Raw genomic sequence first — 95,045 nt, 5'->3', positions numbered from 1 at the left:
GTATACTAGTTTTTTTCAACACTTTCGAGTGCTTTGGTTTAGTGCGTTCAAAATTCATTTTGTTTCAAATAAAAACCTTCGTACGGGAATACGAAGGTCAAAAGGAGTAGGTCACCATGCAATGGGGAATCACATGGTGAGAACCTAACAAGCGTTTAGTCATATAAGCGGGGGGACGTTCACATGCCGCTTGCTAGGCTTGTCAGAGTTATTCGCTCTGACGGATTTCATTACTTTGGAGGAGTAAATGAAAAGAATGTTAATTGTTATAGTAGCAATCTTGGAGGGAATCCTTAATTGCTATGAGTACAATATAACAACGAAATATGAAGAAAGTGTGTCGTTGATTTTTCAAAAATAAGAAGACTTTCTTAAACTGACTGCATTCGGCAAAAATAAAGTTATTTATTTTGAAAATTTTTTAGTTGAAAATTAAGTAGTGGAAAATATGAATAACGCTGTAATGGTTGTGACTGCGGGCATTCGTTCAAGGTGCGACTTATGGTTAACGTCATTAAGCAATTTGTGCTAAATTAATTTCCTTAAAGTCAGTCGTAGCGGATGACATAGCCTTGAATAAAGCAGTCCCAACGGCTATTGACGTTAATTTAAAATTAATCACTTGGTTGTTGTGAAATTAGAAATAGAAGTAAGGACTATTACCTATACCATAAAAATTATATCTATAAAACAATTCTTAGATAAATGATATTTAAGCAGTCATATTAGTAACTTCATTGATAAAAATAAACTTAATTCTTATTAGAAATTGTCACCCTGGTCGACTATTGCCAGCATTAGCGAGGCAGATTATACTTTAATTGTACACAACCGGAATAGACGTCTGGTTGTTAGTTAATGATCCTAATTGGCACTAAAAAAGATAAGGAGTGTACTGATAAATGAAAAAACTAATAACGAGTTTAACGTTGTGTGGCGTGGCTTTGATGGCAGCCCCGATTAGTGTAAAAGCTGCTGACAGTACAGGCTTCCTAAGCACAGGGAAAACGGAAGCTGAAATTACTTTTACGGCTCCTGACATAAATAAAATTGACCCGATTAATCCTGACAATCCCAATGAAATTGTGACTTCGGGTGTGAACAAGGGGCGTTTGACTCAACAGGATAAGCAGGTAGGTTTTGTCTATGTCACTGATAATCTTGCGTTCGGTGCTGGCAAAGCCACGCTAAGTTTGGGTCAGGAGGGACGGTATCAAGGGAGTGTTCAGCCTAACAAGGGACAGGTAACACCAAATGATATGGACAACACGTCATTTGATTGGGGAAAAAACTTTGTTGTTGAAGTTGCTGATACCCGTTCGGATTTGGCTGGTAATTGGAAAGTGAAGGTTACTGGTGATAAGTTAGCGGTACCTGACTCAAATAATCAGAGTAAGGGAATTCCTCCTATTGATGGAGCGGAAATTATTTGGCCAACTGCTCACAAGAATTCCAACACGAGATTAACTAATAGTGGAAATGGTGAAAATGGGGCTATCCTTGCTGAGCAGAATGTGACTTTAGCATTGGATGGTCAGGGTGCGTCAAATATGATTTTTCAAGCACCTAAGCGGGGTAACGGTGCCGGTGTGACCGCATTAAAGTTTGATCCTAATGATATTACTTTGACCGTGCCAGCCAATAAGGCTCGTACAGAAACTTATTCAACTACGTTAACTTGGACTTTAGAAACTACGCCACCTGCGTAATTTGATTGGTTAGGTGCATGATTGCGCCTAACCTGTACATAAAAGTTTGACAAAATTAGGAGTAATTTGCGTAATGGGGAAACGATGTAATAGATATATTTGGTCGTTAGTCGTGGTGATCATACTGTTGGGAGTATTGTTACCAATTTCGGTTCAAGCTAAAACCACGCCAAATAATAATATCGGTTTTAGCGTGGTAGCACAGTTGCCTGATAATCAGGTTGATATGAAAAATTCGTTCTTTGATTTGAAAATGAGATCAGAACAACAGCAAACTTTAAAGGTGAAAATTTACAATGCAACTAAGCGTGATATTAAAGTGAAAATGGGGATTCACACCGCGTATACCAATAATAATGGTGTGATTGAATATATGACGCCCGCAACCAAATTTGATTCTTCTTTGCGTTATCGACTGGATAAAGTAACACAGATTGAGGGTGATTCGGTTGTGACGGTCCCAGCAAATGACTCAAAGGTTGTCATGGCAAAAGTGCAAATTCCGACGACTAATTTTGAAGGTGTGATGCTGGGTGGCTGGCATTTCCGAAAAGTTGAAGAGAAAGTTACTAGTAATGTGAAAGAGTCGCTGAATATCAAAAACCAATATGCTTACGTAATTGGCATGAAGTATTCGTTTGGCAAGGCACCACAGCCTGAATTAACTTTAACTAACGTGACCTCGGGCTTAGAAAACTATCGGCAAAGTATTTTCGTTAATCTGCGTAATCCATCCGCGGTGATTATTCCAGATGTTAAGTTAACTACGGTAATCACTAATCGTGCGACCAAGAAGCTAGTTAAGGCGGTTAAAAAAAGTGGCGTCCAAATGGCTCCGAATTCTAGTTATCAGTATCCAATTTTGACAGGAAATACTGGTCTAGAAGCCGGAAAGTATCATTTGCGAATGGTTGCCAAGAATAAAGCACATCAATGGGTGTTTGAAAAAGACTTTACTATTACTGCAAAAGAGGCTAAAAAGTATGCACGTGAATCAGTCGACACTAAAGTAATCAGTCCATACTGGTTTGTACTGATTGGTGCGTTCCTCATGTTGATTGTGGGCGGAGTGCTGGTTTGGTTAGTAATTGTTATAAAAAGGCGGAAACAAGCAGATTAGTCGGTTAAAATCTAGACAAAAAGGTGGCAGAAATACAGATGAAGGAGCGACGATGGCAGGTAGCACTGATAATCTGTAGTTTTGGGGTGATGTTGTGGTGTGGGAGGGTTGGACGAGCGGATGAGTCGAAAATAATTTATGACTATGATCAACCGAATTTAAGGACGAGCTTTCATCCGAATCTACGCGTCGCTGGAAAACCAGATAAAAACCAAGCACAATTGATTCAAGGAACATTTTTCCCCTTTCAAAATTTTTCTTTTAAACTAAAATCAATTAGGGCAAATGGGACAAATAATGGCAGAATTACCGCCAAAACCACTAAAATTTCGATTGATATTGAGGTAACCATGAACACTCATGATAAATATTATCGAACATATTTTAAAATGAAAAAGTTTCAATTTCTTGTTATGCATATGAATGGTTCTAAAATTAAAATATTGGGAAGCGGTAGTCCGATGGCTGCGGGTATGGATGTGCTTTCCCTGATGGGGGGAGAGGATAAGCTAAGGGATATTGACGTTAATCTTACCAGTATAAAAGATGCATTACCGTTAAAACTAGGCTTTTACTTTCCTACGGAGAATCCTGATGTTGGGACGATGTACTACGATTTAGGCTATTTTGCAGCTGGTGAACCAATCCTTAAACCAACTATCGATGCAACGCTGACTAAGGATAGCGTAAAGATTACCGGTAAGGGTACGAGTGGCAATTTGGTTACGAATAGTGTAACTACTGATACTGAAACGGTTGGCCGAAATGGGGTCTATCAGTTTGATTTAAAAAAAGGTGAGTTGGCAGACTATTTAGCTCATAACGATCGTGTGACCGTCACTGAGAGCAATGATACGGGTGATACCGGGATTGCTGAATTAAAAAAGTTGAGTATTGCCGCAATTGAACAAGATCCAACATTTGATCTGGAAGATAGTCTAAAGCTTGGCGGGTCTGGTGATGAGCCTGATTTAGATCAAGTCACTAATTTTATTGTTGATCAACTTAAGTTACGTACTGGTGAAGCCACAACGGCTAAGTTTGCCATTGACTATGAGGTGATATCGCAAGCTGAACTTGTCAAAAGTATCAAGGCCTTCAATGATAATCAGCTCGCAGAAATTAAGATTCCAATTTATGCCACTGAGCCGGGGTATATGCAATCGAATACGCTAAATGTCAAGGTAACCCACGATGCCCAAGGACTTGCTTTTGGCCAAACTATGACCACGCTTGATTTTGGTCAACATGAAGTGCCGATGGTCTCCAAGACTTTTTACCCCATTAAAAGTTGGAGTATTATTGTCCACGACCATCGGAAAAACAAGAGTGCTTGGAATATTAAGGCTCGCCTTGGTTCAGTCACGCCAAAGTCAGCAGCTGACAGTTTGGCGGGCTACTTGTGGTATCAGGCACCAAATCAAACCGATAAGATTCGATTGAGTGATACCGACGTTCAAATCTTCCATCAATCCGCTGATACAAAAAGCGCTGATACAGTGATTCCGTTTAAAAGTGAATCGACGGGTCAGACTGCTGACTCCGGACTGCACCAACTATTTGTTCAAGCGGGTCCAACAATCGCTGCGGGTGAGAAAAAGACAACAATTAATTGGACACTAGAAAATGCTCCGTAAATGCATAAACAATTGCTCGTTGAGTTGATCACCCAACTGGTAATTGTTTTTTTTATGGTGCGTTGAATTGTGTCAGTGTCAATCAGACAACTACTCCCCCATTAAAATTGCGTAAGAATTTTTGTTAACGTTTCCATCGACCTAGCATTTTTACCTAGAGCGTGTAAAATTGAAAGTGGTAAAACGTATTCATAATGATAAATAGAGGAGTGTTTGCATGAACGAACAAGCTTGTACAACCATTTTAGTGGGTAAAAAGGCCAGTGTTGATGGCTCTACGATGATTGCCCGGAACGATGATACTTTTATGCCCATCACACCACAAAAGTTTATTGTCCATCCAGCGGTCCACGGTCGTAACGAAACGTTAACTTCTGGTAAGAACGGCTTCACGGCGCCACTACCAGCTGACGGCTATCGCTATCAAGGGGTACCTAACATCGAAGTTGCTGAAAAAGGTGTCTTTGAAGAAAACGGCTTTAACGAAAAGAACGTCGGCATTTCCTCAACTGAAAGCGTCTATGGGAATGAACATACTTTAACATTTGATCCATTTGTTAAAAATGGGTTGGCCGAAGATTCACTCCCAACCATGGTTATTCCATTCATCAACTCCGCTAAAGAAGGGGTCCAATATTTAGGCAAGTTGATTGCTAAATATGGCTCACCTGAAGGTAACGGTGTCTTGTTCAACGACAAGAACGATGTGTGGTACATGGAAATCGTCACTGGTCATCAATGGGTTGCGCAACGGATTCCTGATGACGCCTATGCGGTCGCTGCGAACCAAGTTGCCATCCAATGGGTTGATTTTAATGATCCTGACAACTTCATGTGGTCCGAAAATATCCGTGAATTCGTTGAAGAACATCATTTGAATCCTGACAAGGAAGGTTTCAACTTCCGTCACATTTTCGGAACGGATAATGAAAAAGACCGCCATTACAATACCCCACGGGTTTGGTATGGTCAACATTACTTCAATCCAGAAATCGAACAGGATCCACAATCCAGTGAACTCCCATTCATTTGCCACGCTGCCAAGAAGATTTCGGTCGCAGATGTGGAATATGTCTTAGGTTCACATTACAATGAAACGAAGTACGATCCATTCACTGATTCGCCAGAAGCCAAGAAATTCCGGCCAATCTCAATGAACCGGACCCAAAATTCACACGTCATGCAAATTCGTAACGACGTGCCGGAAGACCAAAGTGCCATCATGTGGATGACTTTCGGGATGCCTTCATTTGCCCCATACTTGCCATTCCATGCGAACGTTTCCGAAACGGATCCTAGTTTCGCTAACACGCCATTAACTTATGACCGGAAGAGCGCTTACTGGTTATACCGGACGGTTTCAATGATCGTGGAATCACATTACGCTGATTTCGTGCAAGAAGACATTGATTACTTGAAGGAATGCCGCATCGAATTAGGTCAATTTGTCGCTGAAACGGATGCCCAAGCGGCTAAATTATCTGGTGAAGAATTGACTAAATTCTTGACGGCACAAGATAAAGTGATGGTTGCCAACATGCGTGACAAGGCTGAAGACTTAATCGGTCGCTTGATCACCAAAGGGTTAACTTTATCGAAGCTAACTTATAACGTTGACATCAACCTTTAAGATTTTTGTTTCACAGGTAAGTGTGTATAATTAAGGTACCAATCCAAAGGGGTGATCTGAAATGGATGAAAATGTCTTATTTAATCCGGGTGACGCAATTTCCGAATCCCATGATTATAGTGCCGCTTTACGCAGCGCGGATATTTATAATGCGCAACAAGGTCGCAAACGCGGAATCTTGATTGCGAAACCGCTTGAAGAAGATCATGGTTATTCGGTCTTTTATGCGGATGATCTCATTTCGGCGGATGGTCCTAAACCAGACGCACGAAAGTATCACATTGAAAAACGGTTATAAACGCTAATAAAAAATGGCTCGTCAATCTTCAGTGATTGGCGGGTCATTTTTTGCAATTTATAAATTACCGGTATTTTTCAAGCGTTTTTCAAGTAAATAAGCATCCATATAGCCAAATGATAATTCGACGACGGAATCGAGTTCGATCAAAGTGCCGACGCGGTTGATTTGGTTGTCATCTTCCACGTTATAGAAAATGAAGTGGCCGTTGGTGACAGTGCCCGGATAGCCAGTCATGTCTGGCAACATCGGATTGTCAGTCGTTAAATGCAAGAGATTATTGAAATTACCAGCTTGACGTAAGATGGCTTCAAACAAATCCGTTGTGCCATCAAAGAGCCGTTCATCGTTTAAAACGGGTTGGACGTTTAATTCATATTGCTGATTCAATTCAATAAAACCGCGCATCGTTTGCAAGTAGTCGGATTGGATCGTGACTGATTCGATCAACGACCGCCGGCATAAGGTGTAACCGCCGAATTGGCCGGTCATGTCGACTAAATTGATGACGACACTGTCGGCGTTCAACGTGTTCACGAAACCAACAAAGAACATGTCGGACCCGTCCGCGGAACGAATTGCAATCAGTTCGTGAGCGGCTTGTGCATGCACTAAGGTGTCGTTGATGGCCTGGTTGCCAGTCGCCTTGACGGAATCAACGTGCTGAAAGTCGGTCTTAACGTAGGCACTTTCTAGTAACAATTCGTTGCCACGAAATTCCACGATATTGACGCTGTCATAGTTGAGGGCTTGCGTGTCTTGGTGACTGTAATTGAACTTATCAAAGGCTTTAAAATCAAATTTTTCTTCAGCTAAATTCTGAACTTGCCCTTCCAAATAGTTGTCATTATTTTCGACCACTAACAGAATGACTTGTTGTTGGGTCAAGGCATTCGCTAAAATCTGTGACAATTCCGCGTGTTCCGCGTTGAAATGGACTGGGGATTGTGGCACGGTGCTTAAACCTTCATCATCGGCGTTTTCGATGCGGAAAGCCATGTTATCTAAGTCTTCACTCATCATTTCCACTTCGTCAATGACGTGATAGCGCATGAAAACTGCGCCATCTTGAAGCCCGGCGTCGTCATAAGTATTCACGACAACGCCATCGGGTGCCAGACTATCAATGTAGCCGGTGTAAACGACATCGCTATTGGCTTGATAGAGATTGATAAGGTGGGCCTGCTGTTCGGCCAATTGTAAATCTTCCATAATTGAACTCATCTGGTAACCCCCTTCATTGTTATCGTTTAATAATAGCACGTTTTGCTAGGGAACCGGTGCTTTTAGTCTGTTTTCGGCTGGTTTAAAAAGTGAATTGGCTTGCAATATATCGAAAAGATATATATACTAGTGACGCTCTAAAAGTTAGGTGGGTAAAGATGTACGAATTATTTATTTTAGGTCAATTAATGGATCGCCCGATGACTGGTTATCAGCTACGAAAAGCGCTAGTCAACGTGGTCGGTCAGGAGTTGACGATTAGTTTTGGGGCCCTCTATCCGCTACTAGATAAGCTGGCGGCGGCCGGAGAGCTTCGCTTAGATTTCAAGACCACCACGAGTAAACGGCCCCAGAAAGAAGCGACCCTCACAGCGAGTGGTCGGCGGCATTTCTGGGCGCTGGTTCTTGCACCGGTCGCGTTAAACAAGCAGACACAGCTGACGTTTCAAATTAAACTGAATTTTTTACATTTGTTAACGTTGGCGCAGCAATTAACGATTTTAATGGATTTTCAAACTTTTGCGCAGGGACAATTGGACCGGCTGGCCGAGCATCAAGCTCGGCTACAGCATAATGAGCACATGGTGCAGGCGGATGTGGTGGACGCGTTATTGGTCAGCGACCTGCAAACGCAACGGGCACAAGCCCAGCTCGATTGGCTCACTGCGCTAATTCAAACAAAGAGGGAAACTAAGTTATGAAGACAGCATCTTTTGCGACTGATCCGCAGATTCAAAAGCGACGCTGGTGGATTTTAATCGCCGTTTGTTTATTCACGTTTATGTCGACACTGGACGGTAGTATCGTCAACATTGCGTTGCCTGTTATGAGTAAGTCCTTGGCAATTCCGATGAACCAAGCCGAATGGGTCGTTTCGATTTATTTAATTATTATTTGTGCGCTATTGCTCTTATTTGGTAAGTTGGGGGATTCTCACGGAAAGATTCGGATCTTCAAAATTGGGTCAGTGCTGTTTACGATTGGCTCGTTATTATGTGGCTTTAATTCTGGCTTAGTGATGTTGTTAGCGGCACGAAGCCTTCAAGCCGTTGGCGCCGCGATGACGATGAGCGCGAACAACGGGATTATTACCGAAGTATTCCCATTTAATGAACGGGGCCGCGCCTTGGGCATGATTGGCTCGTTTGTGGCGCTCGGGAGTATTGCTGGTCCTGGGATTGGTGGCCTAATTTTGGCTCACTTAAGTTGGGGCTACATTTTCTGGATGAACGTGCCAGTGGGAATTCTCGCAATTATTTTAGGACAAGTTATTTTGCCAAAGGATATTACGATGAGCAAGTTGCCGATCGATAAAACGGGGGCCGGTTTGTTTGCGTTAATGATGGTCAGCCTGTTTGCGGGAGTCTTCATTGGTCAAGAGATTGGCTTCACGAAGCCGATTATTTTAGCGAGTTTCGTGGTAGCTATTATTGCGACTGCGATTTTTGTGCGGGTCGAATTGCACCATGATAATCCCATCTTGGCGTTACAACTTTTCAAAAATTCACGCTTTTCGATTAGTATTCTCTGTGCGTTCCTGATCTTTGTGGCAAACTTCTTCTTCAACGTGATTTCACCATTTTATCTGGAAAATGCCCGTGGCTTGGCGGCTAATTATGCGGGTTACGCGTTGATGACGTTCCCCATCGTCCAAGTGATTGTGGCGCCAATTGCCGGGGCCATTTCGGATAAAATTGGCCCAGAATTGCTGACATTCATTGGCTTGGTGCTCATCTCGTTGAGCCAGATCGGGTATATGTTTGCTAGTTTGACCACGCCGCTATGGCTATTCATGTTCTTTATTGGATTAGTTGGTTTGGGAAACGGGATTTTCCAAGCACCAAATAATTCAATTGTCATGAGCTCGGTTGACGTCAAAGATCTCGGTGTGGCTGGCGGCATCAATGCGCTTGCCCGTGAGTTAGGGATGATTATCGGGATCTCGGTAGCGACGACGGTCTTGTTCTCGGCGATGAGTAAATCGGCTGGGTACAAAGTGACGGCCTACTTACCAGCCCATCCCGAAATCTTCATCGATGGGATGCGGGTTGCCTTTATTGTTTCGTTGGTGATCTGTTTAATCGCAACTGTCATCACTGGTGTGCGGCTGTTACGTCGGCATCAGGCTGCTTAGTTAGCGATACCGCTAGCGTTTTAAATTGAGTCAGCTGTTCTGACTTTGCAATTAAGTCTCAAGCGTTGCTGATGTTAGCGGATAGTGCCCTATGAATTTTAAATTGAACAACAAAAAAAGTCCATTCACGATTTTTATCGTGAGTGGACTTTTGACTTTTAGCCACGGAAATAGCCATAACTACCTAAAATGACGAAAACATAACCAGCGGCTAACACTAAAGAGAACAGCATGCTACTGCCTTGCTGTAATCCACGGGCCTTGCAAAACCGTAGACAACCACTGGTTAAAGTGGCGAGAGCGAAGCCGATTAAGACAACGCTCAATGTCCGGCCCCATTTTCCTAATAATAGGGCACAGGCGACGCTGATAATGGTCAACATGACGATCAGAACGACTCGTCGCTTACTTGTCAGCTTTTGTTGCATAAGATCATCCCACCATAATTAGTTGACACGCTAAACGTTATTCTAAGTGAATTTTACCATTTTGCGACTAATTTTGACAAGTGATTTTTGTGAAAAGCCTGATATGACTTGGAATCTTAAGCTGAAATGAATTTCAAAATATAACTGAATTTATTTTACGGCATGAATTAATCATGAATGTGATATGTTATAAAAGGTCACATTCAATTGGCGAAAGTCACTAAATTAACGTATTGATTGGCGTTACTAGTTTAAAAAGGCCCAGAATGTTCAAAAATAGTGAGCGAGCTTTATAATTAATGTTATAATTTCTTACATCAAATGGTACAGATGGGAGTTGGAATTATGAGTGCTGCGAATTCAACGTTCTTAGTTTTATCAAGTATATTGGTATTGTTCATGACCCCCGGTTTAGCGTTCTTTTATGGCGGATTAGTTTCTAAACGTAACGTTGTCAATACGATGTTATCCGTTTTTATGATTTGTGGCTTAGCAATTCTACTCTGGATCTTAGTTGGTTACTCCTTGTCGTTTTCGGGTAACTTAGGCGGCGTCGTAGGCAACCTCAAAGCGGTCTGGCTACATGGTGTCAATCTTGCGGCGCTAACGCCAACGAAGATTCCAACTGGCCTGTATATGATTTTTCAAATGATGTTTGCCATTATCACACCCGCGCTGTTTGTCGGTGCTGTGGTTGGTCGAATCCGGTTTAAGTTCCTATTATCATTTATCGTTTGCTGGTCGATTTTCATCTATTATCCGATGGTGCATATGGTTTGGGATAACGGCTTTTTAGCGCATTTAGGCGTGATTGATTTTGCCGGTGGGACTGTTGTTCACATCAACGCTGGGATTACCGCCTTGGTACTGTCAGCCTTCTTAGGACCACGCTATAACTACGGTAAAGGTGAAACGCAGCATTACAATATTCTCTGGGTCTTATTGGGTACCGCGATTCTTTGGATTGGTTGGTACGGTTTCAACGCTGGGTCAGCGTTAGCGATGAACGGCGTAGCGATTCAAGCGTTCTTAACGACCACGGTAGCGACGGCGACTTCTATGATGACGTGGATGGTCATTGATATGATTACCAAAGGCAAGCCAACACTCGTTGGGGTTTGCACTGGGACTTTGTGTGGCTTGGTTGGGATTACGCCGGCTTGTGGCTATGTCACAACGAGTGGGGCGTTCTGGATTGGGTTGATCGCTACGATGACCAGTTACGCGTTTATCACGTTACTCAAACCGCGGCTAGGCATTGACGATGCGCTAGATGCGTTCGGCTGTCACGGGGTCTCTGGGATTATGGGCAGCATTATGACTGGTTTATTTGCCACCAAGGCGGTTAATGCGTCGGTCACAGCGAATGGGCTATTTTACGGCGGTGGGTTTAAGCTTTTTGGCCTGCAACTACTGGCGACCGCTTTCACGATTATCTTTACAACGGTACTTTGCATTGTGATTATCGTGCTGTTGAAACGCGTGGTTAAAATGCGGGTCGGTGTGGCTGAAGAAAAGCTTGGATTGGACCAAGGTGAACACGGCGAAGTTGCGGATTATACGGTGAAAATGAGCTCTGAACTGCGCGACATTCAAACGCATAGCACTGAATTTCAAGGTCAGTTGGCCAAATTGATGGACAATCGGCAACGGTTCCGTTGAGTCAACAACAACTTACAGCTAATTAACGATTTTAAGCGATCGGCCAGTTGTTTAGTTTTAAGATATGAGTGCTTAACCTTAAATAAGTGAATACAAGCTGTCACAACGCGTTTGACTGCGGGGTGACAGCTTTTTTGTATAAATTTGTTGATGTTTGATAATTAAAAATCGCAGCAGTTAGTGACCAGATAGACCGATGAGCCATAACTATACCTGAATTGGATTAATGAATTATTTTATTAAATCCTTGATCTTTCGGGATTTCGAACAGTTAGTCAAGCTAACGAACGGGGCTTTAAACTGATCGTGACTAGTACAGGCGTGGTAACTTTTGGGTGTCAAGTGAGTTGTGCTAGCTTGGTAAATAAACTGAATGGGGGAGAAAATGATGCGCAAGTTTTGGCGATTTTTATTACTCGCAGTGACTGGCTTAGCGCTGATGGTACTTAGTCCACCCGTGATTGGGCAAGCACGAGAAGTAACGGAAGCAACTGGCTTAGATGTCAATAGTGCGGTTATTAAAGATGCTAGTGGGAAAGTTTATTCTAATAGTGAAGTTTTGCCACCTGGTGACTATCAGGTTAATTATAGTTGGCAAATTCCAGATAGTGCGCGGATCCGGTCAGGCGATACGATGACGTTTCAGTTACCGTCCAATATTTATATTCCTGAACCCGATGATTTCACGTTATATGCGGCCAGTGGTTCTGGGTCAATCGGGACTGCTCACATTGATCAAGGTGCGTCATATGGTGTAATCACCTTAAACAGTAATATGCAATATCGGACGAATCGCCATGGCTGGATCAAGGTTGGTGTGGAGAGCAAAGTTAAAGGTTCCGTCAGCATAACGAAATCGGCGAGCTGGTCTAATCCAGAGACACCAACCGTGATCAATTGGCGAGTCGTCGCGCAACCCAATGATGGGACGACGATGAAGAATCCGGTAATTAAGGATACTTTTAGTAGCAATCAAAAGTATATTGCCGGGAGTGCCGAAGCCACGGATGCCGCCGGTCAAACGATTCCAGTTGCGGTGACGACGAGCTATTTTGGCAATAGCGTCACGTTCAAGTTAACTGGGACCTATACGGGAAATGTTGTGTTGTCCTATCAGACGCAAACCAAGTTACCAACGGGTGCGGATACATTTACTAACAATGCGACCTATTCGGATGACGGTGGGTACACCGATTCGGCGACGGCCTCGATCGATCGTGAAGCCGCGCCGGAAAATCCAGCGCCCGAAGTACCGAATGAGGTGGAGCCGATCGTGATGGACAAGTCAGTTAGTTGGGTTGATCCTAGTGACCAAACCAAATTGAACTGGTCGATCAAGGTTAACGCCAATGGCAACGTGTTAGTTAATCCGCAAATTATTGATCATTTGAGTGACAACCAGACGTATGTTCCAGCGAGTGCTAAGTTGGTCAATGCCTATGGTGAATCCATCATGTTGGCAGTCAGCACAAGCGGGAACAGCATTATTTTCCACGCCGTAGGGTCATTTTCAACGAGTCTACATTTGACGTATCAAACGACGCCAACCAGTTCGAGAGGATTGGAAACGTTTACGAACTCGGCTAACTATACGGACGACAACGATAATTCAGCGGACGCGAACGCGACCATCGATCGCACGGTTGAGCCAACACCTGAGCCAATTAAGATGACCAAGTCGGTGGCTTGGACTGATCCTGAAGATCAATCACGGTTGAACTGGACGTTGGCCGTGGCGGCGAATGGCAACAAGCTCGTCAATCCAACGATTGTCGATAAGATGAGTGGTAATCAGACTTATATTGCGGGTAGCGCTAAGGCGGTTACTGCAACGGGAGTCTCGGTGCCAGTCACAGCCGAGTCAAATGGGACTGAGCTAACGTTTAATCTCAGTGGGACCTATACGGATGACTTGAAACTGACTTATCGAACGCGGAGTGATGAGATTGGCACAGCGGCGACGTTTACCAATGTCGCCGTCTATGACGATGAAGCGAACAATCATGCGTCCGCGGATGCCACGATTGATCGTGAAGCGCGGCCGCCAAGAGATCCGATTAGCATGAGCAAAACGGCAGCTTGGGTTGACCCCAACGATAAAACGTTGATCAAGTGGCAACTCGAAGTTGACGCTAACGAGAATGAATTAGTTAACCCAGTCATTACGGATGAGTTAAGTTCAAATCACACTTATGTTGATGGGAGCGCGGAGGTTCGTGACGTCACTGGTCCATTGCCATTTACGGTAACAGTTGAAGGCTCACGATTGATTTTTAAGATTATGGGTGAGTACGAGAGTGATTTGGAGATCAAGTATCAAACGAGGACGACTACTCCGAGCGGTGCAGCGACGTTCGACAATGCCGCTGTTTATGATGATGAGAACAATAATCATGCGGAAGCCGATCAGTCGATCGACCGTGAAGCCCCACCAGTTGAGCCTGCCAAAGATCCAATTAGTATGGCGAAAACAGTGGCTTGGGTCGATCCAGCTGATAAGACTAAGCTCAATTGGCAACTACAAGTGACAACTAATGGTAACCAATTGCTTAATCCAGTGATTACGGATGATCTGAGTTCGAATCAAACCTTCGTTGCTGATAGTGCTAAAGCCAGCGATGCGACTGGTCAAGCTATTCCGGTAAAGACGACCGTGGCTGGTAACAAGGTCACCTTTAACTTTAGCGGCGTGCTGACGAGCGATTTGACGTTGAGCTATCAAACGACGACTAATACCGCCATGGGTGCGGAGACGTTTGACAATGCGGCCGTTTTGGATGATGAGAACAATAATCATGCGGAAGCTGGGACGTCGATTGATCGTGAAGCGCCGCCTGAGGAACCTGAGCCCATTAATGATCCAATCAAATTGACCAAGACCGCTGCTTGGAGCGATCCTAACGACCAGACGAAGATTAACTGGCAATTGCAAGTGACAACTAACAACAACCAGTTAGTCAATCCAGTTGTTACGGATACCTTGAGTGGCGACCAAAGTTATGTCGCTGACAGTGCCAAAGCGGTCACGACGGATGGGACTGTTATGCCAGTCACAGTTAATGTGGCCGGTAAGACACTCACGTTCAAATTTGATGGTAAGTTTAGCAGTGATTTCACCTTGACTTATCAAACCACGACGGACGCCGCGACTGGCGCAGCGGTTTACGACAACGTAGCGGTTCTGGATGATGAGAACAACAATCACGGCGAAGCTAATTCGTCGATTGATCGTGAAAATCCACCAGTTGAACCGGTTAAGGATCCGATTAAGGTGACTAAGACGGCTGCTTGGTCTGACCCGACTGATCAAACTAAGATCAATTGGCAACTACAAGTGTCCGCTAATGGTAATCAATTAGTCAATCCAGTTATTACCGACATTTTGAGTGATAACCAGACTTATGTCACTGACAGTGTTAAGGCAGTGACCGCCGATGGGACTACGGTGCCTGTCGTTGCAACGGTCACTGGCAATACGCTGACGTTTAAATTGACTGGTCAATGGACCAGCGACTTGACGTTGACCTATCAAAGCACGACGAATTCGGCGACGGGAGCCGCCACATTTGCGAATGCGGCCGTCTATGATGATGAGAATGGTAACCACGGTGATGCGGGTAGCTCGATTGACCGCGAGAATCCACCAGTTGGACCGATTGAAGATCCGGTCACGATGACGAAAGTTGCCGCTTGGACCGATTCGAAAGATCAAACGTTGATTAACTGGACGTTAGCGATTAGAGCGAACGGCAATCAGTTAGTCAATCCAGTGATTACGGATGAACTTAGTGATAATCAAAGTTACGTCGCTGATAGTGCGGAAGCAGTCGACGACAATGGTCAGCAGATCCCATTGACGGTTAGTGTGGTCGGTCATACGATCACCTTTAAGTTAACTGGGACGTTTGCGACGGCCATCAAGTTGACGTATCGGACGAAGACTAATACGGCTACCGGTGCGGATGTCTTTACCAATGCCGCCCTTTATACGGATGACAATGGGAATAACGCGAGTGCCAGCAGCTCAATTGATCGTAAAGATGTCGTCGTTGTGACACCACAGCCACACCCCGAACCAGTGACTCCCGAAACTCCTGGGCCAACTGAACCTACCAAACCAGGTCCAGCCAAACCAGAGATGCAACAGCCTGGAACACAGCAACCAGCCAAGCCTGGTCAGTCAGCACCAACGACGCCAGCGCCAGCTAAGCCTAACACCAAACCAAGTGTCATGCCTAGCCAGCCAGCGCCAACTGCGCCGACTAAAGTGCCAAGTCCTTATAATCCAACGCCGGGACGTTTGCCACAAACTGGTGAACATCGGAATACGACGCTTGATACAATTTTAGGGACGTTAGCCTTATTAGCAGGGTTAGCTTTAGGTTACTTTGATCTACGGCGGCGATTCTAATTTAGAAAGGTGGATTGCCCAATCGCAACCTCAACCCAACACCAGTACGCCAGTTGGTTGTATTGGCATCAAGCCCAATGATTTTGACATTGTTTAGCGATGTTAAGGTCATTGGGTTATTTTTTGTACAGATAGTGTTGTCGGTTGTCAGCGTCGCTCCGTCAGGCAGGTTCGGTGTCCTGTGGCGACCGATTCCAGCCAAAAAGCGGTCTGGAAGCCTCGCCTTAAAGCCGACAGCCCACGTCTTTAAGGACGCCGCAAATTGTAAGCCAGCCTAAAACACTGGCCAACAATTTCGACACGGGACGCCAAACCTGCCTGACTACGCTTGGATTAGCCTCGATTATTGAGTTGGTTAAGCGGCAACGGTGCTGTAGATTTCGGTTTGGTATTGGTGAAGAACAAAAAATCACCACGACCTGTTTTAATTCGTGGTGATGAAAATAGTCTTAATATTGCCAAGGCTGGCCGGGTTGCATGGCCCACATGGTGCGGTGGAAAGGCCCATCTTGGTCGGAATAGTAGCCGGTAATGAGTTGCCCCAATTTCACTGCTGAATTGGGATACTCGGTATATTTCGGGACTAACCCATGCAGGTCGGTCAAGGCGCCGTCCGGCTGCTTGAAATGGTATAGTCGCACAACTTGCTGATCATCGATTTGGGCAAGATAGGTAAATGTCTGATGCCCATTAATAGCCTTTTCGGTCAAAATATAAGTCGTTGGGGCATAGTTGCTGATGCGGTGATAAGTGTACTTAGTGCCCGGATCGTTTTCAATCCCCGCTGGATCGCTGTGAGTCACCGCTAAATAGTACATCGAAATCAGACCGACTTGGTCTTGCTCGGTTAAGTAGCGTTGCTTAGTCGACGGCAGGGTTCGAACAAAGGCAGCGTCGTGAAACGCCCGGGTATGAGTTGTTTCACTGACACTTTCGTTACGTTGACGAGTCGCTGTTCCCGCGTTAGGTTGACTGCTTGAACGGCGATCTTCAGTGGCTGCCGTCGTTTGACTGGTGGTATTGGCAGTTGACGGCGTGGCTTTAGTCTTGGTTGACCAACTCAATTGCCAATGCCACCGCGACCCAAATGGCAACACGCTGGCATTTTGATTCAGCAAGGCTGGCGAAATGGTTTCGGTGACACTTCCAATCGTGAACGTGAGCAATAGGATAACTAAACTAATCATGAGCCCAGCTTGGTGCCGGCCTAAGCGTTGTCCAAGGTGGACGGGGGTCGTGGTTAAGTCGACGTGATCAATCGCAGGGTCGGGGGCAGTAAGCGTATATAACTCACGATTCAACAGCCAACGCATACTACCGGCTAAGCTGACCCCAACTAAAATCAACGTCCAAGTTAGGGTAAACCAAATTTGGTCATCATCACTGAACGAGGGCAGGCCTAATAGTTGGGCGCCAATTAAGACCAGGCCGCCGATCGTGAGCCAGCGGCCAATCTGCATGATCAACTGTCGTTGGCGCATTCGTGCAGATTTACGGACCTCACTCTGGAAAAAGAAACGACGGCTTTTACGAATTTGTAACGGCGTCATCGTACGGTGGTAGCGTTGCTGAAAATCGATTAGTTGGCGCTGATCAAGTTGGTGGCGCACGCCAAAGTAGCCAATGGTTAAACCAAGGCCAATTACGATAATAATGAGCAATTCGGACATTTAAGATTCCAACTTTCTGTGTTCAGTTCGACGTGAATTGGTCGCAGGTCGTAAAAATATCATGATTTAAATTTATCGATATTAAGCTCGGATTGCTTTTTATTATTGCGTAGGTTTAGTACGAACGATTAAAAATTATTTTTCAAATAGGCGCGTCACGATGCCGGTTGCTTCATCACCTAAAATGGCGTTAGTCACTAGGTGGTCGAAATAAGAAGTTTCGACGACACCTGCTAAAGTGGCAAACTCGGTGTTTAACGTTGCTAGCTGGTTATAGCTTGGAAAATGGCAATCAATTAAAAAGTTGCCGTTATCCGTTAAGGTCATGCCGTCACGATTGGCAGCGGTACGGATGCTTGCTTGACCGCCGTGCTCAGTAATGGCGCGCATGACCAGAGCGAGTGCTTTCGGTAAGACTTCCAAAACAAGCGGGGTCTTAGGGTCGAATTGGTCTTGAACTAACCGTGAGCGGACCGTTAATAGCCAGTAGCTGTCGGCCAAAGTCGCAATGATCTTTTCATTGGCGTGAATACCACCTCCACTTTTTAAGGCGGAACCATGCGTATCCATTTGGTCACAGCCGTCAAAGGCGATATCGACACGGTCGCAATATTGTGGGTCGATGACGGTATAGCCGAGCACGGTCGCTAGTTGGCGCGTGGTTGGTGACGGGGTCACGACTTGAATATCGTTGACGTGGTTGGCCGCTTCTTTGACGAGTTCGGCGACGGTCGATCCGCCACCAAAACCGACGACCATTCCGGGTTGAATTAAGGGTAAGGCTTGTTGCACGATTGCTTGTTTAATGGACATTTATGATCACTCCTACGTAGATAATGAGTCGCTCTGGCTGGTGAAAGATTGCTGACCAGCGCTAATTGTTTCCATAATAGCACTAGCTTTCAGAAAGCGCGATTAACTTACGAGCGGTCGACAATTAATTGCCTTATTTTCTGATAAATTGAACCGTAGAATCACACTCGTTCAATAGTCCGTTTTAGAATGACGGTACATTGATGGCTACCTTAATTGTGGTGAAAGAAGGTAACGGCAATGAAGAGAAAGCGAATTCGATTAGGTGTGTTAGTGCTGACAACGACGATTGTTTTGAATGTTGGGGTCGTCGCGGATGCTTCGGCGGCAACGCCGTTTGGGACGAGCCGCTGGCGAGAACCACGGGTCACATACGTGGTCAGTGGGTCATCACATTATCGCAGTGTTTATGCGGCGGCAATTCGAGCGTGGAATTCAACTGGACAATTTAGATTTGTCCAGGGGTCTTCAGCCCATCACCAGGTTACCCTGACGACGAGCAATTCGACTACTGGCCAATTTCACATGTTGGCCGGGATCACGTTTACGACGGCGCCGCGAAATGGCTACTATTCACAAGCAAAGGTCTTGTTGTTAGCTCGGAATTTATCAACGTATCATTACACGACTGCTGATCAGATTCACGTGGCCGAACATGAGCTTGGTCATGTGATGGGGCTGCAACATAGCACTGCGAGAAACAGTGTGATGCTAGCCAATAATCGTTATAACGGCATTAGTCATAATGATGTGACCGCAGTCAGGAAACGGTATCATACGCCAGTTGGTAGACATTCGTAAGCTTAGTTTTTGACCACGGTTGGTGGTTAGCTATCGATTTAATGGGTACGGCGTCGGACCCCACAGCCATTTTTTCACCAGCGCGGTGCCCGTTAGCCTCGGCTAATTTTTGGTCGAGGTTTTTTCGTGTCCGTTGACACCTGTTTAAAAGAATTCTAAACTAAAGTTACGTGTTAGTAAGCGCTGACACCAATCAGGGATTCAACTGATAATTGATGTTTAGAATTTTAAGGGGATGTCGAGATGGCAAAGAAAGTCTATACAGATTATTTTTTTGATGAACCAGCTTACAATACTCATGATGGGGGCTATATTCCGCTAGTGACGCCGAAAATTGCGCCACAACCGTTAGCGGTACCGCCATTGTTGAAGCCGGACAAGCAGACGGCGACGGATGATTATTATACCGTGACGGCGGAAGCTAGCGAGACGCAATTTTTACCGGGCAAGAAGACGAAGACTTGGGGCTATAACGCGAGTTTCTTAGGCCAAACGATTGTCTTTCGCGATGGTAAACACACGCATATCGATTTGAGAAATAAGTTACCGGAATTGACGACGTTCCACTGGCATGGTTTGAATGTGCCAGGGCCAATTACGGATGGTGGTTGCCATGCGCCCGTTTATCCTGGAAAAACCAATCATATTGATTTCGATGTTGATCAACCGGCCGCAACGACTTGGTTACATGCGCATCCCTGCCCATCGACGGCGACCCAAGTCTGGAAAGGCTTGGCAGCGATGGTGCTCATTAAAGATGACGTGGAAGATCAACTCCCATTACCTCGCAATTATGGTGTCGATGATATTCCAATGGTTTTACAAGACCGTGAATTTCATGAAGATAATCAATTCGATTATCGTGTCGATTATGATCCCGATGGGGTTCAAGGGCATACAGCCTTAGTCAATGGGACGGTCAATCCTTATTTCGATGTCACGACGCAACGTGTGCGGTTACGGCTTTTAAATGGGTCAAACCGGCGTGAGTGGCGGCTTCATTTTGACGATGGTCTCGAATTCGCCCAAGTGGCTTCAGACGGGGGTATCATGCCAACGCCAGTTTATCTGACCAAATTGATGGTCACTTGTGCCGAACGTGATGAAATCGTTATTGATTTTGGCAACTATCAACCCGGCGATGAAGTGACTTTAATGACGGATGAGACCCCATTGGTTCATTTCCGCATCAAAGCCTTTGCGCCTGATGACACGCAACTTCCTGAACATTTAGTTGATATTCCTGACGAAACGCCGACCCCTGGCTTACCAGTACGGAAGATCACGATGGATGGGATGGACGAAGAAGTTGCGATGGACGGCAAGAAGTTTGATATGCAACGGATCGATGCCCGTCAAAAAGTGAACGATGTTGCAATTTGGGAAATTACGAATACGAATAGCACTGAAAACGGTATGGTTCACCCCTTCCACGTACATGGGACGCAATTTACGGTCTTAGCACGGAATGACGGTCCAGTTTATCCAAATGAACATGGTTGGAAGGATACGGTTGGCGTCAATCCGGGTGAAACCGTCCGCATTAAAGTTCGGTTCAAATTGACGGGGGTCTACATGTACCATTGTCACATTATTGAACATGAAGATGGCGGGATGATGGCACAGATCGAGGCTTATGATCCAGCGCACCCAAAGACCTATCATTTAATGGATATGGAAACCTTACGGAACGCGTTTGCCGAAGAACAGGGCGTTAAGCCGGAAGATGTTTGGATGCCAGGAATGTAAATTAAGGCTTGATTTTCAGTAAAAAAGTACGCTAAAATAAAGCCAATTAAATAAACTATCGGAAGACATTACAGTTAGATAAGGTACGCTGCGGCGTATCGGAGGGTTACGGCCAGATAAGATGAGCACTAGCAATCTTATCTGGCCGTTTTTTGTCTTCTCAGGGAGGAAATGTCGTGAAAGCAACATCATATTGGAGTCGTAATTTCATTTTAATTTTGATTGGAAATGCGCTATTATTCATGGTCTATAACATGCAAGTGCCAGTCTTGCCATTATTTGGAAAGCAGTTGGGACTGACCCCAGCGCAAATTGGAATTTTTGTTGGCGCCATCATGTTTGCGGCCTTGGTGACGCGGTTATTTGTGCCGTGGTTTTCAGGCAAATTTAGTAAAAAAGTGTTACTGGTTGTGGGGATTTTACTCTATTTGTTAGCGTCGGTCGGGTATCCGCTGTTAGGGAGCTTTGGTCTCCTCGTTTTATTGCGGCTGTTTAATGGGCTCGGCCACGGCATTACGACGACGTACTTTGCGACTTCGGCGGCGGATGAATTGCCCGCTAACAAGATTGGTGAAGGGATGGGCTATTTTGGCATTGGTACGATGATGACTGCCTCGTTGGCGCCATTACTCGCTTTAGCGATTGTGCAACGCGTTTCATTTGCCGCTTTTTTTGTCACTTGTATTGGGATTCTATTTTTAGCGATGCTGGCAATTTTAGGCACGACTCGGTCACCGCGGTCAGCGGCCAAGCCGACGACGAAAGCGCCGGTCTTTGATCGCCAATTTATGCCGCAATGTAGCTTGGTCTTTATTTTAGGGGTCTTGATGAGTGGCGTCATGACATTTACGCCAATTTACGCGCAAGCCCAGCATTTAACCGCTATTTCATGGTTCTTTTTTGTGGCCGCCATTGCCGGTGTCGTGATTCGGCCAATTGTTGGGCGTTCCTTTGATCAGCGTGGGCCGCGGCTAGTTTTGCTAATTAGCACGGTACTCCTGACGGTGGGTCTGGTCATGATTGCGGTAATTAGTAGTAACTGGTTATTGATCACCGCAGGAATTTTTTATGGTGTGGCCGATGGCGCAATCTATCCGACCCTACAGGCGTGGGTTTTCAAAGTAACGACGTTAGAAAATCGCGATACCGCTACCGGGATGTTTTTAAATTCCTATGACTTGGGCATGGGACTTGGCGCCGTGGTGCTTGGTGGGTTAGTAGAACTATTGCAATATCAAGGGATGTTTTGGGTGTTGTCGATTGTTGGGCTATGCTATATCGGTTTAGCGATGGGTTGCAGCCGACGCGTCGCCTAACCCCGTTTGGAAATACTGTTAACTCGGGGGCTAGTCTGTTAGAATGGGAACTGCAAATGAGTGACAGGGGGTCCTTAAGATGCAAATAGCAGCAACAATTATGGCGTGTTTAGTCGCGCTGGAACACTTTTTTATCTTATGGTTAGAGATGTTTAACGCTGATAGTGATATGGCGGCACAGGCTTTTGGTGTCCCGCGGGAGTTATTGAAGACACCCGAAGTGCAGACACTATTTAAGAATCAAGGTTTATACAATGGCTTTTTAGCGGTCGGCTTACTTTTCGCACTATTTATTGTGCCAGCCGTTGCCAGTGCTGGCATCACGATGTTCTTCTTGGCTTGCATCATTGTGGCCGCCATTTACGGCAGCGCCACGGTCAGCAAGTCAATTATTGTGGTGCAAGGCTTACCGGCAATTATCGCATTTATTTTAGTTTATTTAGCTTAGTGAGACTTGCCGCCTCCGGTTGCCGCTGATGACATGCGGTCGAGGGACCGGCCCAAGCCTGAGAAACGTCTTGGGCCTCGCCCGGAACAGTTGCCAAACCCGCAATTGTCCCGACCGGTCCGTGGTGTAAGATCGGCGAAAATCAGCCGATCAAACGCCACCTTCACGGCCGATGCCATCAGTGGTAACCTCCGGCTAGGTAACAGCTCTGGATGATTGATCTGGTTTTGCTTTAAGTAAGTGTTAGAAACGATTTTTTTGATACTGCGGTGTTAAGGGTAGTTGTGGATTTTAGATGATAATGAACAGTCTGTTGTGACTCAACTTGAGTGATGACAGACTTTTTTGTGGTCGAATCGGTGAAAACTGACTGCCGAGAGTGGTTCAGTAGTACGGAATTTATAATTGCAGAAAGAATGGTTATCCTGTATCTCTAAATGAGTTATGACACATCATCATAGAAAGAAGCGGTCTTCAAGAAAGCAAATGTTATCAGAACGATGTCGGCGTTAAGGGTTAGTTGAGGAAGCTTAGCCATGTTTTTCAGAGTATGAGTAGATTTGAATTTTAGGACTCGATTTTAGCCGTGAGGTCGGTTCGTTTAGGGCTCAGCCGTGGCATTTGACTTAGCCGGTGGGCTTTCGCGGTTAGTCAAAAATTGGCTCTTGAGACCGCATTTTGGCTCAAAAACGATTCACAGCGTTCCAGCCCTAAACGAACCGACCGGTAGGCGGCAAATTACTGTTATTTACTAGTCGATAAACGTTGCTCAGAGCGGTATTAATCTACTAATGAAAGCGTTACAATTTAGCTATAGTAACTAACTCGAAGGGGATGTTCAGGATGACATCACGACTAGCAACAGTAGTGAGTTGGCTTTTGATCATAGCGCTCGGTGTGACCGAAGTGGTGGCAACTTGGTTGATGTGGCTTGGTAAGAGCCCGTTCGGTGTTGTTATCCATGGTCTGTTAGGGTTGACAATTGTGGTGCTTGGTTGGTGGGCACTGCATGCAGCTCGCCAGAATCGGATTCTGTCACGGCATCAGCCGTCATTGGTACAGATTTATACGCTGATTTTGACGAATTTAACGATGCTAGAAGTGATTGCTATTCATGATTGCGACCACATGCGACAGGCAATGGGTTGGGGCTATCACTTTACGCTGGCCTTGTTATTAGTCAATATCGTCGTCTATTTTCCAAATTTGATCTCATTAGTCTTGGCGAGTCATGGGAAAATGAGCGGCGTTGTGGCGACATTGATTAGCGGACCGCTGATTGCAGGCGCTTTTTTGAAACTGCATCTCTTGGGCGCGTGGTTACCAGTTTGGGGGCCATGGAATCGGTCGTTCTTTGCCCTCGGTGTTGACTTGATCAGTTGGTGGATTTTGGCAATTACAGCTATTGCCGGTATTTTGGTTGGGTTGATTGCGACTTATATTTTGGGACAACTTTCAACGCATTGAACGCATACAAGCCTGATCAGGCGGACTGATTGGGCTTTTTTAGACCAATCAGATAATGGTTGTGAAATTGAACGTGGTCATTGATGTGGTCAGTTTAGCCCAATCATTATTTTGTAAAGCGCTTACAGAAAAAGGGTAGTATTCTAAGCAGACCAGGTGTAAAGTGTAAACAGTAAACAACTTGAGAGGGTGAAAATAATGGTTAGTATTCGTGATATTGCACGCATGGCGACGGTCTCACCGGCCAGCGTGTCGCGTATCTTAAATAATGATCCAACGTTTAGTATTAATGATAATACGCGCCAACGGGTGATTGAGATCGCCAATCGGATGCACTATTCCAAAGAAGCTAGCAAGAAGGGACCACGTTACAATCATGACAGTATGAGCATCGGCTTGATTTTACGTCACAATCTGGAAACTGAGTTACAAGATCCCTATTTCCATGAGATTCGTCGCGGTATTGAAAAAGAAGCTGCCAAGTGGCGCATTCGCGTCATTAAAGCGTTTGGGATGCGAGATCCAGAAAAAGACTGGGATCAACTGAGTCAATTTGGCGCAGTCGTGATGGTTGGTGAAATGACGCAACCAGCGATTGACAAAATTATGGCTCAAAATAAAAATCTCATTTTGGTGGATAGTTATGCCAAGCATGATGGCGTTGATGTCATTCGGACGGACTTTGCCGAAAAGACTGCCGATATCTTGACGAAACTCTATGATTTTGGTCATCGCCGAATTGCCTTTGTGGGTGGCGAAAGCAGCATTGTGCGTCCAGACGGCAGTGTTGTACGCGACGAAAACGAGATTCGTGCGATGAGCTACCGTAACTGGATGAAACTCCATGACCTACCCGCGCAAACGAAGATTGGGCAGTGGACGCCAGAGTCTGGGATGCAACTGACGCGCCAAATTTTAGCTGGGGACACCCGCCCGACCGCGATTGTGGTTGCCAGTGATCCGATGGCAATGGGGGTTTATAAGGCGATTAATAACGCGGGATTACGGATACCAGACGATATTTCGGTCGTCAGTTTTGATGACGTTGAAATGAATCAGTATTTGGTGCCAGCCTTGTCAAGCGTACGGATGGAAGCGGAGGAAATGGGCCGAACGGCGGTGAAAGTTGCACGTGATCGCATGATTGAACCACACAAGATGGTTTTACACTTAGTTTGTGGGAGCCAGTTGATGCTGCGGGAATCAGTTAAAAAAGAAATTTAAATTTTTTTATTTTTCCTATTGTGTAAACGTTTACTAAACACTTATAGTAGCTTCTGTAAGCGTTTGCAACTAAAAGGTAGGAGTGAGTAAAATGAAAATGTTTGGTTCTGGATTCAAGGAGGGCATGTCCAAAGCGTCGCAATCAATCGGGAGTAACCGATATTTGCTGAGTTTGCGTGATGGGTTCATGGTTGCCTTTCCAGCGACAATGTTTGGGTCGATTATGGTCATTCTCCAAAATCTCCCAACCACGTTTGGTTTTGATAAGATGGTGCCGAAAGGGGTCAACACCTTCTTAACTGATTTCTTTGGTCCCGTCAGCAACGCGACCATGTCGATTACCGCTATTTTTATTGTTTTCGGGATTGCGTACCAGTTAGCTGGTCATTATGGGCAGCAAAAGATTTTCGCTGGGGCAATTGCGTTATCTAGTTTCATTATGTTATTGCCAGTTGGCAACGATGCTAAAGCCGGCGCGTTCTTACCGATTTCAAAATTAGGGGCACAAGGGATGTTCGTTGGGATTTTGGTTGCGATTATTTCGACTGAAATTTATTGCAAGATCAGTGCCGCAAACATTACGATCAAAATGCCAGATTCTGTGCCACCAATGATTGCCGAATCCTTTATTGCGATCATTCCTGGTGCCGCACCATTGTTAATATTCAACATTATTCGTTACGCTTTTACCTTCACTAAATGGGGTAATGCCGTCGACTTCGTTTATGAAATTTTACAACAACCACTGATGGGCTTAGGGAGCACGTTACCAGCTGTCTTGATTGCCGTCTTCTTCACGCAATTGTTCTGGTGGTTTGGGATTCATGGGACTTTGTTAGTTAACTCGATCATTGACCCAATCATGGGTGCTTTAGCCATTCAAAACTATGAAGCATACAAGGCTGGCGCAACTCAATTACCACATATTATTAACACGACTTTCATGGGCGTTTTCGTTAACCAAGGGATGCAATTAGGTTGTGCGATCATGATGGCCTTCTTCCTTGCCAAATCAGTCCGGATGAAGAAGACCATGAAGATGGTCTTTGCACCAGCGATTTTCAACGTTTCAGAACCAATGACTTATGGGTTACCAGTTGTTTTGAACCCAGTCCTCTTTATTCCATGGGTCGTCGCACCATTAGCGTCAACGACCGTCTCATACTTTGCGATTGCGACTGGTTTAGTGCCACGTCCAATTGGTGCGACCGTCGTTTGGACGACGCCAATCTTCTTAGCTGGTTGGTTAGGTACTGGGTCCATTCGTGGCGCGATTCTACAATTGGTAGATGTTGTCATTATGACGTTAATTTGGATTCCATTCTTGAAGGCTTTGGATCGTGAATGGACCAAAGAAGAATTGAACCCAACTAAAGATGATTTGACAGAATAGATTTAGCAGAAGGCAGGTACGGACAATGAGAACTGATACTTTAAGATATAACTATCCTTATCAGGCGAATCGCGCGGCGATCTATCGGGTTTTGGTCCAAGAGCAATTGGCATATTTTCAACGGACGGATCCCGCCATCAAAGCACTGAGCCCAGGAACGACGATCAAGGCTCACTTAGCAACGAAGATGAGTAAAAAACCGACCCGAGACTATATGATGGTCAAAGAGATGATTCCGAACGAGCGTTTTCAGCTGGAGACACAGCAACCAGCTGGGAGTATTATTCAAACGTTCGAGTTTACTAAGAATCGCCGGGACAAAGATGTGCTAGCCTATTCGGAACGCAATGTTTTTGATAATAATCGCAGTCAAGCAAACTTTATGTTATTCGGGTTGCTCTACAAGTTCTTTTATAACCGGGGCGTACGTAAACGGATGACTTATTTAGATCATTTAGCCCAAACCGCGACTAATTAATTTTGATTGAAGAACTCATTACCGATTAGTTTGCGTAACTAATTAGTGTGAGTTCTTTTAGTCATTGTTAAATGACGGCGAGATAGTAGTTGGTTGCCGCCTGCCGGGCCGTCCCAGTTAGGGCTGGAACGTGGTGGGCACGTTTTCGAGCCAAAAAGCGGTCTCGAAAATCGGCCTTTGACTAGGTCGCCGGCAGCTCACCGCCAACCAAGTCAAATTTCACCACTGAGCCCTAACTGGGACGGCCCTCTCGGCTGAAGTGGTGTTCTATTTGAGAACAGCTTGGACGAAGTTTGTGGGTGTGTCCTGACAGAATTTCAACTATTTGGTGCGATGTAGGCATAAACTGGTGAATGAATAAATGCGATCAGGAATGACTATCTGTTGATAGTGTTTATCACTGCTTTTGTTATTAAACGTAGCCATCGATTTTGTAAATAGCATAAGAATTCGACAAGTGACTAGCCGGAAGCAATTTGGGGTCGCTTTGCGGGTTTGGCAAAGTGTCCAGTCGCCCTGGAGAACGCTCTTTGGCTCCAGGTCTGCCTCACAGCAGCACCCTAAATTGCTGGAGGCGACTGGATCTGAACCGAATAACAATCAAACAATCCAAAAACGGCATGAGAAAGTGGGAGAAGTAAGTATGAGCGAAAGTAAAGCGATGATTGAGTTAATTGGTGAGAATGTGTTTCATCTGCATAACGATAAAATCAGTTATGTGATCACCGTCATGGCGAATAGACAATTAGGCCATCTATACTATGGTAAAGCCCTGGGTTATTTGACCGCGGATGAGGTAGCTTATTTACGGACGCAGGAGAGTAAATCAGCGGGGACGGTCAAATATTCGCCAGAATCTGGCAACTTCAATTTGGCTGACCGAGCGCAGGAATATCCCGTTTATGGCTCGTCAGATTTTCGCCGCGGTGCCTTGGATGTTTCTTGCGACAATGATCCTTGGTACTTAGACTTCAGTTATCAGAGTTATACGATCACTGATACGAAGCCGCGGTCATTAGCGCGGCCAGCGACTTACGCGGTGGGGTCACAAGAAGCCCAACAATTGGCGATTACGTTGATTGATGAAGCCCATCAGTTGAAGCTGGTCGAACACTATACGATTTTTAAGTCGCATGGCGTGATTGCGCGCAGCAGTACCCTGACTAATTTAGGAGACAAGCCAGTCATGATTCAAAACATGATGAGTGGCGTGCTGGAACTGCCGGATGACGACTTTGAAATGGTCAATTTGGGCGGCGCTTGGCTGAAAGAACGCCACGTCAAATTTCATAATTTAGAACAAGGTACGGTGTCCGTGGAATCACTGAAAGGCGCGTCCGGCCATCAACACAATCCGTTTGTCGCGCTGATGCGTAGTCACAGTCTGACTGATGGCGACGTGTACGCTAGCAATTTGATCTACTCTGGTAATTTTTTGAGTCAGGTCGAGGTGAATGAATGGCACAAAACACGGTTGATGACGGGGATTAGTCCGGCTTATTTCGGTTGGCAATTGACGCCGGAAGAGTCGTTCAGTACCCCCGAAGCACTGCTTTATTACAGCGCTAGCGGTGTCAACGGGTTAATGGCCGAGACGCAAGCCGTTGCGCAACAACAAATTGCCGATCGCCAATGGCAAAAACGGCCACGACCGATTGTCTTTAACAACTGGGAAGCAACTTACTTCAACTTCGATGAAACGACCCTATTAACGCTGGCACAACGAGCTAAGCAGCTCGGTATGGAGTGTTTCGTGGTCGATGATGGCTGGTTCGGCCACCGTGACAACGATCGGACGTCGCTCGGTGATTGGCGGGTGGATCGCCGCAAGTTTCCAAATGGTATTGGTCACTTTGCGCAACAGATTCATGAGCTGGGCTTACAGATGGGGCTCTGGTTCGAACCAGAAATGGTCTCGCCAGATACGCCGCTCTATCATGACCACCCAGAGTGGGTCGTGCGCCATCCTTATCCGCGGACGTCGATTGGTCGCGGGCAATACGTGCTCGATTTTGCTAATCCAGCCGTGGTTGACGCCATTTATGCACAAATTAAGCCGGTCATTGAAGCCGCAAAGCTCGACTTTATCAAGTGGGATATGAATCGGAACATCACCGAAGCTTACTCGCCATACTTAGCCGAAAACGGTCGCCCGCAGACGGAATTCTTCCATCGCTATATGCTCGGCGTCTATGATTTGTATCAGCGAATCTTGACTGATTTTCCAGACTTACTAATTGAAGGTTGTGCCGGTGGTGGCGGTCGCTTTGATCTTGGCATATTATTTTATAGCCCTCAAATGTGGCCGAGTGATGATAGTGATGCCGTCGAACGGTTGTCCATTTTATCTGGTAGTGCGCTGGCCTATCCACTATCGGCCTTTAGTAATCACGTTTCAGCAGTGCCTAACGACCAAGTTGGCCGTGTGACGCCACTCGCAATGCGGCAAAATGTTTGTGATTTTGGCCCGCTAGGCTATGAATTAGATATTACGGCATTGCCCGCTGACGAAATGGCGGCCATAAAAGCCAATATCGCCTTTTATCGGCAACACCGTGAGTTGCTAGTGAACGGTGAGTTTCGGCAACTGCGGTCCATTGATCCAATGGCTAACACCGTGGCTTGGAGCGTCGCCAATCCGGCAAAGACCGAGTTGTTCGTGGGCTTTTATCGGAAGCTCGCAACACCGAATTCAGCCGTTTTGAATCACATTAAGTTGCCAACGGTTGCTGCGGATCAGAACTACCAGATCGATGATGGCCCCGTTGTCAGTGGGCGTTTATTACAGCAGTTCGGGTTACGAGAACCGTATCAATTCAACGGTGCGAACGCTGATACCGCAGAATTACGCGGTGATTTTCAATCACATGTTTACCATTTAGTCGCAGTTAATTGAGGTGAAACGAGATGACTAATATAGTGCAGGCACCAGGATTCTTACATGGTGGCGATTATAATCCGGACCAGTGGCTCGACCACCCGGAAATTTTAAAACAAGATTTGATCATGATGCAAAAGGCCCACATTAACACGGTCACAGTGGGTGTCTTCGCATGGGCGCTCGAAGAACCAACGGAAGGGGTCTACAACTTTAGCTGGCTGGATCGGGTTTTCGCTGAGATGACGAAAATTCATGGTCATGTGATTTTGGCGACGCCCAGTGGTGCCCGACCGCATTGGTTGAGTCAAAAGTATCCAGAAGTCAATCGCGTCGACGAATACGGTCGGCGGCATACGCATGGCTTTCGGCACAACCACTGTTATTCGTCACCAGTCTATCGCGAAAAGGTACGTGAAATTAACACGCAGCTTGCGAAACGCTATGGTCAGAATCCGACTTTGTTGATGTGGCACATTTCAAATGAATATTCGGGTGACTGTTACTGTGACTTATGTCAGGCGAACTGGCGCAAGTGGCTTCAGCGCAAATATGCCAGCTTAGATGATCTTAATCGGGCTTGGTGTTTGAGTGTCTGGAGCGGCCTATACAGTGACTGGTCACAAGTGTTGCCACCATCGCCATTAGGTGAAACCAAAGTTCATGGCATGGATCTGGATTGGAAACGATTTGTGACCGATATGACGATTGGTTTTTATCAGCACGAGATTCAGCCATTACGGGAGTTGACCCCGAGGATTCCGATGACGACTAACTTTATGGCGGATGGTCCAGCTAATCAGCAGTACACCCCGCTGACTGGATTGGATTACGGCAAGTTTGCGAAAAAAGTCGATGTGGTGAGTTGGGACAGTTATCCAGCTTGGCACAATAACTATGAATCCTTAGCGGAAACGGCGATGAAGACGGCCTATATTCATGATCAATTCTGGTCATTGAAGCAGCAACCATTTTTAGTGATGGAATCGACGCCGAGCTTTGTCAATTGGGCGGATTACAATAAGGCCAAACAACCGGGGATGCACATTCTCAGTTCGATGCAACAGTTGGCCCACGGCTCTGACAGTACGCTCTATTTTCAGATTCGACAGGCGCAAGGTAACTCCGAGAAGTATCATGGCGCCGTTATCGGTCATGATGATTCAACGGATAATCGGGTCTTTCAAGAAGTCGCAAAATATGGCGCTGAACTTGAAAAACTTGCTGAGATCAAAGGTGCGACGAAACGAGTCCGAGTCGCCATCGTCTTTGATTGGGAAAGCAATTGGACACTAAATCGTGGCGGTGGCTTTGGCCGACCGACGCGTTTGGGGATTCAAACGCTACAGAAACACTATGCCATTTTCTGGGGTCAGGATATTCCGTGTGATATTGTGACGAGTGACGCCGACCTAACGAAATATGACTTGGTCATTGCACCGATGCTCTACATGCAACGGCCAGCGACGATGGCGGCTTTACAGGCATATGTTGCCCAAGGTGGGACCTTGGTTTCGAGCTACTTTAGTGGCATGGTCGATGAATTCGACCGCGTTTTGCTAGGTGGTTTTCCCAGCCCATTACGGGACTTATTTGGCATTGAAACGCGTGAACTTGATACGTTGTTGCCGGGTGAACACTACCATGTCCGCTATGAAGGTAAGACTTATCAGACCCATGATTATGACGAAGTTTTGCGTGTAACGACGGCCGATGTTTTAGCGCACTATACCGATAATTTTTATCAGGATACCCCAGCCGTAACGGCACACCCTTATCAACAGGGGATGGCGTATTATCTTGGCACCCGGTTGGATCGTGCGTTTTTAACGGCGTTCTATCAAAAGATTATTGCAAAGTTGCACTTAGCTAACCAGTTCGTGACGGCACCGAGTTATCAAGTTTCGTGTCAGACCCGTTATCAAAATGGCAATCAGTATCATTTCTTGATGAACTTCTCTGAAGGCCCTCAAAACGTGGCAATTCAGCGACCCGCGACTGACTTATTGACTGGTCAGCATGTTGCCCGGCAGTTAACGCTGTCAAAATATGGTGTCATGGTATTACGTGAACCGCTTTAAGTTAAAAATAATTAGCCTCATCAGCCCTAGTGGTTGGATGGGGCTATTTTTGCGCCTTTTTTGAAAAATTGAAGTGATGTTGACCGATGATCAGCCTTTTGTCATTTTAGAAATATTTGATTAGTTAATAACTCAGTCATGATAACCGTTATTCGAAAGTACAAAAAACGAACTCAAATTTTTGGCTTTTAATTTATAGGTATGATTAGGATTGCCGTCATATCAGCAATGTAACCGGTGAACTTTTCAGGTGCGATTGATTGCTTATGAAATGATACTCTGATACATTAACAGTTGAGGTACTTGTCAATTTACTTGGACGCAAGTAAATGCCTAGTTAGATGTACCAGATTAATTATTATTTTAAAGTAACGCGACGGCGCCACAGGGGGAGGCATGCGAAATGCTGGCTGATATTCAGACTAGCCAATATGGATTATTAATTACGCCGGCCAAAACGGTTAGTCCGGGAATTTTTGGCGTGTTGCCACAAACTGGCGAACCCCAGTGGTGGCTGTTGATTAGTTTATTAGGCGTCATAATTTTATTGTTAGTTGCAATTATTTTAACTTGGTGGCGGGGCCATCAGGTTGTGAAAAAGGGGTAAATGATTATGAAAAAAAGTTTAGCTTTAGCAGCAGTTCTAGGCGTCGCAACATTATTGGCAACTCCAGTGGTTGGGAATGCAGCGGAAATAACATCCGGTGGGACTACTACAGCGACAGTTGGATTGGAACAGGATCCAAGTGCACAATTGGCTTTGACGAAGGCACCGACTATTGAATTTGGATCAGAGAAAATTGGGGCTGGTGAGCTGCATCTGAAGGCAACAAGTGTTGATGATGATATTACAGTAGAAAACCCTGGCTTGGCAGATGGTTGGCAGGTTACAGTCGCTGGTACACAGTTTACTTCTAGCAGTTCAAAGACGTTAACCGGTGCTGAACTCAAGTTTGCCGAGGGTACAGTTGCGGCCGTGGGTGAAAATTCAAGCGAAGCACCAGCAAGCAGCGCAGTCACAGTAGCCGGCGATGATTCGACCATCTTTAGTGCAAGTCAAAATGCTGGATTGGGGACTTGGGGCAATAAGCACGAATTGAGTGATGTCACTTTGGATATTCCTGCTGGGAACGTTGCTGGTACTTATACTTCAACCTTAACTTGGACGTTAACTAGTGCTCCTACCGTACCGGCAGCATAACTTAGACCAGAATTAGCATAGGTGGTGTTGACGTTGAAACTCAGCAAATGCGCAGTACTGATTGGTGTTACTGGCGGGCTACTGGGTGGATGGTTAAGCCAACCACGGCCAGTTCAGGCGTTGACGACTCAGGCAACAGTTAAACTGACCCGTAAGACGGAAATTGGACCGGTTGCGCCGGTAGAAAAATTACCGGATGAGATTAACACGACTGGTTCAAAAGGCAATTTAACCATTGATGCGGTTAGCAACCTGAACTACCAGACGCAGGCCATTGACCAAGCCATCACGTTAGAGCCGTCATCCACTGCCGTTGCAGTACAAGTTTCAGATCGGCGGGCACAACCAACGGGCTGGGAGCTAACGGTTCAACCGTCTGGATTGCGTCAAGGCTCACGCGAGTTGCAAAGTCAGCTTGATTGGCCGACCACTGGTGAGTTAAAGACGGTCGCGACCAATGTGAGCCGACCGCCACAACAAGTTAGCCCGGGCCAGTTGCTTAATCAGCGCGCGAATCCGGTACTAGCTGCTAAAGCTGGTCAAGGAATTGAAACTTGGGCGTTAGTCATGGCAACCAAGACGGCGCCGGTAACACTTCAACTACCAGCCCAAAAACTAGTCGCTGGTAGCTATCGCGGCACATTGACTTGGAAATTAGTGAGCGCGCCAACCAATTAAAGAAGTTATTATTGACGGTGGGCGACCACCGTCGTACATAGTTCAGCATGAGAGGGTGACAACATGAAACGTTGGGTTGTTGGAATTTTAGCGGGGATTAGTCTATTAATGGGCGGACTAACTGCTCAAGCGGAGAGTAATCATTTCAGTGCCCAGGCGGTATTGCCAGATAATCAGATTGATAAGAAAGTGACTTATTTTGACTTACTGGTTAAACCGGGAGAAACTCAAAAGGTCACCGTTAAAATTAATAATGGCGATACGAAATCTCATCAATATGATGTCCAAACGCACTTAGCAACGACTTCCGATAATGGGAACGTGGTCTATGATAGTACGGGTAAGCATGCGGATGACTCGCTGCAATTTAATTTAGCGCCAGCAACGAGTACCGTCAAAACGTTGACGGTACCAGCAAAGCAGTCATTACTCGTCAACATGAATGTTAAGATTCCAGCTAAACAATTTCCAGGTGTGGCCTTAGGTGGAATCAATGTGACCCAACATGTTGCTAATGATGGTAAAAAGAAAGGTGTCAGCATTCAAAACCAGTTTGGCTATACGATTGGCTTACAATTACGAGAAGTTAAAACGTTGACGGTTAAGCCGGATTTGAAATTGTTAGCAGCTGGCCCAATTCAAGTGAATTACCGGAATTACATTGCGGCGAAGTTGCAAAATCCGCGCGCGGTGATCATGCGTGATTTTAAGGTTGACGGTTATGTCACCAAAAAAGGCGACGCTAAAAAGATGCTTAAGACCGTTAAGGATAAAATGACCATGGCGCCCAACAGTCACTTTAATTACGCGTTAGGTGATGGGACTAAGCAATTGGAAGCCGGCCATTATGTGATGCATATCAAGGCCAGTGCCGAAAATGGCAAGTATCAGTGGAACTTGAGCAAGCCATTCACGATTACCGCTAAAAAGGCGAGTGATATGAACGGGGCTTCAATTTACAAGCCAGAAAAGACGACTAATTGGACCTTAGTTGCGATCCTCGCAGCAATCATTATTATTTTGATTGGCTTATTGATTTGGGTGATCTTGAAGAATCGTCGTCGTGATGAAGACGAAAAGTAAAAGCTAAACTTAAAGCACCAGCAGTCGACCGTATGAACGGCACTGCTGGTGCTTTGTTTTAGTCATTTTCCGCCGCCAGTCGAATTCGATTAACGACTTGTTTATAAGTGAAAACGATACCTAAGAAGAAGCTCGCGGCTAGCAAGGCTGCTAACGGTAGGTGCTGAAACATGGCTTCCGGTAGGACGAGTGCCAATAGTGGAAACGCATAGGCAGCGGGTAATTTTAACCGCAAGAATGCCAGTAAGATGAAGACTAGTGGTAGGCTAATCAGCGTTGTGAGCAACCACGAGGCGAAAATCAGATGCACGACGACACCAATCGTGGCGGCACCACTCAAAGCTGCCACGTGTTTCAGGGCCATTTTACCGCTGTAAGTGGGCTGCTGGAGAGTTTCAAAGAAGACCACGAGTACCGGTGGGATGGCTGCCATTTGCGGATTGCCGCTTAACCAGACCAGTCCAGTCCACAACACACCCGCCGTCAAAAAAATCAGCATGTGACTGACTTTGAGCGGGTCGCCCGCTGGGATACCACGATGTAATCCACGTAACATGACGCCAGCCATTAAGATCAGCGTAAACGCAAAGATGGCGATGATGAACGACCAGTGAGTGGCGTTCACGATAATTGGCAACAGGCCAGTTGCGAATGATGGGGCTAAAGTCGAGTGTAAGCCGCACAATAAGATCAGAATAAGTAATAAAGTGGCAACGACTTTGGTTGGATAGTTGAGTGGGAGCAGATTGACGATAAAGCCAATCACCGCCGTGCCGGATGGTGCTAAGAAAATCTTAATTGGTTGGCGGACCCAATCGCGTTTGTGGTAGATCCACGTGCCAGTCGTTAATGCGCCGATCTCTGGTAGAATAATTTCGTAATCTTGGTACCAAGTGGCGATGCCGACCATGCTTAAGACCAGTGCAAAGCCGACAAGGTAATCAATCAATTCTTTTCGTTCTAAATGCATGTAAACCAAAATCCTCCTTGATGAGTTCTATATAAAAAAGTTATTTATTTTGTGACAACGTGTATGAGTATAACATAGCTTTTAGTTGATTTCAGGTTTTAAGAATGGCTAAATTGGCATTTTTAAATCATTTTAATAATTATAATATATCTAATTTAATTCGCATAATATATAAAACCGTTACCAATGATTTTGGCAACGGTTTTATAAAATAACTATTTTTTCCCAACGACAACCGTCGTGGCGGTCGCGAGGACGTGACCCGCACTGGCTTTGTAAAAATGATTGAGCCAATAGCCGGGGTCTAATGGTAGTTCGGTATCTAACGCGTAAAGTTTAAAGGTATAATCGTGATCTTCGTCTGGCGGATAAGGCCCAACGTAGTGTTGCGTGATCGCTAAATCAGTCTCACCGGTATAGCCACCAGCGGTCGAATTGTTGCCTTGAACCATCGACACCGCACCAGTTTGGCTGGCGTTTTCAGGAATATCGGTCGTGTTAGCGGGTAAATTCGCCGCAATCCAATGAATCCAAGTGAACCCACCGACTGGAATGGCATCGTCATCGTAGAAAACGAAGGCTAACGTTTTGGCGTCAGCCGGAACGTCTTCAATGTGAACGGGAAACGAAATGATTGGATGCCCTTTACGTTGTAACGCTGGGGCGGCCTGCTTAGAATACTTAGCCGCAAGCGCACCGTTTTCGGTTGGAATTGATACTTTCATTTTGAAATCCCTCCTTACAGTTAACTGTATTATAACGCTAATAATCGCTGACGTAGGGCGGGGTCGACCGCGTACAAATAGAGTCCATAGCGGCCACGTTTCATGAGCACGTTGATGGAATTGAAAATGAGTTGTGACTTTAATGGCGTTAATTGCCCAAGGTCGTCTCGTTTTTTGAACGCTTCTTGGTCTTCGTAGCGTTCTGGGCGGACGATGATTGCATCACTCGCCGCATCGTAGCCAACGGATGGCCCTAAGATAACACCGGCGTAATTCAAATCGAAACCTTGAATTGTATAGATCGAGCCAACCTCATTGAGGGTTTCCGGTCGCAACGCCCATGGGTCATCCGTTAAATTAACTTTATCCCAAGGAATTTTAAGACTCCCGGCTGTCACGTACCAAGTCCCGTGATTGACGACATACGGAAAGTCCGCAGTCGCAATCAGACGTGACAGGGCCACTTGTTGGTCACGTTGCCGGATCAAGTCATACATCGGTTGACCATCGGCAAAAATTCGGAAGTCAAAGTTAGCATCTTGCGGTCGCGGCAAAAGTTGGCCTTGCGTGAACTGGTCGATCCAATTGATGACTGACGCATTGCCTGTGACTCGGAATTGTTCATCCAAGTTAAACGTCTGCTGCGGGTACTTGGCTAAGAACGGTGCGAGGTCACTCGTTTGCCAGTAACTTTTTAATTTCAAGACTTGGCGCGTATCGAAGACGAGCACCACCACACGGCACTGCTTGATGAGTTCGGTCAATTGATTTTGGCCGGTAAATTTATTGTAACGATCCGGTTGCGTCAGTAGGAGATGCGCTTCGTCAATGAAGACAACGTCAGCGGGGGTCGCCGTTTTGGCGAGCCGGTTGATCAGCGGCGTTGGTTTCTGGAAGTCCTTTTTCCGTAAATTTGGATCTTCGCCAGCAAGTCGCTTGTAAATTTTTAACATTTCGTTGTGGTTAACGACGAGATAATTTTCGGTCCCTTGTAAGTCGTTGGGTGTTTGACTCCGGCTCAAAGCTTGCAAACGACTAAAAGCGGCTGCTAAGACAGCACTTTTGCCGGTACCGGCATCGCCGTGAATGACGAATAAGCCAGTTTTTGGTTGTTGACGGTGTTCGCGAATAAAGGTTAGTAAAGTTTGTTCTAATTGTTGTTGGGCAGGCGATAAAGCGGCTTGATCCGCTAGCTTAAAGGTCGCCGCACTGAGTTCTATTGTCATCAAAAGCCCCCTAGGAGGCATTATAACGTAACTTAAATGCTAATTGAAATGATAATAGTTACAGCTGGTGGTAGAATGAAGCTAATCAACTTGATTGCGGGAGGCATATTATGAAGCTTGATTTTTCAGTGGCGGTGCACAGTCTGCTGTATTTAGACGCGCATCGGCCCAACAAAGTTTCCAGTCGTGAACTGGCCCAGTCGTTACATTTGAACCCCGTCATGATTCGAAATATTTTATCAGTTTTACATAAGCAGGGCTATCTGATCGGGACCGTTGGCAAAAATGGCGGTTACCAACTTGAAAAAACGCTGACTGAAATGAATTTGGGGGATTTATACGACCTGACGATTCCACCAACGCTGAGCTATGCCCGATTTATTACGGGTCATTCTGAAACGGATGATGAAGCTGATAGTTCACCGATTGCGGCCAACATTAGCGAGACACTGACTGATCTATTTACAGTCGCTGATCGCCAATATCGGGCTTATTACCATCAATTTACGATGGCGGATCTGAAACAGGATATTCAACACCATGGCACTTTTTTAGCAAAAGAACGTGGTTTAGATTCTTAAATAAAACTCCCGAGTGAGTTGCAAATTAAGGTGTCCGTGATTAAGAACCTTAATTTCAAACGGCTTTTCGGTTTGGGATTGTTAGTCACCACAAATGATGGTATCTTTTATGACATTAAATGTTACCGTCAATTTTCAGAGGGGGACTGGCAATGGAACCACGATTAGTTTTAATTCATGAAGAAGGTCGTTATCGGGAATTGTCCGAACAGCGCTTCTGGCTGGAATCAGCTGATTTCTGGGGCGTTGATGGGCGAGGTGATACCGTCAATGAAGCTGTGGGCAACTTTTTGACCAACTTGGTTCAATATTGTCGTGATTATTATCGGCGTGACTTGTGGCAATTGGATAATCGCCTGTTGCAGTTGGATCACGTGGATGCCGTCTTAGCTTATGCGAATGCCGGTAAATCACCAGCGCCACTCTTCTTATTTAAAGTTGTGACAGCCGCGCGGGGTCTCGCTTCAGCGTAATATTGAGAAATTCTTAACCAAGGCTTCACACTTCCACAACAATCCTGCGATACACTAGGCGTTATAATGATAACCGTAATCTATTGGAGGGTTGTTGGATGGATTTAAATAAGATTTATCAATTAATGGACAAATTTGAACAAAGTAGTTTAACCAATTTTGAGTATCGTGACCAAGAATTTGAAATTCAACTAGGTAAAAAAGGGCACGGCAAACCGGTTGTGTCGACGCAACCAGCACCAATGCCCAATGTCCCTGCTGACAAGGTCACACCAGTGGCACCGAAACTAGAACCAGTTGGGAGCTCGCCAGTGAGTTCCGAGGCGACCCCAACCCCAATGAGCACACCGGCATCAACTGAAACTGAGATTGATCCGGCTGATTGCATCACGGCCCCCGTGGTCGGGATGTTTTATCAGGCGCATTCTTCAGAGGAAACGCCATATGTCAGCGTTGGTGATCATGTCAGTGTGGGTCAGCAAGTTGGCTTGATTCAAGCGATGCAAATGATGCGGCCAGTCGTTGCCAAGCAAGCCGGTCAAGTGAAGACTTTGCTTGTTAAAAATGGTGACGAGGTCAACTTCGGCCAACCATTAATTCAATTAATTCCAGATACACCAAGTGATATTTAAGTTTTGCGAGCTTTCAACAATTAAAGTTGAAGGCTCTTTTTTTTGATGTTTTCAGGGCAAACAAAAACCGCCCCATCAAGTTGATGAGGCGGTCCATGAAAGGCGTTGCCTTAAGGCCTAGTTATGTCGACGATTCAGGACGGCTTTACCAAGTCCGAGGACTAAGCCACCAAGTGCTAAGAGCACAACGCCAGCGGTTGCGGCGCGATTGGTTGACTGTTCATTCGTTTGTGGTAATTGATCCAGAGTAGCATCCGCTTGACCGTTGACTTGTTTAGCAGCAGTCTTCAGGCTAACTTTCTTGGCTGATTTAGCTTGTGAGTTTGCCGGTGTGGTGCCGACTGGCTTAACTACAACGGTATCGCCTTCAGATTGATTAGTGTCGGGTTGCGGTTTGTGACCATTATTAATCGCATCACCGTCGCTATTTTCATCCGTATCAGTGCCGCTACCGTTGTTGTTATTGTTGCCAGCATCGGTATTGCCACCGCCATTATTGTCGGTGTCGCCAGTATCGGTATTACCGTTACCATTGTTGTTGTCACCGGTATCCGTATCGCCACCACCATTGCCGTCGGTGTCCGTACCGCCGTTGCCATTACCGTTGTCGCCATCACCATCGGTATCTTTAGCGGTAACCGTCACGGTGATTACTTTGGTGATACTGTCACCATTCGCATCGGTGTAGCTGTAGCTGACTTTGTAAGTGCCAGCGGTGTTCGGGTCAACGTTACCAGTGACGGTAATTTGGCTGAAGTCGAGTGCATCGCCATTTTCATCCGTCCCACTGACGAAGTTATCGGCTGGCTTCCAGCTATCGCCGGCGGTCAAATTAGAATCATTCACGTTCAGACTAGCTTTGTTAGTCACAACGACTGTAGCACTCGTGGTGTAGCTTTCGCCGGCCCGAGTGACGAAGCTGTAGGTTACGGTGTAAGTCCCAGGTTTCGTCAAGGAAGTGACCGTCTTGCCAGCTTCATCCGTGATAGCGATGGCTAAATCGCTGCCGCCGAGTTCGTTACCAGTGCCATCAGTGGCCTTTTTGACGTTCGTCGTTGGGTCCCAATTGCTGGTCGTTGAGATTTCCTTGTTGGTTTCGTTCAAGGTGATCCCGTAAACCACGACTTTGACGGTCTTCGAGATCGTTGCGCCGGTACTGTCCGTAAACGTGTAAGTGACATTGTAAGTGCCTGGTACGTTGGTGTTGACCGTGTCGCCACCGACCGTCACGTCTTTGAACGCCACGTTGGTCGTGCCATCTGCGTTGACGGCAGCGTTAAAGTTATCTTCGGCGTGCCAAGTGTCACCGAGTTTCAGCGTACTGTCGTTGGCGTCGATATTGGCATTGGTATCACTAACGGTGATTGTAATCGTTTGTGACGTTTCGTTGCCAGCGGCGTCCGTGTACGTGTAGGTGACCTTGTAATCACCTGGCTTGTTCGTGTTGACTGAGCCAGTGACGGTAATTTGGCTAAAGTCGAGGGCATCGCCATTTTCATCCGTCCCGTCGATGAAGTTATCTTTGGCATTCCAAGTCGAACCTGGTTTGACCGTTGAATCGACAACGTTAAGGGTCGCACCATTGGTAATTGTCACAGTAGCAGTCACGCTGTCATCAGCGCTAGTGTAAGTGATCGTATAGACCCCTGGCTTGGTTAAACTCGTGACCGTCTTGCCATCCGCATCCGTCATCGTGACGGTGACTTTAGCATCGGTGCCATCTGCGTTGACGGCTTGCTTGACATTAGTCATTGGATCCCAGTTGTTGGTCGTTGATAAGGTCTTGTCGGTTTCAGTTAACGTAATCCCGTAGACCACAACTTTAACGGTCTTAGAGATTGTTGCGCCAGTGCTATCCGTAAAGCTATAAGTGACGTTGTAAGTTCCTGGTACCTTTGTGTTAACGGTATCGCCACTAACTGTTACATCTTTGAAATCAACATTCGTCGTGCCATCGGCGTTAACTGCGCTGTTGAAGTTATCTTTGGCAGTCCAAGTGCTGCCAACTTTAACGGCACTGTCCGCAGCGTCGATGCTGGCGTTGCTGTCACTAACGGTGATTGTAACCGTTTGTGATGTTGGGTTGCCAGCGGCGTCCGTGTAGCTGTAAGTGACGTCATAGCTACCTGGCTTGTTAGTGTTAACGGTGCCGGAAACGGTGACTTGGCTGAAGTCGAGCGCGTCGCCATTTTCATCCGTCCCGCCGATGAAGTTATCTTTAGCGTTCCAAGTTGACCCTGGTTTGAGCGTTGACCCTTGAACGTCTAAACTAGCTTGACTGGTGACCGTAATAGTTGCCGTCGTCGTATAGCCATCAATGGCATAGGTGACCGTGTACTTGCCAGGTTTGCTTAAGTTTGTGACCGTCTTACCGTCAGCGTCTTGCATGGTGATGGTGACGTCAGCGGTTGTGCCATCGGTATTTACAGCTTGCTTGATATTCGTGGTTGGATCCCAGTTGGCGGTTGTTGAGAGCGTCTTGTCAGTGTCGTTTAAAGTAATCCCGTAAACAATGACTTTAACGGTCTTAGAAACCGTTGCGCCGGTCACATCAGTAAATGAATACGTGACATTGTAAGTGCCGGGAACCTTTGTATCGACAGTATCGCCAGAAATCGTTACCTTGTTAAATTCGATAGCAGTGGTGCCATTAGCATCGACTGCACTATTGAAGTTATCTTCAGCGCTCCAAGTGCCGCCAACTTTGACGCTACTATCTGAGGCATCGAGGCTAGCTTCACTAGCAGAAACCGTGACTGTGATTTTCTTCCAAGTGGCATTACCAGCGTCGTCCGTGTACGTGTAAGTGATGTCATAACTACCCGGTTTGGTCGTGTCAACTGAGCCAGAAACGGTCACTTTGCTAAAGTCGATGGTATCGCCGTTTTCGTCGCTTGCGCCGTTGAAGTTATCTTCGGCACGCCAAGTATTACCTGGTTTAACGGTACTATCACTAACATCTAGGCTAGCTTTGCTGGTAACCGTAACCGTTGCGGTCGTTGTGTAGCCATCAATCGCGTAGGTAACCGTGTAAGTTCCTGGTTTGCCTAAACTTGTGACCGTATTGCCATTGGCATCTTTCATGGTGACTGTGACGTCAGCGGTTGTGCCATCAGCGTTCACAGCTTGCTTGATATTTGTCTTTGGATCCCAGTTGGCGGTTGTTGAGAGCGTCTTGTCAGTGTCGTTTAAAGTAATCCCGTAAACAATGACTTTAACGGTCTTAGAAACCGTTGCGCCGGTCACATCAGTAAATGAATACGTGACATTGTAAGTGCCGGGAACCTTTGTATCGACAGTATCGCCAGAAATCGTTACCTTGTTAAATTCGATAGCAGTGGTGCCATTAGCATCGACTGCACTATTGAAGTTATCTTCAGCGCTCCAAGTGCCGCCAACTTTGACGCTACTATCTGAGGCATCGAGGCTAGCTTCACTAGCAGAAACCGTGACTGTGATTTTCTTCCAAGTGGCATTACCAGCGTCGTCCGTGTACGTGTAAGTGATGTCATAACTACCCGGTTTGGTCGTGTCAACTGAGCCAGAAACGGTCACTTTGCTAAAGTCGATGGTATCGCCGTTTTCGTCGCTTGCGCCGTTGAAGTTATCTTCGGCACGCCAAGTATTACCTGGTTTAACGGTACTATCACTAACATCTAGGCTAGCTTTGCTGGTAACCGTAACCGTTGCGGTTGTTGTGTAACCGTCAATGGTGTAGGTAACTGTGTAGGTTCCTGGCTTGCCCAAATTTGTGACGACTTTGCCATCAGCGTCTTTCATTGTTACCGTGACGTCGGCGGTTGTCCCATCAACATTTACAGCTTGTTTGATGTTCGCCGTTGGATCCCAGTTGGCAGTAGTCGACAATTCTTTTTCAGTTTCAGTCAAAGTAATCCCGTAAACAACGACTTTAACCGTCTTAGAAACTGTGGCCCCAGTCACATCAACAAATGAATATGTGACGTTATAAGTGCCAGGAATCTTGGTATTAACAGTGTCGCCAGAAACGGTTACCTTACTAAAGTCGATAGTAGTAGTGCCGTTTGCGTCAACAGCGCTATCAAAGTTATCTTCTGGGTTCCAACTGTCACCGACTTTGACGCTACTATCTGAAGCATCAAGGCTCGCTTCACTAGCGGAGACTGTGACGGTAATCGTCTTTGAAGTAACATTACCGGCAGCGTCTTTGTAAGTGTAAGTGATGTCGTAGCTGCCCGGTTTCTTGGTGTCAACTGAACCAGCGACTGTGACTTGACTGAAGTCGATTGCGTCGCCGTTTTCATCGGTTGCGCCGTTAAAGTTATCTTCGGCATTCCAAGTATTCCCTGGTTTAACGGTACCGTCGCTAACATCGAGACTCGCTTTGTTGGTAACGGTAACCGTTGCGCTAACCGAGTAAGTTTCAGCGGAGCGAGCACGGCTAGCAAAGGTATAAGTGACGGTATAAGTTCCCGGTTTACCAAGTGAAGTGACAACTTGACCATTTTCATCGGTGATGGTGATGATCAAATCACTACCAGCAAGTTCGTCACCATTGATATTAGTGGCCTTGTTGACGTTGCCAGCTGGTGTCCAGTCACTGGTAGTCGAAATTTCTTTGTTGGTGTTATTTAAGATAATCCCGTAAACAACGACTTGAATCGTCTTAGAAATCAGGTTACCAGCACTATCTTTGAAGCTGTAAGTGACATTGTAAGTGCCTGGAATTTTGGTATTCACGGTATCGCCAGCGACGGTTACGTGACTGAAATCAACGCTTGAACCATCCGTATCAACCCCGGTAAAGTTGGTGGCAGCGTCCCAGTTGTCGCCGAGTTCAACTGTTTTATCGGTCGTTTCGACTGCTGCGGTGCTGGCAGTTACGGTGACGGCAATCGTCTTAGAAATCGTGTTCCCAGTGACGTCGGTGTAGCTGTAAGTGACGTGATAAGTGCCTGGAACTTTGGTATTGACGGTGTCACCAGAGACGGTGACATCGGCAAAGGCTAAGTCGTTGCCGTAGTAGTCCTTAGCACCGGCAAAATTACCTTCAGCGTCCCAAGTAGCGTCTGGGCCAGCAACGAAGGCTGAATCGTTCGCATCCACGGTGGTCCCACTGGTAGCTAATTCACGGATGTAGGTTCCGGCAACGTTGTTAGCTAATAAGTCGCTAGAATTGTAGGTTTTCGTGTCATTGCTAATCCAGTTGCCAGAGTAGGTTGCATCGGCAGTTAAGTCAGGTAAGCCAGTATCACTGGACCATTTATTCTTAGTACCCAAGATGATCTTTTGTAGGTTGGTATTGGTTAACATGTTAGTGGTTGAAGTGACGTTGGACATATCCCAATTTGAGAAATCGAGAACTTTTAAGCTGCTAGTGCCCCAGAACATGAAGCGCATATCAGTCACTTTGCCAGTATTCCACTTTGAAACATCGAGGACAGTTAATGCCGCATCACCGTCAAACATGTCATACATCGTTTCAACGTTGCTGGTGTCCCAACCGGAAACGTCTAATGTCGTCAGACCGAAATCACCGACAAACATGCGACTCATGTTTGTGACGTTCCCAGTGTCCCAATTGCTAGTATTGAGCGTGGTCAAGGCTTCGCAATAAGCAAACATATTTTCCATGGTTGTCACTTTACTGGTATCCCAGTTTGTAACATCTAGCGCACCTAAGACCCAATTGCTATTGAACATAAAGCTCATATCGGTCACGTTGCTAGTATTCCATTTAGAAACATCCAGTGAAACTAATTTGTTATTGCCCCAGAACATATACGCCATGGTAGTAACGTTACTGGTATCCCATCCTGAAACATCTACAGAGGTTAGGCTTATGTCGCCATTAAACATGTTGCTCATGTTAGTGACATTACTTGTTTTCCAGTTGCTAGTATTGAGAGTGGTCAAGGCTTCATCGAAAGCAAACATGTTTTCCATGGTTGTCACTTTACTGGTATCCCAATTTGTGACATCCAATGCGCCCAGTACCCAGTTGCTGACGAACATAAAACTCATATCGGTGACGTTGCTAGTATTCCATTTTGAAACGTCCAAGGTGGTTAATTTATTAGCACCCCAGAACATGTAGCTCATATTAGTGACTTTGCCGGTATTCCAGTTGGAAACGTCGACTGTAACCAAATTGATTGCCCCATCGAACATGCTGTTCATGTCAGTGACTTGACCAGTATCCCATTTAGAAACGTCTAACGTAGTGAGGGCGCTTGCACTGTAGAACATATTGTTCATGTCAGTAACGTTACTAGTATTCCAGTTAGAAACATCTAGTGTTGTTAGCTTGAAATTTGAGTTGAACATCTGTGCCATGTTGGTCACTTTGCTGGTGTTCCAGTTAGAAACATCTAGTTTAGTGATAGCGCTTAGTGAATAAAATAAATAGCTCATGTCAGTGACATTGCCGGTTTGCCATTTGGAAACATCCAATGAAGTTAATGCCCAGTCACTACTAAACATATGGGCCATGTTGGTCACTTTGCTGGTATCCCAGTTTCCAATGGCTAAATTCTTAAGCACGGTTAAATTCATAAATGTTGAATTCATATTAGTGACATTGCTAGTATCCCACTTAGAAACATCGAGGCTGGTCAGTAATGGCATATTTCTAAAAGTAGAAGCTAGGTTGGTCACTTTACTAGTATTCCAGTTAGCGACATCTAGGGCAGTGATGCTGGTCAATCCATAAAATACATAACGCATATTGGTTACATTTGCCGTATCCCAATTGCCAACATTTAACACAGTAATGGCGCTATCACCATAAAACAAATAACTCATATCCGTGACTTGACTAGTTTTCCAATTTGAAACATCCAAAGCACTCAAGGCGCTATCGCCGTAAAATTGGTAACTCATATCAGTAACTTTACTAGTGTTCCAGCCAGAAACGTCTAAGGCTCTGAGCGCACTGTTGCCATAGAACATATAGCTCATTGTTGTAACGTTTCCAGTGTCCCAATTTGAGACGTCCAGTGACGCTAGATTCGTTGCGCCACGAAACATGTTTTTCATGCTAGTCACATTACTAGTATTCCAGCCACTGACATTTAAGCTTGTTAATTTGCTGGCTTTATAGAACATTGAGCCCATATTTTTAACTTTGCTAGTGTTCCATGTGCTGACATCAACTGTTGTTAAAGCCGCATCTTGATCGAACATGGAAGCCATATTGGTTACATTACTAGTATTCCAGCCAGATAAATTAAGTGAAGACAGGGCGGGCATGTTGTAGAAAGTGGCTTGCATGTTGGTAACCTTGCTGGTGTCCCAACTAGAAAGATCCAAGCTAGTTAATGACGTATTGTTGGCAAACATTGAGCGCATGTTAGTTACGCTACTTGTTTTGAAATTGTTTGTATTAGTGACTGATTTGACGTTGCTCATCCCATTAAAGAGGAACGAAGAATCAGCGGCTGCATTAACTTCACCTTCGAATACAATTGAAGTAATTTTATCAGCATAGTCAGACCAAGGATTTTTACCATCAGTATTGACAAAGGTACCTGCACCAATATGTAGGATGCCATTGCTATCGATACGCCACGTACTATCACCAAATGTGTTACTAGCGATATCATCAGTGACGGCTGCTCTTGCCGCCTTTACTTTGACAACTGGCGCAGCAGTTTTATTCTGGGTTGTAGCTGTTTTAGTAGGTGTTTCAGTGATTGTATCGTTAGGAGTAGTTTCATTAACAACCACTGAGTCAACTGAATCGTCATTAGTTGTGTTAGCTACATCTTCAGTTACTGGGTCTAAAGCTTGATGTTCATCGTTATTGGTCGTAGTGTCGGTGGTTGAACTGCTATTGTCATTGACTGTGTTAGTCAAATTGTTGTTTGAGTTTTGATCATCTTGAGTGTCTGCCGTTTGATGACTTTCTTGAGTATTAGTAGTCGTTTCAGTCTGATTAGTCGGTTTGTTGTCAGAATTGTTAACTGACGACGAATTATCCGTTGTTTCAGGTTCAGTAGTAGTTTTGTTAGCAGTTGTGGAGTCTACTGTACTGGCGTCTTGTTTAGTGGTGTCAGTTGTATTGGTAGCAGCAGGTTCATCAGATGAAGCGGTGGTTACTGTGGCTTTTGTGTCATCAGTCGCTGTTGAATCAGTAGTGTTTTTAGTAACTGCTTTATCAGCACCGCTGGTATCGGTTTCATTTTGTGCTACTTCATCAGTGGTCTTCGCAGCGGGCAGGACTGCCGTATGACTAGTCGTATCAACCGCCGAGGCAGTACTGATTTCAGTATTAGGCACAGTGGTCGTATCGGTGGTATCCGCATGCACATTTAGTGTATTAATTTGCCACGTAAAGGCGGCGATTCCGGCGAATACCCAGAAACGCCCCTTCTTATACATCTTGTAATGAACTTTTTTATCAGTTGGTTCTAGCATGATTAACACTCCCCATAAAATGTTTTGACTATTGATTAGTTATAGCAAGCAACTTAACAAACTGACTAAAACAGTTTGCCTAAATAGTTCCAGTCGAAGATTAACCTTGATCAGATTGTGTCAATTGCAATAATCTTTGATGGCGTTTTTTATTGTGGTGCTTAACTATCTATAAATTGTATTTTATAACAATATATTTATTTGTAAACATGCCAAAATAGGCCTAAGAACGTTGATATAAAAGTAATTAGGGAACGATATAAAATTGCCTAATAGGGGCTGACTTTTAAGATGAAACTTAGGCTACTCATGATATTTTAATGTAAAACATAGTTTGGTTTTATAAAATAAATTGTATTTTGAACAATTACTAAACTGCGAGCGTTCGTATAAGGGCTTGACGGAAATGACTAAAAATCAAGTGAAAGCACCTCAATTAAGAATTAATGTCTTAGGAAATAGTTCATATGAAATAACTTTATTAGTATGAATGATAAAATAGCTTATTTTTAATTGAACTAACTAATGATTTGGTTATGTTAATCATTTTGAACGTGAAATTAAAAATTTTACTTTTTTTAAAGATTACTGTTAATAAGACTGACTAACATAGTATGGCTTGGATGCAAATGTGGCTGGAAAGGTTGATGTGGCGGGAAAAGATGAAGTTAAGACGAGGGACTTGCCGATTATTGGTTAAATCAGCAAGTTGTGTCTGGCGATGAGGTAATTCTGACTAAATAATGGCTTGATATTAACTATTTTTTGGAAGGCGTGTCACAGGTTAAATAAAGTATTGAAAATGGATCAAAAATGGGAATGGCATTTTATTCTAGTGGCGTACTTTATGACTATCGTGGGTCATCCGCATGAAACGGACCGCTTTCGGTAAAAATGGCGTTAAATGAAAAGCGATTCAGCTAGCGTAAAAGCTAACTAAATCGCTTCATTCAAATTCAGTGAATTAGCCAATGGCGGCAATGGTCTCTAAGAACCAAGTGTTAAAGGCGCGTGCATCGATGTCGACGCATACTGTGGCGTTGGTTTTACCGTCATGGTAAGCGCCACGTGTATCACCAACGGTTTCGCCGTTAGCAGGGCCTTCGGTTTGAACGTCGATCCACATTTTTTCGGTGGTAAAAGCTTCTGGATGTAATAGGTAGAATAATGTATTAACATCATGCATTGGTAGCCCAGTTTTGTCGCCGTCACCGTAATGATTAAAGAGGGCGTGTAACATGGTTCCGGTGCGACCTAAAGTTGGCAACTTTTGCATGGTTTCCGGGGTCAACAAGGCTTTCATGGTGACATCAAGACCCACCATGGTAATTGGGACACCAGACTGATACATAATTTCCGCGGCATGCGGATCAGTGAACACGTTAAACTCGGCGGCACTAGTCATGTTCCCTTTACCAAGGGTCCCGCCCATCGCAATAATTTCTTTGATGTGGGCTTTGACTTCGGGATAAGTTTTGAATAGGAGCGCAATATTAGTATAAGCTCCCGTTGGCACTAGCGTAATCGGCTGTTCTGACTGCATGATGCGATCACGCAACGCTTCGACCGCCGTTTCTGGTAGTGGGTCCGCTAAATCGGTTGGAAAATCATAACCCGGCATGCCGGAAACGCCATGGATGCGGACGGCATCTTCAAATGGTTTGATCAACGGCTGCGGTGCGCCGCCAGCTACTGGCACCTTACTATTGAAGAAACGCGTTAACTTCAACGCATTTAAAGTCGTTTTATCGACGGTCACGTTACCGGCCACCGTGGTGATGAGTTCGAGGTCAAAATCGGGATGGTTCAAGGCGATGGTAATCGCTGCGGCATCGTCAATCCCTGGATCAGTATCCATAATAATTTTAGTTGGCATCAGAATTCCTCCAATAACAAGTTTAGTGAAAATCAGCACAGTCGAGCTTACGTCTATTTTAGCATATCATCATGCGTGAATCCGATTGCATTTCCGCGATGATTGCCGTAGCATGACATTAGTAAACTGACTTAATGGAGGAAATAAGATGGCAAAACCACGGGTAATCTTAATTACAGGCGCCTCTTCCGGAATTGGTAAAGCGACTGCCCTAAAGTTACAAGCACAAGGCAATATTGTGTACGGTGCCGCACGTCGAATCGAAAAGATGACGGATCTGGCGGCCGCTGGGGTCCACGTGTTAAAAATCGATGTCACGGATGAAAAGACGCTGATTGCGGCCGTTGAAACGATTCAAGCCGAACAACAGCGCTTAGATGTCTTAATCAACAATGCCGGTTATGGCTCATATGGTGCGCTCGAAGATGTCCCATTGGCAGAAGGTGAATATCAATTTAAAGTCAACGTGTTTGGGGTCATGCGGTTAACGCAACTCGTTTTGCCGATTATGCGTGCGCAGCATCGTGGCCGCATCATCAACGTTTCTTCAATTGGCGGTAAGATTTATCAGCCATTGAGTGCTTGGTACATGGGCACGAAACATGCGATTGAAGGGATGAGTGATGCGTTGCGGATGGAAGTGGCCCCCTTTGGCATTGATGTGTCGATCATTGAACCCGGCGGTATTAAAACCGAATGGGCGGGGATTGCCGAGAAAAAGTTGTTAGCAGTTTCTGGTGAGACGCCTTACCATGAACAAGCCGTCAAAGTGGGTGCGATGCTCTCGCTCTTCGATCAATTTGCTTCCAATCCTGGAGTGATTGCGAAGTTAATGGTCCGAGCAGTCAACGATGTTAAGCCGAAGACGCGTTACCACGCTGGTATGGGCGCTGGTCTATCGCTGACTGGCCGCAAATGGTTGTCTGATCGTCAATTCGATTGGGCCATGACAAAAGCGATCGATGGTGCCGCGACCTTATCGCGATTAGAACATCATGGTCAACGCGCTGGCAAGCGTCATTATCGTCATAATTAAATTAATACGCCGTACTTACCGACCGAATCCAGTCAGTAAGTACGGCGTATTTTGTTAGAATTGTTCTGCTAAGACATCAGTGACGCGGTAGCTAGCAAATTTGCTCAAGGCATCTAAAAAGGCTTTTAATTTTTCGCGCGAGGTGAAGGCACCCTCGATTAAATAATTCATTTCGCCGGTGGTTTGGTAGTGGTGCCGGATATCATTGCGATGCTCACGGATGAAAGTGAGGTAGGCGGTTTGCTTCGTTGCCAGGAGTTTCACTTGGATGAAGACTTGTAGCGGGTAACCGATTTGGGTGAGATCCGTTTCAATCGTGTAATTTTTAATGACGCCGGTCGCTTCTAAGTTAGCGATACGGGCGGCGACGGCTGGTGCGGTCAAATGGACCAGTTCGGCTAAATGATTCACTTTGATGCGACAATTCTGATTTAAGGCTTTCAAAATGGCCATGTCGGTTGGATCAATCATCAGGAACACCTTACTTTATAAAGTTTTAGCCCCGAAAGACTTTCTTTTTAAGCTTAACAGATTTTCAGGAAAACGTTAGACTATTTTAGTTGAAACTTTTAAAGTTACACTTATGCCAAAAACAAGAGCCTTTTACTGCGGTTTTGTGATTGGTTATGCTACGATAAAACACATTAAGGAAAGATCCGTGGGAGGTAAAAATGCAGACCTTGATTCAGACATTCATCACGCGTCGGGGCGATTTATTAACGGCGTTATGGCAACATTTGGGGATTTCAATCGCGGCGTTAGTGATTGCGATGGTCATTGCGATTCCGCTAGCGATTTGGGCTGTCCGGCGACCAAAGATGGCAGAAGGGTTATTACAATTGACTAGTGTCTTGCAAACCATTCCATCGCTGGCACTTTTGGGGTTATTGATCCCACTCGTTGGGATTGGAACGGTGCCCGCTGTCATCGCGCTAGTGATTTATGCGCTACTACCGATTTTCCAGAATACGTATTTAGGTATTTCGGAAATTGACGATTCCATTGAAGAAGCCGCAGATGCGTTCGGGATGTCGCGGATGCGCAAGTTGTTCAAAGTTGAAATTCCGATTGCGCTCCCCCAAATTATTTCTGGGATTCGAACCGCGTTAGTCCTAATCATTGGGACCGCCACGTTGGCGGCGCTAATTGGTGCCGGTGGCCTGGGGACGTTTATCATGTTAGGGATCGATCGGAACAACACGCCGCTGCTGCTGATTGGGGCCATTTCGTCAGCGTTGCTAGCGATTGTCTTATCAGCCTTGGTGCGCTGGTTCCAAACGGCCAAGCCAAAACAAGCGTTGACGGTATTTGCGGTCATTGTTGCCTTACTCGGCGGCGGTGGCGCATACAGCCTCTATGCGAGTCGCACGGAGACCATCACGATTGCTGGTAAATTGGGCTCAGAGCCTGAAATCCTCATTAATATGTACAAAGAGTTAATTGAAGCGAGTGACGCACATGTCAAAGTCGCATTGAAGCCTAATTTTGGGAAGACGACGTTCCTCTTCAGTGCACTCAAACACAATCAAATTGATATTTATCCAGAATTTACGGGTTCGGTGTTGGAAACTTTAGTTAAAGGTAACAATCCGAAGTCGATGACCGCTACTGAAACTTACAAATTGGCCAAACAGCGGCTGGCTAAACAAGATGATTTATCATTATTGAAGCCCATGGCCTATAACAATACTTATGCGTTGGCGGTCACAAAGCAGTTCAAACAAGAACATCACTTGAAGACGATTAGTGATTTAACCCAAGTGGATTCCTTGTTGAAACCTGGGATGACGCTCGAATTTATCGACCGTGATGATGGCTTGAAAGGGTTGAAAAAAGCTTACGGCCTTGATGTCACCGCCAAATCGATGGAACCGGCGCTACGCTACGAAGCGATTAGCAAAGGCCGCATCAATTTAGTTGATGCTTATTCGACGGATAGTGAGTTACGCCAATATAATCTGGCTATTTTAAAGGATGACAAACATTTCTTCCCAACTTACCAAGGGGCGCCACTGATGTCGACGAACTTTGCGAATAAGCATCCGCAAGTCGTCAAAGCGTTGAATAAGTTAGCGGGCAAGATTTCAGAAACTGATATGCAAGAAATGAATTATGAAGTGAACGTTAAGAAAGCATCTGCGGCGACCGTGGCGCACAAGTATTTAGTGACCCACGGGTTATTGGAAGGAGGCAATTAGGATGACGACAGCGATTGAATTTAAACACGTTAAAAAAGATTTTCATGGCAATAATGTCATCCCAGACCTCAACCTCAGCGTTAACCAAGGTGAGTTGTTTGTTTTGGTAGGCACTTCGGGTAGTGGTAAAACAACTTCCTTAAAGATGATCAACCGCTTGGAACCGTTGACGGCGGGGCAGATCTTGGTCAATGATCAGGATACGACCACAGTCCCGGTTCGCGACTTGCGTTGGAATATGGGCTATGTCTTGCAACAGATTGCCTTATTTCCAACCATGACAGTCGCGCAAAACATTGCTGTGATTCCTGAAATGAAGGGCACCCCTAAAAAAGAGATTGCCCAAACAATTGATGAGCTATTAGCCGAAGTCGGCTTAGATCCTGAAGTTTATCGCAATCGGATGCCGGATGAGCTGTCTGGCGGGGAACAGCAACGGATCGGAATTCTGCGCGCGATTGCATCGAAACCATCAATCGTCTTAATGGACGAGCCGTTCAGTGCGTTAGACCCTTTATCACGTCAACAGTTACAGGATTTAGTTTTGTCATTACATCAACGTTATGAGAATACGATCGTCTTTGTGACCCATGATATGAGTGAGGCATTGAAGCTGGGTGATCGCATCGGGGTCATGCGGCACGGCGAGTTATTGCAAGTGGCTACGCCGAGTGAAATTGCACAACATCCGGTCAACGACTTTGTCCGGGACTTCTTCAGCGCCAGTCGTGCGAAGAATATATATGATATTTATGTTGGTCGCGTCGGTTTAGTGCAGGGTTATTTAAAACAAAAGCCAGCGGTCGCAGCCGGACGGATTCAAACCTTAGACGCAGAAGCCACGTTACGAACAGCCTTTGAGGCCTTAACAACGCACGATTATTTGGCTGTGACGGATGATCGTGTTGTGCAGGGGTATTTGGACCGGCAAACTGTGATGGGTTATTTGAGTGAACATGAAAATGATGAGAGCGTGAGCTGAGCCGAGCTTAGCAGTGGTCACTTAGCGTAGCAAGCGGAACTCTCAGGCTCAGCGAACGCGTTTCGGGGATCAAGCTAAGGAAAACTACTGACAAAAGTTAGGACGTGTCCTCAGTTTTCCATAGCACACAACAAAAGAATCAGGAGGAATTTCAATCATGTCAAAGCAATATGATGTTATCGTCATTGGCGGTGGCCCCGCAGGAACTGCCATGGCTAGTGGGTTGAAGGCCCAAGGAAAGTCAGCTTTGATTGTGGAATCAGATTTGTGGGGCGGCACTTGTCCAAATCGTGGTTGTGATCCGAAGAAGATTTTGTTGAGTGCGGTCGAAGCGAAACAGGCAGCCACTAATTATCAGGGTCATGGCTTAGCTGGTGTGCCAGCGATTGATTGGCCAGCCCTGATGACGACGAAACGTGGCTATACGGATGGCATCAATGATGGCACTTTAGGTGGCTTGAAGTCGCAACAGATCGATACCTTACACGGTCAAGCTTATTTCCGTGCGGATGGTGAATTGACGGTTGACGGTGACGTCGTGACTGGGACCGATGTTGTGATTGCGACTGGTCAACGGCCGAATATTCTTCCAATTGACGGGCATGAGTATTTTAAAACCAGTACGGACTTTTTAGATTTAGACGCAATGCCTAAACGCGTGACCTTTGTCGGCGGCGGTTACGTTGGTTTTGAACTGGCAACAATTGCGCGGGCCGCTGGGGCAGAAGTTCACCTGATTCATCATAATGACCGTCCACTGAAGAATTTTGATCCGGAACTGGTTAAAGCGCTCATGGCTAATTTGACTGCCCAAGGAATCACGTTTGACTTGAACGTTGATCTTAAACAAATCACTAAAACCGCAGATGGGTTACATTTGACTGATGACCATGATTTTGCGTTAACCACTGATTTGGTCATCTGTTCAGCTGGTCGACTTCCGAATGACGATCAATTGGGTTTGGAAAATGTGGGCGTGGCTTATGGTCGCCACGGGATTAAGGTCAACGATCATTTGCAAACGGCCAATGCGCATATTTATGCCATCGGCGATGTGAGTGATACGCCAGTGCCTAAGTTAACGCCATTAGCTGGGTATGAGGCCCGTTATTTGACTGGTGAACTGGTTAAATCTGGCGCGCCGATTAGTTATCCAGTGACGCCAACCCAAGTCTACGCGTCACCGAAATTAGCGGAAGTCGGTGTCACCACGGCTCAAGCAGCGACGGAACCGGACAAATATCGCGTGACTTCATTAGATATGACCAAGTGGTTTACTTATTATCGTCTCCAAACACGACAGGCTTTGGCCAAAGTCGTGGTTGAGTCGCAAACTGGTCTCATTGTGGGGGCCAGTTGTTTGAGTGAGATTGCGGATGAGATGATCAACTATTTGACGCTCTTGATTCAAAAGCAGATCAGTTTAGCCGAAATGCAAAAGCTAGTAGTGGCCTATCCAACGCCGGCGAGTGACTTACAATATTTATATTAAACTTGTGATTTAAAAGTGGGACTGGTTATCAACAATCGTTGTTGATAGTTAGTCTCACTTTTTAGCCTAAGCCAATAATTTCGGTGTCGTTTTGGGTATAAGTGGACTTCAGAATGGACTTAATAGTGAACCATTCTATAATGGCAGTCGACCAACTAGTTTAATGACGATTAAGTCGGTTCGGGGTAAAATGGTGGATTTTGGTGTTGATGCAGAATCTGATAGTGACTCAAAAGGACAAAATTTTTAGATTGGTGATGGCGGCGATTATGAAAGCTTTAATCAGAGTTAAAAGAAAAAAGCTAACGATTGGCTATCAACAGTTGGCAAAAATCATTTGGCAGGTGCCCATGTCTGATTTTTGGGTTAATCACATGGGTACTGATGAAAGTTTTCATAATGAGAGTTGGTTAAAGATTTGGCTTAATTATTCTGATTTTTTGCCTGAATGGGGTATGGTACCGTTAAGATGGCTAGCAGCACCATTGAGCATTGCTCCAGACGCATCTGAAAAAGATATACTGGTCGTTTACTCTGACCATGTGCATGAGGTGACGGCAACCCAAAAAGGATTTAATAACTTAGCCTACTATTTAGCAAAAGAACTCGATGGTGTCATTAAGGAAAGGAACGCTGATATGTGGGTTGTACCTGAAATATTTAAGCGAGAACATGAGACGATTATGCAGATGCCGTTAAGGGCAGCCATTAAAACGAGTATAACCGAGACTCAGACACTTAAACCTGTTACTGAGGATGATGATCTCTTCTCGTTATAGCCGGCTAGTAAGTAGCTGTGGCAAGCGACGATATTATTGGGATACACGAAATCAAATGGCTTGGTTTTAGACTATTTTAAAAGTGGGACTGGTTATCAACAATCGTTGTTGATAGTTAGTCTCACTTTTTAGCTTAAGCCAATAATCTCAGTGTTATTTTGGGTATAAGTGAGCTTCATAATGGACTTAATAGTGAACCATTCTATAATGGCAATCGACCAACTAGTTTAGTGACGATTAAGTCGATTCAGGGTAAAATGATGGATTTTGGTGTTGATGCAGAATCTGATAGTCATAAAAGACAGATTCGAATAGTGATTAAAAAAGACAAAATTTTTAGATGGGTGATGGAGGCAATTATGGAAGCTTTAATCAGAGTTAAAAGAAAAAAGCTAACGATTGGCTATCAACAACTGGCAAAAATTATTTGGCAGGTGCCCGTGTCTGATTTTTGGGTTAATCACATAGGTACTGATGAGAGTCTTCGGAATGAGAATTGGTTAACACTTTGGATTGATTATTCTGATTTTTTGCCTGAATGGAATATGGTACCGTTAGAATGGCTAGCAGCACCATTGAATATTGCGCCAGACAGATCTGAAAAAAACATATTGGTTATTTATTCAGAAAATGTGCATGAGGTGACGGCAACGCAAAAAGGATTTAATAACTTAGTCTATTATTTAGCGAAAGAACTCGATGGTGTCATTAAGGAAAGAAACGCTGATACGTGGGTTGCGCCCGAAACTTTTAAGCAAAAACATAAGGCGATTATGCAGATGCCGTTGAGAGTAGCCATCAAAAAGAGTATAACTGAGACTCAGACACTTCGACTTATCGATGAGGATGATGATCTCTTCTCGTTATAGCTGGTTTAGTAAGTAGCCATGGCAAGCGGACGATATCATTGGGAGTCACGCAAACAAATTACTTGGTTTTAGACTATTTTAAAAGTGGGACTAGTTATCAACAATCGTTGTTGATAACTAGTCCCACTTTTTAGGTTAAGACAATAATTCAGGTTTAATGCGACGGTCTTTAAAATAAAACTCGCGGTCATGCGCGTTGACTTGTCGCAGGATGTGGCAAGGATTACCGACTGCAACCACATTGTCCGGTAAATTTTTCGTAACGATACTCCCAGCACCGACGACCACATTATTCCCAATCGTGATGCCGGGTAAAACAATCGCGCCCGCACCAAACCAACAGTTTTTCCCAATGTGGATGGGGGCATTGTATTGGTAACCTTGCGCCCGAAGTTCCGGCAAAATCGGATGACCAGCCGTGGCGACCGTGACGTTGGGGCCAAACATAGTCCGACTGCCGACATAAATATGAGTATCGTCGACCAGCGTTAAGTTGAAATTGGCATAAATATGGCTGCCAAAATGAACGTGATGCCCACCGAAGTTACTGTGAAAGGGTGGTTCAATGTAGCAGTCAGCGCCAATTTCAGCAAACATTTTGGCTAACAAGACTTGGCGCTTAGTCATTTCCGTTGGTCGCGTCTGATTATAATCGTAGAGTTGATCTAGATATTGAAATTGTTGTTTTTCAATGGTGGCATCATTTGGCAAGTACAGGTCGCCATTGTGTAATTTTTTATTTTCCATGCGGGATGGGTCCTTTCCGACTTGGTTTGAAGACTGAGGCGACTGCGATTAACGCTAAAATTAACGTGATCCACAACATGACGTTATCCGTAAGCACCCCCGGTCCCCATTGGCCTAGAAGATTCCAGACAAGTGGCGCAAAGAAGGCACTGATAATAGTTGCAATCGTCAAATAACTACTCATTGTGTTGATTTGAGTATCGGCGAGCCCAGAATTACTCGTGAAAACGAGGTAGGGACCGGTGTAGGAGTAGATAAAGTTGAAGAAAATGGCGGCGCCCATGGCAATCGTGGCCTGATTGGTGCCCCAAAGTAATGCGACACTCAATGCGGCACCGGCGTAACCTAACGTTAAAGTATAGCGATGCAGCCGTTTATGCAACCGGCCAAACGTCAGGCCGGCCACTAGCCCACCGAGGTTCATGGCTGCCAGTGTCCAATTTAAGCTACTAGCATTGCCAAAATGGCGGTCGGCAAACAAACTAGGGAGCTTGAGTTGAACACCCCAAATGAGCAGGTAGGTGATAAAGGTTAGCCCGGCTAAGCCCCAGTGCGAGAGCGGTAGCTTAGCATGCCCAAGCTTAGTGGTCGTCGTTTGACGATTAGTTTCTGGCACGAAACGCCATACGAGTACCGCAATCAAGGCTAACACAAGGTAGAGCCAGAAAACCGCTTGCCAACTAATGACGACCAACCAACCTGCCAGTGCCAGCAAGACGGCATTTCCGAGGGCAGATAGGCCAGTTTGATAACCGAGTAAGCGGGCACGGCGCTCACCGTGATAGACGTGGGCAATCAGACTAATGGCGTGAGGTGAGAATAAGCCGATCCCTAGGCCTAAAATACCCCGACTGAGCATAATTAGCGTGAAATTAGTGCTCAGCATCGGGAAAGCGCCCGCCACCGCACTCAATAGCAGCCCGCTGATAACGACTGGTCGGATGCCGAACTTTTGGGTCAGTTGGGGATTGATCAGTAGCGTGATCAGCGCACTCAAATTCGCAATCGTCACGAGCCACTCGATTACAGTCGTCGGGACTTGTGGGAATTGCTTGGTCAATTGCGGAATCAGGCCCGTGATCACGGTTGAAATACCACTAACAGTGGACAAACTGAGAATACTGACCGTTGTCCATTGTGCGGGTTGAGTCGCTGACATAGGCTATGCCTCCAGTGCGTCACGGATGAAGTTGAGGACACCTTGATTCTGGTTACTGTCGGTTGTCCGGTCAGCTGCGGCAGTCACGGCTGGTTGGGCATTTGCCATAGCCACCCCTAGGCCAACTTCGCGCAACATTTCTAGGTCGTTACCCCCATCACCAAAGGCACACATTTCACCGAGCTCAATATGGCGTAAGTCGCCGAGTTCTTTGAGACCAGCAGCTTTATTGAGGCCGGGCTGGATAATGTCAATATCGCCATGCCCACTACTCGTTGGTTCACCAAGGTCTGTCAATTTGTCACGAAGTTCGTTAACGATAGCCAGTGTTTTTTCAGGGGGGCAACTAATCGCGAATTTTAAGATATCGTCGTGGATGCTGGCGAAATCGTCGACCACTGCCAAATGATGATAATACTTGCGCATCTCCGTCACATGCGCCGGATCTTCTGTCCGCAGCGCGTAAGCACTCTTCACACCACAAACGAGAATCTGTAAGTCCGGCATAGTAGTGATGGTTGCCAGAATCTGATCAATTGCCGCTTGTTTGAAAGCGTGCATGGCGTAAATTTGAGTTTCGTCACGAATCAACGCGCCGTTTTCCGCCACGTAAATTGTGTCAGGATAAGCCTTGAAGAAGGATTTGAGCTGGTAATATTGATTACCACTGGCGACGACCCATTGAATGCCATAGCGTTGCATATCTGCGTGTAGCGTTTTAAAAGATGCTTCGTCGTAAGTCATGTCATCGCGTAAAAATGAGCCATCCATATCGGTTGCAATTAGTTTAATCATGTTAAAATCTCCCTCGTTTAAGTTGATGAGGCTAGCTTAGCATGAGAATTTCACCGCCAAGGGACATTTTTAGAGGCAACTGGTATCAATTTTATGATATTTTGAAAAAGCTTGTCGATACTCGGTCGGTGTTAGACCCTTCCAAGCCTTGAAATTGCGATTGAGTGTTTTACGATTGGTGAAGCCACAACTAGTCGCAATGTAATCGATCTTGCGGTCGGTTTCCAGCAGTAAACGGCGAGCGTTCAAGAGCCGCACTTGGCGCAGATAGCGATTGACGGACAATTGTAGATTGGTATTAAATTGTTGATTCAGCGTGGTCAAAGAAACGTGGAAGCGTTCCGCTAGTGTTGTCCCACTGATTGGTTCGGCATAGGCTTGGTTGATGTAATCCATGACAGTATCGGTCAAATTTTGATTAGGATTAACGTCGTTTGCGGCCAGTGGGACGGTGAAAGCGCGTCCTAGTTGCGCAATCAAGGCGTAAAAGTGACTCAGCACTTCGAGTCGGACCAAGTCGGTCGCACCGTTGGCTAAGCCGTCATGAATCGCAATTAGTTGATTACGAATTTCAGCGGCGGCACTTGGATTTTCGAACTCAGCTGCCGGTTGGGTCAACGTGAGCTGCCAATTGGCACTAGAAGGGACTTGTGTTTGCAAAAAGTCATCGTCAATAATGAGCCCAAATTCAGTCCAGTCAGCTTGATCTGAACCAGTGGCACTGTGGACGACACGCCGATTGACAGCCCAAACATCACCGGGGTGAAACTCGGTCGTTTGACCATCCGTAACGAATTTTAACGTTGCGCCACCTTCAAGATAGTTCAGCTCAATCCCTTGGTGCCAATGGGGTGCGACATTGATCGACATCGTCGGGTCATGTTCATAAAATTTAAACGGCAAGTGTGGAATCGTTTGGACTGTTTCATGTAAGATTTTCATTAGTTATCACCTAAATTGTTCAAAATGAGTCATGCGGGTTTCAAAAATCGACCTTGGTTCCAATCGGACTATGCTATATTAAAGCCATAATCAAAAGGCGAAACTGAATGACTGTCGAGCTAAGTATTAGCTGACATAGGTTAATTGTAACCGTATTCGCAATCGAAAGGAACTGTTGATGATGTCAATTAAATTAATTGCTTTAGATATTGATGATACGTTATTGAATTCCGAGGGGAAACTCCTGGATAGTACAAGAGAGGCGGCCCAAAAGGCTTTAGCACAAGGCATTAAGGTCGTTTTGTGCAGTGGTCGACCATTAGCAGGCGTGCAACCATACTTGACGGCGCTAAACATTACCGGTGATGATCAATATGTCATTACTTATAATGGCGCGGTGACGGAGGCCGTTACCGGTGAAGTCATTGCCAAACATTTAGTCGATAATGGCTTGTATCGAAAAATGACAGCGTTTGGTCAAAAACATCACTTGCCGTTTAACGTGCTAGATGAAGATAGTAATATTTACACCGCAGATCGCAATGTCAATTGGGTCACCGTCATTCAAGCTTGGGAAAATAAAGCTGGCTTGTTGATTCGCGACCCCGACGATTTACCGGCTGATTTTCAAATCACCAAGGGCGTCTATGTCGGCGATGCAGACCAACTGGATGAGCTGGAGCCACTTGTAGAAAAGACTTTTGGTGCCGACTGTTATGTCGTGCGGGCTGCTAGTCTCTTCTTGGAAGTGATGAACCCAGTTGTAAATAAAGGAGCCGCCTTACGCGAATTAGCGGGAATTCTGAAATTGGATGCGAGTGAAGTCATGGCTTGCGGTGATGAAAAAAATGATATTACGATGTTTGATTTTGCTGGCACCGCTGTTGCGATGGGGAACGGGAGTGACGAAGCTAAAGCCCATGCCAGTTATGTGACTGGAACGAATGATGACGGTGGCTTGGCGGCGGCAATTCAAAAATTAGCCTTGAACTAAGGGTAACCGAACGACTTTTCAACAGGACTGTGGAAAAGTAAAATTTTAAGTGAGACAAGTCGAAAAAAGTTATCCACGGTGGATAACTTTTTTCGCGACACGAGTTGACAAGCCGTGATAATGAGTTTATGATTGCAAATATTAAAAATAAATGAGAAACAATCGTGATGATCAGGAGAGTAGTAACTTAACCGAGTTCAGCGAGTCGACGGCTGGTGGAAGTCGACCTTGGTAACGTTGTGAAAGTAACCTGTGAACGGCTAATGCGAACAATTGTCAGTATTAGCTGGGGGCACCCATTATCGTGCTAGTGCGTAGCGGGCACAGGTCACTGGCGACAAACACACGTTTCAGAAAATGAAGCAGCTCACTTACCCACAGCCGTACGCGATAAGTGGATAACTGTTGTTGAAAAGTTATCAGATGAGGTGGTACCGCGCGATAGCGTCCTCTGAAAATCCAATTTTGGGTTTTCAGAGGACGCTTTTTTGTTTATTCAGGGAGGTTATCAACATGTGTGTAAAAGCAAGTCATGGTGGGTTGTATCGAGTGCTTGGCTGTTCTTAATTGATCGTCACTCAGGATTTTAAAAGGAGTAAAGCCTATGCAATCAAAAAAGTTATCATTTAAACAATATCTCATTATTGGTTCAATGTTATTCGGCATGTTCTTTGGCGCGGGTAATTTAATCTTTCCGATTCATTTGGGACAACTCGCTGGGGCCCATTGGTTGACCGCGGGATTGGGATTTTTGTTAACGGGGACGTTATTGCCATTATTAGGCATTATTGCAATCAGTGTCACCCGCAGTACTGGAATTTATGATTTAGCGCGGCCAATTGGCAAACGCTATGCAACCTTGTTCATGGTTCTGACTTGTGCGACGTTGGGACCCTTGTTTGCAACGCCACGGACTGCCACGACACCTTTTCAAATTGGGATTGCGGGGCATGTGAGTGCTAGTCAAGCGCCATTATTCTTAGCGGGCTACTCACTGATCTTCTTTGGCATTACTTATTGGGCGTCGCGTCAGCCTTCGGGGATTATGGCCGCAATTGGCAAATTGTTGAATCCCGCCTTTCTAATTTTATTAGCGTTAATCTTTGGCTTTGCGTTTGCTCAACCATTGGGTAAGGCTAATACGGCGAAGGTCACGGCGAGTTATCAGACTGGGGCTTTCTTGAATGGTTTTTTGCAAGGCTACAATACGATGGATGCGTTAGCCGCGTTGTTGTTCGGCATCGTGGTCGTTAATGCGATTCGTGGGTTGGGGCAGCATAACCCAACTGCAATTGCGAAAACGGCGGCCAAATCCAGTTTGCTGAGTATCGCCCTCGAAGCGTTGATCTATCTTGGCTTAATCTGGATTGGGGCGACTTCTTTAACGGCCTTCAAGTTGTCAGTCGATGGTGGCTTAGCTTTTTCACAAATTGCCAACGCATTTTTGGGTATTCCCGGTGAAATTATCTTAGCGATTATGGCAACGTTGACTTGTTTGACGACCGCGGTGGGGTTGTCATCGTCTTTCTCGGAAGCTTTGCATGCCAAATTTCCACGTATCGCCTATCGGACTTGGAATCAGCTGGCGTGTGGTGCGTCATTCTTGATTGCCAATATTGGCTTGGATCAGATTATTGCTTGGTCGACGCCAATGCTGATGTTTCTCTATCCACTGGCGATTACGTTGATTATTTTGTCGATCACGTCGCCACTATTTCGCCGCGATTCGATGGTCTATCGCTGGACGACGGCATTGACGCTGATTCCAGCCTGTTTGGATGCGTTAAACGCAGCCCCTGCCATCATCACTCGGCAAGCTTGGGTTCAAAATTTATTAGCACTAGATGCGAAATACTTACCATTTGCCAAATATGGCATGGATTGGGTCGCACCGGCGCTGATTGGCCTGGCAATTGGCCTGAGTCAGTATGCGATTCGCCGTGCATTAGCGGCCCACGCGATTAAAATGAACCAAGAATAAGGTGTATCATGGAACCTAAGCTTTAATAAAGGATGGCGACTATGAGTTTTTTAGGCACATTATGTATTTTATTGTTAGCAACGACTTTAGCCGGGCACTTTTCCCATCGCATTGGGATTCCGGCCGTCATTGGTGAAATTTTGGTGGGAGTCATCTTAGGTCCAGCAATCTTTAATGTGGTTCACCTGACTAATCTAGTCCAGACATTCTCGGATTTAGGTGTGATCGTCTTAATGTTCATCGGTGGGCTAGAGAGTAATTTGGCTTTATTGAAAAAGTATTTACGGCCAGCCATTGTTGTGGCTGTGATTGGTGTGATTTTCCCTGTCCTGATCATGGGTGGCACGAGTTACTTTTTCCACTTCACCTGGTTTGAATCGTTATTCATTGGCGTGATTTTTTCAGCTACTTCAGTTTCAATCTCGGTCGAGGTGCTAAAAGAATTTAAAGCGTTAGATACGAAGGAAGGCGCGACGATTCTGGGTGCCGCCGTAGCGGATGACATTATTGGGGTCATTTTACTCAGTATTATGATTTCGATGATGGGTGATCAAGGTGGTCATGCGCAGACTGCACTGTGGTTAGTTTTACTGGAGCAGGCCGCTTTCTTTGTTGGTGTGTTCTTATTAACACGCTGGATTGCGCCAGCCTTGATGAGCCTAAGTAATCATTTGTTGATGGCAGTCAGTCCGACGATTATGTCCGTTATTATTTGTTTGGCAATGGCGTGGTTAGCGGAAATAGTCGGCCTGAGTGGGGCGATTGGGGCATTCTTTGCGGGCACCGCGATTGCTCAAACTGATTATCAGCATCAGGTCGACGTTAGCATTGAACCGGTCGGCTATACGATTTTTATTCCGATTTTCTTTGTTAGTGTCGGATTAAATATGACTTTCGATGGGTTCTGGCAATCGTTGCCGTTCGTGGCGGTGATGACCGTGTTGGGCGTCCTGACCAAGTTGATTGGTTGCGGTTTAGGAGCCAAGTTGAATGGGTTTAGTGCGCATAGTAATTATTTAGTCGGCGCGGGGATGATTTCTCGCGGTGAAATGGCCCTGATTACGGCGCAGATCGGGTTCTCGGCGCATTTGTTATCGAGTAACTATTATTCTGATATTATTTTAGTGATAATCTTAGTTACCATGATTGCCCCATTTGTTTTGAAAGATGCAATTCACCGGGCACCATCGACGGCTGAAGCGTAACCTTTAATAAGTTTCAAAAATAGTGACGTCCACTACGAGTTGATGATTGTAGTGGACGTCATTTGAGTTGTGATTATTTCGTTTCTGTTGTGATTGGTTTTTGTTTTAAATGGAATGGGTAATTTAAGTTTGCAGCATATTTTTGAAGTAGACCAGTATCTGGCATTGTATCAAGTGTCTCCACTGCGTTCAGTTCCGCTAATGAGATACCAAGCTGATTGGCAAAGTCTGACTGACTGATTCCTTGACGTTGTCGTTCGACTTGAAGTTCACTCAACGTGTCAATTAGTGACATCTCATGGGGTGTGATATTTTGAATTGTTGACTTGAAGTCTTTCCAGTTCCAAGCAGTCATTGCAAGAACTCCTTTCGTTTTAACCAAACGTCATAGTGACGGATGGCGGTTTTTATCTGACGTGAATTCGTTTTATTTTGACGTTTAGTATAGTGATGTAGCAAAATAATCTGATTGTCGGTAGTAATGGTGTAAAAAATTCTTTCTGGTATCGGCCGCAATTCGTACAGCGAATAGCGCAAGCCCTTAAGCTTTTTAGAATGTGGCATTCCAAGTTGAGGAGCAAGTTCGGCTAACAGATTGAGTTGATGCGTGATTTTACGCATCAATGCCACGTCAGCCTGTTGATGGCTTTGACTAAGTCTGGTGAAAAATAGTGCTATTTCGTCATAATCTGACTGTGCTGAATATGAAGTGATCGCATACATACGGTTATCGTGACCTTTGCTTGGCGTATCACTGTATGCAATATAACAGGTTTAGCAGCAATCTACCAGTTTTTAACATCAGTGAGACAGTAATGAGTGACGGTCGGCGATTGTTTTGGTTGAAATTTAGCCTGGATAATGAGTCAATTTGGCTAATCACCTACTTTCAGTTTCTATTAGTCAATTTCGTAATTTGTTCTAGTGTCATTTATTCTTGGTAAAGATTGTTGTGTTTGTGTAAAGTTGCGCCAATCATCTAAAATGGCGCGTACAATTAGGGTAACAGTTGGCTGACCTCTCAAACATAAGGAGTGACTAAATTGATTTTAACGATGAGTATTCTGATTCGATTAGCATTATTTAGTTTTGCGGCAGTTTTAATTGAACGTAATTTTGGGTTGTCAGAGTTAGTTCGGGGCTATGTTGGCCAAAACGAAACCGCTCAGGCAGACTTTCAAGCCAAATCACCTGTTCGGCAAACGCTGACAGTAATCATTGGTTTAGGGAGTATGATCCTAATGGTTGTTGCCCTAAGTGGCATTCTTGACCTAATTATGCGACCGACCATTGTGGGGACGAATCCATTTGGGTTACGTTTACTACAGCTCGCACTGGGATTAGGGATTGCTGGTGAAGTAGCTCGACAAGTAAAGCATCGATTGAACTAAAAAAGCCCTGAACGACGCCAATTCTAACTAGAATTAGCACGTTCAGGACTTTTTTTAATCAAACACGAACTTGATGTTCAATGGTAAATAGCGTTGGATCTAAATGGGCAATAAGCGGCGAAACGTCGTCGACACTTAAAAGGGTGAGATGGTGCATTGCGCGAGAAGCAATCGTATATAGCAGCCCAACCGATGCGGCATCTGGGTAATTTTTAGCAGAAACATCATAGGCAATAACGGCGTCAAACTCTAACCCTTTGGCGAGATAGATGGGCATCACAATGACACCCTGTGGCATGGTACGGTCACTGTCAGCCATTAAGGTCGCAATTGTTTGGTGTTTCAAATACTGATAGACTTTTTTGCTTTCGGCCAAGTCTTTGGTCAGCACGGCGACCGTTTTGGTGTGTTCTAACTGTTGAGTTACTTCAGTTAGCAGACCCTTTAAGGCGCTATCTTCACCATAACGAATCATGACTTTCGGCAAGTCACCTTCACGAGTAAAGGCTTGAATTTGGTCGCCATCGGGTAACAAGGCTTTGGCAAAATTAGTAATCTGTAACGTTGAACGGTAGCTCTTGTTTAAGGTGATCAAATTAGCTCGGCGAACGTTAAAGGCATCACGCAACCGTTCGAGCAGTTGCTGTGGCCGTTCAATGTCCTTGAACAACGCTTGTTCACTGTCACCTAATAGCGTGAACTTGGCGAGCGGAAAGGCATGTTTGATGTATAGTAACTGAGCTAATGAATAATCTTGCATTTCATCCACGAAAATATACTGCATCCGCCGATTTTGACCACTCCCGGTCAAGCTGTCGCGCAAGAGCAATAATGGGGCACAATCCAACAACGCAATTCGATGATATTCGATCCCAGCTTGGAATTGTTGAATTCGAGCCTGCCACTGAGCAGGGTCGATGGCAGTTGGCCGGTCAAGCTGGTTTAAAAAGTCATTATATTGTTCATAAGTATCTAAAAAGTAACCATTGTAAATGGCATCGTAAACTTGGCGTAAACGCTTAGTGACGATTTGTTTGCCAATGTAAAAGACTTCATCATCTAAGGATTGGAAATCCCCGCGGCGCTTGTCTCCAAGCCAATCGTGATAGTCTTCGTCATTAAGTTGGTCAATGATGTCGTTCACCCAGTCGGCTTGAGCTTCGTGGTCGATGCGGTGTTTAAGTCGTTTGATCAGCGTGTTCTTAATACTCAAGAAACGATCGGCTGGTTGCATGGCCGCGGGTAAGGCCGTCGCGATGGCCGTGATTTCTGCGCGTGAAAAGAAGACCTCACCATTAAACACGATATTTGTAAATCGCATTTGGTCAGCGGGTAATTGATGACAGTAGGCGTCGACTTGTTGCATAAAGTCGGCGCTTTCTTGAAATTGCCGAATGGCTGGCATCTGTGTCATGCTTTGCCGGTCACGTTCATAGCGCTCAAAGAGGCTCTCAACGGTCAACCCTTGGAAGCGCGCGCTGAGAAATTCGGCCAGCGTCACTTGGCGCATATTCCGTTCGCCTAAACTTGGCAACACTTCGGAAATGTAGTGACTGAACAGCCGGTTCGGGGAAAATAGGACCATTTGATCTGCTTCAAGTGAGGCGCGTGAGTGATAGAGCAAGAAGGCAATTCGCTGTAAGATGGCGGATGTTTTGCCGGAGCCAGCGACCCCTTGAACCACTAATAAATCACTGTAAGTATCCCGAATAATGTCGTTTTGTTCCTTTTGAATCGTCGCGACGATGTTTTGCATGTAGGCGTCGTTTTGTTCACCAAGGACGCTTTGCAAAATTTCATCACCCACGGTCTCGTTAGTATCAAACATATTTTTAATTTGACCATGATCGATTTGGAATTGGCGCTTTTTTTGTAATTCAGTTGTTTGTTCACCCATCGGTGTTTGATAGTTGACTTTGCCCAAGGTGCCGTTGTAGTAGACCGACGAAATTGGCGCACGCCAGTCGTAAACGAGAAAGTTTTGCTTTTCGTCGACAAAAGAAGCGGTCCCGATGTACAGCTTTTCGGGTGTTTCGTCTGGACTATCTTGAATATCGATGCGACCGAAATACGGTGAATTACTGAGGTCTTTCAAAACGCCAACTTGGCGATTGAGGATGGCTTCAGATTCAACGGCCCGTTCGACCATTTGCTTTTGTTGTTGTAACTCGGCGTTCGTTTCGATGCGGTCATCGACTTCGAACGTGTTGACGGAGTTATTATCACCGTAGTTTTTTTGAATCACATCGGTTTCGCGGTGGGCCTTGGCAACTAAACGGTCAGTTTCTTTGGCACGGGCCTTGACCTGTTTAATGACGGCGTCCACACGCTGTTGTTCCTGCTGTTGTTCTTGGTCTGATGTTGTCACTGTGATAACAGCCTCCAGTCTTAATCTCGGTAAATTGCTTGAACAATTCTAGGCGGAATTGGCCGGACTGTCAATCAAAGCGCCTGTAGCGTGATAAATAAAAATCAGTGTCCCTTGCAAGGACTATTAGTTTATTCTAAGATGATTTTAATAATTCTAATTGAAAGCCAGTGATGAAATGCAAGTAGCGTTAGCCCAGTTAGATATTCAATTCGGTAATCCCGATGAGAATTATCGGCAAATTGAGACAGCCGTGACGCGGGCGGCTGAACAAGCCGTTGATGTCATTGTGTTACCAGAGATGTGGAACACTGGTTATGCCTTGACCCGCTTGTCGGCTTTAGCGGATTTAAATGGTGAGCGCACGCAGAAGGTACTCAGTCAGCTTGCCAAACGGTTTAAGGTCAATATTGTTGGTGGTTCAGTCGCGGTTGAACGCGATGGCGATTATTATAATGAAATGTTAGTCCTTAATCGGCAAGGTGAACTGTTCAGCCGTTACGACAAAGTTCATCGCTTTGGCTTGATGGCGGAAGATCGTTATATCACCGCTGGTAAAGCCAAAAATGTTTTTCCGATTGATGAGGTGCCGGCGATGGGGGTGATTTGTTATGATATCCGTTTTCCAGAATGGTTACGGATACAAGCGGCCCAAGGACCAGAAGTGATTTTTGTGAGTGCTGAATGGCCGACAGTTCGCTTACCACAATGGCGAATCCTGTTACAAGCGCGGGCTATTGAAAATCAAGCGTTTGTTGTGGCGGTCAATCGCGTGGGGAGTGACCCTGATAATAGTTTCGGTGGGCAATCTTTAGTGATCGATCCATTGGGCCAAATTGTGGCTGAAGCTGAGGATCACCCACAGATCCTGACAGCTCACTTGGATTTAACTCAGGTGACGCAGGTCCGTGGTGAGATTCCCGTATTTGCTGACCGGCGTCCGGAATTGTATCGGTAGAAAGGCGAGGGGTGTTTTAATGAAGTTTTCAGAATCAAAAGTCATGCAACAGTTACCTAAACAATTTTTTGCGAGTTTAGTGCAACGGGTCAATGCCAAAATTGCCAGTGGCGCGGATGTCATCAATGTTGGGCAAGGTAATCCTGACCAGCCGACGCCGGATTTTATTGTTCAAGCCTTAGCAACTGCGGCACAAGACCCAGCAACTCACAAATATGCCCAATTTCGCGGTCAGCCAGCGTTTAAACAAGCTTGTGCGGACTTTTATGAACGTGAATATGGTGTCAAATTGGACCCAGAAACTGAAATTGCGGTTTTAGGTGGCTCGAAAATTGGTTTAGTTGAATTACCGTTTGCCCTCATGAACCCAGGTGAAACGATTTTGATGCCAGATCCTGGCTATCCAGACTACTTTTCGGGGGTTGCCTTAGCGCAAGTTAACTTAGCAACTTATCCTTTGTTAGAAAAGAATGCCTTTTTGCCAGATTATGCAAGCTTTGACCCCGCCGTCGCGGATGCGGCCAAGTTAATGTATTTAAATTATCCGAACAATCCAACCGGGGCGGTCGCTAATCCTGAATTCTACGACGAAACGGTGGCCTATGCTCAAAAACATCAAATTGGGGTCGTCAGTGATTTTGCCTATGGGGCGATTGGATTTGATGGTCAAAAACCAGTTAGCTTCTTACAAAGTGCCGGGGCAAAAGACGTCGGCATTGAGTTTTATTCATTTTCGAAGACCTATAACATGGCAGGGTGGCGCCTCGGTTTCGCGGCCGGTAATGCGGACATGATCGAAGCCATCAACTTGATTCAGGATCACTTGTTTGTCAGTGTTTTTCCCGCAATTCAACGGGCTGGGATGGCCGCCCTTCAAAGTGATCAAAGTGCGGCACGTGAAATTAGTGACCGCTATGAATCGCGACGCAATGCGTTACTGAAGGCTGCAACTAAAATTAATTGGCCAGCTTATCGGCCAGGCGGGGCATTTTACGCTTTAATGAAAGTGCCAGCTGGTCAGACGAGTGAGCAGTTTGCGAATCTGTTGCTAGACCAAGCTAGCGTAGCAGTTGCGCCTTGTAATGGGTTTGGCCCGCATGGCGAAGGCTATGTACGGATTGGGTTACTCGTTTCTGAAGAACGGCTAGTGGAAGCAGTCGAACGAGTTGGTGCTTTGAATTTGTTTTGACAGTGGCGCGCGTAACGCTTACACTGAACATAATTAATCGTTGAAAAAAAGAAGAGTAAGGCGTCCAAAGACAGAGACCTAGCAACCGCTGAAAGCTAGGACGGACAATTGAATTGGCTTTTTGGAGATTTGGTGTGAACCGGGAACCCACCCTTATCGGTGTAATGAGTGGCAGAAAAAATTTTCTGCAATTTAGGTGGTACCACGGTAATGCGTCCTAATTGACTAGTTTGAGTCAATGGGGCGCGTTTTTTGTCAAGAGTGTGAGCCAAGCCGGGTTGCTTCCGAGCATAGCCTAGACAGTCAATTGCTCGGTGGGTTGCCGAGTGGTTGACTGGCGTAGCTAAGCGGAGGACGCAGGCTTGGTGAGCACGTTTCGAATAGAGTGTGAACGAGGGCGGTTAGCTTCTGAGCATTATCGTAGCTAGTCAATTATGCGGTGGTTTGCCGCATGGTTGACTAGCTGGGATAAGCGGAGGACGCTGCCCGAATGAGCACGTTTCGGCAATTAAGCCCAATCCATCAAAAAACTAGTCAAAACTAACAAAGAAAATCGTTAATTATGAAAGGATGTTCTAACTATGACAAAGAAAGTACTATTAACAGGTGATCGGCCAACTGGTCAATTGCATATTGGCCATTACGTCGGGTCGTTGCGTAACCGCGTGGCGTTACAAAATACTGGTGATTATGAGTCTTACATTATGATTGCGGATAATCAGGCGTTGACGGATAACGCGCATGATCCAGAAAAGATTCGCAAGAGTTTGCTTCAAGTTGCGATGGATTATTTGGCGGTTGGGATTGATCCTGAAAAATCGACCATTTTAGTTCAATCACAAATTCCCGCTTTAACGGATATGATGAACCAATTTTTGAACTTGGTGACAGTGGCGCGTTTGAACCGGAACCCCACTGTTAAAACAGAAATTAAACAAAAAGCCTTTGGCGAAAGTGTTCCCGCTGGCTTCTTCGTTTATCCAGTGAGCCAAGCTGCAGATATTACGGCGTTCAAAGCCACCACGGTTCCCGTTGGCGATGACCAAGAACCAATGTTGGAACAAACGCGTGAAATTGTGCGGAGTTTCAATCGGACTTATCAACAAGCTGTCTTGGTTGCACCAGAAGGTTACTTTCCACCAAAGGGCTTAGGCCGAATCCCTGGTTTGGATGGCAACGCTAAAATGAGTAAATCCCTTGGCAATGCCATCTACTTGGCAGATGACGCCGATACAGTTCAAAAGAAGGTCATGTCGATGTACACTGACCCTGACCATATTCACGTGGAAGATCCTGGTAAAATTGAAGGCAACACGGTCTTTACATACTTGGACATTTTCGGTGAAGACAAGGCCAAGATTGCGGACTTAAAAGCTCAATATCAACACGGTGGGTTAGGCGACGTTAAAATCAAGCGTTACTTAATTGACGTCTTGGATGGTGTGTTACGGCCAATCCGTGAACGGCGTGCAATTTACGAAGCTGACCCAGCCCAAGTGATGGCAATTTTAAAGGCTGGTACCGCGAAAGCGAATGTTGTGGCTGACCAAACTTGGCGTGAAATGCAAGCAGCCATTGGGATTAATTATTTCGACAAAAACTAAAGCGTAAATTAAAGTGATCAGCATCCATAGTCAGATGTTGATCACTTTTTCGTTGCTTTGAGGCATTATCGGATTTGATTTTAGAAATAGCTCACGGTGCTACCAAGTTTAAGTGGAATAAAGCCGTATTTGCCATAGCTATCGAGCGTTTTTGCATCAGCTTTTTTAAGTTGTGGCATGATGAAATCGTAAATTGCACGATATTCAGTTGGTAATCCCGCAATTCGATTTTTAATCGTCAGTGATAAGTCAGCTTGTAGTAAAGCCGTTCGTAGCCCAAGCATGATTTTCAGCTCATCGTCACCGTTGCTCAGTTCTTTGGAAAATTGCAGTAGTTGTGTCCTAAAATTGTCAAATTTAGGCTGTTGTCCCTTTAAATAAGCTGCGTCTACCAAATGTGTTAGTTCTTGCCGTTGTGTCATGTTTTCGTCCCCCTCGTTAATCATGTCGTTTTCTTCGGCACAATTAAATTATAACACTCGTTATAATCTTTTATTCGCGGCACTTTTAATGGTCAAGGTATCTGAAGGCCCCCAAAACTCGATTAGATGCTAATTATCGAAATCTAGTGAGCCGATACGTAGCGTAGTTAAAGTCAACAATGCGGTTAGCGAGAGCTGAGGAAAGACTGGCAGTTACCGGCTGAGGCCAATCCCTGCAGCCGACGCGGAATCATGATAAAATTAATAACATTATTTCTACACAGAGGAGCGCTTCAACGTGACAGAATCAACATTTTGGCCGGCAATCGCAGCTAAAGCCCAGGCTGAACAACGGCCATTTTTTACCATGGCACCAATGGAGGCCGTCAGTAATACGGTCTTCCGGCAAGTCGTCGCCAAGGCTGCGGCGCCGGATGCTTTCTTTACGGAATTTGTATATGCTAAAGGAATCACTGATCCAGCCACTAAATTTCCAGTTCACGGGCGGCTTTATGTTGCGCCCGCGGAAAAGAAACGGCCGGTGGTCCAACTATGGGGCAATGAAGCGGCCGATTTTGTGACGGCGGCAGCGGCCTTGAAGACTAAAGGTTTTGAAGCAATTGACATTAACATGGGCTGTCCTGATAGCACGGTCATCAAAAACCATGGTGGTAGTGATTTGATTCGCAACCCACAGTGGGCGATCGACGCGATTGCCGCGGCTAAAACGGCCGGTTTAGCGGTTAGCGTGAAGACACGTTTAGGTTATAGCAAATTAGCTGAGTTTCGGGATTGGATTCCGACGCTTTTACGTCAAAATGTCGATCTCTTAACGATTCATTTACGGACAAAACAGGAAATGAGTAAAGTTGACGCGCACTTTGAAGTCATCGATGAACTGATTCAGATGCGGGATGCCATTGCGCCAGCTACCTTGTTACAGCTCAATGGCGATATTCCAAATTATCAGGCCGGGTTGGCGTTGGCCCAACAACATCCGGGCGTGGATGGCATTATGATCGGACGGGGCGTCTTTGCGAGTCCGTTTGCGTTTGAAGCCAAACCACAATCCCACTCATTGGCGGAATTATTAGACTTATTGCGTGATCAACTGGATTTGTTTGATGATTTTGCCACACGCTACGATGTACCACGCTTTCCATCATTGAAGCGTTTCTTTAAAATTTACGCGCGTCCAGAACTTGGGGCAACAGCCCTGCGTAATGCAATGATGGATGCCAAATCAACGGCTGACGTTCGCAAAATTTTGAATGAGTCACCATTAACTAATTGATCAGTTCGCTCACGGCAAATCTGTCGTGGGATTTTTTGCTCGCATAGCGGCCTTCGTTGCCCAGTTGCTAGGCTTTAATGTTAAAATAAAAGCAACTAACTTCAACGAAAAGCGAGCGTGGTGTTCATGAGAAATTTAGCAATTGTCGATCTCGGGTCAAATTCGGCTCGAATGGCGGTCAGCCGGTTGCATCCTAATGGGACGGCTGATGAAATTAAGCGGGTCAAGGAAGATACGCGGCTGTCTGAAAGTATGGGCGCCGAGCATGTCTTACAACCCGCCGCAATTGACCGGACGATTCGAGCCTTGTTAGATTTCAAAAAGATCTACACGCGGATGCCGAATACGGACGTGATTGGTATCACTACCGCGGCAGTGCGCATGGCTAAAAATCAAGCCGCTTTTCTGGCTCGTGTCAAAAGAGAAGTGGGCTTGGAGTTAAAAGTGCTCTCCGGTGACGATGAAGCCTACTATGATTATCTGGGAGTCGCTAATTCTTTAGTGATCAACGATTGCTTGATTTTGGATACTGGTGGTGCAAGCTGTGAATTGATCCTGGTCAAGGATGGCCGGAAGCAACAATTGATCAGTATCCCATTCGGGGCGGTTACCTTATCGGAACAATTTGAGTTGGATGACCTGGTGCCAGCCGCTAATCTTTTTCGTGCGCAGATGTTTTTGCGTAATCGACTGGCCGATATTTGGTGGTTGACGGAAGCGATGCATTTTCCAATTATTTTACTTGGCGGGGCCAATCGTACGCTCGCCCGGGTGAACCGTCGGCGGCAGCAAAAGTTAAAAGTTGAAGATATTCACGGCTATCGCTTGAAAACGGAGACTGTTTATCAGACCTTTTTAGATTTGCTCACACGGTCGAAAGCTGGCCGCCAAGATATCTCTGGGATGGAATATGACCGCGCCGACATTATTGTGGGTGGCATGTTGCCATTGGTGACGTTACTCCAAATGCAAGATAGTGATCGGGTTATTTTTTCCGAAAGTGGTGTCCGGGAAGGCATTATCTCAGAATACTTAAATTCAGCAAACTGAACAACAAGATTGGACTGATTATATGACGGCTGATTTTCGCCATTTTTATCAAAAATCATGGGCTGAACGGACGGCCATCGTGGCGTCGGCTGCCCAGTTATCGCCTGCCGAAACGGCGTTATTTAAAACGTATTATTATCCGCAACATAGTGAAATTATTGAAAATTATTTAACGGATTATCCGTTGCCGATGGGCTTAGCGGTCAATCTGGTCGTCGACGACAAGCCCGTCGTGGTGCCGATGGTCACAGAGGAGCCTTCTGTGATTGCGGCCGCCAGTAATGGGGCAAAAATCGTCAAACGGGCTGGCGGCTTTACGACGACCTTAACAAAACGCGAAATGGTCGGGCAAATTGTCTTGGAACAATTGTCAGATCCTGAAAAAACTGCGCAACACATTATGGCGCATCAAGCCGAGTTATTAACCGTTGCCGATGAAGCCCATCCGAGTTTGAAAAAACGGGGTGGTGGCGCACGTCAGTTGCGAACCCGCGTGTTGGGTCAAGGCTATCTCTCAATTGATCTATTTGTCGATGTGCAGGCCGCAATGGGTGCCAACATGCTCAATAGTATGTTGGAAGCCGTGGCAAAATCAGTCGGCGTATTGACGAAAACCAATGCCTTAATGAGTATTTTATCGAATTATGCGACGGCGAGTTTGGTCAAGGCCACCTGCCAATTACCAGTTAACTTATTACAAGCTGGCCGTTATTCCGGGCAGTTAGTGGCGCAAAAGATTGCGTCCGCTAGTACGGTGGCTCAGCTTGATCCTTATCGTGCCGCGACACATAACAAAGGGATCATGAATGGTATCGATGCGGTCGCGATTGCAACGGGCAATGATTGGCGTGCCCTTGAAAGTGGCATTCACGCTTATGCTGCTCGCGACGGTCAGTATCGTGGAATCAGCACTTGGACGACAGATGGTCAGACGCTAACGGGAACGATTGAACTGCCCTTACCCGTTGGTGTGGTGGGTGGCTCAATTAAAATTAATGAGTTGGCCCAATTAAATCAACGTCTCTTGGGCATCAAAACAGCCCCAGATTTAGCTGAAATCATGGCCGCGCTTGGCTTAGCTCAAAACTTAGCCGCCTTGCGCGCGTTGGTTACGACTGGTATTCAGCAAGGCCATATGCACTTGCAATTGAAGTCACTAGCCCTTGCTGCTGGGGCGACGACGGCGGAATTGCCGACGATTCTACAACAGCTAGAACAAGCGCCGCAACAAGATCTAGCGACAACGCAACAATTGATTACAAAACTACGACATTCAAAGGAAGAGACCGATGACTGAACCTAAATTAACGCAAACTTTAACTGACTTATTGAGTACAACGAATTCGCTGTATCCGGGCAACGTAACGGTCAGCTTTGGCGAAGAACAAGCCAGTTATGTCCGACATGACCAAGCACATCAAATCATGCATGACGGTGATATTGAGATTCACGTGGCTGATATAACGGCACCAAACTACACTGCCGCGCATGAAATGTTACACCTATTATTGCTATTACAAGGGTTTCCCCAGATCACCTTTAACTTGACCACCCGTAACGATCAATTGGACGAACAGTTGATGGCGATTGCCATGGAACTCTACGATGCGGTTGCACATGTGCTCGTGGTTAAAAAACAACGTGAGCATGACTTGATTGATGATGAGATTGAAGCACTTTACTTCAAGGGGATTTACGCAACGATTGATCCTGAAAATCCAGACAAAGCGGATGCAATGATGACGCTACGGTTGTTGACGTTGACTGATTTGTTAGTCTTCTTTAACGGTGACCTGAGTGCAGAACGGTTAGCTAAAGTCACCGCTGATTTTCCACAAGCTTGGGCGGCCGCACAAAAACTGTATGCCATTATCACTGCGAAACCCGTTGACACGCCATTTGCTATGCGGCGCGCGGTCGTGAAATTATTCAAAGCGTTTGATGAACAGATGGCGTTGTGGGACTTGCCGTTGTTACACGGGAGTGAATTTGTGACGATGCAGTCTGTCTTTAGTGAACATCAACTGCGCTTAGAAGTTCGGCAGTTATTCGATGTTTACCATTCTGATATGTTGGATAAAACGAAAAACACCCGGGCCTATATTGGGCTGAATAAGGGTGATCGGCAAAATGCTTTTGTCGTGCCCGCACCAGCACAAAAGAAAAGCGATGCCTTTTTCAAGGATCTTTACGGCAAAACGGTTAAGGAGCTATTTACCGAATTAGAGTTACCATTTACGTTGCGATAAGTTGATTTAAGGGGGCTTGATCATGGCAACGGCAGCACAACAAGCGATTGAAACCGCGCAACATATCGTTTTTATGACTGGTGCAGGGGTTTCAACGCCATCAGGGATTCCAGATTATCGGTCGAAAAATGGCCTCTACACTGGACATCATCATGCGGAATATTATCTCAGTCATGCCTATTTGATGAGTGATCCTGTCGGTTTTTATCATTATTTAAAAGATAATTTATATTATCCCGACGCTCAACCAAATGTGATCCATCAAAAGATGGCGGCGTTGTCGCAACAAGGTCGAGCCGGTGTCATTACGCAGAATATTGATAATTTATATCAAGTGGCGCAAACACAAAATTTGGTTGAGTTTCATGGCAATCTGTATCAGATCTATTGTACGAAGTGTGGTCAAGCGGTGCCGTTTCAAGATTATTTGACGTCACCGTATCATGCAACTGATCAGGGCTATTTACGGCCTAAAGTGGTGTTGTATGATGAAAGCATTGACCAGACTAACATCGAGCGAGCATTAACCCTGTTACGGGCAGCTGATTTAGTGGTCATCTGTGGCACGTCATTTCGGGTCTACCCCTTTGCCGGTTTGATCGATTATCGGAATTCTGCGGCCAAAGTGATGGCTATCAATGAAGAACCGCTGCAGTTGCCATTTGAGTTTGAAATGGTTCAGCAGAACGCGGTCGACTTTTTCAAAGGGGTGACAGTTTGAGATGATTACAATTGGCTTAACAACTTGGACGGAACATCCCAGCTTATTGGGCGGCACGGACAAATTAACGCTGACGGAATATTCGGGCGTATTACCTGTAGTGGAAGTCGATACGCCTTTCTACGGCATTCCCAAGCCGAGTACGGTCGCTAAGTGGCAAAAAGCAGTTCCGGCCAAGTTTCAGTTTATTTTAAAAGCGAACCAGACGATGACGCTACACGATACTTACGAGGATGGCATTTCCATGGATGCGCTGAAAGCGGCGTATCGGGAGTACCGCGCGATGTTGAAACCATTGACGCAACATGATCAGCTCAAGGCGGTCTTATTCCAGTTTCCACCATTCTTTGAACGGTCAACGCGTAATTTTCATTATTTGCAGCGGATGGTTCAGTGGTTGCCCGGGGTTCCGATTGCGGTCGAATTTCGGAATGAAAGCTGGTATGAACCCGGCGTGAAGGATTCTGTTTTTGATTTTCTGAAGGATCTCGGTCTGGTACACGTGGTCGTGGACGAGCCACATGCAATGAATGACGGGGTGACATTTGAGCCCGTCGTCACGAATCCCAAATTAGCGCTACTGCGGTTACATGGGCGTAACCAAGCTGGTTGGTCTGCAAAAGGTAAAGACTGGCGTGGCAAACGGACTTTGTATCGGTACAACGCGGCAGAATTAGCTGAGTTTAAGACGACGGTCGATGATCTCCAGACGCAAGCGCAAGAAGTCTGTGTAATTTTTAATAATAATTCAGGCGGGGACGCTGCCGATAATGCCTTGGCATTAAAGGCGTTACTGGGAGTTTCCTTCGGTGACCTCGGACCGCAGCAATTGGATTTATTCTAACCGTTTCCTAAGCAACGGTGGAAGTATGATACAATAAAAAAGAATCTAACTAAAAATGTTAATCACAATGTATTTTGCTAGTTGAAATGTTCTTTGCCACTCTGGTTGGACCAGAATCGGCTGGAACGTGGTGGTCACGGTTGTGAGCCAAAGTGCGGTCTCACAAGCCGGGCTTTATCTAAGTCGCAAAACCAGCGACTTAGATAAATAACACCACTGAGCCAATTCTGGTCCGCCCGACGTTAAATAACGGAATGTTAGTCAACAATGATGTGTTATTTAGCCGTGAGGTTGGGGCCTAAAATGCTCAGCCATGAAATTTGTCTTAGTGTGGGTGATTTTCCCGGACTTAGACAAAGGCCAGTTTTGAAGACCGCCTTTTGGCTTCAAAATGGCCCATGGCGTTCCAGCGTTTTAGGCACCAACCGGTAGGCGGAAAACTGAGCTAGCAAGACACGTTAATAGCGACTTAATAACATGTTTGAAGGGAATTAAAGTCATGGCAGACACAAAACCAACTTATTATATTACAACGCCGATTTATTACCCCTCCGGTAAATTACACATCGGTAACTCATATACCACTATTGCGTGTGATACTTTAGCACGTTACAAGCGGGCCATGGGTTACGATGTCTTTTTCTTGACCGGGACGGATGAACACGGCTTAAAAATTGAAGAAAAAGCAGAAAAATTGCACACTGATCCTAAGAGCTATGTTGATGGCATGGCTAAGGATATCAAGGCGCTCTGGAAACTATTGGAAATTTCGAATAACAAGTTTATTCGGACGACCGATGATTATCATGAACATGCCGTGCAAGTGATTTTTGACCGTTTGTTAAAGCAAGGCGACATTTACCTTGGCGATTATGAAGGCTGGTACTCCGTTGATGATGAAGAATACTTCACTGAAACGCAATTAGCTGAAGTTTATCGCGACGAAAACGGTAAAATGATCGGTGGGAAAGCCCCAAGTGGTCATGAAGTTGAACTCGTCAAAGAACAATCTTACTTCTTTAAGATGAGCAAATATGCGGATTGGTTGTTAAACTACTATCAAACGCATCCAAACTTTATTCAACCAGCTAATCGGATGAATGAAATGGTCAATAACTTTATCAAGCCTGGTTTGGAAGACTTAGCGGTCACCCGGACGAGCTTTACTTGGGGCGTGCCGGTTAAGACGGACCCTAAGCATGTCGTTTACGTTTGGCTTGACGCTTTGATGAACTATATCACGGCCTTGGGTTACGCGACCGATGATAATGACCAATTGTTCAAGAAATACTGGCCGGCTAATGTGCAAATGGTTGGGAAAGAAATCGTGCGTTTCCATACGATTTACTGGCCAATCTTTTTGCATGCGTTGGGCTTAGAATTACCAAAAACGGTCTTCGGCCACGGTTGGCTGTTGATGAGCGATGACAAGATGTCGAAATCTAAAGGAAACGTGATTTACCCTGAAACGATCGTTGAACATTATGGCCTTGATGCATTACGGTACTATTTGATCAAAGCAATGCCTTATGGCAACGACGGCTCATTTACGCCCGAAGATTTCATCGCTAAAGTTAATTATGACTTAGCAAATGACTTGGGGAACTTGTTGAACCGGACTGTTGCAATGATCAATAAGTATGAAGGCGGCAAGTTGCCTGAATTCAAAGCCGGTGTGACTGAATTTGACGCTGACTTGGAACAAACGGCCGCTGAAACGATTGCTAATTACAATGATCTGATGGACAAGTTACATTTGTCAGATGCTTTGAGCGAAATCTGGAAGCTGGTTAGTCGGACCAACAAGTACATTGACGAAACTGCGCCTTGGCAATTAGCTAAGAGCGATGATGCTGCCGATGCTGACAAGTTGGCCAGCGTCATGGCACACTTGGCAGCTAGCTTACGCGTAATCGGCAGTTTGATCAGCCCAGTAATGACGCATGCGCCAAAGGAAATCTTTACGCAATTAGGCTTAGATCCTGAAAGCCTGTCATTGACTGATTTGAAACTGAGCGATTTACCAGCTGGCAAGCAAGTCGTTGCTAAGGGGACGCCAATTTTCCCACGTTTAGACATGGAAAAAGAAGTTGATTTCTTGAAGAGTCAGATGACACAGTCAGACAAGAAAAAAGGCCGGGCAGCAATGGCCGCCGCCGCTGCTGCTAAGCATGAAGCTGCCATCGAAGGCGACTGGAATCCAGCTGAAACCGAGTTGAATTTGACGAAGCCAGAAATGGTCTTTGACGACTTTGAAAAAGTTGAACTCAAGGTTGCCGAAGTGGTGACGGTTCAAAAGATGAAGGGTAGCAGCAAGCTATTACAATTCCGGTTGGACGCTGGCGATGCTGATCATCGTCAAATCCTTTCTGGTATTGCCAAGTGGTATCCAGAACCAGAAGTCTTAATTGGTAAGAAAGTTGTCATTGTTGGTAACTTGAAACCACGTAAGATGATGGGACAATTGAGCCAAGGTATGTTGTTGTCCGCAGAACATGGTGATGAAGTTCAATTAATCACGGTGCCTGACAATATTCCTAACGGGTCATTAATTTCATAAGCTATTCAATAAAGTCGTTGTCCAATTGGATGACGACCTTTTTAGTTAAAAAATCGTGAATTGAAAGTAATGGCAAACGATTTTACGTATTTAATAAGTGTCAGCTTAGCTTGTTGGGACGAGTGGCTGTGAAAACAGTCGGATTAAAGTAATAGGCGTAATGTATATAGGGGTGTATACTTACGGCAGCCTCGAAATTTGTCGTGGCTTAGCGGACTAGTTTTAAATGAGGTGAAAAAGGATGGTCTCTACAAAGATTGTTAAATTAGGTAATTCACAGGGAATTAGGCTACAAAAATCACTCTTGAAACAAGTTGGCCTGATTGATCCAATTAATTCGCCGGTTCAAGTCTCTGTTGAAGACGGCAAAATTATTATTGTGCCAGAACAGACTAAATCGAAGTTGATGCAACGCTTTGATGGGTTCGATTTGGAACAGTATTGGCAAGAAAATGACCCCCAAGAATATGATTGGGGTAAACCAGTTGGAAAAGAACTTTTTTAAAGGATAAAGCTGGATGGCTCATCATGAAAGATCAAATAAGGGGGGCGTATCAATGCGACTAGTCTCAATACCACAAGGAACCATTATTAAGCTAAAATTCGGGCCATCATTGGGACACGAACAGACTGGTTATCGGCCGGCAGTGGTCATTTCGAATCCTGATTTTTATCGGGTCTCGCGCATGACACGGATCATGCCAATTTCTAACAGTGCGCATGCCTTTCCACTGCATATTCCGTTGGACGGTCGGACTAAAACGACCGGTAGTATTTTAACCGAGCATCTGCAAACGGTTGATTTAAATGCACGTGAGTTTGATTATATTGAAAAATGTCCCAAGGATAAGGTCGATTTAGCGATTGAACTTCTAACTGAGTCATTGTAATCCTTCTCGGAGTTGATTGGATGCCAAACACCTTTTAGATGAGTCATTTGGTCATCCTTTTTACTGTGGCTAACTTTTGGCCCAACTTGCGCAACATGTTAAAATCAACTATGATTACAACCTGAATGTCAAAATCGAAAAGGGGTCATGGCCGTGCGGATTTTTGATTCTCATACCCATTTAAATGATGAAGCGTTTATTAATGATGTGCCAAAGTACTTAGCGCAAGCCAAGGCTTTGGACGTGGTACGGATGGCGATTGTTGGTTCCAATACGCAATTGAACGCCGATGCCATTAAATTAGCTGAAACTTATCCGGAATTGGTCGCCATTGTTGGCTGGCATCCGGAAGATTCTAAAAACTATGATGCAGCGGCTGAAAAGCTGTTGATTGAACAACTCCAACACCCGAAAGTTGTCGCATTAGGCGAAATTGGACTTGATTATCATTGGGATACGTCGCCACGCGAGACCCAACGCCGTATTTTTGCGCGTCAAGTGGCCATTGCCAAAGACATGCAACTCCCAATTTCAGTGCATAATCGCGATGCTTTTGAGGATACTTATAAAATCTTGAAAGCTGCTGATATTCGTGATACTGGTGGGGTCATGCACAGTTTTAACGGTGACCCAGAATGGTTAAAACGGTTCTTGGATCTCGGTATGCACATCTCATACAGTGGGGTGGCGTCTTTCAAGCATACCGACGACGTCCATGAAGCGGTCAAACAAACGCCAGCTGAAAGCCTGTTAGTTGAAACAGATGCGCCTTATTTAACGCCGGAACCTTATCGTGGCAAACAGAATGAACCTGGGTTCACGCGTTATGTTGTGGAAGCTGTCGCAAAATTACGTGAAACGACACCTGACGAGATTGCGGCACAAACTTATCAAAATGCAGAGGACTTATTTAAGATTGAAGAAAATTAAAGAAGTGATCGTCGTTGAAGGTAAGGACGACACGAAACGGTTGGCCTTAGCGGTAAATGCCGATACGATTGAAACGAATGGTTCGGCCGTCTCAGATGAAACGGTCGCCCACATTAAAGCACTACAAGCGACGCGCGGGGTGATTGTGTTTACGGATCCGGACTTTTCCGGTGAACGGATTCGGCGGATTATTTCAGCCGCCGTGCCGGGTGTCAAGCACGCCTTTTTACCGCGCAAAGCGGGCGTCCCGACTAAAGCCGGTGGCAGTTTAGGCGTTGAACATGCTAGTCCCGAAGCGATTCGAACGGCGTTGGCTCATCTATACACTGAAAATTTGAGTGAACCCCAGACCTTAATCAGTCAGTCTGACTTGATTAAAGCTGGCCTGTTAGCCGGTCCCGCTGCCCGTCAGCGCCGTGAACAACTCGGTGAATTGCTGAAAATTGGTTATGTAAACGGCAAACAATTACCGAAACGGCTCCAACTATTCCAAGTCCAGCCTGACGATTTTTGGCAGGCGGTCGACCAAATCAACCTTGAGGAGACAAAATGAGTAAAGAAATCGATATTGCAAATCCCGCCCGCACCCAGGCGATTATGAATGCCTATGGCTTAAGAGTGAAGAAGAGCCTTGGTCAGAACTTTTTAACAGACCCAAACGTACTCCACAACATCGTTTTTACGGCGGATATTAGCCAGAATGACAACGTGATTGAAATTGGCCCTGGGATTGGGGCGTTGACTGAATATTTAGCCCGCGCCGCGCATCAAGTCTTGGCCTTTGAAATTGATGACCGGTTATTGCCAATTTTAGATGAAACGTTAGCTGACTATGATAATGTTGAAATCATCAATCAAGATATTCTGAAAACGGATTTACCTGCGATGATTGAAGCACACTTAGATGCAGACCATCCCTTGAAGTTAGTAGCTAATTTGCCTTATTACATTACCACACCAATTTTAATGGGTGTTTTGTCTGGGCCAATTAAGTTTGAAAACATTGTTGTCATGATGCAAAAAGAAGTGGCGGATCGATTAGCTGCTGAACCTGGGACGAAAGCTTATGGGGCATTGACGATTGCGGTTCAATACCGGATGGCCGCTGAATTGGCCATGATCGTGCCACGAACCGTTTTTGTGCCCTCACCAAATGTGGATTCGGCGATTGTTAAGTTAACTGCCTTACCACCACGGACCCATGTGCCATTCGACGAACCAGCTTTTTTCAAGGTCGTCAAAGCCGGCTTTGCCCATCGCCGTAAGAATCTGTGGAATAATTTGCAAAGCTTATTTGGCAAAGAACCTGAAACTAAGAATATGATTCAAATGGCCCTCGATGCGGCTGGTATCGATCCTCGAATTCGTGCAGAACGCCTGTCTGTCGATGAATTCATCACCTTGACCGACGCTTTACATGCAGAAAAGCTACTCTAATATCAGTAGACTTATAAAATTGTTGCACATTGGAAAACCTTGTGATATAATATTGACTTTTCTATGAAAAGCTAGTATAGTTGTTTCACATGAGGAGGTTTCTGAATGCCAATTTCACTAGCTGCAATTAAAGATAAGCTTGACGCTCGCATCGGACAACGGATGAAGGTTGTTGCCCAAGCGGGCCGTAAAAAGACCACTGAACGTCATGGTATCTTAAAAGAAACGTACCGTTCTGTATTTGTCGTTGATTTAGACCAACAAGAAAACGCTTTTGAACGGGTCTCATACAGTTACACGGATGTGTTAACGAAAAACGTTCAAATCGCCTTTGAAGACGAAACAACTGAAGCTTAATTCGCCACGCGCGGACTCTCAATATTAAGACCCCCAGCAAGGTCTTTTTATTTTGGCCTTTAATTAGTATAATTATAGTCAAAGTTAAAAAGACCCAAGACATCGCGGTCATAAAAGAGGGTGAGACGCGTGCAGATCGTGGAAAAAGCGCCAGCCAAAATAAACTTAGGGCTGGATACCCTGTTTGAACATCAAAACGGGGATAAAGAGTGGAATATGGTGATGACTTCGGTCGATTTAGCCGACTACGTTCAGATTGAAACGTTGCGGACAAATCGGATCGAAGTGGCGACCGATAGTGGCTTTCTGCCCAACGATCGGCGTAATTTGGCTTTTCAGGCAGTCAGTTTATTAAAGCGGCAATATCATATTCACAGTGGTGTGCGGATTAAAATCAAAAAAGCTATTCCAGTTGCAGCCGGTTTAGGTGGCGGTTCTTCGGATGCTGCCGCGGTCTTACGCGGGCTAAATCGTCTATGGGAACTGAATTTGGATTTAGTGACCTTAGCGAAGTTGGGGCTAAAGATCGATTCGGATGTGCCTTATTGTGTGTATAGTCAAACCGCCCATGTGACCGGTAAAGGTGAATTGGTTCGACCCTTACCCAAGCTGCCGCCGATGTGGATCGTGCTAGCGAAGCCTAAAATCAGTGTTTCCACGCCGAATATTTTGCGACAAGTCGATTATCGGCAGCTGACGGCCCATCCGAATATTGACGGTCTCTTGGCAGGCATTGAAGCTGGTCAACCGAACGAGATCTTTCCCAATATGGGCAACGTGCTCGAAACGATTACGGCGAAACGTTATCCAGAAATTACTCAGATTAAACAACAATTACTGACTTTTGGTGCCGATGCGGCGCAAATGAGTGGCACGGGACCAACTGTTTTTGGTGTTTGTCGAAAACAGTCACGTGCGCAACGGGTTTGCAATTCACTCAAGGGTTTTTGTAAGGAAGTCTATTTAGTCCGGCCAGTTAATTTGGCAGATAAATAGGAGTCAGTTTAGCGTGCCACTATTAAAAATAGTCTCAGAAAAACAGGACCTTGGAATTTTAAAAATTCTGAGGCCCTGTTTTTAGTGGCAGCTGAGTTTATGAGGACTAGCAAGAAAGCCAACTAATCTTTAAGATTAATGGTAAATTATGCACAAGTAAGCGGATTTATGTTTAAATTAAGAGAGAAATGAGGTGGTTACGATGAAATCGACAACTAGAATGGGACTGAAACTAGCAGGTGTCGTTAGCGCGGCAACGACTGCCGGTTCATTGCTCGGTGGCATGGTGGCGTATAATTTTGCGATGCATGTGAGCGATGAACAAAAGCGTCATGGTCAAACGCTATCGCAAGCCGAGAATACGGAAATTGAAAACTTTTGGTATACGAAGCAACCGAAACAGGAGTGGCTCATCCAAACGTTTGATGGCTTGAACCTAGTTGCGACTTATATTCCTAACCCCCATACAATGGGCCGACTAGCGATCTTAGCGCACGGCTTGGGCCATTCGCGTGAGCAAATGATTCCCTACGCGCGGATTTTTATGAGCTTGGGCTACGACGTGTTGATGCCAGATGCCCGGGCGTTCGGTGATAGTGATGGTCATACGATTGGCTATGGCTGGTTAGATCGGCTGGATTATGAACGTTGGATTGCCTTGGCCTTGAACGAATTGGGCGATGATATTGACATTGTGTTGATGGGCATCTCAATGGGGGCGGCGACTGTCATGGCGACGAGTGGTGAGCCCTTGCCAGAAAATGTCAAAGCAATTGTGGAAGATAGCGGCTACGCTGACCTCTATGATGAAGCGAAGTTTCGGCTGACACATAAATATCATTTGCCAGCATATCCAATTATGCCGATGGCGAATCAGATTGCGCGCGGCAGTGCCGGTTACGCGTTTACGGACGGGCGCATCTTACAGCAAGTCGAAGCGAGTGGGTTGCCAATTTTGTTGATCCACGGCGGCCGCGACCAAACAGTACCCGTGCGTAATGCCCATCGATTATATGACCAATTATCGCAACAAAAGGGGCTCTACATTGACCCCGAAGCGCAACATGTTCAAGCGATTCGAACCCACCCAGACCGGTATCAAGCAGTGGTAAATGAATTTTTGACCGAACAGGCTGGCTTAAAATAAGTTAATTGAGGTGTCAGAACATGGCTGATGAAATTAATATTTTGGTCACTTTGAATGCGGGCTATTTGCCGCCGTTGAAGGTGATGTTGTGGTCGTTACATGCTAATAATCCCACGGAGACGTTCAGTATCTGGCTCGTACATGCCAGCATGACCGAGGCACAAGTTGCGGAAGTGCAGCAGTTGACGGATGCTTTTGGCTGGCAGTTGCATAATGAACATGTGACTGCGGCCTTTACGGATCAGACACCACTGATTGAGCGCTATCCCCAAGAGATGTATTTCCGCTTATTGTGTGGGCAAATTTTACCTGCAGATGTGCAACGGGTGATTTATTTAGATCCTGATATTTTAGTGATCAACGCGTTACGGCCACTGTGGGAATTGGATTTTCAAGGAAAAATGTTGGCAGCGGCCGCGCATCGTGGCGTGACTAAGCTCGTCGATAATGTGAATCAGCTACGTTTAGGGACAACAACGAGTTACTTTAATTCTGGCGTCTTAGTCATTGACGTCGCACAAGCTCGTACCAAAATTAAACTGTCGGACATCACGGCCGCGATTGAAAAATACAGTGCGACCCTGATTTTGCCGGATCAAGATATTTTGAATTTCTTGTACGGAAATGATATTTTAGAAATTCCCGAAGAAATTTGGAATTATGACACGCGCAAGTATTTGGTTTACCAAACTCGAACGCTGACTGAACATGATATTCATTGGGTCATGGCCCAGACGGTCATCCTACATTATTGTGGAACCCCGAAACCATGGGACCCGAAGAGTGATGGTAAGTTTACTGGGCTATTTTTAAATTATCAACAACAATTAAACCGCTGGGTGGCTAATTTAGCCCCGGTAACTGAATAAGTTCGTTGACGCGTGCCAATTTTGGAACGCGTTTTTTGCTGGCCTATTGACAAATAAGACATTTCCGGTAAACTAAAATAGTAATCATTACTATTTACTTTATTTGAGAGAGATGGGGGCAGACATATGACGGAACCCTTAATTGCCGTCCAGCATCTGGGAATCAGTTTTCCCAACAATCAGGTTTTCAAGGATTTGAATTTCAAAATTGAACAAGGTGACTTTTTAACGGTCATTGGTGAAAATGGGGTCGGTAAAACGACCTTGATTCGTGCGTTATTGGGCTTAGTCAAGCCATCTGCGGGTGCAATCAACTTTTATCCTAATCGTAAGGCGATTAAAATCGGCTATGTGCCGCAATTCCGCAATTTGGATCAAGAGTATCCGTTAACGGTAGAAGATTTTGTTGGTTTAAACATTCGTGGCTGGCTACCGTGGCTGACGAAGGCGGAACATCGCCAAGTTCAAACAGCGATGGCGGTGACCAATGTGAAAAAAATCAAGCAACGTCAACTGGGAATGGCTTCTGGCGGTGAAAAGCAACGGGCGTATTTAGCCCAAGCCATCGTGCAACAGCCACAATTGTTGATTTTAGATGAATCAACGGCCAGTTTAGATAATGAAATGAAATACGAACTACTAGATTTGGTTCAAAACTTGAACCAGACTAGCAACATTACGGTCTTCTTTGTGACCCATGATTTGCCATTAGCCAAACAGTATGCGAAACATTACTTGGCATTGCGTCCAGGGCAGCAAAGCTTCGGTGAGATGGCCGATATGACCGTCGCTCAGTTGAAGGAGGTCACTAATGTTTAGTTTAGCGTTTATGCAAAATGCGTATTTAGCGGGGACCTTCATTGCCATCATCTGTGGGACAATCGGTGTCTTTGTGATTGCGCGTAATCTTTCTTTCTTGACGCATACGTTGTCAGAAATTGGCTTTGCCGGTGCCGCTTTTGGGATTTTCATGGGCTGGACGGCATTGACCGGGATGTTGATTTTTACGGTGGTCAGTTCCGTGATTGTCGGTCAAATGAGTGTCAAACAGTCGCGGCGTGAGGCTTCGATTTCGGCCATTTCAGCGTTATTTATTGGTTTAGGAATTCTATTCTTGTCCTTATCAAATCAAACGTCGAGTTATGCGACCAGCATTTTGTTTGGGAGTGTGATTGGGATTGCTCATGCGGATGTCATTCGCGTGGCCGTGTTGTCTGGCATCGTGTTACTAGTGATGTTAGGGCTATATCGGCCGTTGAAGTTTGACTCCTTTGATGCGATTGGCGCCAAAGTCAGTGGGTTATGGACGACTGGCATTTCAGTTGTTTTCTTAGTCTTGGTGGCGATGAGTGTCAGTGTGGCGGCGCAAATCGTTGGGTCGTTATTAATCTTTATCCTATTGACCTTACCAGCAGCTGCCGCACGGTACTTTGTCCATACCGTTAGTAAAATGATTGGGTTATCGATTGCATTTGCCCTAGTTGGGGTTTGGTTAGGGTTATATCTGAGCTACGTGACCAATTTACCGGTCAGTTTCTTCATTGCGTCGATCGAATGCCTCTTCTATTTAGCCGCACTTGGGTTTCAACGGCTACGAGTTGGAAGCTAAATTGATATATCAAGCACTAATCAAATTCGATTAGTGCTTTTATTGTTCTCAAATTCCGTGGAATATCAGTGATATTTTCATCATTTGCGCAATATTATTAAGAAATTCCGATTGTTTCGTAAAAATGTACTAAAAGTCTACCTAATTTCCGAACGTTTGTGTTATCATTTTGCATAGACTTTAAAAATGATGATTTAGGTTGAGGTGGAAACATGAAAGTACGTAGAAGCGAACGTTTAATCGATATGACGCGCTATTTATTAGAAAGACCGCACACGTTAGTTTCACTAACGTTTTTTGCGAAGCGCTATGAATCGGCCAAATCTTCCATTAGTGAAGATTTAACGATTTTGAAGCGGACCTTCCAAATGCGGGGAACTGGGATTTTGGAAACGATTCCAGGTGCAGCTGGTGGGGCGCGCTTTATTCCTTATATTTTAAAGGAAGAAGCCCAAGAATTTATCGATGAAATGACGGATAAAGTGGCCGACAAGAGCCGGGTCTTACCTGGGGGCTACATTTATCTTTCAGATATTTTAGGCCAACCAGAGATTTTACGCCAAGTGGGTCGGGTGATTGCCACGCAATACTTGAACCAAAAAATCGATGCAGTGATGACCGTTGCCACGAAGGGGATTCCGATTGCCCAAAGTGTCGCAACTTATTTGAATGTGCCGTTTGTCATTGTCCGCAATGATTCTAAAATTACCGAAGGCTCGACCGTTAGCGTGAATTACGTGTCCGGTTCTTCAGAACGGATCAAGAAAATGGAACTCTCCAAACGTAGTCTGACAGAAGGCGCCAACGTCTTGATTGTCGATGACTTTATGAAGGGTGGCGGCACAATCAACGGGATGAAGACCTTGATTGAAGAATTCGACGCCAACTTGATTGGCATCACCGTCTTTGCGGAAGCTGCCTTTAGTGGTAACCGATTGATTGACGATTATACCTCTCTGTTACGGGTGACCAATGTCAACGATAGCGAGAAAGCGATTAAAGTCGTGCCAGGGAACTATCTAGAAACAGTTTTTGGCGCGGAAGTTTAAGTCGCCATGTTAACCATACCAATTTTTTGGTATGATTAAGTTATCTGAAGACTAAGGAGTAATTTTGTAATGACAACCAAAAACGCAATCATTATGGCCGCTGGTAAAGGGACCCGAATGAAATCCAAGTTAGTCAAAGTACTACATCAAGTTTGTGGCAAATCAATGGTCGACCACGTGTTGACCCAAGTTGAGGCCACTAAAATGGATAATATCGTGACCATTGTGGGCCATGGTGCTAAGGACGTGGAAGCGGCCTTAGGCGACCGGACCAAATATGCGGTCCAAACGGAACAATTAGGGACAGGGCACGCGATTTTACAAGCTGAACCGCTCTTGAAGGATGAAGACGGGATGACGCTGATCGTTAGTGGCGATACGCCATTATTCCGTGCCGAAACGTTCCAAGAATTATTTGAATATCATCAAGCTAAAAAAGCGGCGGGGACGGTCTTAACGTCTGAAGCGCCAGATCCTCAAGGTTACGGCCGGGTGGTTCGTAATCATTTGGGTATCGTTGAAAAAATCGTGGAACAAAAAGATGCCACAAAAGAAGAACAAGACATCCATGAAATTAATACGGGTGTTTATTGCTTCGATAACAAAAAGCTCTTTGCAGCCTTACATCAAGTTACCAATGACAACGCGCAAGGCGAGTATTATTTGACGGATGTCATCCAGATCATGAAGGATCAAGGCGACATTGTGGCTGCTTATCGGATGGCTGACTTTGACGAATCCATGGGGGTAAACACGCGTTCAGCGTTAGCCCAAGCGACTAAAGTCATGCAAAAACGGATCAATGAAGCGCACATGGCGGATGGGGTTTCAATCATTAACCCTGAAGACACATATATTGATGCGGGTGTTAAGATTGGTGCCGATACGATTATCGAACCCGGCGTGTTGATTAAAGGTCACACGACGATTGGTGAAGATTGCTTTATTGGTGCACATTCTGAAATTCATGACATGACGATTGAGGACCGGGTCACGGTCACTTCATCATTCTTGGAAGACTCAATTATGCATTCAGATAGCAATATCGGCCCATACAGCCACTTACGGCCACAAGCTGAAATTGGCAAGCACGTTCACTTAGGTAACTTTGTGGAAGTGAAGAAAGCCCAAATCGGTGACCGGACCAAAGTTGGTCATTTGACCTACGTTGGGGACGCCACCTTGGGTAAAGATATCAACGTTGGTTGTGGGGTCGTTTTCGTCAACTACGATGGTGTGAACAAGCATCATACGAACGTTGGGGACTCAGCCTTTGTTGGTAGCAACTCTAATATCATTGCGCCAGTTGAAGTGTCGGATCATTCCTTCATTGCTGCTGGTTCAACGATTACCGATGATATCAAGTTCCACGAAATGGGGATTGCCAGAGCACGGCAGACTAACAAGCCGGACTTTTGGAAACGCGTTCCTCATGAACCAGAAAACATGTAAGATAAGTTAATTAAAATCCCAATCAGAGCTGTTGAGGCTTCCGATTGGGATTTTTTAGTTACGCTGAGATTTCCGCCTCCGGTTGCCGCGGATGGCATGCGGTCGTGGGACCGGGGTCAGTCTGAGAAGCGGTCTGCCCCCTCGCCCGGAACAGTTGCCAAACCCGCAATTGTCCCGGCCGGTCCGTGGCGTAAGGCCGGCATAAAATCAGCCAGCCAAACGCCACCTTCATGACCGATGCCATCCGCGGCAACCTCCGGCTAATTTGGAGGTTTGGTCAAAGTTGTGAGTGATGACGACGGTAGCAAATTCCTCGAATACCCGTTATTATGCTTGATGCTAGTTGAAATTGCCGCCTGCCGGTTGGTTCCTAAAATGCTGGACCAACCAGAGTGACAAGTTAAATCAACTAGCACCAAACGTCCGTAATTATAATTGGCTACTATTCAGGTGACAGCGAGGCAATCTCCGCCAGACTGGATTCAAGATTTGTTAGGAAAATGGTGATGAAATCTTGTTCATTTTGACTTAATTGGTGCGTGCTGGCGAAAGCGATGAAGTAATTCAGCGACAACAAGCTGGCTGGTAACGGATAGAGATTGTAGGCTTCACCATCTGGCTGAACATAGACACTGTCTGGTAAGAACGTGATGCCGACCCCTTTTTCGGCTAGTTTGGCAATTGTGAAAGTATTGGTGCTTTCAACCACGATTTCTGGGTTCACATGATACTTTTGGAGTAAATAATCAACTTGCCGCCGAATCGAAGAACCGCGTGGCGACAACACCAACTTTTCGTGTAGCAACGCTTCGATGTCGAGGGTACCTGGGTTGATGTAGGCTTGGTGTGGCTGATAAAACTTCGACGTTTGTGGAATAACCGCGTAATAGCCATCTTTACCACGTTCGTGTACCGTCAACCCAGGGGCAACGGTCTCGGGATTCTGACCGATGAGAAAGTCTAACTCGCCATGCAGCAGGCGCTGTTCATTACGTTCCGAGATATCTTCCGTTAAAGCAATTTTGACATCAGGATGCACTTGGGTGTAACTCGGGATGACTAATGGCAATAAATAATATCCCAAGCTAGACAAGATGCCGAGTCGAATCGTCTGGTGCGCCGGAATGGTGAATTGATGTAACTGTTGGCGGAATTGATCCTTTTGATTTTCCAAAGTCGTTAAGTATTGGTAGTAAAGTCGACCAGCAGGCGTGAGTTTTAATGGTGAGGCGTCACGATCGATAATGGTGACGCCTAGTTCTGCTTCAACACTTTTAATGGTCTGTGTGAGATAGGGCTGCGAGATATACAGGTCTTTGGCTGCCCGCGTAAAATTGCCATGTTTCAATAAGACGTCGATAAACTGTAACAAATTCGTTGAGTCCGTTTTGGACATCAGGCTGGACCTCCAATCATGATAGTTATTTTGTTATGAAGTCATAGTTAAATAAATATTTCACAAAGCTCTAATTGTCCCTTAAACTAAACGTTAATCGGATAGTTAGTGTCATTATGGCACAAATACGATCCTATATCATAAGTAAACAATGACGATATTAACAAATAATCACTATCTTGAGAGGATGTTCACTGATGAAATTAGTAGGAATTGTCGGCACGAACGCGACTAACTCGACGAATCGCCAACTATTGCAATACATGCAACAGCACTTTGCGAAGCAAGCGACGATTGAAATCGCAGAAATTGCTGGGTTACCCGCTTTTAACGAACCAGAAGACCGGACGGCACCAGCGCCAGTTCAAGCGTTGTCTGACCAAATTGTGGCGGCAGATGGGGTCATTTTTGCGACACCGGAATATGATCATTCGATTCCCGCAGTTTTAAAGAGTGCAATTGAATGGCTTTCATACACGACCCGACCGTTAATTAGCAAGCCGGTCATGATTGTTGGCGCTTCGAATGGGTCATTAGGGACGTCGCGGGCACAAGCTCATTTACGTCAAATTTTGGAAGCTCCCGAATTAAAAGCATTGGTCATGCCGAACGTCGAATATTTATTAGGCCATTCTCTACAAGCTTTCGACGAAGCTGGCAATTTGAAGGAT

79 protein-coding genes and 1 other annotated feature (1 of these 80 only partly in view) are annotated in these 95,045 nt (G+C 45.5%); of the genes, 60 read left to right on the top strand and 19 right to left on the bottom strand.

Annotated features, from left to right (window positions below; translation table 11 throughout):
* The first annotated feature begins 902 nt into the window (after nucleotides 1–902).
* From FFM70_RS09055 to FFM70_RS09035, 5 genes are all read left to right on the top strand, one after another.
* On the top strand, nucleotides 903–1,709 hold the full coding sequence (locus FFM70_RS09055; RefSeq protein WP_137616527.1) for a WxL domain-containing protein: 807 nt from the start codon (nucleotides 903–905) through the stop codon (nucleotides 1,707–1,709).
* Nucleotides 1,710–1,755: 46 nt separating this feature from the next.
* On the top strand, nucleotides 1,756–2,829 hold the full coding sequence (locus FFM70_RS09050; RefSeq protein WP_137616526.1) for a WxLIP family cell surface protein: 1,074 nt from the start codon (nucleotides 1,756–1,758) through the stop codon (nucleotides 2,827–2,829).
* A gap of 461 nt (nucleotides 2,830–3,290) precedes the next feature.
* A complete protein-coding gene (locus FFM70_RS09045; protein ID WP_137616525.1) occupies nucleotides 3,291–4,466 on the top strand; it encodes a hypothetical protein in 1,176 nt (391 codons plus the stop codon).
* 217 nt (nucleotides 4,467–4,683) lie between these two features.
* The gene (locus FFM70_RS09040) at nucleotides 4,684–6,096 is read left to right on the top strand and encodes a C69 family dipeptidase (RefSeq protein WP_137616524.1); all 1,413 of its coding nucleotides are present in this window, start codon (nucleotides 4,684–4,686) and stop codon (nucleotides 6,094–6,096) included.
* Nucleotides 6,097–6,157: 61 nt separating this feature from the next.
* Nucleotides 6,158–6,394: a hypothetical protein gene (locus FFM70_RS09035; RefSeq protein ID WP_137616523.1), complete on the top strand. Its 237-nt coding sequence runs from the start codon at nucleotides 6,158–6,160 to the stop codon at nucleotides 6,392–6,394.
* Nucleotides 6,395–6,451: 57 nt separating this feature from the next.
* On the opposite strand, the gene FFM70_RS09030 is transcribed toward FFM70_RS09035, so the two are convergent.
* Nucleotides 6,452–7,618 carry a hypothetical protein gene (locus FFM70_RS09030; protein ID WP_137616522.1) on the bottom strand — a complete coding sequence of 389 codons (1,167 nt, stop codon included), beginning with the start codon at nucleotides 7,616–7,618 and terminating at the stop codon, nucleotides 6,452–6,454.
* Between the two features lie 158 nt (nucleotides 7,619–7,776).
* On the opposite strand from FFM70_RS09030, the gene FFM70_RS09025 reads away from it, so the two are divergent.
* Both FFM70_RS09025 and FFM70_RS09020 read left to right on the top strand, forming a co-directional pair.
* Nucleotides 7,777–8,319: a PadR family transcriptional regulator gene (locus FFM70_RS09025; protein WP_137616521.1), complete on the top strand. Its 543-nt coding sequence runs from the start codon at nucleotides 7,777–7,779 to the stop codon at nucleotides 8,317–8,319.
* Nucleotides 8,316–9,752: an MFS transporter gene (locus tag FFM70_RS09020; RefSeq protein ID WP_137616520.1), complete on the top strand. Its 1,437-nt coding sequence runs from the start codon at nucleotides 8,316–8,318 to the stop codon at nucleotides 9,750–9,752. Before FFM70_RS09025 ends, FFM70_RS09020 begins: the two co-directional genes overlap by 4 nt.
* A 158-nt stretch (nucleotides 9,753–9,910) precedes the next feature.
* Here FFM70_RS09020 and FFM70_RS09015 read toward each other — a convergent pair whose 3' ends face one another.
* A complete protein-coding gene (locus FFM70_RS09015; protein ID WP_137616519.1) occupies nucleotides 9,911–10,180 on the bottom strand; it encodes a DNA binding protein in 270 nt (89 codons plus the stop codon).
* Nucleotides 10,181–10,525: 345 nt separating this feature from the next.
* On the opposite strand from FFM70_RS09015, the gene FFM70_RS09010 reads away from it, so the two are divergent.
* Together FFM70_RS09010 and FFM70_RS09005 are read left to right on the top strand one after the other, a co-directional pair.
* Entirely contained in the window at nucleotides 10,526–11,842 is a 1,317-nt protein-coding gene (locus FFM70_RS09010; RefSeq protein ID WP_137616518.1) for an ammonium transporter, read from the top strand.
* 388 nt (nucleotides 11,843–12,230) lie between these two features.
* Nucleotides 12,231–16,253, top strand: a complete 4,023-nt coding sequence (locus tag FFM70_RS09005; protein ID WP_171002342.1) for an Ig-like domain-containing protein — start codon at nucleotides 12,231–12,233, stop codon at nucleotides 16,251–16,253.
* Between the two features lie 449 nt (nucleotides 16,254–16,702).
* Here FFM70_RS09005 and FFM70_RS09000 read toward each other — a convergent pair whose 3' ends face one another.
* Nucleotides 16,703–17,923: a hypothetical protein gene (locus FFM70_RS09000; protein ID WP_137616516.1), complete on the bottom strand. Its 1,221-nt coding sequence runs from the start codon at nucleotides 17,921–17,923 to the stop codon at nucleotides 16,703–16,705.
* Nucleotides 17,924–18,058: 135 nt separating this feature from the next.
* Nucleotides 18,059–18,736, bottom strand: a complete 678-nt coding sequence (gene rpiA, locus FFM70_RS08995) for a ribose 5-phosphate isomerase A (RefSeq protein ID WP_137616515.1) — start codon at nucleotides 18,734–18,736, stop codon at nucleotides 18,059–18,061.
* A gap of 240 nt (nucleotides 18,737–18,976) precedes the next feature.
* Between rpiA and FFM70_RS08990 the strand changes: the two genes are divergently transcribed.
* From FFM70_RS08990 to FFM70_RS08925, 14 genes are all read left to right on the top strand, one after another.
* Nucleotides 18,977–19,537 (top strand): M57 family metalloprotease, encoded by a 561-nt coding sequence (locus FFM70_RS08990; protein WP_137616514.1) that lies wholly within the window; start codon nucleotides 18,977–18,979, stop codon nucleotides 19,535–19,537.
* Between the two features lie 243 nt (nucleotides 19,538–19,780).
* The gene (locus FFM70_RS08985) at nucleotides 19,781–21,286 is read left to right on the top strand and encodes a multicopper oxidase family protein (RefSeq protein WP_137616513.1); all 1,506 of its coding nucleotides are present in this window, start codon (nucleotides 19,781–19,783) and stop codon (nucleotides 21,284–21,286) included.
* Nucleotides 21,287–21,462: 176 nt separating this feature from the next.
* Nucleotides 21,463–22,602, top strand: coding sequence for an MFS transporter (locus tag FFM70_RS08980; RefSeq protein ID WP_137616512.1), 1,140 nt, complete (start codon nucleotides 21,463–21,465; stop codon nucleotides 22,600–22,602).
* A gap of 79 nt (nucleotides 22,603–22,681) precedes the next feature.
* Nucleotides 22,682–23,050, top strand: a complete 369-nt coding sequence (locus tag FFM70_RS08975; RefSeq protein ID WP_137616511.1) for a DUF1304 domain-containing protein — start codon at nucleotides 22,682–22,684, stop codon at nucleotides 23,048–23,050.
* 843 nt (nucleotides 23,051–23,893) lie between these two features.
* Nucleotides 23,894–24,517: a hypothetical protein gene (locus FFM70_RS14095; RefSeq protein WP_223877468.1), complete on the top strand. Its 624-nt coding sequence runs from the start codon at nucleotides 23,894–23,896 to the stop codon at nucleotides 24,515–24,517.
* Between the two features lie 198 nt (nucleotides 24,518–24,715).
* Nucleotides 24,716–25,741: a LacI family DNA-binding transcriptional regulator gene (locus FFM70_RS08965; RefSeq protein ID WP_137616510.1), complete on the top strand. Its 1,026-nt coding sequence runs from the start codon at nucleotides 24,716–24,718 to the stop codon at nucleotides 25,739–25,741.
* A 91-nt stretch (nucleotides 25,742–25,832) separates the two neighbouring features.
* Complete coding sequence (locus FFM70_RS08960; RefSeq protein WP_171002341.1) at nucleotides 25,833–27,134, top strand: PTS sugar transporter subunit IIC; 1,302 nt, start codon at nucleotides 25,833–25,835, stop codon at nucleotides 27,132–27,134.
* Between the two features lie 25 nt (nucleotides 27,135–27,159).
* Nucleotides 27,160–27,612, top strand: coding sequence for a DUF3284 domain-containing protein (locus FFM70_RS08955; RefSeq protein WP_137616509.1), 453 nt, complete (start codon nucleotides 27,160–27,162; stop codon nucleotides 27,610–27,612).
* 661 nt (nucleotides 27,613–28,273) lie between these two features.
* The gene (locus tag FFM70_RS08950) at nucleotides 28,274–30,508 is read left to right on the top strand and encodes an alpha-galactosidase (protein WP_137616534.1); all 2,235 of its coding nucleotides are present in this window, start codon (nucleotides 28,274–28,276) and stop codon (nucleotides 30,506–30,508) included.
* An 11-nt stretch (nucleotides 30,509–30,519) separates the two neighbouring features.
* Nucleotides 30,520–32,571: a beta-galactosidase gene (locus FFM70_RS08945; RefSeq protein ID WP_137616508.1), complete on the top strand. Its 2,052-nt coding sequence runs from the start codon at nucleotides 30,520–30,522 to the stop codon at nucleotides 32,569–32,571.
* Nucleotides 32,572–32,974: 403 nt separating this feature from the next.
* Entirely contained in the window at nucleotides 32,975–33,178 is a 204-nt protein-coding gene (locus tag FFM70_RS08940; protein WP_137616507.1) for an LPXTG cell wall anchor domain-containing protein, read from the top strand.
* 6 nt (nucleotides 33,179–33,184) lie between these two features.
* The gene (locus FFM70_RS08935) at nucleotides 33,185–33,772 is read left to right on the top strand and encodes a WxL domain-containing protein (RefSeq protein WP_171002340.1); all 588 of its coding nucleotides are present in this window, start codon (nucleotides 33,185–33,187) and stop codon (nucleotides 33,770–33,772) included.
* A gap of 33 nt (nucleotides 33,773–33,805) precedes the next feature.
* Nucleotides 33,806–34,450 (top strand): WxL domain-containing protein, encoded by a 645-nt coding sequence (locus FFM70_RS08930; protein ID WP_171002339.1) that lies wholly within the window; start codon nucleotides 33,806–33,808, stop codon nucleotides 34,448–34,450.
* 63 nt (nucleotides 34,451–34,513) lie between these two features.
* On the top strand, nucleotides 34,514–35,533 hold the full coding sequence (locus FFM70_RS08925; RefSeq protein ID WP_137616504.1) for a WxLIP family cell surface protein: 1,020 nt from the start codon (nucleotides 34,514–34,516) through the stop codon (nucleotides 35,531–35,533).
* Between the two features lie 58 nt (nucleotides 35,534–35,591).
* On the opposite strand, the gene FFM70_RS08920 is transcribed toward FFM70_RS08925, so the two are convergent.
* The 3 genes from FFM70_RS08920 to FFM70_RS08910 all read right to left on the bottom strand — a co-directional run bounded on the left by FFM70_RS08920 (nucleotide 35,592) and on the right by FFM70_RS08910 (nucleotide 38,454).
* The gene (locus FFM70_RS08920) at nucleotides 35,592–36,503 is read right to left on the bottom strand and encodes a hypothetical protein (RefSeq protein WP_137616503.1); all 912 of its coding nucleotides are present in this window, start codon (nucleotides 36,501–36,503) and stop codon (nucleotides 35,592–35,594) included.
* Between the two features lie 215 nt (nucleotides 36,504–36,718).
* Nucleotides 36,719–37,228, bottom strand: coding sequence for a YbhB/YbcL family Raf kinase inhibitor-like protein (locus tag FFM70_RS08915; protein WP_137616502.1), 510 nt, complete (start codon nucleotides 37,226–37,228; stop codon nucleotides 36,719–36,721).
* A 29-nt stretch (nucleotides 37,229–37,257) separates the two neighbouring features.
* Nucleotides 37,258–38,454, bottom strand: a complete 1,197-nt coding sequence (locus tag FFM70_RS08910) for a DUF2075 domain-containing protein (protein ID WP_137616501.1) — start codon at nucleotides 38,452–38,454, stop codon at nucleotides 37,258–37,260.
* Nucleotides 38,455–38,564: 110 nt separating this feature from the next.
* On the opposite strand from FFM70_RS08910, the gene FFM70_RS08905 reads away from it, so the two are divergent.
* The 3 genes from FFM70_RS08905 (at nucleotide 38,565) to FFM70_RS08895 (ending at nucleotide 40,140) form a co-directional block, all read left to right on the top strand.
* Nucleotides 38,565–39,035: an RrF2 family transcriptional regulator gene (locus tag FFM70_RS08905; protein WP_137616500.1), complete on the top strand. Its 471-nt coding sequence runs from the start codon at nucleotides 38,565–38,567 to the stop codon at nucleotides 39,033–39,035.
* A 152-nt stretch (nucleotides 39,036–39,187) separates the two neighbouring features.
* Complete coding sequence (locus FFM70_RS08900) at nucleotides 39,188–39,508, top strand: hypothetical protein (protein WP_223877467.1); 321 nt, start codon at nucleotides 39,188–39,190, stop codon at nucleotides 39,506–39,508.
* 98 nt (nucleotides 39,509–39,606) lie between these two features.
* Nucleotides 39,607–40,140 (top strand): acetyl-CoA carboxylase biotin carboxyl carrier protein, encoded by a 534-nt coding sequence (locus tag FFM70_RS08895; protein WP_137616499.1) that lies wholly within the window; start codon nucleotides 39,607–39,609, stop codon nucleotides 40,138–40,140.
* 117 nt (nucleotides 40,141–40,257) lie between these two features.
* On the opposite strand, the gene FFM70_RS08890 is transcribed toward FFM70_RS08895, so the two are convergent.
* On the bottom strand, nucleotides 40,258–48,537 hold the full coding sequence (locus FFM70_RS08890; RefSeq protein ID WP_137616498.1) for a BspA family leucine-rich repeat surface protein: 8,280 nt from the start codon (nucleotides 48,535–48,537) through the stop codon (nucleotides 40,258–40,260).
* Nucleotides 48,538–49,501: 964 nt separating this feature from the next.
* Nucleotides 49,502–50,413, bottom strand: a complete 912-nt coding sequence (gene rihC, locus FFM70_RS08885; protein WP_137616497.1) for a ribonucleoside hydrolase RihC — start codon at nucleotides 50,411–50,413, stop codon at nucleotides 49,502–49,504.
* Between the two features lie 148 nt (nucleotides 50,414–50,561).
* Here rihC and FFM70_RS08880 point away from each other — a divergent pair, with 148 nt between their 5' ends.
* A complete protein-coding gene (locus FFM70_RS08880; protein ID WP_137616496.1) occupies nucleotides 50,562–51,449 on the top strand; it encodes an oxidoreductase in 888 nt (295 codons plus the stop codon).
* A gap of 54 nt (nucleotides 51,450–51,503) precedes the next feature.
* Here FFM70_RS08880 and FFM70_RS08875 read toward each other — a convergent pair whose 3' ends face one another.
* The gene (locus tag FFM70_RS08875; RefSeq protein ID WP_137616495.1) at nucleotides 51,504–51,920 is read right to left on the bottom strand and encodes an Lrp/AsnC family transcriptional regulator; all 417 of its coding nucleotides are present in this window, start codon (nucleotides 51,918–51,920) and stop codon (nucleotides 51,504–51,506) included.
* A 200-nt stretch (nucleotides 51,921–52,120) separates the two neighbouring features.
* Between FFM70_RS08875 and FFM70_RS08870 the strand changes: the two genes are divergently transcribed.
* The 5 genes from FFM70_RS08870 to FFM70_RS08850 all read left to right on the top strand — a co-directional run bounded on the left by FFM70_RS08870 (nucleotide 52,121) and on the right by FFM70_RS08850 (nucleotide 57,769).
* On the top strand, nucleotides 52,121–53,647 hold the full coding sequence (locus tag FFM70_RS08870) for an ABC transporter permease/substrate-binding protein (RefSeq protein ID WP_137616494.1): 1,527 nt from the start codon (nucleotides 52,121–52,123) through the stop codon (nucleotides 53,645–53,647).
* 1 nt (nucleotide 53,648) lies between these two features.
* Complete coding sequence (locus FFM70_RS08865; RefSeq protein ID WP_137616493.1) at nucleotides 53,649–54,629, top strand: ABC transporter ATP-binding protein; 981 nt, start codon at nucleotides 53,649–53,651, stop codon at nucleotides 54,627–54,629.
* Between the two features lie 157 nt (nucleotides 54,630–54,786).
* On the top strand, nucleotides 54,787–56,121 hold the full coding sequence (locus tag FFM70_RS08860) for a dihydrolipoyl dehydrogenase family protein (RefSeq protein ID WP_137616492.1): 1,335 nt from the start codon (nucleotides 54,787–54,789) through the stop codon (nucleotides 56,119–56,121).
* Between the two features lie 206 nt (nucleotides 56,122–56,327).
* The gene (locus FFM70_RS08855) at nucleotides 56,328–56,900 is read left to right on the top strand and encodes a hypothetical protein (protein WP_171002338.1); all 573 of its coding nucleotides are present in this window, start codon (nucleotides 56,328–56,330) and stop codon (nucleotides 56,898–56,900) included.
* A gap of 260 nt (nucleotides 56,901–57,160) precedes the next feature.
* On the top strand, nucleotides 57,161–57,769 hold the full coding sequence (locus FFM70_RS08850; RefSeq protein ID WP_137616490.1) for a hypothetical protein: 609 nt from the start codon (nucleotides 57,161–57,163) through the stop codon (nucleotides 57,767–57,769).
* Between the two features lie 135 nt (nucleotides 57,770–57,904).
* Here FFM70_RS08850 and FFM70_RS08845 read toward each other — a convergent pair whose 3' ends face one another.
* The 4 genes from FFM70_RS08845 to FFM70_RS08830 form a co-directional block, all read right to left on the bottom strand.
* Entirely contained in the window at nucleotides 57,905–58,516 is a 612-nt protein-coding gene (locus FFM70_RS08845; protein ID WP_137616489.1) for a sugar O-acetyltransferase, read from the bottom strand.
* Complete coding sequence (locus tag FFM70_RS08840; RefSeq protein WP_137616488.1) at nucleotides 58,506–59,675, bottom strand: MFS transporter; 1,170 nt, start codon at nucleotides 59,673–59,675, stop codon at nucleotides 58,506–58,508. The genes FFM70_RS08845 and FFM70_RS08840 overlap by 11 nt, the downstream gene beginning before the upstream one ends.
* A gap of 3 nt (nucleotides 59,676–59,678) precedes the next feature.
* Complete coding sequence (locus FFM70_RS08835; RefSeq protein WP_137616487.1) at nucleotides 59,679–60,470, bottom strand: Cof-type HAD-IIB family hydrolase; 792 nt, start codon at nucleotides 60,468–60,470, stop codon at nucleotides 59,679–59,681.
* 69 nt (nucleotides 60,471–60,539) lie between these two features.
* The gene (locus FFM70_RS08830; protein WP_137616486.1) at nucleotides 60,540–61,412 is read right to left on the bottom strand and encodes an AraC family transcriptional regulator; all 873 of its coding nucleotides are present in this window, start codon (nucleotides 61,410–61,412) and stop codon (nucleotides 60,540–60,542) included.
* 181 nt (nucleotides 61,413–61,593) lie between these two features.
* On the opposite strand from FFM70_RS08830, the gene FFM70_RS08825 reads away from it, so the two are divergent.
* From FFM70_RS08825 to FFM70_RS08815, 3 genes are all read left to right on the top strand, one after another.
* Nucleotides 61,594–62,406 carry a Cof-type HAD-IIB family hydrolase gene (locus FFM70_RS08825; RefSeq protein WP_137616485.1) on the top strand — a complete coding sequence of 271 codons (813 nt, stop codon included), beginning with the start codon at nucleotides 61,594–61,596 and terminating at the stop codon, nucleotides 62,404–62,406.
* Between the two features lie 158 nt (nucleotides 62,407–62,564).
* Nucleotides 62,565–62,861, top strand: a binding site (T-box leader).
* Nucleotides 62,862–63,010: 149 nt separating this feature from the next.
* Nucleotides 63,011–64,387: a branched-chain amino acid transport system II carrier protein gene (gene brnQ / locus FFM70_RS08820; protein ID WP_137616484.1), complete on the top strand. Its 1,377-nt coding sequence runs from the start codon at nucleotides 63,011–63,013 to the stop codon at nucleotides 64,385–64,387.
* A gap of 41 nt (nucleotides 64,388–64,428) precedes the next feature.
* Complete coding sequence (locus FFM70_RS08815; protein WP_137616483.1) at nucleotides 64,429–65,592, top strand: cation:proton antiporter; 1,164 nt, start codon at nucleotides 64,429–64,431, stop codon at nucleotides 65,590–65,592.
* 73 nt (nucleotides 65,593–65,665) lie between these two features.
* Here the strand turns inward: FFM70_RS08815 and FFM70_RS08810 are convergent, their stop codons facing one another.
* Together FFM70_RS08810 and FFM70_RS08805 are read right to left on the bottom strand one after the other, a co-directional pair.
* Complete coding sequence (locus FFM70_RS08810; protein WP_137616482.1) at nucleotides 65,666–65,947, bottom strand: helix-turn-helix domain-containing protein; 282 nt, start codon at nucleotides 65,945–65,947, stop codon at nucleotides 65,666–65,668.
* Nucleotides 65,944–66,213 carry a type II toxin-antitoxin system RelE/ParE family toxin gene (locus FFM70_RS08805; RefSeq protein WP_223877466.1) on the bottom strand — a complete coding sequence of 90 codons (270 nt, stop codon included), beginning with the start codon at nucleotides 66,211–66,213 and terminating at the stop codon, nucleotides 65,944–65,946. Before FFM70_RS08805 ends, FFM70_RS08810 begins: the two co-directional genes overlap by 4 nt.
* Nucleotides 66,214–66,635: 422 nt before the next feature.
* On the opposite strand from FFM70_RS08805, the gene FFM70_RS08800 reads away from it, so the two are divergent.
* Nucleotides 66,636–66,983: a hypothetical protein gene (locus FFM70_RS08800; protein ID WP_137616480.1), complete on the top strand. Its 348-nt coding sequence runs from the start codon at nucleotides 66,636–66,638 to the stop codon at nucleotides 66,981–66,983.
* A gap of 58 nt (nucleotides 66,984–67,041) precedes the next feature.
* Here the strand turns inward: FFM70_RS08800 and helD are convergent, their stop codons facing one another.
* Entirely contained in the window at nucleotides 67,042–69,351 is a 2,310-nt protein-coding gene (gene helD, locus FFM70_RS08795) for an RNA polymerase recycling motor HelD (RefSeq protein ID WP_137616479.1), read from the bottom strand.
* Nucleotides 69,352–69,529: 178 nt separating this feature from the next.
* Between helD and FFM70_RS08790 the strand changes: the two genes are divergently transcribed.
* The 3 genes from FFM70_RS08790 (at nucleotide 69,530) to trpS (ending at nucleotide 73,102) form a co-directional block, all read left to right on the top strand.
* Nucleotides 69,530–70,309 (top strand): carbon-nitrogen family hydrolase, encoded by a 780-nt coding sequence (locus FFM70_RS08790; RefSeq protein WP_137616478.1) that lies wholly within the window; start codon nucleotides 69,530–69,532, stop codon nucleotides 70,307–70,309.
* 19 nt (nucleotides 70,310–70,328) lie between these two features.
* On the top strand, nucleotides 70,329–71,498 hold the full coding sequence (locus tag FFM70_RS08785; protein WP_137616477.1) for a pyridoxal phosphate-dependent aminotransferase: 1,170 nt from the start codon (nucleotides 70,329–70,331) through the stop codon (nucleotides 71,496–71,498).
* Nucleotides 71,499–72,079: 581 nt separating this feature from the next.
* Entirely contained in the window at nucleotides 72,080–73,102 is a 1,023-nt protein-coding gene (trpS, locus tag FFM70_RS08780; RefSeq protein WP_137616476.1) for a tryptophan--tRNA ligase, read from the top strand.
* Nucleotides 73,103–73,182: 80 nt separating this feature from the next.
* Here trpS and FFM70_RS08775 read toward each other — a convergent pair whose 3' ends face one another.
* Nucleotides 73,183–73,524: a hypothetical protein gene (locus tag FFM70_RS08775; RefSeq protein WP_137616475.1), complete on the bottom strand. Its 342-nt coding sequence runs from the start codon at nucleotides 73,522–73,524 to the stop codon at nucleotides 73,183–73,185.
* Nucleotides 73,525–73,822: 298 nt separating this feature from the next.
* Here FFM70_RS08775 and FFM70_RS08770 point away from each other — a divergent pair, with 298 nt between their 5' ends.
* The 20 genes from FFM70_RS08770 (at nucleotide 73,823) to glmU (ending at nucleotide 92,978) form a co-directional block, all read left to right on the top strand.
* A complete protein-coding gene (locus FFM70_RS08770; protein ID WP_137616474.1) occupies nucleotides 73,823–74,818 on the top strand; it encodes a tRNA-dihydrouridine synthase family protein in 996 nt (331 codons plus the stop codon).
* Between the two features lie 126 nt (nucleotides 74,819–74,944).
* Nucleotides 74,945–75,868: a Ppx/GppA family phosphatase gene (locus FFM70_RS08765; RefSeq protein WP_137616473.1), complete on the top strand. Its 924-nt coding sequence runs from the start codon at nucleotides 74,945–74,947 to the stop codon at nucleotides 75,866–75,868.
* Nucleotides 75,869–75,890: 22 nt separating this feature from the next.
* The gene (locus FFM70_RS08760) at nucleotides 75,891–77,165 is read left to right on the top strand and encodes a hydroxymethylglutaryl-CoA reductase, degradative (RefSeq protein WP_137616472.1); all 1,275 of its coding nucleotides are present in this window, start codon (nucleotides 75,891–75,893) and stop codon (nucleotides 77,163–77,165) included.
* The gene (locus FFM70_RS08755; RefSeq protein ID WP_137616471.1) at nucleotides 77,158–78,117 is read left to right on the top strand and encodes an IpaB/EvcA family protein; all 960 of its coding nucleotides are present in this window, start codon (nucleotides 77,158–77,160) and stop codon (nucleotides 78,115–78,117) included. Before FFM70_RS08760 ends, FFM70_RS08755 begins: the two co-directional genes overlap by 8 nt.
* A gap of 22 nt (nucleotides 78,118–78,139) precedes the next feature.
* Nucleotides 78,140–78,838, top strand: a complete 699-nt coding sequence (locus FFM70_RS08750; RefSeq protein WP_379856112.1) for an NAD-dependent protein deacylase — start codon at nucleotides 78,140–78,142, stop codon at nucleotides 78,836–78,838.
* Between the two features lies 1 nt (nucleotide 78,839).
* Nucleotides 78,840–79,682 carry a DUF72 domain-containing protein gene (locus FFM70_RS08745; RefSeq protein WP_137616469.1) on the top strand — a complete coding sequence of 281 codons (843 nt, stop codon included), beginning with the start codon at nucleotides 78,840–78,842 and terminating at the stop codon, nucleotides 79,680–79,682.
* 499 nt (nucleotides 79,683–80,181) lie between these two features.
* Nucleotides 80,182–82,242, top strand: a complete 2,061-nt coding sequence (gene metG, locus FFM70_RS08740; RefSeq protein WP_137616468.1) for a methionine--tRNA ligase — start codon at nucleotides 80,182–80,184, stop codon at nucleotides 82,240–82,242.
* A gap of 241 nt (nucleotides 82,243–82,483) precedes the next feature.
* The gene (locus FFM70_RS08735) at nucleotides 82,484–82,747 is read left to right on the top strand and encodes an AbrB/MazE/SpoVT family DNA-binding domain-containing protein (RefSeq protein WP_137616467.1); all 264 of its coding nucleotides are present in this window, start codon (nucleotides 82,484–82,486) and stop codon (nucleotides 82,745–82,747) included.
* A 52-nt stretch (nucleotides 82,748–82,799) separates the two neighbouring features.
* Nucleotides 82,800–83,132: a type II toxin-antitoxin system PemK/MazF family toxin gene (locus tag FFM70_RS08730; RefSeq protein WP_137616466.1), complete on the top strand. Its 333-nt coding sequence runs from the start codon at nucleotides 82,800–82,802 to the stop codon at nucleotides 83,130–83,132.
* A 153-nt stretch (nucleotides 83,133–83,285) separates the two neighbouring features.
* A complete protein-coding gene (locus tag FFM70_RS08725; RefSeq protein WP_137616465.1) occupies nucleotides 83,286–84,062 on the top strand; it encodes a TatD family hydrolase in 777 nt (258 codons plus the stop codon).
* The gene (gene rnmV / locus FFM70_RS08720; RefSeq protein WP_137616464.1) at nucleotides 84,049–84,615 is read left to right on the top strand and encodes a ribonuclease M5; all 567 of its coding nucleotides are present in this window, start codon (nucleotides 84,049–84,051) and stop codon (nucleotides 84,613–84,615) included. The genes FFM70_RS08725 and rnmV overlap by 14 nt, the downstream gene beginning before the upstream one ends.
* Nucleotides 84,612–85,499 carry a 16S rRNA (adenine(1518)-N(6)/adenine(1519)-N(6))-dimethyltransferase RsmA gene (gene rsmA / locus FFM70_RS08715; RefSeq protein ID WP_137616463.1) on the top strand — a complete coding sequence of 296 codons (888 nt, stop codon included), beginning with the start codon at nucleotides 84,612–84,614 and terminating at the stop codon, nucleotides 85,497–85,499. Before rnmV ends, rsmA begins: the two co-directional genes overlap by 4 nt.
* Before the next feature lie 105 nt (nucleotides 85,500–85,604).
* Nucleotides 85,605–85,856 carry a Veg family protein gene (locus FFM70_RS08710; RefSeq protein WP_137607841.1) on the top strand — a complete coding sequence of 84 codons (252 nt, stop codon included), beginning with the start codon at nucleotides 85,605–85,607 and terminating at the stop codon, nucleotides 85,854–85,856.
* A gap of 129 nt (nucleotides 85,857–85,985) precedes the next feature.
* Complete coding sequence (ispE, locus tag FFM70_RS08705; RefSeq protein WP_137616462.1) at nucleotides 85,986–86,852, top strand: 4-(cytidine 5'-diphospho)-2-C-methyl-D-erythritol kinase; 867 nt, start codon at nucleotides 85,986–85,988, stop codon at nucleotides 86,850–86,852.
* A gap of 202 nt (nucleotides 86,853–87,054) precedes the next feature.
* Nucleotides 87,055–87,999 (top strand): alpha/beta hydrolase, encoded by a 945-nt coding sequence (locus FFM70_RS08700; protein WP_137616461.1) that lies wholly within the window; start codon nucleotides 87,055–87,057, stop codon nucleotides 87,997–87,999.
* A gap of 20 nt (nucleotides 88,000–88,019) precedes the next feature.
* On the top strand, nucleotides 88,020–88,868 hold the full coding sequence (locus tag FFM70_RS08695) for a glycosyltransferase family 8 protein (RefSeq protein ID WP_137616460.1): 849 nt from the start codon (nucleotides 88,020–88,022) through the stop codon (nucleotides 88,866–88,868).
* A gap of 126 nt (nucleotides 88,869–88,994) precedes the next feature.
* Nucleotides 88,995–89,687, top strand: coding sequence for a metal ABC transporter ATP-binding protein (locus tag FFM70_RS08690; RefSeq protein ID WP_137616459.1), 693 nt, complete (start codon nucleotides 88,995–88,997; stop codon nucleotides 89,685–89,687).
* Complete coding sequence (locus tag FFM70_RS08685; protein ID WP_137616458.1) at nucleotides 89,680–90,477, top strand: metal ABC transporter permease; 798 nt, start codon at nucleotides 89,680–89,682, stop codon at nucleotides 90,475–90,477. Before FFM70_RS08690 ends, FFM70_RS08685 begins: the two co-directional genes overlap by 8 nt.
* 212 nt (nucleotides 90,478–90,689) lie before the next feature.
* Entirely contained in the window at nucleotides 90,690–91,526 is an 837-nt protein-coding gene (purR, locus tag FFM70_RS08680) for a pur operon repressor (RefSeq protein WP_137616457.1), read from the top strand.
* Nucleotides 91,527–91,595: 69 nt separating this feature from the next.
* Nucleotides 91,596–92,978: a bifunctional UDP-N-acetylglucosamine diphosphorylase/glucosamine-1-phosphate N-acetyltransferase GlmU gene (glmU, locus tag FFM70_RS08675; protein WP_137616456.1), complete on the top strand. Its 1,383-nt coding sequence runs from the start codon at nucleotides 91,596–91,598 to the stop codon at nucleotides 92,976–92,978.
* Between the two features lie 442 nt (nucleotides 92,979–93,420).
* Here the strand turns inward: glmU and FFM70_RS08670 are convergent, their stop codons facing one another.
* Nucleotides 93,421–94,374, bottom strand: coding sequence for a LysR family transcriptional regulator (locus FFM70_RS08670; protein WP_137616455.1), 954 nt, complete (start codon nucleotides 94,372–94,374; stop codon nucleotides 93,421–93,423).
* A gap of 197 nt (nucleotides 94,375–94,571) precedes the next feature.
* Here FFM70_RS08670 and FFM70_RS08665 point away from each other — a divergent pair, with 197 nt between their 5' ends.
* Nucleotides 94,572–95,045, top strand: partial view of an NADPH-dependent FMN reductase gene (locus tag FFM70_RS08665; protein WP_137616454.1) — the 5' portion only. It continues 147 nt past the right edge of the window; only the first 474 of its 621 coding nucleotides appear in the window; its start codon is at nucleotides 94,572–94,574; the stop codon falls past the right edge of the window.

Source organism: Lactiplantibacillus nangangensis, assembly GCF_005405065.1.
GTDB lineage: Bacteria > Bacillota > Bacilli > Lactobacillales > Lactobacillaceae > Lactiplantibacillus > Lactiplantibacillus nangangensis.
The sequence above is the reverse complement of the archived record's forward strand: the minus strand, read 5'-3'. Positions and strand labels throughout refer to the sequence as shown.

Coding starts and splice junctions, on each gene's coding strand:
- FFM70_RS09055 (WP_137616527.1), top strand. CDS start 903: ATGAAAAAACTAATAACGAGTTTAACGTTGTGTGGCGTGGCTTTGATG.
- FFM70_RS09045 (WP_137616525.1), top strand. CDS start 3,291: ATGGCTGCGGGTATGGATGTGCTTTCCCTGATGGGGGGAGAGGATAAG.
- FFM70_RS09040 (WP_137616524.1), top strand. CDS start 4,684: ATGAACGAACAAGCTTGTACAACCATTTTAGTGGGTAAAAAGGCCAGT.
- FFM70_RS09035 (WP_137616523.1), top strand. CDS start 6,158: ATGGATGAAAATGTCTTATTTAATCCGGGTGACGCAATTTCCGAATCC.
- FFM70_RS09030 (WP_137616522.1), bottom strand. CDS start 7,618: ATGAGTTCAATTATGGAAGATTTACAATTGGCCGAACAGCAGGCCCAC.
- FFM70_RS09025 (WP_137616521.1), top strand. CDS start 7,777: ATGTACGAATTATTTATTTTAGGTCAATTAATGGATCGCCCGATGACT.
- FFM70_RS09020 (WP_137616520.1), top strand. CDS start 8,316: ATGAAGACAGCATCTTTTGCGACTGATCCGCAGATTCAAAAGCGACGC.
- FFM70_RS09015 (WP_137616519.1), bottom strand. CDS start 10,180: ATGCAACAAAAGCTGACAAGTAAGCGACGAGTCGTTCTGATCGTCATG.
- FFM70_RS09010 (WP_137616518.1), top strand. CDS start 10,526: ATGAGTGCTGCGAATTCAACGTTCTTAGTTTTATCAAGTATATTGGTA.
- FFM70_RS09005 (WP_171002342.1), top strand. CDS start 12,231: ATGCGCAAGTTTTGGCGATTTTTATTACTCGCAGTGACTGGCTTAGCG.
- FFM70_RS09000 (WP_137616516.1), bottom strand. CDS start 17,923: ATGTCCGAATTGCTCATTATTATCGTAATTGGCCTTGGTTTAACCATT.
- rpiA (WP_137616515.1), bottom strand. CDS start 18,736: ATGTCCATTAAACAAGCAATCGTGCAACAAGCCTTACCCTTAATTCAA.
- FFM70_RS08990 (WP_137616514.1), top strand. CDS start 18,977: ATGAAGAGAAAGCGAATTCGATTAGGTGTGTTAGTGCTGACAACGACG.
- FFM70_RS08985 (WP_137616513.1), top strand. CDS start 19,781: ATGGCAAAGAAAGTCTATACAGATTATTTTTTTGATGAACCAGCTTAC.
- FFM70_RS08975 (WP_137616511.1), top strand. CDS start 22,682: ATGCAAATAGCAGCAACAATTATGGCGTGTTTAGTCGCGCTGGAACAC.
- FFM70_RS14095 (WP_223877468.1), top strand. CDS start 23,894: ATGACATCACGACTAGCAACAGTAGTGAGTTGGCTTTTGATCATAGCG.
- FFM70_RS08965 (WP_137616510.1), top strand. CDS start 24,716: ATGGTTAGTATTCGTGATATTGCACGCATGGCGACGGTCTCACCGGCC.
- FFM70_RS08960 (WP_171002341.1), top strand. CDS start 25,833: ATGAAAATGTTTGGTTCTGGATTCAAGGAGGGCATGTCCAAAGCGTCG.
- FFM70_RS08955 (WP_137616509.1), top strand. CDS start 27,160: ATGAGAACTGATACTTTAAGATATAACTATCCTTATCAGGCGAATCGC.
- FFM70_RS08950 (WP_137616534.1), top strand. CDS start 28,274: ATGATTGAGTTAATTGGTGAGAATGTGTTTCATCTGCATAACGATAAA.
- FFM70_RS08945 (WP_137616508.1), top strand. CDS start 30,520: ATGACTAATATAGTGCAGGCACCAGGATTCTTACATGGTGGCGATTAT.
- FFM70_RS08940 (WP_137616507.1), top strand. CDS start 32,975: ATGCTGGCTGATATTCAGACTAGCCAATATGGATTATTAATTACGCCG.
- FFM70_RS08935 (WP_171002340.1), top strand. CDS start 33,185: ATGAAAAAAAGTTTAGCTTTAGCAGCAGTTCTAGGCGTCGCAACATTA.
- FFM70_RS08925 (WP_137616504.1), top strand. CDS start 34,514: ATGAAACGTTGGGTTGTTGGAATTTTAGCGGGGATTAGTCTATTAATG.
- FFM70_RS08920 (WP_137616503.1), bottom strand. CDS start 36,503: ATGCATTTAGAACGAAAAGAATTGATTGATTACCTTGTCGGCTTTGCA.
- FFM70_RS08915 (WP_137616502.1), bottom strand. CDS start 37,228: ATGAAAGTATCAATTCCAACCGAAAACGGTGCGCTTGCGGCTAAGTAT.
- FFM70_RS08910 (WP_137616501.1), bottom strand. CDS start 38,454: ATGACAATAGAACTCAGTGCGGCGACCTTTAAGCTAGCGGATCAAGCC.
- FFM70_RS08905 (WP_137616500.1), top strand. CDS start 38,565: ATGAAGCTTGATTTTTCAGTGGCGGTGCACAGTCTGCTGTATTTAGAC.
- FFM70_RS08900 (WP_223877467.1), top strand. CDS start 39,188: ATGGAACCACGATTAGTTTTAATTCATGAAGAAGGTCGTTATCGGGAA.
- FFM70_RS08895 (WP_137616499.1), top strand. CDS start 39,607: ATGGATTTAAATAAGATTTATCAATTAATGGACAAATTTGAACAAAGT.
- FFM70_RS08890 (WP_137616498.1), bottom strand. CDS start 48,537: ATGCTAGAACCAACTGATAAAAAAGTTCATTACAAGATGTATAAGAAG.
- rihC (WP_137616497.1), bottom strand. CDS start 50,413: ATGCCAACTAAAATTATTATGGATACTGATCCAGGGATTGACGATGCC.
- FFM70_RS08880 (WP_137616496.1), top strand. CDS start 50,562: ATGGCAAAACCACGGGTAATCTTAATTACAGGCGCCTCTTCCGGAATT.
- FFM70_RS08875 (WP_137616495.1), bottom strand. CDS start 51,920: ATGATTGATCCAACCGACATGGCCATTTTGAAAGCCTTAAATCAGAAT.
- FFM70_RS08870 (WP_137616494.1), top strand. CDS start 52,121: ATGCAGACCTTGATTCAGACATTCATCACGCGTCGGGGCGATTTATTA.
- FFM70_RS08865 (WP_137616493.1), top strand. CDS start 53,649: ATGACGACAGCGATTGAATTTAAACACGTTAAAAAAGATTTTCATGGC.
- FFM70_RS08860 (WP_137616492.1), top strand. CDS start 54,787: ATGTCAAAGCAATATGATGTTATCGTCATTGGCGGTGGCCCCGCAGGA.
- FFM70_RS08850 (WP_137616490.1), top strand. CDS start 57,161: ATGGATTTTGGTGTTGATGCAGAATCTGATAGTCATAAAAGACAGATT.
- FFM70_RS08845 (WP_137616489.1), bottom strand. CDS start 58,516: ATGGAAAATAAAAAATTACACAATGGCGACCTGTACTTGCCAAATGAT.
- FFM70_RS08840 (WP_137616488.1), bottom strand. CDS start 59,675: ATGTCAGCGACTCAACCCGCACAATGGACAACGGTCAGTATTCTCAGT.
- FFM70_RS08835 (WP_137616487.1), bottom strand. CDS start 60,470: ATGATTAAACTAATTGCAACCGATATGGATGGCTCATTTTTACGCGAT.
- FFM70_RS08830 (WP_137616486.1), bottom strand. CDS start 61,412: ATGAAAATCTTACATGAAACAGTCCAAACGATTCCACACTTGCCGTTT.
- FFM70_RS08825 (WP_137616485.1), top strand. CDS start 61,594: ATGTCAATTAAATTAATTGCTTTAGATATTGATGATACGTTATTGAAT.
- brnQ (WP_137616484.1), top strand. CDS start 63,011: ATGCAATCAAAAAAGTTATCATTTAAACAATATCTCATTATTGGTTCA.
- FFM70_RS08815 (WP_137616483.1), top strand. CDS start 64,429: ATGAGTTTTTTAGGCACATTATGTATTTTATTGTTAGCAACGACTTTA.
- FFM70_RS08810 (WP_137616482.1), bottom strand. CDS start 65,947: ATGACTGCTTGGAACTGGAAAGACTTCAAGTCAACAATTCAAAATATC.
- FFM70_RS08805 (WP_223877466.1), bottom strand. CDS start 66,213: ATGCGTAAAATCACGCATCAACTCAATCTGTTAGCCGAACTTGCTCCT.
- FFM70_RS08790 (WP_137616478.1), top strand. CDS start 69,530: ATGCAAGTAGCGTTAGCCCAGTTAGATATTCAATTCGGTAATCCCGAT.
- FFM70_RS08785 (WP_137616477.1), top strand. CDS start 70,329: ATGAAGTTTTCAGAATCAAAAGTCATGCAACAGTTACCTAAACAATTT.
- trpS (WP_137616476.1), top strand. CDS start 72,080: ATGACAAAGAAAGTACTATTAACAGGTGATCGGCCAACTGGTCAATTG.
- FFM70_RS08775 (WP_137616475.1), bottom strand. CDS start 73,524: ATGACACAACGGCAAGAACTAACACATTTGGTAGACGCAGCTTATTTA.
- FFM70_RS08765 (WP_137616473.1), top strand. CDS start 74,945: ATGAGAAATTTAGCAATTGTCGATCTCGGGTCAAATTCGGCTCGAATG.
- FFM70_RS08760 (WP_137616472.1), top strand. CDS start 75,891: ATGACGGCTGATTTTCGCCATTTTTATCAAAAATCATGGGCTGAACGG.
- FFM70_RS08755 (WP_137616471.1), top strand. CDS start 77,158: ATGACTGAACCTAAATTAACGCAAACTTTAACTGACTTATTGAGTACA.
- FFM70_RS08750 (WP_379856112.1), top strand. CDS start 78,140: ATGGCAACGGCAGCACAACAAGCGATTGAAACCGCGCAACATATCGTT.
- FFM70_RS08745 (WP_137616469.1), top strand. CDS start 78,840: ATGATTACAATTGGCTTAACAACTTGGACGGAACATCCCAGCTTATTG.
- metG (WP_137616468.1), top strand. CDS start 80,182: ATGGCAGACACAAAACCAACTTATTATATTACAACGCCGATTTATTAC.
- FFM70_RS08735 (WP_137616467.1), top strand. CDS start 82,484: ATGGTCTCTACAAAGATTGTTAAATTAGGTAATTCACAGGGAATTAGG.
- FFM70_RS08730 (WP_137616466.1), top strand. CDS start 82,800: ATGCGACTAGTCTCAATACCACAAGGAACCATTATTAAGCTAAAATTC.
- rsmA (WP_137616463.1), top strand. CDS start 84,612: ATGAGTAAAGAAATCGATATTGCAAATCCCGCCCGCACCCAGGCGATT.
- FFM70_RS08710 (WP_137607841.1), top strand. CDS start 85,605: ATGCCAATTTCACTAGCTGCAATTAAAGATAAGCTTGACGCTCGCATC.
- FFM70_RS08700 (WP_137616461.1), top strand. CDS start 87,055: ATGAAATCGACAACTAGAATGGGACTGAAACTAGCAGGTGTCGTTAGC.
- FFM70_RS08695 (WP_137616460.1), top strand. CDS start 88,020: ATGGCTGATGAAATTAATATTTTGGTCACTTTGAATGCGGGCTATTTG.
- FFM70_RS08690 (WP_137616459.1), top strand. CDS start 88,995: ATGACGGAACCCTTAATTGCCGTCCAGCATCTGGGAATCAGTTTTCCC.
- FFM70_RS08685 (WP_137616458.1), top strand. CDS start 89,680: ATGTTTAGTTTAGCGTTTATGCAAAATGCGTATTTAGCGGGGACCTTC.
- purR (WP_137616457.1), top strand. CDS start 90,690: ATGAAAGTACGTAGAAGCGAACGTTTAATCGATATGACGCGCTATTTA.
- glmU (WP_137616456.1), top strand. CDS start 91,596: ATGACAACCAAAAACGCAATCATTATGGCCGCTGGTAAAGGGACCCGA.
- FFM70_RS08670 (WP_137616455.1), bottom strand. CDS start 94,374: ATGTCCAAAACGGACTCAACGAATTTGTTACAGTTTATCGACGTCTTA.